This is a genomic window from Labrenzia sp. CP4 (genome assembly GCF_001579905.1).
Classification (GTDB): Bacteria; Pseudomonadota; Alphaproteobacteria; order Rhizobiales; family Stappiaceae; genus Roseibium; species Roseibium algicola.
This window is the reverse complement of the sequence record NZ_CP011927.1, coordinates 286946-399138: the sequence shown is the minus strand read 5'-3', so window position 1 is coordinate 399138 and position 112193 is coordinate 286946. Positions and strand designations below refer to the sequence as shown.

116 protein-coding genes and 1 tRNA gene (1 of these 117 cut by a window edge) are annotated in these 112193 nt (G+C 60.2%); 74 read left to right on the top strand and 43 right to left on the bottom strand.

The window, feature by feature from the left end; all coding sequences use genetic code 11:
* Positions 1-396 carry the 5' portion of a helix-turn-helix transcriptional regulator gene (locus ACP90_RS01935; RefSeq protein WP_023002679.1) on the bottom strand. Its footprint begins 345 nt before the window's first position, so the window shows 396 of its 741 coding nt (coding positions 1-396); it begins with the start codon at positions 394-396; the stop codon falls past the left edge of the window.
* 120 nt (positions 397-516) lie between these two features.
* Here ACP90_RS01935 and ACP90_RS01930 point away from each other — a divergent pair, with 120 nt between their 5' ends.
* On the top strand, positions 517-1362 hold the full coding sequence (locus tag ACP90_RS01930; protein WP_062486385.1) for a hypothetical protein: 846 nt from the start codon (positions 517-519) through the stop codon (positions 1360-1362).
* Positions 1363-1606: 244 nt separating this feature from the next.
* The gene (locus ACP90_RS01925) at positions 1607-2254 is read left to right on the top strand and encodes a pyridoxamine 5'-phosphate oxidase family protein (RefSeq protein ID WP_062486382.1); all 648 of its coding nucleotides are present in this window, start codon (positions 1607-1609) and stop codon (positions 2252-2254) included.
* Positions 2255-2346: 92 nt separating this feature from the next.
* Here the strand turns inward: ACP90_RS01925 and ACP90_RS01920 are convergent, their stop codons facing one another.
* Positions 2347-3666 (bottom strand): aspartate aminotransferase family protein, encoded by a 1320-nt coding sequence (locus tag ACP90_RS01920; protein WP_062486380.1) that lies wholly within the window; start codon positions 3664-3666, stop codon positions 2347-2349.
* 111 nt (positions 3667-3777) lie between these two features.
* Between ACP90_RS01920 and ACP90_RS01915 the strand changes: the two genes are divergently transcribed.
* The gene (locus ACP90_RS01915) at positions 3778-4638 is read left to right on the top strand and encodes a LysR family transcriptional regulator (protein ID WP_062486377.1); all 861 of its coding nucleotides are present in this window, start codon (positions 3778-3780) and stop codon (positions 4636-4638) included.
* A 244-nt stretch (positions 4639-4882) separates the two neighbouring features.
* Positions 4883-7261, top strand: a complete 2379-nt coding sequence (locus ACP90_RS01910) for an arylsulfatase (RefSeq protein WP_062486374.1) — start codon at positions 4883-4885, stop codon at positions 7259-7261.
* 70 nt (positions 7262-7331) lie between these two features.
* On the opposite strand, the gene ACP90_RS01905 is transcribed toward ACP90_RS01910, so the two are convergent.
* Positions 7332-7781: a GNAT family N-acetyltransferase gene (locus tag ACP90_RS01905; protein ID WP_062486371.1), complete on the bottom strand. Its 450-nt coding sequence runs from the start codon at positions 7779-7781 to the stop codon at positions 7332-7334.
* Positions 7782-7832: 51 nt separating this feature from the next.
* Entirely contained in the window at positions 7833-8498 is a 666-nt protein-coding gene (locus ACP90_RS01900) for a GntR family transcriptional regulator (protein WP_062486368.1), read from the bottom strand.
* A gap of 109 nt (positions 8499-8607) precedes the next feature.
* Here ACP90_RS01900 and ACP90_RS01895 point away from each other — a divergent pair, with 109 nt between their 5' ends.
* The 3 genes from ACP90_RS01895 to ACP90_RS01885 all read left to right on the top strand — a co-directional run bounded on the left by ACP90_RS01895 (position 8608) and on the right by ACP90_RS01885 (position 11559).
* Positions 8608-9771: a pyridoxal phosphate-dependent aminotransferase gene (locus tag ACP90_RS01895; protein WP_062486365.1), complete on the top strand. Its 1164-nt coding sequence runs from the start codon at positions 8608-8610 to the stop codon at positions 9769-9771.
* Between the two features lie 139 nt (positions 9772-9910).
* On the top strand, positions 9911-10291 hold the full coding sequence (locus ACP90_RS01890) for a cbb3-type cytochrome c oxidase subunit I (RefSeq protein ID WP_145915705.1): 381 nt from the start codon (positions 9911-9913) through the stop codon (positions 10289-10291).
* A 200-nt stretch (positions 10292-10491) separates the two neighbouring features.
* Complete coding sequence (locus ACP90_RS01885) at positions 10492-11559, top strand: linear amide C-N hydrolase (protein WP_062486358.1); 1068 nt, start codon at positions 10492-10494, stop codon at positions 11557-11559.
* Between the two features lie 225 nt (positions 11560-11784).
* On the opposite strand, the gene ACP90_RS01880 is transcribed toward ACP90_RS01885, so the two are convergent.
* Complete coding sequence (locus tag ACP90_RS01880) at positions 11785-12516, bottom strand: FadR/GntR family transcriptional regulator (protein ID WP_082809638.1); 732 nt, start codon at positions 12514-12516, stop codon at positions 11785-11787.
* On the bottom strand, positions 12492-13208 hold the full coding sequence (locus ACP90_RS01875) for a ribonuclease activity regulator RraA (RefSeq protein ID WP_062486354.1): 717 nt from the start codon (positions 13206-13208) through the stop codon (positions 12492-12494). The genes ACP90_RS01880 and ACP90_RS01875 overlap by 25 nt, the downstream gene beginning before the upstream one ends.
* A gap of 566 nt (positions 13209-13774) precedes the next feature.
* Here ACP90_RS01875 and ACP90_RS01870 point away from each other — a divergent pair.
* From ACP90_RS01870 to ACP90_RS01825, 10 genes are all read left to right on the top strand, one after another.
* The gene (locus ACP90_RS01870) at positions 13775-14767 is read left to right on the top strand and encodes a TRAP transporter substrate-binding protein (RefSeq protein ID WP_062486351.1); all 993 of its coding nucleotides are present in this window, start codon (positions 13775-13777) and stop codon (positions 14765-14767) included.
* Positions 14768-14831: 64 nt separating this feature from the next.
* Entirely contained in the window at positions 14832-15362 is a 531-nt protein-coding gene (locus tag ACP90_RS01865) for a TRAP transporter small permease (protein WP_062486350.1), read from the top strand.
* Position 15363: 1 nt separating this feature from the next.
* The gene (locus ACP90_RS01860) at positions 15364-16644 is read left to right on the top strand and encodes a TRAP transporter large permease (RefSeq protein ID WP_062486347.1); all 1281 of its coding nucleotides are present in this window, start codon (positions 15364-15366) and stop codon (positions 16642-16644) included.
* Between the two features lie 114 nt (positions 16645-16758).
* Positions 16759-17502, top strand: coding sequence for a glucose 1-dehydrogenase (locus tag ACP90_RS01855; protein ID WP_062486344.1), 744 nt, complete (start codon positions 16759-16761; stop codon positions 17500-17502).
* A 25-nt stretch (positions 17503-17527) separates the two neighbouring features.
* The gene (locus tag ACP90_RS01850; RefSeq protein ID WP_062486341.1) at positions 17528-17839 is read left to right on the top strand and encodes a cupin domain-containing protein; all 312 of its coding nucleotides are present in this window, start codon (positions 17528-17530) and stop codon (positions 17837-17839) included.
* Positions 17840-17923: 84 nt separating this feature from the next.
* Positions 17924-18814: a sugar kinase gene (locus ACP90_RS01845; protein ID WP_062486338.1), complete on the top strand. Its 891-nt coding sequence runs from the start codon at positions 17924-17926 to the stop codon at positions 18812-18814.
* 491 nt (positions 18815-19305) lie between these two features.
* The gene (locus ACP90_RS01840) at positions 19306-20154 is read left to right on the top strand and encodes a hypothetical protein (protein ID WP_145915704.1); all 849 of its coding nucleotides are present in this window, start codon (positions 19306-19308) and stop codon (positions 20152-20154) included.
* A 71-nt stretch (positions 20155-20225) separates the two neighbouring features.
* The gene (locus ACP90_RS01835; RefSeq protein ID WP_062486332.1) at positions 20226-21053 is read left to right on the top strand and encodes a hypothetical protein; all 828 of its coding nucleotides are present in this window, start codon (positions 20226-20228) and stop codon (positions 21051-21053) included.
* 125 nt (positions 21054-21178) lie between these two features.
* Complete coding sequence (locus ACP90_RS01830; protein ID WP_023002660.1) at positions 21179-21970, top strand: ABC transporter ATP-binding protein; 792 nt, start codon at positions 21179-21181, stop codon at positions 21968-21970.
* Positions 21967-23514 carry a hypothetical protein gene (locus ACP90_RS01825; RefSeq protein WP_062486328.1) on the top strand — a complete coding sequence of 516 codons (1548 nt, stop codon included), beginning with the start codon at positions 21967-21969 and terminating at the stop codon, positions 23512-23514. Before ACP90_RS01830 ends, ACP90_RS01825 begins: the two co-directional genes overlap by 4 nt.
* A 113-nt stretch (positions 23515-23627) precedes the next feature.
* Here the strand turns inward: ACP90_RS01825 and ACP90_RS01820 are convergent, their stop codons facing one another.
* Positions 23628-24362, bottom strand: coding sequence for a Stf0 family sulfotransferase (locus tag ACP90_RS01820; protein ID WP_158514153.1), 735 nt, complete (start codon positions 24360-24362; stop codon positions 23628-23630).
* Positions 24363-24599: 237 nt separating this feature from the next.
* On the opposite strand from ACP90_RS01820, the gene ACP90_RS01815 reads away from it, so the two are divergent.
* The 8 genes from ACP90_RS01815 to ACP90_RS01775 all read left to right on the top strand — a co-directional run bounded on the left by ACP90_RS01815 (position 24600) and on the right by ACP90_RS01775 (position 30171).
* On the top strand, positions 24600-24962 hold the full coding sequence (locus tag ACP90_RS01815) for a metalloregulator ArsR/SmtB family transcription factor (protein ID WP_208993430.1): 363 nt from the start codon (positions 24600-24602) through the stop codon (positions 24960-24962).
* Complete coding sequence (locus ACP90_RS01810; protein WP_062486318.1) at positions 24959-25426, top strand: SRPBCC family protein; 468 nt, start codon at positions 24959-24961, stop codon at positions 25424-25426. Before ACP90_RS01815 ends, ACP90_RS01810 begins: the two co-directional genes overlap by 4 nt.
* A 78-nt stretch (positions 25427-25504) precedes the next feature.
* Positions 25505-26341 carry an alpha/beta hydrolase gene (locus ACP90_RS01805; RefSeq protein ID WP_353612766.1) on the top strand — a complete coding sequence of 279 codons (837 nt, stop codon included), beginning with the start codon at positions 25505-25507 and terminating at the stop codon, positions 26339-26341.
* A 106-nt stretch (positions 26342-26447) separates the two neighbouring features.
* The gene (locus ACP90_RS01800; protein WP_062486310.1) at positions 26448-26816 is read left to right on the top strand and encodes a cupin domain-containing protein; all 369 of its coding nucleotides are present in this window, start codon (positions 26448-26450) and stop codon (positions 26814-26816) included.
* Positions 26813-27643, top strand: coding sequence for a metallophosphoesterase (locus ACP90_RS01795; RefSeq protein ID WP_062486307.1), 831 nt, complete (start codon positions 26813-26815; stop codon positions 27641-27643). The genes ACP90_RS01800 and ACP90_RS01795 overlap by 4 nt, the downstream gene beginning before the upstream one ends.
* A 178-nt stretch (positions 27644-27821) precedes the next feature.
* Entirely contained in the window at positions 27822-28376 is a 555-nt protein-coding gene (locus tag ACP90_RS01790; protein ID WP_062486304.1) for a helix-turn-helix domain-containing protein, read from the top strand.
* A gap of 137 nt (positions 28377-28513) precedes the next feature.
* On the top strand, positions 28514-29353 hold the full coding sequence (locus tag ACP90_RS01785) for an alpha/beta hydrolase (RefSeq protein WP_062491257.1): 840 nt from the start codon (positions 28514-28516) through the stop codon (positions 29351-29353).
* A gap of 284 nt (positions 29354-29637) precedes the next feature.
* Positions 29638-30171 (top strand): hypothetical protein, encoded by a 534-nt coding sequence (locus tag ACP90_RS01775; protein WP_062486296.1) that lies wholly within the window; start codon positions 29638-29640, stop codon positions 30169-30171.
* A 40-nt stretch (positions 30172-30211) separates the two neighbouring features.
* Here the strand turns inward: ACP90_RS01775 and ACP90_RS01770 are convergent, their stop codons facing one another.
* Entirely contained in the window at positions 30212-30520 is a 309-nt protein-coding gene (locus ACP90_RS01770) for a DUF1330 domain-containing protein (protein WP_023002656.1), read from the bottom strand.
* A 56-nt stretch (positions 30521-30576) separates the two neighbouring features.
* Between ACP90_RS01770 and ACP90_RS01765 the strand changes: the two genes are divergently transcribed.
* Complete coding sequence (locus ACP90_RS01765) at positions 30577-31632, top strand: AraC family transcriptional regulator (protein ID WP_158514152.1); 1056 nt, start codon at positions 30577-30579, stop codon at positions 31630-31632.
* A 46-nt stretch (positions 31633-31678) separates the two neighbouring features.
* Here the strand turns inward: ACP90_RS01765 and phnF are convergent, their stop codons facing one another.
* Positions 31679-32419, bottom strand: coding sequence for a phosphonate metabolism transcriptional regulator PhnF (gene phnF, locus ACP90_RS01760; RefSeq protein ID WP_023002654.1), 741 nt, complete (start codon positions 32417-32419; stop codon positions 31679-31681).
* Between the two features lie 132 nt (positions 32420-32551).
* Between phnF and phnG the strand changes: the two genes are divergently transcribed.
* The 10 genes from phnG (at position 32552) to phnN (ending at position 40248) form a co-directional block, all read left to right on the top strand.
* The gene (gene phnG, locus ACP90_RS01755; RefSeq protein WP_062486289.1) at positions 32552-33037 is read left to right on the top strand and encodes a phosphonate C-P lyase system protein PhnG; all 486 of its coding nucleotides are present in this window, start codon (positions 32552-32554) and stop codon (positions 33035-33037) included.
* On the top strand, positions 33037-33663 hold the full coding sequence (phnH, locus tag ACP90_RS01750; RefSeq protein WP_062486286.1) for a phosphonate C-P lyase system protein PhnH: 627 nt from the start codon (positions 33037-33039) through the stop codon (positions 33661-33663). Before phnG ends, phnH begins: the two co-directional genes overlap by 1 nt.
* 3 nt (positions 33664-33666) lie before the next feature.
* Positions 33667-34791 (top strand): carbon-phosphorus lyase complex subunit PhnI, encoded by a 1125-nt coding sequence (locus ACP90_RS01745; RefSeq protein WP_062486283.1) that lies wholly within the window; start codon positions 33667-33669, stop codon positions 34789-34791.
* Positions 34788-35216: a FosX/FosE/FosI family fosfomycin resistance hydrolase gene (gene fosX / locus ACP90_RS01740; RefSeq protein WP_062486280.1), complete on the top strand. Its 429-nt coding sequence runs from the start codon at positions 34788-34790 to the stop codon at positions 35214-35216. The genes ACP90_RS01745 and fosX overlap by 4 nt, the downstream gene beginning before the upstream one ends.
* Entirely contained in the window at positions 35213-36142 is a 930-nt protein-coding gene (locus ACP90_RS01735) for an alpha-D-ribose 1-methylphosphonate 5-phosphate C-P-lyase PhnJ (protein WP_055660043.1), read from the top strand. Before fosX ends, ACP90_RS01735 begins: the two co-directional genes overlap by 4 nt.
* Positions 36139-36927, top strand: a complete 789-nt coding sequence (gene phnK / locus ACP90_RS01730; protein ID WP_055660045.1) for a phosphonate C-P lyase system protein PhnK — start codon at positions 36139-36141, stop codon at positions 36925-36927. Before ACP90_RS01735 ends, phnK begins: the two co-directional genes overlap by 4 nt.
* A gap of 8 nt (positions 36928-36935) precedes the next feature.
* Entirely contained in the window at positions 36936-37640 is a 705-nt protein-coding gene (phnL, locus tag ACP90_RS01725; protein ID WP_055660504.1) for a phosphonate C-P lyase system protein PhnL, read from the top strand.
* Between the two features lie 145 nt (positions 37641-37785).
* Positions 37786-38535 carry a DUF1045 domain-containing protein gene (locus tag ACP90_RS01720; RefSeq protein ID WP_062491256.1) on the top strand — a complete coding sequence of 250 codons (750 nt, stop codon included), beginning with the start codon at positions 37786-37788 and terminating at the stop codon, positions 38533-38535.
* Positions 38532-39677, top strand: coding sequence for an alpha-D-ribose 1-methylphosphonate 5-triphosphate diphosphatase (locus ACP90_RS01715; RefSeq protein ID WP_062486276.1), 1146 nt, complete (start codon positions 38532-38534; stop codon positions 39675-39677). The genes ACP90_RS01720 and ACP90_RS01715 overlap by 4 nt, the downstream gene beginning before the upstream one ends.
* 13 nt (positions 39678-39690) lie before the next feature.
* Positions 39691-40248: a phosphonate metabolism protein/1,5-bisphosphokinase (PRPP-forming) PhnN gene (phnN, locus tag ACP90_RS01710; protein ID WP_062486274.1), complete on the top strand. Its 558-nt coding sequence runs from the start codon at positions 39691-39693 to the stop codon at positions 40246-40248.
* Between the two features lie 18 nt (positions 40249-40266).
* On the opposite strand, the gene ACP90_RS01705 is transcribed toward phnN, so the two are convergent.
* Both ACP90_RS01705 and ACP90_RS01700 read right to left on the bottom strand, forming a co-directional pair.
* Complete coding sequence (locus ACP90_RS01705; protein ID WP_023002643.1) at positions 40267-40617, bottom strand: hypothetical protein; 351 nt, start codon at positions 40615-40617, stop codon at positions 40267-40269.
* A gap of 220 nt (positions 40618-40837) precedes the next feature.
* Positions 40838-41371, bottom strand: coding sequence for a winged helix-turn-helix transcriptional regulator (locus ACP90_RS01700; RefSeq protein ID WP_208993429.1), 534 nt, complete (start codon positions 41369-41371; stop codon positions 40838-40840).
* Positions 41372-41417: 46 nt separating this feature from the next.
* On the opposite strand from ACP90_RS01700, the gene ACP90_RS01695 reads away from it, so the two are divergent.
* The 3 genes from ACP90_RS01695 to ACP90_RS01685 all read left to right on the top strand — a co-directional run bounded on the left by ACP90_RS01695 (position 41418) and on the right by ACP90_RS01685 (position 43472).
* Positions 41418-41789, top strand: a complete 372-nt coding sequence (locus ACP90_RS01695) for a VOC family protein (RefSeq protein WP_062486268.1) — start codon at positions 41418-41420, stop codon at positions 41787-41789.
* Between the two features lie 265 nt (positions 41790-42054).
* Complete coding sequence (locus tag ACP90_RS01690) at positions 42055-42423, top strand: group 1 truncated hemoglobin (RefSeq protein ID WP_062486265.1); 369 nt, start codon at positions 42055-42057, stop codon at positions 42421-42423.
* Positions 42420-43472 (top strand): adenylate/guanylate cyclase domain-containing protein, encoded by a 1053-nt coding sequence (locus ACP90_RS01685; protein ID WP_062486262.1) that lies wholly within the window; start codon positions 42420-42422, stop codon positions 43470-43472. Before ACP90_RS01690 ends, ACP90_RS01685 begins: the two co-directional genes overlap by 4 nt.
* A 114-nt stretch (positions 43473-43586) precedes the next feature.
* On the opposite strand, the gene ACP90_RS01680 is transcribed toward ACP90_RS01685, so the two are convergent.
* From ACP90_RS01680 to ACP90_RS01660, 5 genes are all read right to left on the bottom strand, one after another.
* Positions 43587-46499 carry an AsmA family protein gene (locus tag ACP90_RS01680; protein ID WP_062486259.1) on the bottom strand — a complete coding sequence of 971 codons (2913 nt, stop codon included), beginning with the start codon at positions 46497-46499 and terminating at the stop codon, positions 43587-43589.
* A 283-nt stretch (positions 46500-46782) separates the two neighbouring features.
* Positions 46783-47925: a DUF1513 domain-containing protein gene (locus ACP90_RS01675; protein ID WP_062486256.1), complete on the bottom strand. Its 1143-nt coding sequence runs from the start codon at positions 47923-47925 to the stop codon at positions 46783-46785.
* Entirely contained in the window at positions 47915-48994 is a 1080-nt protein-coding gene (locus ACP90_RS01670; protein ID WP_062486253.1) for an imelysin family protein, read from the bottom strand. Before ACP90_RS01670 ends, ACP90_RS01675 begins: the two co-directional genes overlap by 11 nt.
* The gene (locus ACP90_RS01665) at positions 48994-50523 is read right to left on the bottom strand and encodes a di-heme oxidoredictase family protein (RefSeq protein ID WP_082809634.1); all 1530 of its coding nucleotides are present in this window, start codon (positions 50521-50523) and stop codon (positions 48994-48996) included. Before ACP90_RS01665 ends, ACP90_RS01670 begins: the two co-directional genes overlap by 1 nt.
* An 82-nt stretch (positions 50524-50605) precedes the next feature.
* Positions 50606-51868: an imelysin family protein gene (locus ACP90_RS01660; protein WP_062486247.1), complete on the bottom strand. Its 1263-nt coding sequence runs from the start codon at positions 51866-51868 to the stop codon at positions 50606-50608.
* A gap of 309 nt (positions 51869-52177) precedes the next feature.
* Between ACP90_RS01660 and ACP90_RS01655 the strand changes: the two genes are divergently transcribed.
* From ACP90_RS01655 to ACP90_RS01645, 3 genes are all read left to right on the top strand, one after another.
* The gene (locus ACP90_RS01655; RefSeq protein ID WP_023002633.1) at positions 52178-52654 is read left to right on the top strand and encodes a TerB family tellurite resistance protein; all 477 of its coding nucleotides are present in this window, start codon (positions 52178-52180) and stop codon (positions 52652-52654) included.
* Positions 52655-52748: 94 nt separating this feature from the next.
* Positions 52749-53504, top strand: a complete 756-nt coding sequence (locus ACP90_RS01650) for a glutamine amidotransferase (RefSeq protein WP_062486244.1) — start codon at positions 52749-52751, stop codon at positions 53502-53504.
* A 238-nt stretch (positions 53505-53742) separates the two neighbouring features.
* Positions 53743-54360, top strand: coding sequence for a GNAT family N-acetyltransferase (locus ACP90_RS01645; RefSeq protein WP_168691823.1), 618 nt, complete (start codon positions 53743-53745; stop codon positions 54358-54360).
* Between the two features lie 448 nt (positions 54361-54808).
* On the opposite strand, the gene pyc is transcribed toward ACP90_RS01645, so the two are convergent.
* A complete protein-coding gene (gene pyc / locus ACP90_RS01640; RefSeq protein WP_062486241.1) occupies positions 54809-58249 on the bottom strand; it encodes a pyruvate carboxylase in 3441 nt (1146 codons plus the stop codon).
* Between the two features lie 798 nt (positions 58250-59047).
* Here pyc and ACP90_RS01635 point away from each other — a divergent pair.
* The 5 genes from ACP90_RS01635 to ACP90_RS01620 all read left to right on the top strand — a co-directional run bounded on the left by ACP90_RS01635 (position 59048) and on the right by ACP90_RS01620 (position 65208).
* Entirely contained in the window at positions 59048-62164 is a 3117-nt protein-coding gene (locus tag ACP90_RS01635) for a DEAD/DEAH box helicase (protein WP_062486238.1), read from the top strand.
* Between the two features lie 35 nt (positions 62165-62199).
* Complete coding sequence (locus ACP90_RS27865) at positions 62200-62565, top strand: RNA-binding S4 domain-containing protein (protein WP_088665223.1); 366 nt, start codon at positions 62200-62202, stop codon at positions 62563-62565.
* A 215-nt stretch (positions 62566-62780) separates the two neighbouring features.
* Entirely contained in the window at positions 62781-63113 is a 333-nt protein-coding gene (fdxA, locus tag ACP90_RS01630; RefSeq protein ID WP_031270075.1) for a ferredoxin FdxA, read from the top strand.
* A 456-nt stretch (positions 63114-63569) separates the two neighbouring features.
* Complete coding sequence (locus ACP90_RS01625; RefSeq protein ID WP_023002626.1) at positions 63570-64154, top strand: CarD family transcriptional regulator; 585 nt, start codon at positions 63570-63572, stop codon at positions 64152-64154.
* Positions 64155-64344: 190 nt separating this feature from the next.
* Positions 64345-65208 (top strand): RNA polymerase factor sigma-32, encoded by an 864-nt coding sequence (locus ACP90_RS01620; RefSeq protein WP_055660074.1) that lies wholly within the window; start codon positions 64345-64347, stop codon positions 65206-65208.
* Between the two features lie 111 nt (positions 65209-65319).
* On the opposite strand, the gene ACP90_RS01615 is transcribed toward ACP90_RS01620, so the two are convergent.
* Complete coding sequence (locus tag ACP90_RS01615; RefSeq protein WP_208993428.1) at positions 65320-66846, bottom strand: M48 family metalloprotease; 1527 nt, start codon at positions 66844-66846, stop codon at positions 65320-65322.
* The gene (locus ACP90_RS01610; RefSeq protein WP_145915703.1) at positions 66806-67705 is read right to left on the bottom strand and encodes a hypothetical protein; all 900 of its coding nucleotides are present in this window, start codon (positions 67703-67705) and stop codon (positions 66806-66808) included. The genes ACP90_RS01615 and ACP90_RS01610 overlap by 41 nt, the downstream gene beginning before the upstream one ends.
* A gap of 382 nt (positions 67706-68087) precedes the next feature.
* Between ACP90_RS01610 and ACP90_RS01605 the strand changes: the two genes are divergently transcribed.
* Both ACP90_RS01605 and ACP90_RS01600 read left to right on the top strand, forming a co-directional pair.
* A tRNA-Arg gene (locus tag ACP90_RS01605) sits at positions 68088-68164 on the top strand.
* A 168-nt stretch (positions 68165-68332) separates the two neighbouring features.
* Positions 68333-68533: a hypothetical protein gene (locus tag ACP90_RS01600; protein WP_062486229.1), complete on the top strand. Its 201-nt coding sequence runs from the start codon at positions 68333-68335 to the stop codon at positions 68531-68533.
* Positions 68534-68588: 55 nt separating this feature from the next.
* On the opposite strand, the gene ACP90_RS28370 is transcribed toward ACP90_RS01600, so the two are convergent.
* The 3 genes from ACP90_RS28370 to ACP90_RS28575 all read right to left on the bottom strand — a co-directional run bounded on the left by ACP90_RS28370 (position 68589) and on the right by ACP90_RS28575 (position 69800).
* The gene (locus tag ACP90_RS28370; RefSeq protein WP_023002620.1) at positions 68589-68735 is read right to left on the bottom strand and encodes a hypothetical protein; all 147 of its coding nucleotides are present in this window, start codon (positions 68733-68735) and stop codon (positions 68589-68591) included.
* A gap of 332 nt (positions 68736-69067) precedes the next feature.
* Entirely contained in the window at positions 69068-69463 is a 396-nt protein-coding gene (locus ACP90_RS28580; protein WP_208993427.1) for an FCD domain-containing protein, read from the bottom strand.
* Positions 69363-69800 carry a winged helix-turn-helix domain-containing protein gene (locus ACP90_RS28575; RefSeq protein ID WP_286145721.1) on the bottom strand — a complete coding sequence of 146 codons (438 nt, stop codon included), beginning with the start codon at positions 69798-69800 and terminating at the stop codon, positions 69363-69365. Before ACP90_RS28575 ends, ACP90_RS28580 begins: the two co-directional genes overlap by 101 nt.
* A 149-nt stretch (positions 69801-69949) precedes the next feature.
* Between ACP90_RS28575 and ACP90_RS01590 the strand changes: the two genes are divergently transcribed.
* From ACP90_RS01590 to acuI, 3 genes are read left to right on the top strand one after another with little or no spacing between them, the layout of a single operon-like run.
* On the top strand, positions 69950-70765 hold the full coding sequence (locus ACP90_RS01590; RefSeq protein ID WP_208993426.1) for a DUF2182 domain-containing protein: 816 nt from the start codon (positions 69950-69952) through the stop codon (positions 70763-70765).
* A gap of 10 nt (positions 70766-70775) precedes the next feature.
* Entirely contained in the window at positions 70776-71402 is a 627-nt protein-coding gene (locus ACP90_RS01585) for a DUF1326 domain-containing protein (protein WP_062486226.1), read from the top strand.
* A gap of 25 nt (positions 71403-71427) precedes the next feature.
* Positions 71428-72420, top strand: a complete 993-nt coding sequence (gene acuI, locus ACP90_RS01580; protein WP_031270065.1) for an acryloyl-CoA reductase — start codon at positions 71428-71430, stop codon at positions 72418-72420.
* Between the two features lies 1 nt (position 72421).
* Here the strand turns inward: acuI and ACP90_RS01575 are convergent, their stop codons facing one another.
* Complete coding sequence (locus ACP90_RS01575) at positions 72422-73348, bottom strand: LysR family transcriptional regulator (protein ID WP_062486223.1); 927 nt, start codon at positions 73346-73348, stop codon at positions 72422-72424.
* A gap of 98 nt (positions 73349-73446) precedes the next feature.
* Here ACP90_RS01575 and ACP90_RS01570 point away from each other — a divergent pair, with 98 nt between their 5' ends.
* The 8 genes from ACP90_RS01570 (at position 73447) to ACP90_RS01535 (ending at position 79185) form a co-directional block, all read left to right on the top strand.
* The gene (locus ACP90_RS01570; protein ID WP_055660082.1) at positions 73447-74061 is read left to right on the top strand and encodes an NAD(P)H-dependent oxidoreductase; all 615 of its coding nucleotides are present in this window, start codon (positions 73447-73449) and stop codon (positions 74059-74061) included.
* Positions 74062-74345: 284 nt separating this feature from the next.
* Positions 74346-74543 carry a 50S ribosomal protein L35 gene (rpmI, locus tag ACP90_RS01565; protein ID WP_023002610.1) on the top strand — a complete coding sequence of 66 codons (198 nt, stop codon included), beginning with the start codon at positions 74346-74348 and terminating at the stop codon, positions 74541-74543.
* Positions 74544-74569: 26 nt separating this feature from the next.
* Complete coding sequence (gene rplT, locus ACP90_RS01560) at positions 74570-74929, top strand: 50S ribosomal protein L20 (RefSeq protein ID WP_023002609.1); 360 nt, start codon at positions 74570-74572, stop codon at positions 74927-74929.
* Between the two features lie 210 nt (positions 74930-75139).
* A complete protein-coding gene (locus tag ACP90_RS01555; protein WP_023002608.1) occupies positions 75140-76570 on the top strand; it encodes an alanine/glycine:cation symporter family protein in 1431 nt (476 codons plus the stop codon).
* A gap of 144 nt (positions 76571-76714) precedes the next feature.
* Positions 76715-77242, top strand: a complete 528-nt coding sequence (locus ACP90_RS01550; RefSeq protein ID WP_208993425.1) for an MAPEG family protein — start codon at positions 76715-76717, stop codon at positions 77240-77242.
* Between the two features lie 19 nt (positions 77243-77261).
* Entirely contained in the window at positions 77262-77918 is a 657-nt protein-coding gene (locus tag ACP90_RS01545; RefSeq protein WP_062486220.1) for a 3'-5' exonuclease, read from the top strand.
* Between the two features lie 325 nt (positions 77919-78243).
* Positions 78244-78516, top strand: a complete 273-nt coding sequence (locus ACP90_RS01540; protein ID WP_031270062.1) for a hypothetical protein — start codon at positions 78244-78246, stop codon at positions 78514-78516.
* 348 nt (positions 78517-78864) lie between these two features.
* Positions 78865-79185: a hypothetical protein gene (locus ACP90_RS01535; protein WP_145915702.1), complete on the top strand. Its 321-nt coding sequence runs from the start codon at positions 78865-78867 to the stop codon at positions 79183-79185.
* A 15-nt stretch (positions 79186-79200) separates the two neighbouring features.
* Here ACP90_RS01535 and ACP90_RS01530 read toward each other — a convergent pair whose 3' ends face one another.
* Both ACP90_RS01530 and ggt read right to left on the bottom strand, forming a co-directional pair.
* A complete protein-coding gene (locus tag ACP90_RS01530) occupies positions 79201-80586 on the bottom strand; it encodes a multicopper oxidase family protein (protein WP_062486214.1) in 1386 nt (461 codons plus the stop codon).
* A 107-nt stretch (positions 80587-80693) separates the two neighbouring features.
* On the bottom strand, positions 80694-82289 hold the full coding sequence (gene ggt / locus ACP90_RS01525; protein ID WP_062486211.1) for a gamma-glutamyltransferase: 1596 nt from the start codon (positions 82287-82289) through the stop codon (positions 80694-80696).
* A gap of 134 nt (positions 82290-82423) precedes the next feature.
* On the opposite strand from ggt, the gene ACP90_RS01520 reads away from it, so the two are divergent.
* Complete coding sequence (locus ACP90_RS01520) at positions 82424-82855, top strand: heme-binding protein (protein WP_023002601.1); 432 nt, start codon at positions 82424-82426, stop codon at positions 82853-82855.
* A 197-nt stretch (positions 82856-83052) separates the two neighbouring features.
* Here the strand turns inward: ACP90_RS01520 and ACP90_RS01515 are convergent, their stop codons facing one another.
* On the bottom strand, positions 83053-83553 hold the full coding sequence (locus ACP90_RS01515) for a GNAT family N-acetyltransferase (RefSeq protein WP_062486208.1): 501 nt from the start codon (positions 83551-83553) through the stop codon (positions 83053-83055).
* A gap of 19 nt (positions 83554-83572) precedes the next feature.
* Positions 83573-84163, bottom strand: coding sequence for a polyhydroxyalkanoate synthesis repressor PhaR (gene phaR, locus ACP90_RS01510; protein ID WP_023002599.1), 591 nt, complete (start codon positions 84161-84163; stop codon positions 83573-83575).
* Positions 84164-84458: 295 nt separating this feature from the next.
* Between phaR and ACP90_RS01505 the strand changes: the two genes are divergently transcribed.
* On the top strand, positions 84459-85640 hold the full coding sequence (locus ACP90_RS01505; RefSeq protein WP_031270058.1) for an acetyl-CoA C-acetyltransferase: 1182 nt from the start codon (positions 84459-84461) through the stop codon (positions 85638-85640).
* A gap of 120 nt (positions 85641-85760) precedes the next feature.
* Positions 85761-86489, top strand: coding sequence for an acetoacetyl-CoA reductase (phbB, locus tag ACP90_RS01500; RefSeq protein ID WP_023002597.1), 729 nt, complete (start codon positions 85761-85763; stop codon positions 86487-86489).
* A 47-nt stretch (positions 86490-86536) separates the two neighbouring features.
* Here phbB and ACP90_RS01495 read toward each other — a convergent pair whose 3' ends face one another.
* Complete coding sequence (locus ACP90_RS01495; RefSeq protein WP_062486206.1) at positions 86537-87280, bottom strand: DUF3299 domain-containing protein; 744 nt, start codon at positions 87278-87280, stop codon at positions 86537-86539.
* Between the two features lie 139 nt (positions 87281-87419).
* On the opposite strand from ACP90_RS01495, the gene ACP90_RS01490 reads away from it, so the two are divergent.
* Positions 87420-88061: a septation protein A gene (locus ACP90_RS01490; RefSeq protein WP_023002595.1), complete on the top strand. Its 642-nt coding sequence runs from the start codon at positions 87420-87422 to the stop codon at positions 88059-88061.
* A 210-nt stretch (positions 88062-88271) separates the two neighbouring features.
* Here the strand turns inward: ACP90_RS01490 and ACP90_RS01485 are convergent, their stop codons facing one another.
* The 4 genes from ACP90_RS01485 to ACP90_RS01470 all read right to left on the bottom strand — a co-directional run bounded on the left by ACP90_RS01485 (position 88272) and on the right by ACP90_RS01470 (position 91200).
* A complete protein-coding gene (locus tag ACP90_RS01485; protein ID WP_023002594.1) occupies positions 88272-88694 on the bottom strand; it encodes a hypothetical protein in 423 nt (140 codons plus the stop codon).
* A 188-nt stretch (positions 88695-88882) separates the two neighbouring features.
* Positions 88883-89068: a 50S ribosomal protein L32 gene (rpmF, locus tag ACP90_RS01480; protein WP_006936667.1), complete on the bottom strand. Its 186-nt coding sequence runs from the start codon at positions 89066-89068 to the stop codon at positions 88883-88885.
* Positions 89069-89249: 181 nt separating this feature from the next.
* Entirely contained in the window at positions 89250-89993 is a 744-nt protein-coding gene (gene mtgA, locus ACP90_RS01475) for a monofunctional biosynthetic peptidoglycan transglycosylase (protein WP_062486202.1), read from the bottom strand.
* Positions 89986-91200 (bottom strand): cyclopropane-fatty-acyl-phospholipid synthase family protein, encoded by a 1215-nt coding sequence (locus tag ACP90_RS01470; RefSeq protein WP_062486199.1) that lies wholly within the window; start codon positions 91198-91200, stop codon positions 89986-89988. Before ACP90_RS01470 ends, mtgA begins: the two co-directional genes overlap by 8 nt.
* Before the next feature lie 190 nt (positions 91201-91390).
* Between ACP90_RS01470 and ACP90_RS01465 the strand changes: the two genes are divergently transcribed.
* Positions 91391-92251, top strand: coding sequence for a polyprenyl synthetase family protein (locus ACP90_RS01465; RefSeq protein WP_286145759.1), 861 nt, complete (start codon positions 91391-91393; stop codon positions 92249-92251).
* 108 nt (positions 92252-92359) lie between these two features.
* On the opposite strand, the gene ACP90_RS01460 is transcribed toward ACP90_RS01465, so the two are convergent.
* The 3 genes from ACP90_RS01460 to ACP90_RS01450 are packed head-to-tail and all read right to left on the bottom strand — an operon-like array spanning position 92360 to position 95316.
* Positions 92360-93304, bottom strand: coding sequence for a prephenate/arogenate dehydrogenase family protein (locus ACP90_RS01460; protein ID WP_189640120.1), 945 nt, complete (start codon positions 93302-93304; stop codon positions 92360-92362).
* 6 nt (positions 93305-93310) lie between these two features.
* Complete coding sequence (gene hisC, locus ACP90_RS01455) at positions 93311-94447, bottom strand: histidinol-phosphate transaminase (RefSeq protein WP_077291421.1); 1137 nt, start codon at positions 94445-94447, stop codon at positions 93311-93313.
* Positions 94444-95316 carry a chorismate mutase gene (locus tag ACP90_RS01450; protein ID WP_055660523.1) on the bottom strand — a complete coding sequence of 291 codons (873 nt, stop codon included), beginning with the start codon at positions 95314-95316 and terminating at the stop codon, positions 94444-94446. The genes hisC and ACP90_RS01450 overlap by 4 nt, the downstream gene beginning before the upstream one ends.
* Positions 95317-95533: 217 nt before the next feature.
* On the opposite strand from ACP90_RS01450, the gene ACP90_RS01445 reads away from it, so the two are divergent.
* Positions 95534-96736 (top strand): homoserine O-acetyltransferase, encoded by a 1203-nt coding sequence (locus ACP90_RS01445; RefSeq protein WP_055660107.1) that lies wholly within the window; start codon positions 95534-95536, stop codon positions 96734-96736.
* Between the two features lie 4 nt (positions 96737-96740).
* Complete coding sequence (gene metW / locus ACP90_RS01440) at positions 96741-97373, top strand: methionine biosynthesis protein MetW (RefSeq protein WP_023002586.1); 633 nt, start codon at positions 96741-96743, stop codon at positions 97371-97373.
* A 198-nt stretch (positions 97374-97571) separates the two neighbouring features.
* On the opposite strand, the gene ACP90_RS01435 is transcribed toward metW, so the two are convergent.
* The gene (locus ACP90_RS01435) at positions 97572-98351 is read right to left on the bottom strand and encodes a class I SAM-dependent methyltransferase (RefSeq protein ID WP_023002585.1); all 780 of its coding nucleotides are present in this window, start codon (positions 98349-98351) and stop codon (positions 97572-97574) included.
* A gap of 138 nt (positions 98352-98489) precedes the next feature.
* Here ACP90_RS01435 and gloB point away from each other — a divergent pair, with 138 nt between their 5' ends.
* The 4 genes from gloB to ACP90_RS01415 all read left to right on the top strand — a co-directional run bounded on the left by gloB (position 98490) and on the right by ACP90_RS01415 (position 101401).
* A complete protein-coding gene (gene gloB / locus ACP90_RS01430) occupies positions 98490-99272 on the top strand; it encodes a hydroxyacylglutathione hydrolase (protein WP_062486192.1) in 783 nt (260 codons plus the stop codon).
* Between the two features lie 125 nt (positions 99273-99397).
* Complete coding sequence (locus tag ACP90_RS01425) at positions 99398-99613, top strand: hypothetical protein (protein WP_023002583.1); 216 nt, start codon at positions 99398-99400, stop codon at positions 99611-99613.
* Positions 99614-99657: 44 nt separating this feature from the next.
* The gene (locus tag ACP90_RS01420; RefSeq protein ID WP_062486189.1) at positions 99658-100101 is read left to right on the top strand and encodes a cupin domain-containing protein; all 444 of its coding nucleotides are present in this window, start codon (positions 99658-99660) and stop codon (positions 100099-100101) included.
* A gap of 511 nt (positions 100102-100612) precedes the next feature.
* The gene (locus ACP90_RS01415) at positions 100613-101401 is read left to right on the top strand and encodes a DUF1206 domain-containing protein (protein ID WP_062486185.1); all 789 of its coding nucleotides are present in this window, start codon (positions 100613-100615) and stop codon (positions 101399-101401) included.
* A gap of 44 nt (positions 101402-101445) precedes the next feature.
* Here the strand turns inward: ACP90_RS01415 and ACP90_RS01410 are convergent, their stop codons facing one another.
* From ACP90_RS01410 to ACP90_RS01390, 5 genes are all read right to left on the bottom strand, one after another.
* On the bottom strand, positions 101446-102831 hold the full coding sequence (locus ACP90_RS01410) for a mechanosensitive ion channel family protein (protein WP_286145720.1): 1386 nt from the start codon (positions 102829-102831) through the stop codon (positions 101446-101448).
* A 170-nt stretch (positions 102832-103001) separates the two neighbouring features.
* A complete protein-coding gene (gene ftsY, locus ACP90_RS01405; RefSeq protein WP_062486179.1) occupies positions 103002-104477 on the bottom strand; it encodes a signal recognition particle-docking protein FtsY in 1476 nt (491 codons plus the stop codon).
* A gap of 252 nt (positions 104478-104729) precedes the next feature.
* A complete protein-coding gene (mtaB, locus tag ACP90_RS01400; RefSeq protein WP_062486176.1) occupies positions 104730-105998 on the bottom strand; it encodes a tRNA (N(6)-L-threonylcarbamoyladenosine(37)-C(2))-methylthiotransferase MtaB in 1269 nt (422 codons plus the stop codon).
* Positions 105995-106906 carry a diaminopimelate epimerase gene (dapF, locus tag ACP90_RS01395; protein WP_062486173.1) on the bottom strand — a complete coding sequence of 304 codons (912 nt, stop codon included), beginning with the start codon at positions 106904-106906 and terminating at the stop codon, positions 105995-105997. Before dapF ends, mtaB begins: the two co-directional genes overlap by 4 nt.
* A 276-nt stretch (positions 106907-107182) precedes the next feature.
* Positions 107183-108073, bottom strand: a complete 891-nt coding sequence (locus tag ACP90_RS01390) for a neutral zinc metallopeptidase (RefSeq protein WP_062491245.1) — start codon at positions 108071-108073, stop codon at positions 107183-107185.
* A 222-nt stretch (positions 108074-108295) separates the two neighbouring features.
* On the opposite strand from ACP90_RS01390, the gene ACP90_RS01385 reads away from it, so the two are divergent.
* Entirely contained in the window at positions 108296-108781 is a 486-nt protein-coding gene (locus ACP90_RS01385) for a hypothetical protein (protein ID WP_062486170.1), read from the top strand.
* Between the two features lie 17 nt (positions 108782-108798).
* On the opposite strand, the gene ACP90_RS01380 is transcribed toward ACP90_RS01385, so the two are convergent.
* Positions 108799-109338 (bottom strand): L,D-transpeptidase family protein, encoded by a 540-nt coding sequence (locus ACP90_RS01380; RefSeq protein WP_055660129.1) that lies wholly within the window; start codon positions 109336-109338, stop codon positions 108799-108801.
* A 192-nt stretch (positions 109339-109530) separates the two neighbouring features.
* Between ACP90_RS01380 and ACP90_RS01375 the strand changes: the two genes are divergently transcribed.
* Together ACP90_RS01375 and ACP90_RS01370 are read left to right on the top strand one after the other, a co-directional pair.
* Positions 109531-110214 (top strand): response regulator transcription factor, encoded by a 684-nt coding sequence (locus tag ACP90_RS01375; RefSeq protein WP_023002571.1) that lies wholly within the window; start codon positions 109531-109533, stop codon positions 110212-110214.
* A gap of 25 nt (positions 110215-110239) precedes the next feature.
* Positions 110240-110746 (top strand): cyclic nucleotide-binding domain-containing protein, encoded by a 507-nt coding sequence (locus ACP90_RS01370; protein ID WP_062486166.1) that lies wholly within the window; start codon positions 110240-110242, stop codon positions 110744-110746.
* A gap of 440 nt (positions 110747-111186) precedes the next feature.
* On the opposite strand, the gene ACP90_RS01365 is transcribed toward ACP90_RS01370, so the two are convergent.
* Positions 111187-112053: a protein-methionine-sulfoxide reductase heme-binding subunit MsrQ gene (locus ACP90_RS01365; RefSeq protein ID WP_286145719.1), complete on the bottom strand. Its 867-nt coding sequence runs from the start codon at positions 112051-112053 to the stop codon at positions 111187-111189.
* Between the last annotated feature and the right edge of the window lie 140 nt (positions 112054-112193).

Below are 112193 nucleotides of genomic sequence, written 5' to 3'. Positions count from 1 at the left end.
CACTTCGGCCAGCCCAAGCGCCTCCAGCACCCGGCCCAGTCGGAACATGTCCTCTCCCGAGAGATCAAAACGGCGCTCGATTTCCTGTTGCGGGATCGGCTCACGCAGCAGGATGAAGAGATAAAACAGCGACGGATCCGCAGCGAGCCGCGCTTCCGTTGCCACCGGCAGGACGCTTGCCTCTTCCGAATTCCGCTCTGCCCGATGCAATACGTCCGCCAGCGGCACCTCCAGAATTTCGCAGATCTCCAGCAACCGGCTTAGCTTGCAATCGTGCCCGGCGAAGATCCGCTTGACCGTCGGCTCCGATATTTCCATCCGGCTTGCGAGATCCGCATAGGTCATGCCACGTGCCTTCAGCACGCCCTGCAAGATCTTGAAGGTATCACCGCGCATATTCCTGATCCCGAATTCGACAGTTTGAGTATCGTTTTTTGATACCAGATCATCATCAATTGCAAGAAAAGTTCGCCTTCTGCAGGAGAGGTCCAGTTCAACTTTGCGAAAGGACTTCCCATGCAGACCTTCAAACCCCTGGCCGCAGCGCTGCTGCTCGGCCTTTCAACGCTCCCCTCATCAGCCGGTTCACTCTGGTCAACGGACGGCTTCGACATGCCTGAATCCGTGGCCTTTGACGCTGCGGCCAACCGACTCATCGTCAGTGTCATGGAAGGCGCGCCGAATGCGGTCGACGGCAACGGCCATCTGGCGCTTCTGTCCACGGACGGGAAAATCATCGACGCCAAATGGGCAACCGGAATGGACGCTCCCAAAGGACTGGCGCTGATGAACGGCAAGGTCTTCGCGGCCGATCTCACCAGTTTGCGCGTTGTCGACGCCCAGACCGGCAAATTGCTGCAGTCATTGCCTGCAGAAGGCTCGGTTTTCCTGAACGATGTGACCACCAGCGGCAACGAAATCTTCGTTTCCGACATGATGACGAACACCATCTGGCGTTACGTAGATGGTACTTTTGAAAAATGGCTGGAAAGCCCTGAGCTCAATCACCCCAATGGCCTTTACTGGGACAACGGCCGCCTGCTTGTCGGCGCCTGGGGCAAGGGCCTCAAGAACAATTTCACCACTGAAGCACCCGGCAGCCTGCTTGCCATTGATCCTGCCACCAAGGCTATCAGCGTCGTGGCGCGGGATATCGGCAACATCGACGGCATCGCACGGCTGAACGGCAAGCTTGTCCTCAACGACTGGATCAACGGCAAGGTCTTCGAGATTGGTTCTGACGGTACACCGAACGAGATCATGAGCGAACCCGCCGGCCTTGCCGATATTTCCACCCACGATAATGTCCTTTACCTGCCGCATATGCTGGAAGGCAGGATCGAAGCTGTCAGACTGGACTAGCCCAGCCCGTGCAAACGCTTCATCACGCGGGTAAAACGGCAAAAACGGGTTGGGCATCACGTGCCCAACCCGCCCCCTACCACCTTACGATGAGTGGCCCATCAATTCCTGATGTACGCACCTCAGTTTATGCTACCTTCCACGCAGATTGGCCCAGTGTTCGGAAAGTCGAACGCAGGATCAGCTGCCGGGCCAAGACCGGCAGTGCTGGGTCACACAGGGAACAAGGTCGAGGGATAGCGTGATGGAAACCTACAAGATCAAACCGGAGTTCGTCATTTCGGATGAGGAAACGCTCCGGAGCCACTATTCCGAGCTATCGCCGCTGGCTGCAAAAAAGTGCCTGAGCGCGCTGGACAAGTATGCTCGGGACTTCATCGCTCGCTCGCCGTTTCTGTGCCTCGGCACGCAGAACACGGACGGCAAGGCGGATGTCAGTCCGCGTGGAGATCCGGTCGGCTTCGTCAAGGTTCTCGACCCGCAAACGCTTGCCATTCCGGACCGTCCGGGAAACAACCGCCTCGACAGTCTGGCCAATATTGTCGCCAACCCGAATGTCGGGCTTCTGTTCCTGGTTCCCGGGTTTGACGAGACTTTGCGCGTCAACGGCAGGGCAACGCTTGTAACCGATCCGGATCTTCTTCAAACCATGAGCGTGAAGGACCGTGCGCCCAGGCTCGCCATTGTCGTGAAGGTGAGCGAAGTCTTCCTGCACTGCGCCAAGGCGTTCCGGCGCTCACACCTCTGGGACCCCGAACACCGGCAGGACCGCAGCGAAATGCCGTCACTTTCCAAGATCATTCTGGACCAGACGACCGGCGCGCCGGATGACGCGGAAATGCAGAAGCTGGATGCTGCGCTGGAGGAGACCTACCGGAAAACGCTTTATTGAGCGGATCCCGCGTAGCGATTTCACCGGCAGGAGACAGACCGCAGAGGAGCGCTGACGCTCCCCTGCATCACCTCATGCCCTAAGCGGCAATCTCAGGCCCGAGCCGCTTCAATCGCCGACGCCATGATGTCCAGCCCCTGATCGATCTCGTCATCCGAGATCGTCAATGGCGGGGCGATGCGGAAGACCGCGCCCATGGCCGGCAGTTTGACGATGTTCATGCTGAGCCCGCGTGCCATTGCCTCGGCGCCGATCCGGTCTGCCATTGCGAGATCCGGCTGGCGGCTGGCCCGGTCGGTCACGATCTCCAGCCCGAGCAGCAGCCCACGGCCGCGCACATCGCCAACACTCTCAAAACGCTGCTTCAAGCCTTCCAGCCCGGCTTGCAGCCGCTGGCCCGCCGAAACAGCACGGCCGATCAGTCCATCCCGTTCCACCACATCCATCACCGCCAGTCCGACAGCAGCGGGCAGAGGATCGGACACGTGGGTGGTCAGGAACACGAACCCTTTCCGGTGCGCTTCTTCCTCGATGGCACGGCTCGTCAGCACGGCGGAGAGCGGCAATCCGGCACCCAGGGTCTTGGACAAGGTCAGGATGTCCGGTGTCACCCCGTCGCGCTGGAAGGCGAACATGTGCCCCGTCCGGCCGATACCGGTCTGGGCCTCGTCCAGGATCAGCAGCATCCCGCGCTCGTCGCACTTCTGGCGCAGTGCAGCGAGATAGCCCTCCGGCAATTCGATGATGCCGCCTGACGACAGGATCGGCTCTGCAATGAACGCTGCAAGATTGCCGGTGGACTGGCTGTCGACCAGCGCGAAGGCATCGTCCAGCTCGGTCTTCCAGTCCAGATTACCGTTCGCATCGGTAAACCGCGGCCGGTAGGCATTGGGGGCGGGGATTGCGAACGACCCCGGATTGACCGGCCCGTAGCCCCGCCGGTTGTGACTGTAGGTGGCGGAAGCGGCTGCCCCGGTCATGCCGTGCCAGCTCTTGGTAAAGGCCACGATCTCGTGCTTGCCGGTAACCAGCTTTGCCAGACGGATGGCGGCCTCGTTGGATTCCGCCCCGGTGGACAGGAGCAGCACCTTTTCCAAACCGGGCACAAGAGATCCGAGGCGCTTCGACAGGTCGACGACCGGGCGGGACAGCATGCCGCTGAACAGGTGGTCGAGCTGGCCGATCTGCTCACGCACGGTGCGCACGATATCCGGATGGGAATGCCCCAGGATGGAACTCATCTGACCGGACGTGAAATCGAGGATTGGTGCGCCTGAGCTGTCATAGACATAACTGCCTTCGGCACGTTCGATGACACGTTGTTCGAACACAGGGCCATACCGCAGGACGTGATCCGACACGTCGGACCAGAACCCGGTATCCGTGCTGTTGCTGGCGCTTTCCAATGCCATGATGCGTCTCCTGATCCGGCCGGCTGAATTGACTGCAGCAAGTTTAGGAGAAGCCTTGCATTCAATAAAATTCATAATTTAGATTATGATATTCAATTGGATTGATATCATATGCCTGTTCTGGAAATCGCCTTGCTGCGCAGTTTCATGGAAGTCGCCCGCAGCGGCTCGATCAGCACCGCAGCGCGGCAGGTGGGGCGGACACAATCCGCCGTCAGCATGCAGATGAACCGGCTGGAGGCGATTGTCGGTCAGCAGATCCTGCGCCGCACACGCGGGGGTGTGGAACTGACGGCAGCAGGTGACAGGTTTCTGGTCCAGGCGGAACGCATTCTTGCCGTCCACGACGAAGCACTTGCCACCCTGCCGGGGGCAGGCCTGCATGGCCTCATCAGTTTCGGCTGCCCGGAAGACTATCTGACCGCCTTCTTTCCCGATCTTCTGAAAGGGTTTGGCGCGCGGCATGGCGATGTCGAGATCGAGGTGGTCTGTGCTCCGACAACGGAATTGCACCTTCAGCTGCAGCGCAGGCGGGTCGATCTTGCCCTGATTTCCGTTCCCGGCGAAGACGCGTCTGCCCGCATCCTGAGGCCGGAAAGCTTTGTCTGGGTGGCCAATCGTCCCGATCCGGAGGTCCTGCAAAAGGATGTTGTGCCGCTTGCGCTTTCGGCGCCGGACACATTGGACCATCGCGCCGCCCGCACCGCCATGGATCAGGCAGGCAAGCCCTATCGCATCGCCTTTGCCAGCAATGGCCTCGCGGGCCTGTTGGCGATTGCCCGGTCCGGCCAGGCCATCAGTGTGGTGACCCGCTCCGCAGTGCCGCACGATCTCCACATCTTGGAGGCCGGCCTGCCGCCACTTCCCGGCATCGGCGTCACGCTGGCCTATGCGTCGCCAAATCCCTCGGCTGCAACGCAGGCATTCGGAGAGTTCGTGGCGGACAAGCTGCGCAGCCCGGCGACGAGCTGACATCACAACACCGGACCGGGCAATATCCCCGGCCCATTCGGCCGGCCTCTCGGCCCGGGTCGCCCGCATTTACCAAATCCACCTGAAAGGCGTGCGGTTTTCAGATATACTTCCTAGAGTGGAATTGCATTCCGTTTCGTTCCTTATTGCCTTGCGGTCGCTCGTTGTCGCGAAACCTCTACGCAGCGGTCCGCACCCCGCCATTTCACTGCATTGACCGGCCTTGAACCCATGGAGTGGTCTGATGAAGAAACCCGGCATTTTTTCAACTTTATTGATGCTTCCCGCGATGGCCGCAGGTTGTCTTGCAATCGGCAACGCCTTGGCAGCCGACGGCCCCACTGGAGCAGAGGATGGACAGGTTACCCTTCCCTATGCGGAGCAGAAGTTTCGCGGTGATGTGGGCACGACCTATCTGAACGCAGCACCGGCCGAGTTTCCTGCAGCCGTATCAGCTCCCGAAGGCGCTCCCAACGTGCTCCTGATCCTGCTGGATGATGTCGGTTTCGGGCAGTTCACTGTCACCGGCGGCGGTGTGCCGTCACCGGCGATGGACAAGCTTGCCGAGGAAGGCCTGACCTTCACCCGCTTTCATACAACGGCGCTCTGCTCCCCCACCCGGGCAGCACTTTTGACCGGGAGCAACCACAACGTTGCCGGTACCGGTGTCATCACCGAGCTTGCCACAGGCTATGATGGCTATACCGGCATCATTCCGAAAGACACCGCCTCGGTTGCCGAGATCCTGCGCCAGAACGGCTATGCGACAGCCTGGATCGGCAAGAACCACAACACGCCGATCTACGAGACAAGCGCGGCAGGCCCGTTCGACCGTTGGCCGAACGGCCTTGGCTTCGACTATTTCTACGGGTTCATGGCTGGCGACACCAATCAGGTCCGTCCTTATCTTTTCGAGAACCAGACGCCGATCGGAACGCCGGAAGGGGACGACTATTACCTCAGCACCGATCTCGCCGACCAGACGATCAACTGGCTGAAGACGCTGGAAGCCATTCAGCCAGGCAAACCCTGGTTCGCCTATCTGGCACCGGCTGCAACCCATGCCCCGCACCAGGCTCCCAAGGAGCTGATCGACACCTTCAAGGGCAAGTTCGACATGGGCTGGGACGCCTATCGCGAGCAGACCTTCCAGCGCCAGAAAGACATGGGGATCATTCCCGAAAACACCGAGCTGACCTCCCGCCCGGGCAGCCTGCCCGCCTGGGACAGCCTGAACGACGACCAGAAGAAGCTCTATACGCGGATGATGGAGGTCTTTGCCGCCTACGGCCAGCAGGTCGACCAGGAAGTCGGACGCGTGCTCGACTATGTGGCCACATTGCCGGATGCCGAAAACACGATGATCATCTACATCGTCGGCGATAACGGGGCGTCCGCGGAAGGCGGCTTTGACGGCACCTTGAACGAAAATGCCTTCTTCAACGCCTATCTGATGACCACCGACGACATGCTGAGCCGGATGGACGAGATCGGAACGGAACTTCATTTCAACCACTTCCCGGCCGGCTGGGCCTGGGCGGTGGATGCGCCCTTCCAGTGGACGAAACAGGTAGCAAGCCACCTGGGCGGCGTACGCAACCCGATGATCGTGAAATGGCCTGCCCGCTTCTCCGGACAAGGCGAAACGCGGACGCAGTTCCTGCATGTCATCGACATTGCCCCGACCATCCTTGAAGCGGCCAGCATTCCCGAGCCGCGCAGCGTCAACGGAACAACTCAGACACCCATCCAGGGCAAGAGCTTCCTGAGCACGCTGGACGATGCCGGGGCCGAAGAAGTCCGAACCAGCCAGTATTTCGAGATGTTCGTGAACCGGGGCATCTATAAGGATGGCTGGTGGGCCGCTTCCCTGGCGTTTGAACCCTGGGATCCCGTGCGCGGCGCGTTCGATCCCTTCAAGGCCAAATGGGAGCTTTATGATCTCGAAGAAGATTTCAGCCAGGCACGGGACATTGCTGCGGACAACCCGGACAAGCTTGAAGAGCTGAAAGCCCTCTGGTGGGCGGAAGCTTCCGCCAACAAGGCTCTGCCGCTGGACTGGCGCGGGGCTGAACGCTTCAGCGCGGAGGAAACCGGCAAGCCAAACCTTGCCGGCGATCGCACGAGCTTCACCTATGCGGGCGTTCTCGCAGGACTGCCGGAATCCTCGGCGCCAGACCTGAAGAACAAATCCTTCTCCGTAACCGCCCGCGTCAACATCGAGGACAACGCCAACGGCATGATCTTCACCCAGGGTGGGAACACCGGAGGCTGGGCGTTTTATCTCAAGGACGGCAAGCTGAAGGCGGCCCACAACTATATCGATGTTGCCGTCTATTCCGTTGAAAGCGATGGCACGGTTCCGGCTGGCGAGCGCGAGCTGAAGATGGACTTCACCTATGAGGGCGGCGAGGAAATGGGCAAGAGCGGCACCTTGACCCTTTCCGTCGACGGCAGCCCTGTCGGCTCCGGTCAAATCGCACAGACCACTCCGTTCAAATACTCGCTGTCGGAAAACCAGGATGTGGGAACAGACACCGGAACGGCGGTCACGACCGACTATCAGGCGCCATTCGATTTTCAGGGAGAGCTTGAAGCGGTTGTCGTGGACCTGAAAAAATAGCGTTTCGGCGGCTCCAACCGATTGTCATCAACATCCGGATGCCAGGCCGACGGGGATCAAGCACCGGGGATCAAGCGCCGGGCATCCAGGCGTAGACGGTGTCCAATGCGTCCTGCGAGACGAACCGGAACCCGCAGGCGAGATAAAAATCATTGGCGGGACTACCGTTGAGGGCCATCAGCCGGATCGGCAGTCCCGCCGCTTCTGCCTCAGCCTTCAGGCCGTCGACGACATCTCGGCCAAGCCCAAGCCCCTGAAAGGCCGGGCTGAAATAGAGATGATCGAGGTAGAAATGGTCGGCGTGCCTGCGCACGACAAAAAAGCCGGCGATGCCTTCTTCCACCAGGATGATCCTTGTGTCCGTGGCAACAAAGCTGCCCAGGAAACGCTCCCGCGCGCGAAGGGGGTCAAACCGCCCGACGGCTTCGAGGCTCGGCTGCATTGCCTCGACGCGAATACCGGCAAGCCTTTCCGCATCGGCCTCAGCTGCCGCTTCAATCCAGTAGATTTTTCGAGACATTCGTTTCCTCGCCAGCGGGAGACAGACGACACCTGCCGCATCTGATCACCTTCACGGCGCGGGCAGTCTTGCAGACAAGCGTTCGACCAGCGCCTCTCCGGCAGCCTCGATATGACGCCTCAGGATTTCGCAGGCTTCCGTTCCATCCCGGCGGCGGCAGGCTTCAAGCAGGTCCCGGTGTTCCTGATGAGAGCGCCGGGTGTAGTCGAGCTGCGCCGCCGCAAGCCGCAAGTACCGGTCGCCGGTTTCATTGAGCGCGGCAATCTGTGCCAGCAGCCGCGGCCTTGCGCAGGGCTCATACAGCGCGAAATGAAACGCCTTGTTCAAGGCTCCGAAGTTTTCCAGGTCCGACGCCTCGGCCCTGTCCTGAATGGCTGCGGCCCGGTCGATCTGGCTGTTCGTCAGCTCCGGAATGGCAAGGCGCAAGGCCAGTGTCTCCAGCGCCGCCCGCATTTCATAAACTTCCCTGAATTCCTCCGGATCAAGCGGGGCAACGATGGCGCCCTTGTTCGGCGGCATCTGCACCAGCCCTTCGGCTTCCAGCAGGCGCAGCGCATCGCGAACAGGCATCCGGCTGGTCTCGAACAACACCGCCAGCCGTTCCTGGCGCAGCGCCTCGCCCGGTTTCAGCTCGCCCGAGACGATCTTTTCCCGCAGGGCATCGGCCACCCGAATGGCCTGATCTCCGGTTCTTTTTGCGCTTGTCCGCTCTGTCATCTGTCCGTCCGGCTGGGTCCTTCCGCTTTCGTAGACAATCAGCGACTTGACTGCAATCCGGCAAATATGTATCCAGTTTTTAAATTTGGATACAAAAAGGATATTGCAGATGACCGTCTCGCGATTGAAGGATATTCCGGGAATTGGCGTGGACAAGATGGGACAGGCCGCCGATGACGCCGGAAATTCCGACATGCTTCGGCTGGAGAACCTGGATACGGACCTTCGCCCGCCGGAGGAGGCGCTGGAAGCAACGCTGGCTGCCATCGGCCGGGATGACGCCAACAGCTATCTGCCGTTCCTGGGCACGAATGACATCCGCAGGGCCGCAACCAGCCGGATATCGGCTACCACCGGCCAGCCCTACGACTGGAATACCCAATGCGTCATTTCGGCGGGCGGCCTGTCCGGCATCCTCAATGCCCTGCTGGCAATTCTGGAGCCGGGCGACGAGGTCATCATCACCGATCCCGCCTATGCGGGACTACTCAACCGCATCCGTCTAGCCGGCGGCGTTCCGAAGCTGGTTCCGCTAAGGGTGGTCGACGGCGGCTGGCGTCTTGATCTGGAAGAACTGCGCCGCGCAGCCAGCGCCAGAACCCGGGCCGTTTTGACCATGAGCCCGTCCATGCCGACTGGCATCGTCCACACGGCGGAAGAATGGAACGCCATTGCGGAAGTCGTGATGCGCACCGGCGCCTTCCTGCTGCACGACGCCGCCATGGAGCGGATTCTCTACACCGGCAAGCCAGTGATCCACCCGGCCAGCCTGGATGGCATGGCGGAGCGCACGATAACGGTGGGCTGCGTTTCCAAGGAATACCGGATGATCGGCTGGCGGGTCGGCTGGACGGTCGGCCCCGCCCCGATCATGGCGGACATCGGCCTTGTCAGCCTCACCAACGTCGTCTGCCAGGTCGGCATCGCAATGCCGGGTGCCGCGGCCGCCATCACCGCGAAAGACGACGGTATCGCCGCTGCAACGGCAACCTGGAAAGCCCGCCGGGACATCATCCTGCAGGCACTTTCGGACCTGCCCGTCGTGCGCCCGGATGGCGGCTGGTCTCTGTTGATCGACACCACCGAGCTCGGCTACTCCCCGGTGGAAGCCTCCCGGTTGCTGTTCGAAAAGGGGCGGATCGCGGCAACACCGATGACCGGCTGGGGCAGCGAGGACATCGCCGGACGCTACCTGCGTTTCGTCTTCGCCAACGAGCCGGCAGAAAGGCTCGGCGATATCCGCGAGCGATTGCGCCTCGCCTGGGAGGTCTGACGGCACCTCCCCAGCCTCGACACCTCAGGAAAGCCCTGCCCGGGCTTTCTTCCTCCCTCACGTTCTACCCCCGGTCCGCACCGGTTTCTTCACCCCGCTTGTGCCCAAAGGCACAGCTTTCCTTGAAAGGACGAAAGACTTGACCACCAGCATCCCAACCCTGGCCGCCTGGCTGTTCCGGCTTGCCGCTCTCTGGATGCTGATCGGACTGGTGCTCGGCATCGTCATGGCGGCAAGCCATGACCACGCGCTCTCGCCGGTTCATGTGCACACCAACCTTCTTGGCTGGGCAACCCTGGCCCTGACCGGGCTCCTCTACACGGTGATCCCGGCCATGGCGGACAACAGGTTTGCCCGCCTGCACTTCTGGCTTCATGCGCTTGGACTGCCGGTGATGATGGCGGCGCTGGCCGCCTATGCGCTTGGCGATACGGCGATGGAACCCGTCATCGCAGTTGGTGCGATCGCGGTCACCGCCGGGCTTGCCTTTTTCACGGTCAACCTGTTTCGGACGCTTTGACCGGACGGGTTTCACCCAACTCGCCCATGCTCCGTGTCCGGGGCCCGCAGTGGCAACACTGCGGGCCATTTCCGTTTGCCGCTCGAACCGGCACACAATCGCCGGCCTGTCTTGACAGCGTCACACCTGGCCGTCCCTATATCACCAGTTGTGCCGGGGGCGACTCGGCACCCCATCGGCAAACCGCGAGGAGACGGCGCATGAAGATCGGCAAGACCACGGTAACGGCAGCCTGCGCATTGGCCATCGCCTCGTCTGGCCTGCTGGCGCCACGCCTTGCGGATGCCTGCACCCGGGTGGTCTATCTCGGTGCCAGCGAGCAGGTGATCACCGCCCGCTCGATGGACTGGAGGACCGATGTCGGCACGAACCTCTGGCTGTTCCCGCGCGGCATGAAGCGCAATGGCGAGGCCGGTGAAAACTCCCTGGAATGGACCTCGAAGTACGGCAGTGTCATTGCCTCCGGCTACGACATTTCAACGACTGACGGCATGAACGAAGCCGGGCTTGTCGCCAATGTGCTGTGGCTGGTGGAATCCGAGTATCCAGAATACGACAGCTCCAAACCCGGCCTGACGATCGCCGCCTGGGCGCAATATGTGCTCGACAATTTCGCGACCGTTGAAGAGGCCGTCCGCGCGCTGGAGGCCGAACCCTTCACGCTCTTCAGCGACAATGTTCCAGGCGAAGAACGCCTCGCCACCCTGCACCTGTCCCTGTCGGATGCAAGCGGCGACAGCGCCATCGTGGAATATATCGACGGCAAGCAGGTGATCCACCACAGCCGCGCCTACCAGGTGATGACCAACTCGCCCACCTTCGAAGAGCAGTTGGCCCTGAACCAGTACTGGAAGGAAATCGGCGGCACGGTAATGCTGCCGGGCACCAACCGTGCGGCGGACCGCTTTGCCCGCGCATCGTTCTATGTCGATGCCATCCCGAGAACCGAAAGCCCGGTCGAGACGATTGCCAGCGTCTTCGGCGTCATCCGCAATGTCTCCGTGCCGCTCGGCATCACCACGCCCGACCAGCCGAACATTTCCTCCACCCGCTGGCGCACCGTCGCCGACCAGAAGCGCAAGCTCTACTTCTTCGAATCCGTGGTGACCCCGAACATCTTCTGGATCGATTTCAGCCAGGCCGACTTTTCGCCGAAAACCGGCAAGGTCATGAAACTAGACCTCGGCCCCAACCAGACCAACATCTACTCCGGCATGGCCAACGCACACTTCCAGGAAGCAGAACCGTTCCGGTTTCTGGGGCGATAGGACGCGGGAAGGGCTGCTTTGCGTCGTCAAGGCGGACTATCACTGGTTTTCGGTCCGATCTGCAAAGCCACCGTTCGTTGCGCTACGCACGAAGGTTCATAGAGGGCGGAAAGTTGACACTTGCTGCGCTGTGAACGAATGGCCGGACTGGGGAAGCTGGTGAAGCGGCAGGTGTCGGCGGGTACAACAATTCAATACGACGTAGCTTAGGCCTCAGCACTTCTTTTAGCCCTCAAAAATTCGCTTTCTTGCGCTTTCAACGTGGTTGCGCATCGCTTGACGGGCCGCCTCCTGATCAGCCGCTTCGATCGCATCGAAAATATCGTAATGCTCTGATTGCACCAGTTTCATTCGTGTCTGTGGCTTGGTGAGCGACAGATTGCGCGTGAGATTCATTCCGGTCAGGATGTTGGATTGCATGGAAGACCGGGCGGCCGCGAAATACTTGTTGTCCGCTGCATTGCAGACGGCGACGTGAAAGGCTTCGTCGGCGGCGACCCCCAGCTCACCATCCCTGATGCATCGGTCAAGCTCCTCCAGGGTGTTGCGCATTTCAGCAAGGTCTGCATCGGTCCGGCGTTGAGCAGCAAAGAAGGCTGCTTCACCTTCAATTGCTGCCCGGAATTCGAACGTCCGCTGAATGTCGGCAATTGAGCCGACTGGCGCAAAATCGCGCACAGCACCTTCAGGCCGGCGCTTTACGAATGAACCGGATCCTTGCCGGGACACGATAACATCGTCTTCCCGCAGTTGTTTAAGGGCCTGGCGCAGCACTGGCCGCGACATTCCAAATTCATTGCACAGATTTTGTTCCGTCGGCAACTTGCCCCCGACCGGTATGTCGCCATCCATGATCTTCGCAAGGATGTTTTCATAGGCTCGGTCTGACAAGGAGCGGTCACGCAAGTGACCGTCACTCGCCGCCGCTCTGACTATTTGCCTTTTTCCTGCCGCCACGTTTTGAACCTGTCTTTGGTTGATGGGGCCGTCGGTGGATAAAGTCCGAACGTCGATGCCCCCTGTTTAACCATATCTAGAACGAAGTCCTCGAAGACAGTCATCTCAACGGCCTCGTCTGCGACTTCATTTGCCATATGACGCGGAATGCATACAACGCCTTCATTGTCACCGACAATGACATCTCCGGGAAAGACGGAAACACCGCCACAGGCAATCGGATCGTTGACTGCAACCGCGTGATGCCTGGTCAAGTTGGTCGGTGCACTCGGGCGGGCATGGTAAGCAGGCATGTCAAGTTCAGCTATATCCGGCGTATCCCGGAATCCGCCGTCCGTGACTATGCCGCGGCAGCCTCGAGACTGAAGCCGAGTCGCGAGGATACAGCCGGCTGAAGCCGCCGATGCATCCATTCGCGAGTCGATCATGAACACTGTCCCCGCTGGGCATTCTTCGACACCCTTGCGCTGCGCGTTGTTTCTGTCTGCGAAGGAGTCTAGATGATCCAGGTCCTCTCGAGCGGGAATGTATCTGAGAGTGTAAGCCGTCCCGACCATGTTCGGCCCGGGCCGAAGTCTGTTCACCCCTTGCAGAAAAATGTTCTTCAAACCCCGTTTGAACATCACGGTTGTGAGCGTTGCAGAGCTAACAGTCATCAGCTTTTTGTAAGTGTTTTCGCAAAGATCTGACATTTTTTCGGGCTCTAGCTCTTGTTCGTTCAGAGGGGAGATCAGACGAAAGGACTACCCTCGGACGCTCAATTTGTCAATAATTTGTAATTGCCTTGTTACACCTCTCAGCATAACGAGGAAAACGAAATTTCTGGCAACTCGAGACCTTTTGGCTAGCGTATGCGGCACCAAAGGGGTATCTAGTATCTATTTGTTATTATTATTATTTGTGGCCTAATAGAGATCTCGGCGTATCAGCTTTCTCTTTTGTGTACCTGCTGTAGGCGTCAAGAGCTTTTCGGGATTTACGGCCGTCATGTCCAAAGATCTGCCACAGGAACGGATTTTGACCCCAATTTTAGGCCGGACAACAACCTCGACTAGGCCCTAAAGACCCAAAATTAATCGATTGAATTTTGCTCTTTTTGGCAAGATCGACGGATTGGCCCCAGGCCCAGGAATTAAAAATATTCAAATATTTCAATTGGATAAGCTTGCGAACTTCAAAAATTTGTTTGTTACATTTTTCAACTTGTAAAAATTTGTAAATTGCGTATCGTCTTGCCTGGTCAAACAGGGAGGAACTTATGACCCTACTGAAATCTTTGAAATTGAGCGCCGCTTTTGTCGCCGCGATTGCAACGTCCGCGGCAGTCATGACCGCCGAGGCCAAGGAATTGCGCGGCTGGAACATCCATGTGGAGGACTATCCCGTCTCTCACGGCATGGAAGCTTTCGTGAAGGAGGTCAGCGAAAAGACCAACGGCGAGATCACCGGCAAGGTGTTTCATGGCGGCGTGCTCGGGTCCCAGCCGGATGCCATCGAGCAGACCCGCCTCGGCGTGATCGATTTCGGCGTGTTCAGCCTCGGGCCGATGGGCCAGGTTGTTCCGGAAGCCAACGTCGTCTCACTGCCGTTTATCTTCAAGAGCGTTCCGCAGATGTACGAACTCATGGACGGTGAGGCCGGAGCCGCGCTGAGCAAGGGCCTTGAGGCAAAGGGAATTGTCGCACTTGGCTACTATGACGCCGGCGCCCGCTCCTTCTACACCTCGGTCAAGTCCATCCAGGAGCCGGAAGACCTGACGGGCATGAAAATTCGCGTCATGAACAATGACCTCTTCGTCGGTATGGTGGACTCCATGGGCGGCAATGCAACGCCAATGGCATTTGCCGAAGTGTACCAGGCCATCAAGACGGGCGTCGTGGACGGCGCGGAAAACAATCCGCCTTCCTATGAATCCACCAACCACTTTGAAGTTGCCAAGTTCTATTCCCTGACAGAGCATCTCATCATTCCCGAGTGCCTGTGCATGAGCAAAAAGACCTTTGACGCTCTGACGCCCGAGCAGCAGGAAATCGTCAGGGAAGCTGGTCGCAACAGCACGGCTTTGCAACGCGAGCTCTGGCAGAAACGAGAGGCCGCGAGCATGGCCAAGGTTGAAGAAGGTGGTGTTGCTGTGAATACCGTTGAGGACAAGGCCGCGTTCCAGGCCGCGATGGCTCCGGTGTATGATGCCTTCCTGGCACAGAACCCGGACCTCACCGAACTGGTCGACCTGTTCAGAAACGCACAGTAACACTGTTGCCGCAGGGCCTTGCCAGCTCCTCCGGCAAGGCCCTGCAGGTTCTGGAGCCGCTTCAATGCCGAACGCACTGAATATCTGGGATCAGCTTGAAATCTGGCTGGACCGCCTGAAACGCCTTTGTGTTTTGGTGGGGTCTGTCGCTTTGGTCGTGCTGGTTGCGACCTTTGGTTGGCTGGTGTTCGGGCGCTACGTTCTCAATCAGACACCCACCTGGGTCGAACAGCTCGCACTCCTGTTGATTTGCTACATCACGTTTCTCGGAGCAGCGATCGGGATCCATGAACAATCGCATCTTGGGGTTACATTCCTTCGGGACGCACTGCCAGCACGCATCCGTCAAGCTCTTCTTCTGTTGACTGACCTTTGCCTTGCCATTTTCGGCGCAGTCATGCTGGCGGCATGCGTTGAGCTTTTCGAGTTCGGCTGGTCCACGCGGCTGCCGATGTTGAACATTCCCGAAAGTTTCAGAACCCTGTCAGCCGTTTTGTGCGGCGGGTTGATGATTGTGTTTGCCGGAGCACGGGTCCTTTTGAGGGGACGCTCCCTGATGCGCGGCGAGATCTACGAAAACGAAAAGGTAATCTGAAATGGGTCTCGCAATCCTGCTGGGCGTATTTGGAATCAGTGTTGTTCTGGGCGTTCCAGTCGCCTTCGCTATGGGAATCTCCGCAGCGGCAGCGTTTTGGTACGAGGGCTTTCCCCTCCTGATGACGTTTCAGCGCTCCATTTCCGGGGTCGCGTCCTTCTCGCTGCTGGCGATCCCCTTTTTCGTCTTTGCCGGTGAACTGATGCTGCATGGCGGGATTGCCTTGCGGCTGGTGAAACTGGCCTCGGCGCTCGTTGGTCACGTCCGCGGCGGCCTGGCCTCGGTCAACATCTTTTCCAGCATGCTTTTCGGCGGAATTTCCGGATCCGCGATTGCCGATATCTCCGCCCTCGGGTCTCTGCTCATTCCAGTGATGAAGGGCAAGGGCTACAGGCCCGACTACGCCGTCAATGTCACTGTTACCTCTTCTATTGCCGGTATCGTCATACCGCCAAGCCATAACATGATCATCTTCGTGGTTGCTGCGGGTGGCGGTATTTCGATTTCCAAACTTTTCCTGGCCGGCGTCATACCCGGTATTCTCATGTGCCTCTGTCTGGCCGTTGCCGCCTATGTCGTTGCCTTGAAGCACAATTACGGGTCCGAGCCGTTCCCCGGCTGGCGCGTTGTTGGACAGACGGCGATTGCCGCGATCCCTGGCTTGATTACTGCTGTCATCATCGTCGGTGGTGTCCTGTCGGGTATTTTCACCGTAACGGAATCAGGGGCCTTCGGCGCGATCTATGCGTTGCTGCTCACGGCATTTGTCTACAAGACGCTAGATTGGGACAGCTTTGTAGTGGCGGTGACCTCCGCGTTGAGAACGACCGCGATGGTTATGATCCTCATAGGCTTTGCCAGTTCGTTTGCCTATTTGCTTGCGCTTTATCAGGTGCCGGCAAAGCTCAGCGACTTCCTGCTGGGGATCTCCGAAGACAAGATCTTCATCCTGCTGATGATCAATTTGATGCTGCTGATGCTCGGCATGATCATGGACATGGCGGCACTGATCCTCATCTGCACGCCGATCTTCCTGCCAATCGCCAGAGAACTTGGCATGGATCCGGTTCAGTTCGGCATCATGATGCTGGTCAATCTTGGTTTGGGACTGTGTACGCCACCCGTCGGAACCTGTCTTTTTGTCGGCTGTGCGGTCGGCAAGATCAAGATCGAGGAAGCACTGAAGTCCATATGGCCATTCTACCTGGCTCTCTTTGTTGCCCTCATGCTGATCACCTACGTGCCCGCATTCTCGATGTTCCTGCCGTCGCTGTTCGAGTGACAGCCTAATTGGAAACCAAAAGCTTTCGGCTCTGCTGCGCCACCGGCCGAGCCTGACTTCACCCCACACGATGCCGGATACCCGGCGATTTGACACCTGTTTGAGGACCAAACCATGAAACTTAAGGCAAAAACCGCAATCGTCACAGGTGGCGGCAGGGACATCGGCCAGGCCTGCGCTCTGAAACTTGCTGAGGAAGGAGCGAATGTTGCCATCAACTACTTTTCCAGCAGTACTGGCGCGGAAGACACCATTGCCAAAATCAAGGCGGCTGGCGGCAACGCATTTGCCCTGCAGGGTGACCTGAACTCAGAGGCCAATGTCGATGCGCTGGTTGGCAAAACCATCGAGGAATTTGGCGGGCTCGATGTTCTTGTGAACAACGCCGGCGGACTGATTGCCCGCAAAACCATAGCGGACATGTCGCTGGATCATTGGCGTGCCGTGATGGATCTCAATCTGACCAGCACGTTCCTGATGATCAAGGCGTGCCTTCCGCACCTGAAGTCCGGAGCGATCGTCAACATCGCCAGTCAGGCAGGGCGTGACGGCGGTGGCGGCGGCGCCGTTGCCTACGCGACCTCCAAGGGCGCCGTGATGACCCTGACCCGCGGTCTCGCCAAGGAACTAGGGCCCGACGTGAGGGTGAATGCACTGTGTCCGGGCATGATCGACACCGACTTCCACAATGTCTTCACCAAACCGGACGTGCGCAAAAATGTAGAAGCAGCAACACCCCTGAAGCGACAGGGCACACCGGCGGATGTCGCCAACCTCGTTGCCTTCCTGGCAACCGACGACTCGGCTTTTGTGACCGGGGCCAATGTCGATATCAATGGCGGCCTGTTTTTCAGTTGATATTCGAACGGAAAGGGAGCGGACCATGGCCGCGTTTGAAATTGTGAAAACCGGAGAAGGTGTGACCCGCCAGGTTCTGGCGGATCATCCTGACCTAATGATGGTGGCGTTCTGCTTTGACCATGCAGGCGCTGAAGGCGCGTTGCACAGCCATCCGCACGTGCAGTCGACTTTCGTCGAAAGCGGGCGGTTCAGGTTCTTCCTGGGTGATGAACAACGTGAAGTCGCGGCTGGCGACAGCTTTGTCATTCCCTCAGGCCAGACACATGGCTGCGTTTGCCTGGAGCCCGGCAGGCTGGTCGACTGCTTCACGCCAAGACGTGACGATTTTCTCTGATCAAATCCGAAACAAACGCTGCCAGCAGAACTGCTCTGGAAGTTTCCGGCACGTTTTAATGAGTTTCAAATCAAGGAAGACGGAATGCGTTTCTTGTCGATCGGTGAATGCATGGCCGAACTTGCTCCCAGTGGTGATCCGGGACACTTTCGCATGGGATTTGCGGGAGATACGTTCAACACGGTCTGGTATCTGCGCGCCCTGCGTCCCGACATTCGCGGTGCCTACTATACCGTGATTGGAATGGACACTATCTCCGACAAGCTTCTCGAGGAGATGGATGCCATCGGCATCGACACAACCTGGATATCAAGGCGGCCAGACCGGACAATCGGTCTCTATCTCATTGAATTGTTGAATGGGGAACGGAGTTTTTCCTACTGGCGGAACAGCTCCGCGGCCAAGTGTCTGGCCGATGAAAAAGCTACATTGGTCAAGGCGATTGCATCCGCGGATATTATCTATTTCTCCGGCATCACGCTCGCGATCCTCGAGCCCTACGCACGGAATTCGTTGCTGGAAACCATCCGAGAGGCACACGAGTTTGGGAAAACTGTTGCGTTCGATCCGAACCTGCGACCGGGTCTGTGGACTGACACGAAGACAATGAAGAATACCGTCATGCGTGGGGCTGAGATGAGCAACATTGTCCTTCCCTCCTTTGAAGACGAAGCGCTTCATTTCGGGGACATTGATCCAGCTGCGACCATTGAGCGATATGTCTCCGCCGGCGCGGATCGTGTCATCGTCAAGAACGGGCCTCATCCAGTAGCCTTTTTTCACCAGGGAAACCGGGACACGGTGCCTGTCTCACAGATTGCCAACGTCGTCGATACAACGGCTGCCGGCGACAGCTTCAACGCAGGTTATCTGGCAGAACTTGATCGAGATATCCCGCAACAGGAGATGATTGCTGCAGCGTCGCGTGTGGCTGCTAAGGTCATTCAGAGCCACGGGGCACTTGTTCAGCTTTGAGATCCCGTGTTTCAAGGCAATCCATCTTAGCTAGTGCGACAATCCGCTCAGCAATTGTCGGAACGTGCAAGTGTCCGGTTTTTGGAACTGATCTCGAGAGAAGGAACGTCCGAAACAGGGGACACGATGCCGCCGTTCGTTAAGACTGCATCCTATGACCGGTAAGGGCCGAAAGCTACCGCAGAAATTGACCTAACGGATGTCGGCTTAGGTAATCGATTTTCCAAGAGCCGACCGTCCGCTCCCTCCCCCAAAATCTGCCAGTCGGCAAAGGCCCCTCGGCTTACCGTTTTACTGGAACCAACTCGTAAAATTTCCTCATCTTCCCTTGCGTTAATTCTTGCATTGCCGCACACATCGGCTCACTATCCAGAGCAGTTACTTGTCATACAAAGCCCTGTGACGCGCCATTTCTTGTGCGTTTCAAAGCAAAAGAAAGATGTGCCTGCTGAAGGCATTCAAGGCGCGACAGTCGATCTGGAACCTGACGTATGCCAATTACCTTCGCACCTCGTATCGCCATGTTCGGCTTTGACGCCACGGCCACGCCCAAATGGCAAATGGTGCCGAGGGGGTGGGAGCGCACGATTGTGGTGCGGGGGGCAGGTGCCCTTATTCCCGAATTGACCCCCAACGACATTGCCAGGGTCACCTATCGCCGTGTCGGCGCCGAACACCATCTGACGCTCAAGGGCCTCAAGGCCGGCAAGGGGTTTGTCCGCTTTGTGCCGAACGCCGGGTTTGCGGGGCCTGTTCCCAACAGCGACATTCTGGAAATCTCGGTCAAGACCGAGGTCAAGATCAACACGGCGTTTCACTATGTGAAGGACAACGCCGGCCACAAGACCAACCGCAACATGGGCGACCTCAACGCCCTGATACGGGGCGTCAACCGGTTGCTGGACACCCAGGCCAACGTGCGGATGTACAGAAAGAGCGCACGCACGATAACGGTTCCACAGAACCTAGGCGCTACGGTGCGGTTTTCCAGCCACCTGGCGGGCGTTGCGGCCGCCGAACATGAATGGGACGATGTCACGGCCTTTGCCGATGCTGCCGCGGATTTCAATGTCTTCTTTGTGTGGCAGTATGAGCAGGATGCGACGCCTGCGGTCAACAACACCAGGGCCGGAACCCTGGCCGCCGAGAAGAACTGCCTGATGCAAGATACGATCACCGGCTCGACCCATGCCGAAACCCTGGCACACGAGACCATTCACCTGCGCGGCATCGGCCCGCACAGCGGAACCGCAACACACCTGATCGCCAGTGGCGCGGTGCGGACGGGGCAGCTGATTTCGCGCGCCCAGGCCAACATCATCAATCCGTCGGGCACATAATGGTTCGACACCGCAACCTGACCGGATGCATCGCAGGGGCGTTTCTGGTCACCTGGCTTGCAGGAAGCACTATGGCAGACGACATGAACCTTGAGGCAGAGATCGATACCGCGCTGGCCGGAGGCTCGCCGGAGGCTGTGGTGGAGGCAGGCCCGGCCGCCGTCGCCCCCCTGGCCGCGCGCCTCGCCACAGCGAAGACCACCGGGGAAAAATCAGCCCTGGTGGATCTGCTGGCAGCCGTCGGTGGTGCAGACGCCCTGGCGCCCGTCTTGCCCTATATCGGTGATACCGACCCGGACCTGCGCGCGCGCGCCAGCGCCGCAGCGCTGAAAGTCGTGCTGGCCAATGGCCCACCGTCAGGCCCCATTGCCGAGCAGCTTCAGGCCGAAGTATTAGCGGCACTGGAAGCGCCGGACGCGGAAGGCGGCGTGTTGCTGCTGGGGGCACTGGCACCCGGAGCGGAAGACGCGCTTGAAGCTCACCTTTCCGGCACACGCCTGGTCAAGGCGCAACCACAGGAGCCCACGGCCTCCGCAGCCCTGGCAGCCCGGCTGGCGCTTTCGGCCTTGGGGGACGATGAAGCGCGAACCAGCCTCTTGAAACAAATCCCCGAGGCCGAGCCGGACAGCCTCGTCTTCATGCTGAAGGCCTTGCCCCTGATTGACGCGCCCGAGGTTCTGCATGCCCTGGCCGCAACCACCCTTTCCTCAGACGCCCCCGTCGCGGACGGGCTCCCCAGCGGAGCGGAACCCGCCCGGGAGGTGGCGGACGTTGCAGTCGAGGCGTTTGTCGCACGCTTGAACCTAACCCCTGGCTACAAGGTAACGCCGGGCGCCATCTACACGGCAGACCAACGGGCCGAAGTCGAAAGGCTCATCACGGGTTCAATCCCGAACTAGACAAACCGGTCTTCCAACTCTCTTTTTCGCCCCTGATACCTCAGCCCAGGACAAATGGCCGGATTTTACATTAGCGAAAGGTCCCATCGGTAAACTGGAGAAAACCTTCCAGAGACGAGAAAGTGATGCCGTCTTCCAGTAACGCCGCTCTCGAAATTCTCAATCTTCACAAGCGTTTCAGCGAACCCGCAGTCAACGATCTCTCGTTGAAGGTGCGGGAAGGCGAATTCTACGCCTTGCTGGGCCCCAATGGCGCCGGCAAAACCACCACGCTGCGCATGGTCGCCGGCCTGCTTCAGGCCGATGCGGGGGCGGTCAGGGTCTGCGGCATCGATGCGTTTGCGGATCCGATTGCCGCCAAGCAGGTTCTGGCCTGGGTTCCGGACGAACCCATGGTCTACGACAAGCTGACGCCGCTTGAATATCTCGAGTTCGTGGCAGGCCTCTGGAGCATGCAGCCGGACCTTGCAAGGTTCAAGGCCGACAGCCTTCTGGACGCCTTCGGGCTTGCCCCCCATGCCAATGAGCGCTGCGGCGGGTTCTCGAAAGGCATGCGCCAGAAGGTGGCGCTTGCCGGTGCCCTGATCCACGAACCGCGCCTGATCATCCTCGACGAACCGCTCACCGGCCTTGATGCAGGCTCTGCCCGCCAGGTGAAGAAGGTGTTGACCGGGCTTGTCGCGCAGGGCGTGTCGATCATCATGACGACCCATATCCTGGAGGTGGCGGAGCGCATGGCTGACCGGATCGGCATCATCGCCCGCGGACAGCTTGTTGCCGAAGGAACGCTGGAAGAGCTGCGCCAACGGGCAAGCGCCGGCGGCCATTCCCTGGAGGATATTTTCCTGGAAATCGTGGGCGGCGATGCCGGCGCACATGCGAATACGGCCGAACTCCTTGATGAGAAGGTGGCATGAGAGCGACGGTGGCTTCTTCCGCCCTGTTGCGTTTCTCCCGCCATGAATTGCGGCTGGCATGGCGCGACTGGGCCTGGATGTTTTCAGGCTGGCGCAGCACGAGCCTGCGGCGCGCCCTGATCGGCATGAGCATCTTCTACGGGGTCATGCACCTGATTGCCTACGCGGTGCTTTCCCCCCGCTTTGCCACCGGGTTTGTACTCGACCAGACAGCACAGGCAGTGCTTTCGGTCACGGTGCTGCTCAGCTTCACCATGATGCTGTCACAGGCGATGGAGTCGGTAACACGTGCATTCTACGCAAGGGATGACCTGGACCTGATCCTGTCTTCCCCTGCCCCCTCCCGTGACCTGTTTCTCGTGCGCATCGTCATGATGGCCTTGACGAGCTGGGCCATGTCGGCACTGGTCATCTCACCATTCCTCAATGTTGCGGTGGTGCTTGGCGGGAAGCACTGGCTGGCGGGATATGTGGTTCTACTGGCGGTGTCGCTGAACGCGACCGGGGCAGGCGTTTTGATCACGCTCGCGCTGTTCCGAACGGTTGGCGCGCAGCGCACGCGCTTTTACGCGCAAATTCTGGCAGCGGTCGTTGGCGCGGCCTTCCTCATCGGAATGCAGGTGGTGGCGATCCTGTCCTTCGGGTCGATGTCGCGGTTCACGCTGTTCGATCCTGCCTTCCTGGCAAGCCATGCGCCGGGGGAGGGCTCGCCGTGGTGGTTCCTCGCCCACACTGTGGCCGGACAGACCAATGCCGTGTTCCTGTTCCTGGCGGTTTCCGTCGCGTTTTTTGCGGTCGGGGCCTGGCGCGGCGCGGTCCAGTTCCGCAGCATTGTCGTGCTCGCACTTGGCGTTACGGAAAAGACCCCGCGCGGCCGCGTTTCCGAGCGGACCTTTCGCAGTTATTCGCCGCTCGGCGCGCTCGTCTTGAAGGAACTCAAGCTCATCGCCCGCGATCCCTGGCTGATATCCCAGACGCTGATGCAGGTTCTCTATCTCATCCCGCCGGCGGTCATGCTCTGGGTCAGCTTTGGCGAGAAAACCGAGATTTCCGTGATCGTCGCCCCGGTTGTCGTCATGGCGGTTGGGCAGCTTGCCGGCGGCCTCGCCTGGCTGACCATCTCCGGTGAGGACGCACCCGACCTGATTGCAACAGCCCCCATCTCTGCGTTCACACGCCTGTGGGCGAAAGTGCTGTCGGTGCTGACGATTATCGCAGCAATCGTGCTGCCGATCTCCCTGGGCCTGGCGCTCATATCTCTCTGGGGCGCTGTCATCACCGCCACCGGCGCCATGACCGCGGCAGCAAGCGCAGTGCTTGTTCAACTCTGGTTCCGGGCACAGGCCAAGCGCACAACCTTCCGGCGCCGTCAGGTCGCTTCCAAGGCCTCCACGCTTGCGGAGGCCGCCGCATCCATTGCCTGCGCGGCCGGGACGGCCCTCGTCGCGGCGGCAAGCCCGCTGGCGATCCTCCCGGTCTTCCTGCTGTTGAGTGTGCTCGGAATCTCCTGGAGCATCCGTCCGAAACACAGCGCAAGCGCCTGAGGGACACCGCACTTCAAGCAAGTGGCTATTGACTGAATCATCGCCAGCCAACCTGCCAATGGGGCGGTGCGATGGGCAAATCGACTGCCGGAACCACGCCCACGCAAGTTCGCTCAAGGATCCCGTGAAGCTCTGCGGGTGCCGCATTCGGCAAGATATCGATGATAGAAATCCGTGTTCAGGCCGCTCGCCTGGCGTTGCAGTGAAGTCGTTTCGATAGCTTGGCCGGGCATGCCCAGCCAGTCCAGCAGGAGCTGTGTTGCCGCGCGGGGATCCTGGGCGAAGCGCTCATAGGCGGCATGGAACGGCACGATGCCGTTCTGTCTGAAATAGGCCAGCCAGCTTTCGCAGTCCTGAGAAATCCAGTTCACAAGCCTGTCGATGCTTTCAAAATCGTAGCTGGGCTCGGCGATGCACTCCTGCGAGGAAACCCATTGCTGGGTCTGGATGGCAATGTGAAGCGATACGGCCTGATAGTAGATGTCGCCCCGGTGATTGTAGACGTAGAGGCAGTCGCCGAAGAGCTCTTCCAGCCTGGTCACGCCGAGTTCCCGCAACAGGTCGAACTGATAATTGTGCAGCATCAGCGAGACCGGCAGACCCGAACCGGCGTCAAAATCCCGGATCGCCCGCACATAGCGCTTCAGCTCTTCTGCCGTTGCGGGCAGATCGTGAAACTCCGGCAGGAAGTGCCGGATCTTCTTGTCGAAATGCCCCTGCCCGAACCACTCGTAGCTTTGCCGGGTCACCTTCGACGCACTCAGCGTCGTTGCCAGCGCCGTGCTGCCCGTTCTCTGGGTAGAAGCAAATACAATCGTGTCGCACGCAAGGCGGTGTGGGGCTGTCACAAAGGTACCTCGCCCGGGAGAAATGTTGGCAACCGCAAGCTTGGGCCGCCTGGATTTGCGGGTCAACAGGCGTTCCCACACATCGCCTTGATACGGCAGGCAGGCGCCTTCAGAGTGATTGATGGATCAAATTGCCACGCAGAACCCTACGAAGCAGATCTCCCCTCCGGTCGATGATTGCGCCAGCCAGTGGGCTCTTATCGACTAAAAGTTAGCCAACTGGAAAACTTTCTTGACATGACGGACGCCGCATCATTACTTAGCCATATGGCTAACTTAGATTCGATCTTCCACTGTTTGTCCGACACGACCCGGCGCGCGGTAATCGCACAATTGGTCAACGGACCAGCCCCGGTTTCGGAACTTGCGGCATCCCATGAAATGGCGCTGCCGAGTTTTCTCAAACACATCAATGTGTTGGAGAAGAGCGGTTGGATCGAAACGAATAAGTCCGGCCGAATCCGAACTTGCCGCCTTCGCCCGGAAACGGTCCGTGCTGCAGAAGGCTGGCTGGAACAACAGCGACGCCACTGGGAGGCGCGGCTCGATCGGCTCGACGCATTTCTGGCCAACATGAATGAGGCAGAGGACAAGGAATGACACACGACCCCGAACTTGATTTGGTGCTCGAACGGAAGGTTTCCGCATCTCCCGCACAGCTTTGGCGCGCCTGGACAGAACCGGAGCTGCTTGCTCAATGGTTTGCCCCCAAACCGTGGACAGTGGCGCGGGCCGCTATCGAACCGCATCCCGGCGGGATTTTCACTGTCGTTATGGCGTCGCCGGAAGGGAACGAAATGGCAGAACCTCCCGGCTGCGTTCTACTTGCAAAACCCGAGCAGCGACTGGTCTGGACTGATGCCATGGGGCCAGGTTTCAGGCCCAACGGCGAAACGTTCATGAGCGTGGACATCACCATGCGCCCTACCGAAGGCGGAACGTATTACCGGGCATTGGTGATGCACAAAAATCCGGAAGACAGAAAACGGCACGAGGAAATGGGTTTCCACTCTGGATGGGGAACCTGCCTCGACCAACTCGAAGCTTTCGCGCGCAGTCTTTGACAGTCAGGTGCGACAGGCAAGGCTGAGGATAACCTTTCCATGAAAAGACATATGACGAGTGCCGCTTTGATCTTGTCGATGCTGGCGTCACCCAGCATCGCGCTTGCCGACTCTACACTACAAAACGGCTATGCCGAGGTGAACGGCATGCGGATGTATTACGAGATAAGCGGTGAAGGCGAACCGATTGTTGTCCTCCATGGGGCATACATGAACATTCAGTCTATGGGTGACATCATCCCAATGCTGGCGGAGACCAGACGCGTTTACGCGGTGGAACTCCAAGGGCACGGCCGGACGGAAGATATAGACAGGTCCATAACTTACCCTGCCTTGGCAGAAGATGTTGCCCTATTCATGGATGCCCTGAACCTGCCAGAAGCAGACGTTTTCGGCTACTCCATGGGCGCCGCAGTCGGGTTTCAGCTTGCGGTGCGCCACCCTGGGAAGGTCGATCAACTGGTCGCCGCTTCCCTTGCCTACGACATTGAGGGCATGCAGCCGGAATATCGCGCCATGGTACCCTCCATGACGCCAGATATGTTCACCGGAACACCGATCGAGCAAGACTGGAAGAGGTTGGCACCCGATCCGGACGGGTTCGACGATTTCGTTACACGCATGATCGGTCTGGAACATGAGCCGGTATCCTGGGAAGAGGACGTCAGGACCTTGCAGGCCCCTGTGCTCCTGATTTCCGGCGACGCCGACGTCTCGACCCTTGAGCACTCGGTGGCAATGTTCCGTCTTCTGGGCGGCGGTTCGATGGGCGATCTGGGAAATCCCTTGCCCGCGTCGCGCCTTGCGATTTTGCCGGCAACCTCCCACACCGCGATCATTCGGCAACCGGAATTGCTTAATGCGTTCATTGCCCCCTTCCTTGCGGGAGAAACACCGAAAGGCATGTTCGACTAACCCTCCCAGATCGGGCTGGCCGGCATCGACAATTTCCGACGCAGGCACCGGTGTTGCCGCTCGTGCAGAACGCACAACAAAATCAAACCTCAACACAGGTCAAGGCATGTACACGCTCGTGAGCACCGCAACGGCGGCACACTACAATTGGGGCGACAACTGTGACGGCTGGGTTCTGGCGAACAGCGACCCACTCCTGATTATCGAGGAGTTCATGCCCGCACGCACAGCCGAACAGCGTCACTATCACTCCCGCGCGAGGCAATTCTTCTATGTTCTCGATGGTTGGTTGACGATGGAGATAGAAGGCCATTTGTATAAGGTCCCGGCCCGGCAAGGCATCGAGATCCCGCCCCTTGTATCCCATCAGGCAAGAAACGACGAACGTTCCGGAGTGACGTTTCTGGTCATATCGACCCCAACGTCCCGCGGTGACAGAACTATCGCGCCTCCGAACCAGGATCAGATCACATGATCAGAATTGCAGTTGTTACAGATATTCATCATCACGCAACGCATGGAAAATCTGCTCTCCATTCTCTCGCGGACTTCGTGGTCTGGGCAAACACCGAAAAGCCAGACATTGTTCTTGATCTGGGAGATCGCATTACCGACGTTGACAAACAAACAGATATGCGTCTCCAGAGAGAGGTTGCAGAAATCTTCGCGGAACTGGAAGCACCGGTGCAGCATTTGTGCGGCAACCATGATCGTGACAACCTGAGCGTTGGTGAAAACGCGGAAATCCTGCGCACTGGGCTGGATAACACCGTAATTGACCTCGGCGGCTGGAAACTTGCAGTGTGGCGCGCCGATACCAGATTCACATATCATGAGACGAACGCAGGGTTTGTTCTGCCTGAAGCCGACCTTCGCTGGTTATCTCAGATGACCCAGCAGGTCGACAAGCCGACACTGATCGCCAGTCACATCCCGTTTTCAGGACACAGCCAGATCGGCAATTACTATTTTGAGCGAAATGCCGAATATTCGACCTATCCGCAATCACAGCGCATCCGCGCAGCTATTGCCCAGGCGCGGGTGCCACTCGCCTGTATCGCAGGACACGTGCACCGGAACACGGTCACAACAATTGACGGCATTCCACACCTCACACAGCAAAGCCTGACCGAATGCTTCACCACGGGCGGAGAGCCTGCCCACGCCTGGGGTCTTTTGAAACTCGGCTCCAAACTTGAGTGGCAAGTTTTCGGGAACGATCCGTTTGAGCTGAGGCTCACTCCCTCTCGGAAACGCTCGCCGGCTCCTCTCGCTCCCTTCGTCTTCGAGCAGCGCGCATAATTATAGTAAGCATTCGGGTTAACGCAGCGGCTTTTTGGGTTGCCACTAAGACATTCAGCCTCCCGGTTATCCCCTCGCAACATGTCTTGCTTCGTTCAGCGTCGCCATTGTTTCCTTGCGCGGATTTCAGATGACGTGCGACACAAGGCTTTCAGCTCAGCCACAAGACGGATCAAGAATGCCGCGGCCAAAGAAAGTTTCGGATATTGATGTTCTCAATGCCGCTCTGGAAGTCCTGGCGGAAAAAGGAGCAGGCTTCACATTAAGTGATGTTGCCAGCCGGGTAGCGCTCTCCCGGGCAACTCTCATCCAGAGATTTGGTGATCGCGACGCCATCCTCCACAGGATGGCAAGACATGAGGTCGACACGACGAGGGCCTGGCTTGCCGAACTTCCTGTCAACCGGGGAAAAGACAATCTCTGGCAGTTTCTGGTCGAGATTGTCGAGAGCATGGGCAGCGGAGAGGGGTTCTCTGCACGGGTTGCGATCGCGGCTCTGGAAGCGCGCGATCCCATTCTCCGGGCTTGTGCAAACGAACGGTATCAACTTGTCCAGGCCGCTATAGCGGCTCGTCTCACCGGCCATCAGGATGCGGAAGAGATTGCAGCGCATCTGCATGCCATAATCGCTGGCGCCACCATGCAATGGGTTGCAAGTGACGGAAGAGTTCCATTGCCAGCCTTTGTCCTCGAACGTCTCGAAACTGCGTTCAAGTGGCTGCCTATCGATTGACAAAAGCTCACCTCCATTTATAACCTGCGCGCAGGTTATAAATGGAGGGCGCAATGAATCGGCGAGATGCCATGGCGTTGGTCGTGTCAGCTGTAGTCTTTGCAAGAAGCTCTCTTGCCAGAGAGAGCGGAGACCTGATGTTTGTCGACAGTGGAGACGTTCGCATTGCAACCCAGACCTTCGGAGTTCCTGAAGGTACGCCACTCCTCCTCATAATGGGAGCGACGGCGTCCATGCTCGGGTGGCCGGATGAGTTGTGCAACCTCTTGGCCGAACAGGGTTTTTTTGTCATCCGCTTCGACCATCGTGATACCGGATGCTCAACAACAGTGCCGCCTGGTGAGGCGACCTACGCAATTGAGGACATGGCGACGGATGTCCTGGCCGTAATGGAGTCATACGGACTGCCAGCGGCACACCTGGCAGGCATGTCCCTCGGCGGATATATCTCCCAGATGCTCGCCCTGTCTCATCCGGAGCGCATTCACTCCGTCACGCTGATCGGAAGTGAACCTTTGGGCTGGGACGGTGCTCCACTTCCGACAATCTCCGATGATTTTCTTCGACACTTTGCGGGTTTCGGAGAACTGGACTGGCAAGACAGGCGAACCGTTTCCCGTTTCCTCGTCGAGATAGACAGGCTGTGCAGCGGGACAGCAAACACCTTCGATGCAGAAGCGGCACTCGCAAGGGTGGAGAAGGTCCTTGATCGAACCGAGAGCCCCGCCAGCATGTTCAACCATTCTTCCCGGACAACGCGGGAAAACTGGGCTGGCCGTTTCCGCGAGATCTCCTGCCCGGTTTTCGTCCTGCATGGATCGGAGGACCCTATCCTGCCGGTCGAAAATGGCAGAGCTCTGGCTGAAGGCATACCAGGGGCCGAGCTTGCGATCCTCGAAGGGGTCGGCCATGAATTACCCGGGTCGCACCACCGCGAAATAGCAGATCGAATGATACGTTTCGCCTTGGCCCGCTAGGCGGAGAACGACATTCCTACCAAGGTTTTGGGACTAATTCTGTTCACTATTGGAGTTGCCGTTTCCTCGATGTGCCAATGGAGCATGCCATCTGACAGCAATCGTTGGCTGATCTGAAGCCGGACATGCAGTTTACTGAACCTGTCCTTAAGCAAATTCGCGTCTAGTCGGCAATGCGCATGCGCCGCATTGCCGGAAACGGCAAAGGTTCGAGCGTGCGCAAAGGTCGCCGCCGCGCGAGGGGCCGGTGTCCGCATATCAATATGCATTCGAGGTATTTTGGAATGAATTTCAGAGCTTTTGTCTCGGTGCTGGCCTTGCTGCCGGCAACAGGTGCGGTTGCCGCGCCGTTCAGCAGCGGCGATTGGGAAACCGCCAGGATCGGCAGCACCTGCCTTGTCTATAACAACGCTCCGGCGCGCGACACCTCCGGCTCGTTGCAGTTCAGCTTCGACGTCAATGGCTATAATGCGGATTTCACATACGAATATGCGCCCTACACCGAAAACGAAGAAGACCCCTGGGCCGAGACCGACCTGGTTGAAATCACCATCGACGAGGAAGATTCCTGGCTGGGAGGAGAGATGTTTCCCGTCGGATTGCAGGACCCTTACCAGATCTCGATGACGTCCGGCTTCGTGAAGGACATGGCCGCCGCGGTGGCAGATGCGCAGACAACGATCGACATTTCCGTCGAACGCGAAAGCCTGGGCGAAACCTGGCTCTACGGCCGCTTCTCGCCGGCCGGCTTCAGCGAGAGCCTCGCCAAGGCCGCCGAGATGTGCGACTTCGACCCGGCCAATTTGCCGGAATCCTGATCAAGCGTCGGCCACGCACCCGTCACGGGCGCTTGTTTCCTCAAGTGCCCGGACCATGCTCGAACCCGCCCAACAGAACGCCGTCACACCGGGCTGCGGCAATCCTGTCTTTCTTAAGCGGGGCATAAAGATCGGACTCATACCAGGCTCGGGCAGTCTGGCTGTCGGGAAACTCGATCAGCACCGGGATATTGGGCGTCCAGTCACCTTCCAGAACGCTATCCATGTCGCCGAGAACACGGTAGCGCCCGCCAAAGTGTTCCACGGTTTCAAAGACCTTGGCGCGATAGGCACCCAGGCGTTCCGGATCGTGGATTTCCCTGACGTCGAAAAACACGAATGCAGCCATGGCGAAGTGTCCTTCCGTTGATTTCTTACCTGCGGCTGGAAATGCTAAACTCGGACATGTCCCGGCTCCATGCTCCACTGTCCGCAAGTTCTGCCCTCGCATCCGCGCGGGGAACGGCAACCCCTGCCGGGTCTGGACCAGCACAGGATCCACTCGCCGACGTTCTGAACCTCGTGCGCCTGACCGGTGCGCTGATGTTCCTGGTGGATGCCAGCGACCCCTGGTGCGTCGATATTCCCCACACGAATGCCTACCGCGCGATCCTTGCAGATCCCGGGCAGCACGTGCTGTCCTATCATGTCGTCCTGGAAGGCTCAGGCCTGGCCTCCATACCGGGCGAGGCGCCCATCCGGTTCAACCGGGGTGACGTTCTCGTCTTCCCGCAGGGCGATGGATACCGGATGGAAAGCGCAACTGGAACGCCTCCCGAGTTCAGTGCGGACGAGGTCGTCGACTTTTTCGAAAACCTTACCGCCGGACGCTTGCCGAGCATCGTTCCGGAAGGCGGTGGCGGACACCCGCGGGCCTTGTTCCTGTGCGGGTTCCTCGCCTGCGACGCAAGACCCTTCAACCCGCTGCTTGCAAGGCTCGAACGCCGGCTTCTGGTCTCGTCATCCGAAAGGACTGATGACAGTCTGCAAAGGCTGATCGACATAGCCCGGACAGAAATACAGTCAGACCAGCCCGGCAGCCGCAGCGTACGCCTGCACCTGTGCGAACTGATCTTCATCGAAACGCTTCGCCGCCATGTGCTGTCGCAGGCCCCGGCGAGCGAAGGCTGGCTCGGCGCCCTCACCGACCCGGTCGCCGGTGCCGCGATCACCGCCATACACGCCGACCCGGCATCGGACTGGACGCTGGAACGCCTTGCCCGGCAGATCAACACGTCCCGCACGGTGCTGACCGAACGCTTTGCCGGAAAAATGGGTCAGGGACCGATGCAATATGTGACGTCCTGGCGCCTGCAGCTCGCAGCGCGCCAATTGCGGGACAGCAGATCATCAATTGCGGAAATCGCCTGGAACGTGGGTTACCGGTCGGAAGCAGCGTTTTCCCGCGCATTCAAGAAGATGGCGGGCATGTCACCCGGAGCCTGGCGGCGGATTGGTTGATCCTTCGGGCATGGCTGGCGAACCAACCTCGCGTCAATGCAAGCGTCTAAACCTCGCCGCTGACCACCAGTTGCATGCGGTCCGCCGCCACGCGGGCACGGGTGTATTGCAGGGGCTTGCCGGTCATGTCCAGGTTGACGCTTTCCATCACCATCACCGGCTGGCCCAGCGCCAGACCAAGCTGCTGGGCATCGCGGTTTTCCACCAGCTCGGCCGTGATGCGCGTTTCCTTGCGGCGGTAATCGGAAATGCCGGCGCGTTGCAAAGCCGCGGTGATTGATCCGGTGTCGGCATAATCGGCGACGAAATTGGGCACGCGGGACTGTTCGAACCAGCTTGTGGCCGCGATCATCGGCACACCATCGGCAACGCGCAGGGTTTCCACGCGAATGAGCAGCGTTCCGAGCGGCACGCCAAGCTGATGCGCCAGCAGGGCGTCGGCTTCCTCGACAGCCGAGCCGATCAACCGTCCGGACGGTGCCCGAAGTTGGCCCGAAACGATTTCCGAAAAGCGCGTGCGCGGACCGATAGGATAGCTGAGCGGGGCTGAGGCAACAAAGGTGCCACGGCCCTGGTCGGCCCGCAGAATACCATCCGACGTCAGCGCGGCGATTGCCCGGCGCACCGTGTGGCGGTTGACGCCGAACCGGCTTGCAAGCTCGGATTCCGGAGGCAGGCGGCTGCCTTTTTCAAAGGCCCCGCTCACGATTTCCGCCTTCAGCGTTTCCATGATCTGGCGCCACACCGCAATTCCGGCGCTGCGGTCGAGAGTGCTGTTCGTCGTCATGAGCCCGTCATCAAATTTCGGTACCAAAGAGTCAACCGGATTATTTGTCTAGACAAATAGACAAATCAAGTCTAGGACAAGGGCGTTTTCAAACGCTTTCCGAAGAACCGCCCAACCCAAAAGGCGCGCTTCATGACAGACATTACCTCTTCCGCCTCCCCAGACACCCAACCCGGCGCAGCCGTGAGCGCCCGTCAGAAGGTGATCGCGACACTGGCCGCAGCCTCCGCCGAGGCCGTCGCGGAAAAATTCAGCGCACTTCCACCGCAAAGCTACGAGCTGGTGCGCCAGCCCGAAACCGGCCTTGTGATGGTGCGCGGCCGCATGGGCGGCACCGGCAGTCCGTTCAACCTGGGCGAGGTCACGGTCACCCGCTGCGTTGTTCGCCTGGAAACCGGTGAAACCGGCAATGCCTACAGCCTTGGCCGCAACAAGCAGAAAGCGCTGCAGTCCGCCGTGATCGACGCCCTGTGGCAACACCCTGCAATGCAGGAGCGCATCGAGACGGACATCATCGCGCCGCTGGCCGAAGCCCAGGCAGGAACGCAGGAAACCGTTCGCGAGGAAACCGAGGCCACCAAGGTCAACTTCTTCACCATGGTGCGGGGAGACAACTGATGAGCGCAGCACAACAGACCGCCGCCGCACCGCTGGCCGCAGGATTTCAGGACCCGGTTCACGATGCGCAGGGTTGCTTTCGCGCGATCATGAATGCCATGGCCCGCCCGGGTACGCGGCAGGCGATTTCCGCCGGCAGTCTGAAGCCGCCCGCACCGCTGACGCAGGTGGCCGCCACCATTGCCCTGACACTGTTCGACTACGACACGCCGATCTGGCTCGACAAGCCTTTGATGACGTCGGACGCCGTGAAGACCTTTCTGCGCTTCCACACCGGCTGCCCGATCGTCACCGAACCGGTGGAAGCGGCCTTTGCGCTGGTCAGCGCACCGGTGAACATGATCCCGCTGGCAAGTTTCAACCAGGGATCCGCCGAATATCCGGACCGGTCGACAACGGTGATCCTGACTGGTCAGGACTTCGGGTCCCATCCGGCAGTCTCCTTTAGCGGTCCGGGCATCAAGGACACCGTTTCCTTTGGCACCGGTCCGGTTCCGCCAGTGTTCTGGGACCAGGTGATTGCCAACAACCGCCAGTTTCCACGGGGTATCGATCTGGTCTTTGCCGGACAGGATGTGCTGTCTGCCCTGCCCCGTTCCACCCGCATCCTCAAAGCGGAGGTCTGATCCATGTATGTAGCCGTAAAGGGTGGCGAAAAGGCCATCCGCAACGCCCACAAGCTCATGGCCAAGCGCCGCCGGGGCGACACCTCCGTTCCCTCGCTGACGCTGGAGCAGATCGCCCAGCAGCTGTCCCATGCTGTCGCCCGTGTCATGGGCGAAGGCTCGCTCTACGACGAGATGCTGGCCGCGCTTGCCATCAAGCAGGCGCGCGGAGACCTGATCGAAGCCGCGTTTCTGATGCGTGCCTACCGCACGACCCTGCCACGGTTCGGCTACAGCCAGCCGATTGACACCGCGAAGATGCTGGTGGAACGGCGCGTTTCAGCCACCTACAAGGACCTGCCGGGCGGCCAGATGCTGGGCCCGACCTTCGACTACAGCCACCGCCTTCTGGATTTCGCGCTGGCCGCCGAAGAGGACGGTCTCGAAAAGCCTGTCGAAACAGCTACCGCTGAAGAAGGCAGCATGCCGCGCGTCACCGACCTGCTGGGCGACGAAGGCCTGATGGAGCCGGACCCGGTAACCGACGAGGATGCGCCCGTCGGCGACCTGACCCGCGAGCCCCTGTCCTTCCCGGCCGACCGGGACCTGCGCCTGCAGAACCTCGCCCGTGGCGACGAAGGCTTCCTGCTGGCATTGGCCTATTCCACCCAGCGCGGCTACGGCCGCACACACCCCTTCGCCGGCGAAATCCGCTACGGCGAGGTCGAAGTGGAATTCTTCGCCGAGGAACTCGGCTTTGCCGTCACGCTCGGCGCCATCAAGGTAACCGAGTGCCAGATGGTCAACCAGTTCAAGGGTTCGGCCAAGACCGCCCCGACCTTCACCCGGGGTTACGGTCTCGTGTTCGGGCAGGTGGAGAGAAAGGCCATGTCCATGGCCATGGTCGACCGTTCCATGCGGTGGCAGGAACTGGGCGAGGAACAGTCCGCCCCGGCTCAGGATGTCGAATTCGTCCTGTCCCATTCAGACAACATCCAGGCGACCGGTTTCGTCGAACACCTGAAGCTGCCGCATTACGTCGATTTCCAGGCCGAACTCGATCTGGTGCGCCGGATGCGCGGCGAATGGTTCGAAAAACGCCGCCAGGAAGAAGAAGAGGGCAGCACCGCCCAGGAGGCGGCGGAATGAGCAGCGGACTCAGTCATATGACGTTCATCGTCAGTGATCTGGACAGGATGACGAACCTGCTGACGACGGTGCTCGAAGCTCGGGAAGTCTACTCCAGTCAAGAGGCCACCTTTTCCCTCTCCCAGGAAAAGTTCTTTCTGGTCGGTGACGTCTGGATCGCGATCATGCAGGGCGATGCCCTGAACGAGCGCACCTACAATCACGTGGCTTTCAAGATTGAAGAGGAAGACTTCGACACGAAGCTGGCAGCCGTCGAGCGCCTTGGCCTGGAAGTCAAACCACCGCGCGCCCGCGTCGAAGGTGAAGGCAGGTCCATCTACTTCTACGACAACGACAATCACCTGTTCGAGTTGCACACCGGAACGCTGGACATGCGCCTCGACCACTATCGCCGGATACTCAGGGAACGGAGTGCTGCGCAATGAACGACACGGCTCAGATTTTCGAACAGGGCGAATACAACTTCGCCTATCTGGATGAGCAAACCAAGCGCATGATCCGCCGGGCAATCCTGAAGGGCATCGCGATACCGGGTTACCAGGTGCCTTTCGCCTCGCGCGAAATGCCGATGCCCTATGGCTGGGGCACCGGCGGGGTGCAGGTCACGGCGGCAATTCTGGGCAAGGACGATTGCCTGAAGATGATCGACCAGGGCTCCGACGACACCACCAACGCGGTTTCCCTGCGCGGTTTCTTTGAAAAGACCGCCGGCGTGCGCACGACCTACGAGACGTCGGAGGCAAGCGTCATCCAGACCCGCCACCGGATTCCGGAAAAGGCCCTGCGCGAAGACCAGATCATCGTCTTCCAGGTGCCGATCCCCGAGCCGCTGCGCTTCCTGGAGCCACGCGAAACCGAGACCCGGAAGATGCATGCGCTCGAGGATTACGGCCTCATGCATGTGAAGCTTTACGAGGACATCGCCAAGAACGGCCATATCGCCACCACCTACGCCTATCCGGTGAAGGTCAACGACCGTTACGTGATGGATCCGTCGCCGACGCCGAAGTTCGACAACCCGAAGATCGACCAGATGGCAGCGCTTCAGCTTTACGGTGCCGGGCGTGAGAAACGCATCTACGCCATTCCGCCCTACACCAAGGTGAAGAGCCTCGACTTCGAGGACTATCCTTTCGAGGTGCAGAAATTCGACAAGCCCTGCGGCCTGTGCGGCGCGGAGAATGTCTATCTCGACGAGGTGATCCTGGATGACAAGGGCGGGCGCATGTTCGTCTGCTCCGACAGCGACTATTGCGAGGAACGGCGCGCGGACGGCCATCTCGGCCCGATGGCGGCCGATCCGGCGGCACACCAGTTCGGCGCCACCCAGGCAGAGGAGACCGCCCGATGAACGCCTTTCCCTCCGCGGACCCGCTGCTGCAGGTTCATAACGTCACCCGCTATTATGGCGACCGCATCGGCTGCGCCGATGTCTCCTTCGATCTCTGGCCCGGTGAGGTGCTTGCCATCGTCGGCGAAAGCGGCTCCGGCAAGACCACGTTGCTCAACTGCCTGTCGACACGTCTCGCGCCGACGGCGGGAGCCATCGAATACCGCATGCGCGACGGCACCATGCGCAACCTCTATCAGCTGACCGAGGCCGAGCGCCGCCTGCTGATGCGCACCGACTGGGGGTTCGTGCACCAGAATGCTGCGGACGGGCTGCGCATGAACGTTTCCGCAGGCGCCAACGTCGGCGAAAGGCTGATGGCGGTTGGCGAGCGCCACTACGGCAACATCCGCTCCACCGCCGACGACTGGCTGGGACGAGTGGAAATCGACAGCGACCGGATCGACGACGATCCGCGCTCCTTCTCCGGCGGCATGCGCCAGCGCCTGCAGATCGCCCGCAACCTCGTCACGAGACCACGGCTGGTCTTCATGGACGAGCCGACCGGCGGTCTGGACGTCTCCGTGCAGGCACGTCTTCTCGACCTCTTGCGCCGTCTTGTGGCCGATCTCGGACTTTCCGTGGTCATCGTCACCCACGACCTTGCGGTCGCCCGGCTGCTGTCGCACCGGATCATGGTGATGCGCCACGGCAACGTCATCGAAAGCGGCCTGACGGACCAGGTGCTCGACGATCCGCGCGAGCCCTATACCCAGCTGCTTGTTTCTTCCATTCTCCAGGTATGAGGACCGAAATGCCCGTACGCCTCTATCTCAACAACGTCGGCAAGTCCTTCACCATGCACCTGCAGGGCGGAACCGTCATTCCTGTGGTCGAGAAGGTCGAATTCTCGGTGAATTCCGGCGAATGTGTCGTCCTTGGCGGCCCCTCCGGCGCCGGCAAGAGTTCGATCCTCAAGATGATCTACGGCAACTACCGCTGTGACGAGGGTCAGATCCTGGTGACCGTCGGCGATGAAATCGTGAACATTGCCGGGGCCGAGCCGCGCAAGGTTCTGCGACTGCGCGAAGACACGATCGGCTATGTCAGCCAGTTCCTGCGCACCATCCCGCGTGTTTCGGCCGAAGACGTCGTCGCCGAGCCGCTTATTGCCCAGGGCACCAGCGAGGAAGAAGGCGTCGACAAAGCCCGCTCCCTGCTGTCGCGGCTGAATGTGCCCGAGCGCCTCTGGACCCTGCCGCCCGCCACGTTCTCCGGCGGCGAGCAGCAGCGCGTGAACATCGCCAGGGGGTTCATTGCCCATTATCCGATCCTGCTGCTGGATGAGCCTACCGCCTCTCTCGACGCTGCCAACCGGGCCGTGGTCGTGCGTCTGGTGGAAGAAAAGAAAACCCAGGGCGTTGCCATGGTGGGCATTCTTCACGACCAGGACGTCCGGGAACAGATCGCCGACCGCATCATCGACGTGACCGGTTTCAGCGCGGAGGCAGCCGCCTGAGCCACGAGATGAGGAAAGGCTTGCAGACGGGCGGAAACTGTCACAGAAAAGTCACCGCCCGCCTTTAGGTCACTCCCTCAGAAAGTTGAAGGATGTGGCCCTGCCACATCCGGCCAAACCACATTTCAAAATCGCGATTTTCTTCATGCGCTATGCCCTCTATTTCGCCGCCGATGCCGACGACCGCCTGATGCAGCTCGGAAATTCCTGGCTTGGGCGCGATCCCTTTTCCGGCAAGGCCTTTCCGCAGCCGGAGCTGCCCGGCATGACATCGGCACGTTTCCAGGAGTTGACGACCGACCCCCGGCGCTATGGATTTCACGGGACTTTGAAAGCCCCGTTTTCCCTTGCAGCCGATCAGACCGAGGCAGCGCTGCTGGACGCCTGCGCAGCCTTTGCGGCGGAAATCGCCCCTTACGAGATAGAAGCGCTCGGCGTAAACAGGCTTGGCCGCTTTCTGGCGCTGACCCCTGAGGCAGAAGAGCCGGCCCTGCGCGCCTTCGCCGGCCTGTGCGTGCGTCGCTTCGAGCCGTTCCGCGCACCACTGTCCGAGGCGGATCTTGAGCGCCGCCGCAAGAGCGGACTGTCGGAAAGGCATGACACCTATCTCGTCAGGTGGGGCTATCCCTATATCTTCGATGAATTCCGCTTCCACCTGACCCTTTCCAACAAACTGGAAGACGACAGCGACATGGAGCGGATGGCAAATGCCGCCCAGGACCACTTTGCGGATGTCATCGGCAAGAAGCGGCTGTGCCGCCACGTTGCGCTCTACACCGAAGCCGAACGCGGCGCGCCTTTCCAGGTCCATACCGTCTTTCAGCTGACCGGCAGCGTCGCTCCCGCCGACGCCCTCAGCCAGGCCGAGCGTCTTTCCCAAGAGGAATCTGCATGAGCAAGCATCCCAAAGTCTTCAAGAATGCCAGTCTGGTTCTCGCAGGCGAAGTGTTCGACGGTTCCCTGACGATCGATGATGCCGGTCTGATTTCCGGCATCGGGTCACCGACCGAGGTCGATGGGCATGATTGCGAAGGCGACTACCTGCTACCTGGCCTGGTCGAGCTGCACACCGACCACCTGGAAACCCACTATGCTCCGCGTCCCAAGGTGCGCTGGAGCCCGGTTTCCGCCGTGCAGGCCCACGACGCCCAGATCGCGTGTTCCGGCATCACCACCGTGTTCGATGCGCTGCGCGTCGGCATGGATGAAGACGCGGACCTTGGTTATTCGGATATGCGCGCGCTAGCGGATGCCATTGAAACCGGCCAGCGGGAAAACCGCCTGCGCGCCGACCATTTCATCCACCTTCGCTGCGAAGTATCTGCGCCCGACGTTCTCAGCGCCTTCAAGGTGTTCGAGGACGACGACAGCATCCGCCTGATCTCGCTGATGGACCACACCCCCGGTCAGCGCCAGTTCGTGTCGATGGATGCCTACAAGATCTACTATCAGGGCAAGAAGGGCTTCACCGACGCCCAGATGGACGATTTCATCCGCAAGCGCCAGGCGCGTGCCAGCAGCCTCGCCCCTGAAAACCGCAAGCACCTGTCGGCCATCGCCCAGGCCCGTGGCATCGCCATCGCCAGCCACGACGACGCCACCACCGCCCATGTGGACGAGGCGATTTCACTGCAGACGAAAATCGCCGAGTTTCCAACCACACTGGAAGCCGCCAAGGCATCTCACGAAGCCGGTATGGCCGTTTTGATGGGGGCACCGAACGTCGTGCGCGGCGGATCCCATTCCGGCAATATCTCGGCAAAGGAACTTGCCGAAGCGGGCGTTCTGGATGTGCTCTCCTCGGACTATGTGCCGATTTCGCTGCTGCAGGCTGCGTTCCAGCTGGCTGCGGAGGTCGAGGCGATTGCCCTGCCACAGGCGGTTGCCATGGTCACGGCGACGCCTGCGAAGGCCATTGGCCTGCAAGACCGCGGCACCCTGGAACCCGGCCTCAGGGCCGATCTCATCCAGGTGAAAATGGTTGGTGACATCCCGATCGTGCGCGGTGTCTGGCGCGAGGGCAAACGGGTTGCCTGAGGCTGCGTCCGACATGACAGAAAAACTCGGCCCCGGCCGCATGGTGCTCGTGGTTGGGCCGAGCGGGGCCGGCAAGGACACATTGATGGCCGCGCTCAAGGCCCGTCTGGCGGGCCGGACGGACGTCAGCTTCGCCCGGAGAGCGATCACCCGGCAGGCCGATGTCGAGGCCGAGGATCACGATACGCTTTCGCGCGCCGAATTCGATCAGCTGAGGGCTGCCGGAAAGGTTGCCCTGTGCTGGGAGGCCCACGGGCTCGGCTACGTCATCCCGCAAAGCTACGACCAGGCAATCGAAGCAGGCGTAACCGTGATTGCCAATGGCTCGCGCAAGGTGTTGAAGCACGCAGAGGACAAGTACCGAAACGCCAGCGTTCTGCTGATAACCGCGCCGGTCGAAGTCCTCGCCGAACGCCTCGCCGCACGTGGCCGCGAAAGCAGACAGGAAATAGAGGAACGGCTGCGCCGTGCCGACCTTGAACCGGAAAACGTCGCCAATCTGATCCGCATTGAAAACACCGGCACGGTGGAGGAAGCGGTCGACAGGATGGTCGCCGCACTCGGCCTTTGACCTCAACCGTACCCGTCTCTAATCCGCAAACGCGCTCTGAACGGCCTGACTGAAAATCAGCGCCCTGGCATCCAGTGCGTCCTGATGATCACCGTCGAACGCGTGAACCATGGTGCGGAACTGTTTTGCCTCTTCGCCCAGTTCGGGCTCCCCGACCGCCCGGCGGAGATGGATCAGGGCGTGTTCGTGCCTGACCACAAGGTCTGCCAGATGGAGGGCGGAACCGATCATGTAGGCCCGATACTGCAGGCGTTTGACATGATCGAGCCTGTGAACATCCGGTTCCTGCAAAAGCTGCCAGAATCCGATGACATTCCTACAAGCGGTGCGCATCAGGCGACCGCATTTCTCTTCGTCTGACCGGGACATGCTTGCCTCGCAAGATTCGCCTCGACCATTCAAGCGTAGCGCTACACCCGGAAACTGCAATGAACCAGAAGAGTCATGATGCGTCATTACACGCCCAGATTCATTGATTTCGAAATTATTGTTCTTGGACAAAGACTTGTGCGGTGGATTGCAGCCGGGAAAACTTCATTTCAAGGCCAGAAAATACAACCACAGGGTAGAACTTTGGTTCACATCCGGGTCAACGGGCGCCCGCAGCGATCGCCTGATTGATTTTCAAACCCGCATTCACGGCGTGATAGATCGGGAAAGGTGTGCGCTGTGACAGGTCGATGTCCCGCCTCAGCCACTCCTGCTCTTCCAGAACACCAAGGGACTTCGACAGGGCCCGGTCCGTCACCGGTCCGAGGTCTGACTTGATCGCCGAAAACCGGCTTGGCGCCCCGGTTACTGCCAGGATAGGCACCGTCCAGCTGCGTCGCAGTACCGAAAAGGCATCCTCGTTCGGAACGATCTCCTCGATCCGGCTCGCCATGGCAGCAACAACCTTGCCTTTGTCCGTCAGCCGAAACTCGGGCCGCAGGGGATGGCCGTGGCCGGGGTTTCGCTCCAGCAGTCCAAGCTGGAACAGATGTTCAAGGCTTGCTGTAAAAGAACTGCGGCTCGCACCTGTCGCCGCGATCAGCGGGGCTTGCCGACCGGAAACACCTGCATGCAACTGAGCCAGAATTTTCAGCGACCAGGCTTTGGATGTGAGGTTGACAAGAAGCTGCATATTCATATTTTATAGCTACTATACTTTTGATACATAGGAAAGTCTCATGCCTCTCGTTTCTCTGGATAATACGATCACTCTCGCCCTCTCCGTTCGCGACAGGCATGCAAGTGCCGACTGGTACGCGGAAAAACTCGGGTTCGAGTTGCTCTATCATATGGACGACGCTGGCTGGAGCGAGCTGGCAACCCGAACCGAAGGCGTGACCCTGGGACTGGGCGAACAATCCGAACCCACGCCCGGAAACACGGTTCCCGTCTTCGGCGTGGCCGATATCGCAGGTGCCCGCAGTGCGCTGGAAGGGGCCGGTGTCAAATTCGACGGAGCGACGGAGACCATCGAAGGCATGGTCAGCACCGCAACCTTCTACGATCCGGATGGCAACGCGCTCATGCTTGCTCAGGACCTGTCCAAATAGGCGACTCACAAGGAACAGGAGCCCCCGAAGAACATCGGCACATCCGGTCGGGCGTCCGACCGGATACTGTCTGCAGAGGGTTTTCGCAAACATCCAAGGCACGAATTTACGATCTGACAGGCAGCACGCGACAGAAATACGTCATGCTTCCCAGAGGAAGCTGACGAATGACGCAAAGGAATAGTCGACACAAAATCTTTGCATTGCCAGAATAGTCGACTACTCTCTTATTCTTGATCTCATTCTGAAAATCGAGTTCTGCGGCATGCCTGCGACATTGTTTGAAAAGTACGGCGGCTTCGGGTCGGTGAGCCGCATCGTAATGACCTTTTACGACAAGGTTCTCGATTCCGACGAGATCGGTGACTTTTTCGACGACGTCGACATGACCCGCCTGATCGATCATCAGACCAAGTTTATCTCCTATCTGTTGGGCGGGCCGGTCAGCTATTCGGAAGAGCGGCTGAGACGAACCCATGCCACCCTTAACCTGAAAAACGAGGACTTTGACGAAGTTGCACGTCTCCTGCGCGAGACGCTGGTGGAACACAAGTTCGACCCTGCAGACATCAAGTCCGTGATGTCGGCAGTCGAAGCGCGACGTTCCGCCATCCTTTCGACCGGTGCGACATGAGCATCACCGCCATCAACCAGCAGCTCTTGCGCGCGATCGGGGTCGGCATTGCCGTCGTCAACAGCAAGGACCTCCAGTTCCTGTTCCAGAACGCTCCGTTTTCCGATTGGTTCGGCAAGCCCGAAGCCGTCACCACGCTTGCCGATCTGCTGCCGGTTATCGACATCGAACAGCTTCGTGAAGCAATCAAAGAGCAGGGACGCTTTTCCGGAGAAGTCTCCGTCAAGCTCAAGCGCCGGACCCTGGTCATCGCCCTGACCGTTTCGCCAGCTGAAGAGCAGGACTTCCTCGTCGTTGAGTGCCAGAACATCACACGGATCCGCGAACTGGAGTCGATGATCGACAGTTACTCCTCCATGGTAGAGCGGAATACGCGCGAACTGGAACGCGAGAAGGAACGTGTCGAGCGTTTGCTGCTCAACCTGATGCCGCGTTCGGTCTACGAGGAGTTCAAGACCTTCGGTGTCGTCACGCCGCAGCTTTACGAGAGCGTTTCCGTGGTCATGCTCGACTTCGTGGACTTCACGAAATTCTCCGCAGAGCACGACCCGACGGTGACGCTTGGAGAACTGAACGACATCTTTACCGCATTCGACCGTATCGCCGAGCAATTCGGCTGTGAGCGCATCAAGACCATCGGCGATGCCTATCTTGCCGTTTCAGGCATGCCTGAGCCGTCACCGGATCATATGCGCGCTGTTGCCAACTGCGCCGTGCGCTTCATTCGTTACCTGGAGCGCCGAAACCAGAGCCATCAACACAAGTGGCGGGCGCGTGTCGGACTGGGTACGGGATCGGCAGTCGGTTCCGTCGTCGGAATCCAGAAGTACGTTTATGACGTCTTCGGCTCGGCAGTGAACCTTGCCGCACGACTGCAGGAATTCGCCAATCCCATGTGCGTCGTTGCCCCGGATGCCATGAAGGAATTCCTGGTGGACGAGTTTCACCTGGAAGACCTTGGCAAACGCGAGATCCGCAGCTTCGGAGAAATGCGGCTGATGCGGGTCAGCCCTGGTGTCGAACTGGCTCATAGGGCGCGGCAGTTCTGACCGGACAACAAGTCCGCTGCCAGGTCACCCGCACAGCCGAAACCTGCCCGCTCAGTCCCACGACAAAAACAAAGGAGCGGCCCCGAAACGCAGCACCATTGCGCCAATGTGCCGTCAGTTCTTGTTTTTCTTCTTGTTTCCGAACACGTTGCCCAAAAGGCCGGAAGGCAGGCCGAAGCCTTCTTCTACCGCTTTCAGAACTTCCTCGTCATCGACCTCGCCGTCCAGAACCTTCTGAACGTCGATCTGGGTCTTGCCGCCGGTCGCCTGGTTGATGACCTTGTTGGCCTGGTCAACCAGCTCCTGGGACGGTTCCTTCTTTCCCTGAAGAATGGAGATCAGCTCACCGCCGGTCTGCTGCAGTTGCTTGTAGGCTGCCTCCGGGTTTTCCAGAATACCCTTGATGTCCGGATAGATCCGCGGATCGTTCCACGGACCTTCGATCACGATGGGCACACCTAGGCCGGCCAGTTTCTTGTCTTCGCCCTTCCGCCGAGGCTGCGGGGCCTGACCTTCCAGCGTCGGCACGATCTTCGGCTCCACACGCCAGGAAAGTCGCTGCGCCGGCATGTCCGTCGTGCCCTTGCCGGTCATGCGAACCAGCGGCCCGATCAGGGACAGATCGTCGGTCTTGGCAATGCCGTTCTGGATCTGGAATGTTGAGCCGAGCGAGCTGAAATCGGTCTTGGCCGACGGATTGGCCTGCCATCCGAGCAACGTCTCCACCGACAGGCCACGCACCATCTGCGGCACATTGATGCCCTTGATCGCGCCGTCGGCGAACGTGTAGTTGGCTGTCCCGTTCAGGGCCTGCACCAATGCCTGTTCGCTGCCACCTTTGGAGGTAACATCCAGGTTGATGTTGGCCTTGCCTTCGATCCAGCTGAAATCGGCTGCATCGCGCAGCAACGGATAGGCGTTGAGGTTGGCGAGAGCAAATTTCGCGGCAACTTGAGGTGTTGCGGACGCCCCGTTGAGCGTAACCGTACCTGTGCCGGAGCCGCCGTAAAGTGCCAGCTTTTCCAGGTTCGCAGTCAGCACACCGTTCTTGATGGTGGTCGACAGGGCGCTTTGGTCAATCTTGATCTTGTCCCAGCGGATTTCGCTGGTGGTCAGCTTGAAGTCCGCGTCGATCGCATTGAGGCCGGAGAAATCTATCGGCTCTGTACTCCAGCCACCTGCCCCACCGCGCTTGCCGCCGCCAGTCGAGGAATTTCCGGACGCCTGGCCAGAACCGCCACCACCGCCGCTGCCTGCGCCCGAAGACGATGCGCCGCCGAGATAGGGGTCGAGCACAAGTTCCCGCAGATCCAGCCGCGCCGTAACGCTTGGCTTGCCGCCAAGGACGATCCGTCCGTTGGCTTCACCCGACGTATCGTCCAGCGTGAACCGTGTTTCCTCGAATGAAATCGTCTCGCCTGCAACGCCGAAGATGCCCGAAGCCTTGAAGCGCTTCAGACCGCCACCGCTGCCAAGCGGTTTGCCGAGCCACGCCATGAGCCCGCGCAGGTCGGCAGTATCGACACTGACCGCACCATCAAGTGCACCGTCGCGCGAAGCCCGACCGTTGAAGCCGGCGCTCACCCGATTGCCCTTCACGCTCACGGAAACCGGCGCAGCTCCCCCCGCCAGCAGGCGAGCGGTGTCTCCTTCGCCGGTCAGGCTGAACGCTTCGCCGCGCCAGGACAAGGCACCGCTGAGCGATATCGGGTTTTCCAGTCCCTGCAGATCGATATCCATGGCAAGGTTCGTCAAGCGGTCCGCTTCCGGATCGCCGCCGACCGCCGAAGCAAGCCCAAGTCCGCCAATCTCGCCCTCGGCGATACGTACGGACCCCGTGATATCAAGACCGGCAAGCAGTTCCTCCCCTGTCTGCCCCACGGTTGCAAAGGCGAGGTCGAGGCTGAGTTTGCCGCTTGCAGGCAAATCCCTGCCCGCCAGTTGCAGGAGATCGGCAATCGAACCGTCTTTCAGCACCAGCCGGCCGGAGACTTCAGGAACGCTCCCCGACAGATCCGCGTCCGCCGCACCGCCAAGAGACAGTTGGCCAAGCGTGATGTCGAGATCAGCCAGCGACAGCATGGCCTCGGTGCCTGCAACCTTGGCCGACACGGCAAAAGCACCCGGATCGGCGGCAAGGTCCTGCCCGGCCAGCGCCGCAAGCGCTTTCAGCGAAGGCCCGGCGGCTGTGAGAGCCAGCTCAGCGCGCATCGGATCCAGGCCGGACTGACCGGTGACCGAGACGCTGTTTTCACCGCTGGAAATCTTCAGATCTACCGGAACCTGCTCCCCGCCCATGAGAGCGAGCGGGTTGGTCAGGGATCCTGCGACGGCGACCGGCATTTCGCGGAACGTGAAGCTGGATGTCAGATCCACCTCACCCGACAGGCTGGGTGCCTGCAGGCTGAGATCAAGGTTGGAGATACGAACCGGCTCGGCAGCATCCGGCGCCTTGTAGGTCACCGTGCCACCGGTGATCTGCAGGCTGTCGACACCAATGCTCTTGAGATAGCCCTCGGGAGCTGCGGCTATTTCTACCGGCTCTGCTTCAGACGCAGGCGCAGGCGTGGCTTCCACCACCGCATCGGTTTCAGCGTCGCCGGTTTCAGCCTCGATCAAGTCGCCAATGTCGCTGATGTCGCGGCGGGGCTCCCAGCTCGTGGTGCCGTTCGGGCCGATTTCCAGATAGATATCCGGCTTGTCCAGGGCAATTCCGGTCACCTGGATATTGCCGGAAACCAGACCACCCCAGGCGAGCCCAAATTCGACACGCTCGGCCTTGGCAAACTCGATTCCGTCGGCACCGGCCTCGCCGGCAAGGCCGATATCTTCCGCGACCAGCGAAAATCCGGGAAACAGCGACAAGGACACAGGTCCGTCCAGGCGCACGCGCCAGCCAAAGCGCTTGTCCACCTGCTCAACTACCTGACGCTTGATTTCGTCCTTGGGCAGGAACAGCGGCACCACCAGAATGATGGTTACCAGCATGAACAGCAGACTGCCCAGTCCGATCAAAAGCCGACGCATTTAGTGTCTCCCCGTCGCGAATCGGTCCCCAATGTAGACCAATCGGGCCGGAACGTCCCCAAGCAGAAGCAACCGCTTTCGCAGGAAAGGAGACAGAACGATCAAATACCGGCAAATCGGTCTACAACACCGCATACCGCCCCTGGGACCGGCATACGATCGCGATCACTGTGCCAGCCGATTTTGACAAAAGCAGGAAGTCTGCCGAATTTGCCCCTGGTTGGCACTTTTCAGGCTGAAAACAGCCTGAAAGGTGCAAGATCCGGCCGTCCGATGCTCTGTCTCAGGACAGGGCAAACATGTGATTGTCCCAGGAAATGCCCGGTGGGCGAGCCAGAATTTCCGCCGGCTGGGCAGGATCCTCAACAAGAGACAATGCCCCGTTGCCGTCAGATATCAGAAAGCTGCCCTGATCGATCGGCGCAACCCCGCATCCGTCGGCAATGGCCTCGGCACCCAGGAATGCGCCGGTATCGGCCTTCCAGAACAACGTCTGCCCGCCCCTTGGAGCGGACGTTGCAATCACCTCACCGCTTGCGTTTGCGGTCACCGAGCCGATGTAGTTCTGAAGGCCTGACGCGATACCTGTCGGAATTTCCGTCAGGAGGGGTGCTTCGTCCCGCGAAAACACGCCAACCAGAGGCGGCAGGTCTGTTTCCGGCCCTTCGAACTGACCGCCGACCCAAGCCCGCCCTTGTCCGTCCAGCGCCATATGCCGGAGCGACAGCTGGTGCAGGGAAGCGTCCAGAGCGTGGCTGGCATGAAGATCACCGGTTTCCCGGTCCAGGAACACCACAGTCGGCGCCATGGTGTCGAGATTGAGCTTTTCCCGCCCCTTGTCTGGATGGGTCATGATGCCGCCATTGGCAACGACAAGCGTGCGCCCATCCGGCGCGAGCAGGAGGTCGTGCGGACCGATGCCATGGGTCTCGATCTCGCCGATCCGCTGAACCTGACGGCCACTCATGTCGTAAACGCCAATCACGCCACGGGCTGCGGCATAGTCGTTTTCAACCGCATAGAGCAGTCTGCCATCAGCGGAAAAACAGCCATGTCCATAGTAATGGCGGCCCGGTTCCGCCGTGAGAACCTCCGGCTCCACATCCTGATATGGCCGAACCACGACAGCGAAAGTGCCGGGCCGGCGGGCGAAGGCCACAAACCTGGACTTGTCGGGAGAAACCGCGACGCCGTGGCCCCGTCCCGGCAGACCGATCCTGGCTAGAACCTGTCCAAGGTCGTCGACAACACCGACCCCATAATCGCCGTTTTCAAGCTTGTAGGCGCTCACGAACAGCGGCACGCCGTCGGATGCTTCCCGGTTCAGAAGGCTTGCCGCCAGCGTCGAGCCGGAAAATGCCGGCAGGGCGGCAAGGCCGCCGAGTGCTGCCAGAAAACCACGCCGTGAAAGGGGCTTAGTCACCATCGAGCGCATTGAAACCTCCAGCAAGTTCCAGGGCACCTGCAAGTTCAAGGGCAATCGTGTCGCGGAGCGATTTCAGCGTGATCGCCAGAACAACCATCTTGTCATAGGCATCGCCTTCTTCGAAGGACTGGCGCAAGGGCGGATCCAGGGTCCCCAGAAGAGTGACAGCATTGCCAAATTCGAAGTCGAGCGTGTCGTATATCCAAGTGAAATCGTCCGGCGTCAGGTCCTTCAGGTCGAGGGAAGCAATGGCCTTCTGAATACCAAGTACTTCGCCGTTGAGATAGACCACGCTGTTGCCGGAGCGCGAGAACGGAAAGCGCGTCGCCCTGGCCTTGTCCTTGCCGGTTCCCAACGCCGGAAGCACATCCTGATCCCGCGCGATGATCAGCCCCGTGACCAGCGCGTTGAACACGCTTTCCAGCGCTTCCTTCGACGTATGGAACCGCTCGTTGCCGCCTTCGGCTGTCAAGAGCACCTCGCTGTATCCGTCGGGATCCTGCCAGCCGGTAGCGATTTCGCTGGCCATGGCCGCAAGGTTTTCCGAAATTGCTAGTGCATAGCCGCAGCTGAAGTCCTTGCCGTCGTCCGCCTGCCCAAGCCGAACCGCACTGTCCTTGTCGAAAGCGAGCAATTCCAGTGCTGTCAGCCCCTGAACCGCGACGCTCTTGTCCTTGAGCGTCGCCGCAGACAAGGCGTCCTTGTCTCCAGAAGCGAGGAGCTTGCGGATCTGGCGTTGCGTGATGCCACGCGGATCGGGCAGGAAGGCCAGCCGACTGAGGCGATCGTTGTCGATCAACGGGCCAAATCGCAAGAAATGCACATGGGAGAATTCCCGCACAGTGTCTGAAAAGGCCGTCCTGAACCCCTCGACCGATGCTTCGTCCGCATTTGCGCAGACCGCTCGAACAGCGTCCGGCAGATTTGCAGAGGTTTCGGCAAACGCACCGGTTGCCGGTTGGATATAGGCCTCGATCAGATTGTCGAGTTTCGGCTCGTAGTCCGTGGCGAACGCGGGCTGGGCGATAACGGCTCCGGAAACGAGAGCGGCAAATAGCAAACAGCGCATCAAAGGGACTCCAGAAAACGTATAAGCGATTGTCGGTCGGCGGGCGGAAGCGCAACCACAGCGTCGCGCGCCTGTCGGGCTTCGCCGTCGTGCCACAGGACCGCTTCCAGCAGATTGCGTGCACGGCCGTCGTGCAGGAACCGGGTGTGATTGTTGACAGTCTCGGTCAGGCCAATGCCCCATAGCGGCGGCGTACGCCACTCCTGTCCACTGGCGTCACCCACCGGGCGATTGTCAGCAAGGGCTTCCCCCATGTCATGTAACAGGAAATCCGAATAAGGCCAGATCAACTGGAACCTGTGCGCCGGATTTTCCGCCTTTCGACTGGTCACGAATTTCGGTTGGTGGCAGGCCGGACAGCCCGACTGGTAGAAAACCTGCTTGCCTTTCAGCACCGCGGGATCATCCACGTCGCGGCGCATCGGCACCGCCAGGTTTTCCGAATAGAAAGTGACGAGATCCATGACCGGGTCCGGAGCTTCCGAGACACCAAGGTTTGCCTGTTCGCCATGAGGCAAGGCGCGGCAAGCTGTCTGCGCCTTGGTGCAGTCGCCGTAATTGTCCGGCATCTCGGGTGTCGAAATGCCGATATCGCCGGCAAACGCTGCTGCGGACTGGGCACGGATCGAGGGTTTGGAAGCCTTCCAGCCGAAACGGCCAAGCGTTAACGCACCCGTCGCGGGGTCACGAACCCGGCTGACCTTGCCGGAAATTCCATCACTGTCGATGTCGTCGGGGTCCGCAAGCGCTTCAATGTCGCCGGGATGAATGGCCTGTACCAGACCGAGGCCGATCATGGGCGGAGCCGCGCGGGCAGAAATCATGGTGTCGGGGTGCATGTCGCCATATCCAAGATCTCGGATCCTGTAGACGGGCTTCTGCAACACAGCCTTTTCCCCACCGTCCAGCGGAACCTCGATCTCCTCCACATCGATATCGAAGCGTCCTTCACCGGGCAGACCTGGCACAGCAAAAGTCTGGAACTGACCGCCGTAGGTCGGCTCCGGCACCAGCAGGATATCCTTGTCGGCAAGTGCCTGACGCTGCGCCTCGGACTGAGGCGGGATGGACAGGCGAAGGAACATGGAAACCGCGTCTTCACCCACCCGCGGCGGTCGGCCCCGGCCATCCTTCAAGTGACACCCCTGACAGGAGCGCGCGTTATAGAGCGGCCCCAGGCCATCCGATGCCTGTGTCGACGAGGGAGAAGACGCCCAGAGTTTCTTGAAAAGCCCGTTGCCTACCTTGAAGGTGGCCTGTTCTTCGAAGGTCAGATTGGCATTGGAGTGGGAATAGGCATCCCGGTTGATCCGCTTTCGGGACGTCCCGGCCCCGCCCTGCATGATTTCAAAGGCTTCAGCGGCTTCGAAATCGGCCGGCGGCTGCAGAACCTTCGCGGCCTTGACCCTGTCCTTGGCCGACAGATCATCCCGGTGAGACAGCGTATCATCTGAAAGAGCGGTTCCTACCGCCAGGCAGAAACACAAAAAGACGCCCGTCATGGCGCCCGGTCTGGGGACCAGTCTCATATTCGCATCCTGACTGTAATCCGCGAGCCCCAATTCGCGGACAAGCCGTCAGGCGGCCGATGCCGCCTGACGATCTGTTCGATTATTCGAAAACGGCGCCCGGGTTGTCCAGGCTGTCGGAACCTTCAAACGCAATATCGTCGAGTTCAAGCACCTTGACGACCCGCTCGATGGAAGCCGTCTGGTCAACCAGTGCATCGACAGCGGCCTGCACGACGGCGTTGCCCTCGTCATTGCCTTCGCCGATCATCTGGTCATAGGCTTCACCACCTTCGGCCCGGGCCTTCATGGCTTCGAAAGCCGCCAACGTGGCGTCGAGCTTCGTCTTCATTTCTTCCGCCAGCGCCGGATCCTTTTCCGCCACCAGATCGGCCAGGGACGCACCGGAAACATCGTTGCCGACCGGGCTCTTGTACGACCCGAAATAGACGTTCCGGATGCCGACCACGTCGTTGTAGTGCGACATGTGGGTGTTGTCGGAGAAGCAGTCATGCTCTTCTTCCGGATCATGCAGCATAAGGCCAAGCTTGATGCGCTCACCGGCCAGTTCGCCATAGGAAAGAGATCCCATGCCGGTCAGGATGGTAGCAAGACCACCGGCCTCGCCCTTGCCGGCCAGTTCTTCGCGCGCAGCCCCGTCAGGAGCCCAGGCATTGGCCATTTCTTCGAGATCCGTAATCAGAAGATCGGTTGCGGCCTGCAGATACTGAATGCGGCGCTCGCAATTGCCACCGGTGCAGTTGGCCGGATCAAAGTCGGTGGCTGGGCGGTTGCCGGCACCAGCTTCGGTGCCGTTGAGGTCCTGACCCCACAGCAGGAATTCGATGGCGTGGTAGCCGGTCGCAACGTTCGTTTCCACTTCGCCGGCTTCCTGAAGGGAGTCTGCAAGCAGGGTCGGCGTGATTTCGGTGGCATCGATGGTTTCACCACCGACCTTGAGTGTCGGATTTGCAATCACGTTGGCGACGTAGAGATCGTTTTCTTCCGATTCATCACCGTAGGACGCGTCGACATAGTCGATCAGGCCTTCGTCGAGCGGCCAGGCATTCACCTTGCCTTCCCAATCATCGACAATGGCGTTGCCGAAACGGTACGCCTCTGTCTGCTGGTAAGGGTCGCGTGCTTCCTTCCAGGCGGCGCGCGCGGCTTCCAGGTTTGCTTCGGTCGGCTCAGCTACGAGCTTGTCGATCGCGGTCTTGAGCGTCTTGGCCGTTGCGAGCGAGTCCGCATATTTCGCCTGGGCGATGTCGCCGTAAGTCGACAGAACGTCGGAAGGTGCTGCAGCCAGGGCCGGAGTGACGAAAAGGGCAGAAGCGGCCAGAAGGCCAAGCTTGAAAGTATTCATTGATCCATCCCGTAATATGTGTCGCCCGCAGTGCGCGTGGACCGTCTCTGGGCGAAACCTGAATGATTTTGTGGCGCGGAAACACGCGCCGCAGGGAGAGGGAAACCATTTCATGAGGCAGGAAGTCAAGTTATAATTCCAAAAAAAATCAATAGTTTAGAACGGTTCCAAAAAGTTGACTTATAAATGCCGGATTTGATTCCCATCTCAAAGTCTTAAAGCCGACATCAACCCTTTGATGGTAAAGAGGGAATGGTATAGCAATAAAAGCCGGCCTGTTTGGGGGGCCAGGCAACAGGAACGACAGACATGCTCAATGCGCTGAAAAGTTTTGTTCGGGAGCTGACCTTTGGTGACAGCGGAGAAAAGACCTTCGCCGAAGACGACAAGCGCCTGGCTGCGGCGGCTCTCTTGTTTCACCTGATCGATATCGACGGCGTGATCGAGGAAAGCGAAAGCTCGAAGCTGCGGGAAATCCTGCGAAAGCACTATGACCTGACGGACAAGGAAACGACCGAACTGATCGCCGCCGCCAAGCAGCGCGACGAGGAAGCGGTCGATCTGTACGGCTTCACATCGGTGCTGAAGCGCACAACCGACGAGGAAGAGCGCCTCGCGATCGTCGAGATGATGTGGGAAATCGTCTATGCCGACGGCCACGTGCACGAGTTCGAGGACAACACAATCTGGCGGGTTGCCGAACTTCTCGGGGTCTCCACACGCGATCGCATGACCCTGCGCCACAAGGTTGCCCAAACTGCCCCGGAGACCGACGAACTGGACTGATCGCCCACGCGATAATCAGCCGGGACGCGTATTTATGCAGGATGAAGTGGCAACGGGACTCGATTTTCGTGCCGACCTCCCTCATATTAAATCCATGCTTTTTCAGTCCGATCCCGTGAAGAACCGACCGAAAGTCCTGATTGTCCTGCATCAGGAGCATTCCTCGCCCGGACGAGTGGGCCTTGAGCTTGTAAAGCGCGGCTTCGCGCTGGACATCCGCAAGCCTCGGTTCGGCGACCTTCTCCCCGACACCATGGAAAACCATGCCGGCGCCGTCATTTTCGGCGGCCCGATGAGCGCCAACGATCCCGATGCCTTCATTCAAAAGGAAATTGACTGGATCGGTGTTCCACTTGCCGAGGAAAAACCCTTTCTCGGCATCTGCCTTGGTGCGCAGATGATGGTCAAGCACATGGGCGGCACAGTCACGGGCCATCATGAGAGCCTGGTTGAGATCGGCTATTATCCGCTGCAGCCGACCGATGCAGGCAAATCCCTGATGGACTGGCCGAAAAAGGTCTATCAGTGGCATCGGGAAGGGTTCGACCTGCCCCGCGGCGCCGATCTGCTGGCCTCCGGACCAACTTATCCGAACCAGGCGATCCGCGCCGGATCCTGCGCCTACGGCATCCAGTTTCACCCGGAACTGACCCACCAGATGATGGTTCGCTGGACGACCAAGGGCGCCCCGCGCATGGAGTTGCCCGGCGCCCAGCAACGCCGCGACCATTTTGCCGGACGGTTCGTTTACGATCCCGCTGTTCGGAAATGGCTCGACCGTTTTCTGGACCTCTGGATCGGCACGGCCACCGCCCCGGTTTGCCACGGCATGTTGAAGGCAGCGGAATAACCGCGTTTCAGACCCGGTACCCAGGCAGGACATTGCTTTAACGTGGCCCTGAACTGCCTCCACCGTCATTCCGGACAAGTAAGGCGAAGCCGAGCGCTGATCCGGAACGACAGTGGCGGGGGCTCAGGCGCCTCGAATTCGGCAACAATTGTCACCGGGCTCCCCTGCGCGTCTCACCTCCAGTGACAGATGAAAGAGTAACAAAAGTCGCCCCCAATAATCCCGAACGGCTTTTGAAATGAGTGTCGCAAGCACCCAATCTTTTAATGACGCCGATTGCGCAACTCTTGCGAATAAGGCTGTCTATGCGGCGAAACAGAAACCACAAGCTTCTGGCAATCATTCAGGAGCGGGAGTGACACACGCTTTGGGCCGTCCAGCAATTCACCTTCACAACGCCAGGCCCGAAGAAACAGAAACCCTGGCTCGTATTGGCCTGGAGGCCTGGCTGAAGGGCATTGCCCCTCTTGTCCCGGACGGAGTCCGTCAGGAGATCCTTGCTGACAATCCATTTATTCCCTTTCTTAAATCATTCGGGCCTGCGGTGATCGTCGGAACAATCAACGGCGAACCTGCAGGCATCGGCGCCTGCGAACACGCCGAGGACACCATCTCTGACATCTGGGTCGCTCCTGCGTTCGAGGGGCTCGGTGTTGGGACAGCCTTGGTCAGATCACTTGAAACAGAGATCCTCAACCGTGGTCACCCTGTTGCCTACATCCAGGTTGCCGCGCTCAACAGCCGCGCCTTTAGCCTGTACCGCCATCTAGGATATCGGGAAGAATGGCGGCAGATGAGCTTCGATCCGATCCTGAAGGTAGAGATGGAAAAAGTTGGACTATCGAAACAGCTCTAGCCCTTGGCCAAGCGAAAATCGGAGCAGTTCCTAGGACAACATTCGAAGTAACTCGACTATCGTCTCTTGTTACCCCACACACGTTTTCACAGGAGACGCGGGCGGTGCCCCAGAAAAAGACAGGGCTAGACGCAATGTGCATCTGCCCGGGAATACTGGATCCCGGGTCTGCGCTACGCTTCGCCCGGGATGACAATCGAGAGGCACATCCACCGTCATTCCGGACAAGTGCAGCATCGCTGTACGCCGATCCGGAATCCAGCGCATCTGCGTGAGCACAGCGAACCCTCAAGCTGGAAGAAAGACGCGCTTGCAGCGCGAATGATATCCGGCTTCCGGATCTGTGCGCGGTGCCACCCCGCTTGTTCGGAATGGCGGGCAAAGTGGACACAAAAAGGCCGCCCGGAATGGATCCAGACGGCCTTTGGTTGATGCTGTCGCCAGCATCTTAGCTTTCGAAGACCACCAGAAGGTCCTTGGCGTCGATCTGCGAACCCGGTGAGACCAGAACTTCCTTGACCTTGCCGTCGCGTTCGGCGTGGAGCGCGGTTTCCATTTTCATGGCTTCGATCGAGACCAGCACATCACCGGCGGTGACATCCTGACCGGCGGTGATCGCCACCGTGGAAATGACGCCCGGCATCGGTGCTCCGACATGCGCCGCGTTGCCGTCCTCGGCCTTGCGCATTGCGGCAGCTCCGGTGGCGCCATGGGCACGGTCCGGAACCTTGACGTTGCGCGGCTGGCCGTTGAGCTCGAAGAAGACCTTCTTCTCGCCCTTCTCGTCGGTCTCGCCGATCGCCTGGCAGCGGATCACCAGCGTCTTGCCGGCTTCCAGATCGACGGAGATCTCGTCACCCGGTTCCAGGCCGTAGAAATAGACCGGGGTCGGCAGGACGGACGTCGGACCATATTGCTGCTGGGCCTTGTCGAAGTCGGTGAACACTTTCGGGTACATCAGATAGGAGGCAAGCTCGGTGTTGCTGATGCCGTGGCCGGTCTTGTCGGAAACAGTCTTTCGCTCAGCATCCAGATCGGCATCCTTCAGGAGCGACCCCGGCCGCACGGTGATCGGGGTTTCGCCCTTCAGAACCTTCTTCTGAAGCGCTTCCGGCCATCCGCCCGGAGACTGGCCGAGGTCACCGTGCAGCATCTTGACGACGCTGTCCGGGAACGCGACATCCTTAGCCGGATCCTCGACCTCCGCCACGCTCAGCCCTTGGCTGACCATCATCAGCGCCATGTCGCCGACGACCTTGGAAGACGGGGTCACCTTGACGATGTCACCAAACATCATGTTGACGTCGGCATAGGCCTGCGCCACTTCGTGCCACCGGGTTTCCAGGCCAAGCGAGCGGGCCTGTTCCTTGAGGTTGGTGAACTGGCCGCCCGGCATTTCGTGCAGGTAGACTTCCGATGCCCCGAAACGAAGGTCGCTTTCGAAGGCACGGTATTGGGTCCGCACCGCTTCCCAGTAGAACGAGATCTGGCGGATCGTCTTGGCATCGAGGCCGGTATCACGGTCGGAACCGCGCAGGGCTTCCACGATGGAGCCAAGGCAGGGCTGGGAGGTCAGGCCGGACAGCGCGTCCATGGCTGCGTCCACCGCGTCGGCGCCCGCTTCGACCGCTGCCAGAACAGTGGCCGCGGCGATGCCGGACGTATCGTGCGTGTGGAAATGGATCGGCAGGCCGACTTCCTGTTTCAGCGTCCGGATCAGGACCTTGGCTGCTTCCGGCTTCAACAGGCCGGCCATGTCCTTGAGACCAAGGATGTGTGCGCCGGCCGCTTCAAGTTCCTTGGCAAGGCCGACATAGTATTTCAGGTCGTATTTCGGCCGGGCACTGTCCAGCATGTCGCCGGTATAGCAGAGCACGCCTTCGCACAGCTTGCCTGCTTCCTGGACCGCGTCCATGGACACACGCATGTTCTCCACCCAGTTGAGGCAGTCGAACACGCGGAAGAGGTCAATGCCGTTTTCAGCGGCTTCCGCCACGAAATACTTGACCACATTGTCCGGATAGTTGGTGTAACCGACACCGTTGGAGCCGCGCAGCAGCATCTGCAACAGGATATTCGGCGCCTTTTCGCGGATCTTGTGCAGGCGCTCCCACGGGCTTTCGGTCAGGAAGCGCATGGCAACGTCGAAGGTCGCGCCACCCCAGCATTCCAGCGAGAACAGGCTCGGCAGACCGGCTGCATAGGCATCCGCGATGTTGACGATATCGTGGGTCCGCATGCGGGTTGCCAGCAACGACTGGTGCGCATCGCGCATGGTCGTGTCGGTGACCAGCGTCCGCTTCTGGTCCTTCATCCAGTCGGCAAAACCCTTCGGACCCAATTCGTCCAGCAACTGGCGTGTGCCGGAGGGCTTGGCATCGCCAAAGTTCGGGATGACGGGCGCGGCCAAATCCTTCGGCGGACGTGCGCGGCTCTTGGTTTCCGGATGACCGTTCACCGAAACGTCGGCGATATAGGTCAGGAGCTTGGTTGCGCGGTCCTGACGCTTGGTCTGCTCGAACAGGGCCGGCGTCTCGTCGATGAAACGGGTCGTGTAGTTGTTGGCCTTGAAGTCGGCGTGGCTGATGATGTTCTCCAGGAACACCAAGTTTGTCGCCACACCGCGGATACGGAATTCGCGCAGGGCGCGGTCCATGCGCTTGCGGGCGTCTTCCGCCGTCGGGGCCCAGGCCGTAACCTTTTCAAGAAGCGGATCGTAGAAACGGGTGATGACCGCACCGGAATAAGCCGTGCCGCCGTCCAGACGGATGCCGAAGCCCGTCGCCCCGCGATAGGCGGTGATGCGCCCGTAATCCGGAATGAAGTTCTGCTCCGGATCTTCCGTCGTGATGCGGCACTGCAGGGCATGGCCGTTGAGACGGATCTTGTCCTGGGAGGGAACGCCGCTTTCCGGCGTGCCGATCTTCTCGCCTTCGCAGATCTTGATCTGCGCCTGGACGATGTCGATGCCGGTGACCTCTTCCGTCACCGTGTGTTCCACCTGAACGCGCGGGTTTACTTCAATGAAGTAGATGGCACCGGTGTCGGCATCCATCAGGAACTCGACCGTGCCGGCGCCGCGGTAATTCACGGCCCGGCCGATCTTCAAACCATATTCACAGAGCTCGGCCCGCTTTTCGGCCGAAAGATACGGCGCCGGAGCGCGCTCGACCACCTTCTGGTGGCGGCGCTGGATGGAACAGTCGCGCTCGAACAGATGAACCACGTTCTCGCCGTCACCCAGGATCTGAACTTCGACGTGGCGCGCCCGCTGGACCAGTTTCTCCAGATAGATCTCGTCCTTGCCGAATGCCGCCATGGCTTCGCGCTTGGCCGCCAGAACTTCCTTGGCCAGGGTCGCTTCGTCCGGAATGACGCGCATGCCGCGGCCACCACCGCCCCAGGAGGCCTTCAGCATGACCGGGTAGCCGATCTCGGCGGCCTGGCGCTTGATTTCGTTCATGTCGTCCGGCAGCGGATCCGTTGCCGGCATCACCGGCACACCCGCCTCGATGGCCAGATTGCGCGCGGCCACCTTGTTGCCCAGGCGGCGCATGGTTTCGGACTTCGGTCCAATGAAGGTGATGCCGGCTTGTTCGCAGGCATCCACGAATTCCGGGCTTTCGGACAGAAGGCCGTAACCGGGGTGAATGGCGTCTGCACCGGAGAGTTTGGCAACGCGGATAATCTCGTCGATGGAGAGGTACGCCTCGATCGGCCCGAGCCCCTTGCCGACCTGATACGCTTCGTCGGACTTGAACCGGTGCAATGCCAGTTTGTCCTGCTCGGCATAGATCGCAACGGTCTTCATGCCCAGCTCGTTGGCGGCACGGAACACCCGGATCGCGATTTCAGATCGGTTAGCAACGAGAATTTTTGTTATCGCCAAACGCCTTCTCCCCCTAATTTTACGCAAAACGAAAAGCCAGTTTCGGCAAGATTTCTACTTTGGTCGGAGGCGCTTGAAAAGGGGCAGAAGCTATGTCCTTTTTTTAACTTGGAAAATAATTTTGCGTCTGCGCCCGTAACTGTAGGAAAACGAACACTAATTCGATTGAACCCCAGATCCTCCCGGACTTTTTGAAAAAGGTGCAGCGCAGCAATTTTCAGATCAGGACAGGCCCGAAACCGCAAAAACCGGCTTGCGTGGCTGCTGACCATTTCGGGACACATTCCTGTCGGCAAGACAAAATCACCCTCCGGACGGCCCAATCGCATAGACACCGCTCCACCGGAAACCCACTAGATCTTGTGAGAACAAATCCGCAACCTTTATGAATCAGCGATTCGTCCAAGATTCGTTCACCCTGTGCCCCCGGGTAAACGGCATTCTCCCTCCGGCGATGATACGCGTTTATAGAAAATTAATTATTGACAGAGATTCGGAGCAAATCAGCCACAACCGCGCAAAACGACTCAACCTCTTGACCAGATTCAGGATTTTGTGGCTCCACCCACCTCGCAAACCACATGTCGTAGGGAACAAATCCTGAATCGTCCGGAGTCGCCGATTCGGTTTCGGTTTGTTCCAGAGTCGTTCTCCACAACATATTTCAACCGTCAAAAACCTGACCGGCTGGCCAAAAGAATAAGGACATGCCCGCCCCGGCTGTGCTAGACACGCGACACCAGATATAGGCGCCATCCGTTTGCGCCGATCCGAAGAAAGCCGATCACAAGCCTCCCCATGCCCCGTCCCCAGACCCTGCCGCTGCCGCCGTCTGCCCGGTCCCGCACTGTGACGGCCGTGCTCGGACCGACCAATACCGGCAAGACCCACCTCGCCATTGAACGCATGCTGGCCCAGCCTTCCGGGCTGATAGGGCTGCCGCTGCGCCTGCTCGCGCGTGAAGTCTATAACCGTGTTGCCGACCGCGCCGGTCCGGAAGCGGTGGCGCTGGTCACCGGCGAAGAAAAGATCGTCCCGAAGAACCCGCGGTTCTGGGTCTCGACGGTTGAGGCCATGCCGCTGGACCTGAAGACGGATTTCGTCGCCATCGACGAAGTGCAGCTGGCGGGCAATCTCGATCGCGGTCATGTCTTCACCGACCGCATCCTGAATGTCCGCGGTCAATCCGAAACGCTCCTGCTGGGTGCAGCGACCGCACGCCCGCTGCTGGAAAAACTGCTGCCGGGCATCAATGTGGTCACGCGGCCGCGCATGTCCGTGCTGGAATATGCGGGCTCCAAGAAGGTTTCGCGCCTGCCGGCCCGTTCGGCCATCGTCGCCTTCTCGTCAGACGAAGTTTATTCCATTGCAGAGCTCATCCGTCGCCAGCGCGGCGGGGCGGCCGTGGTGCTCGGCTCGCTGAGCCCCCGCACGCGCAATGCACAAGTGGAACTGTTCCAGAACGGCGATGTCGATCACCTGGTCGCGACCGACGCCATCGGCATGGGGCTGAACCTCGATGTCCATCACATCGCCTTTGCAGGTAACCGCAAATATGACGGCTACCAGTACCGCCAGCTGACCGCCTCGGAGATGGGTCAGATCGCCGGACGAGCTGGCCGCCACACCAAGGATGGCACCTTTGGCGTGACCGGACGGGTCGATCCGCTGGACGACGACCTGGTCGAACAGATCGAAAGCCACCACTTCGACAGCCTGAAAGTGCTGCAATGGCGCAACAGTGCGCTGGATTTTTCGTCGGCAAACGCCTTGCGCTCAAGCCTCGACATGGTGCCGCGTGAAGAGGGTCTCGCAAGGGCACCCATTGGCGACGACATCACCGCTCTTGAACATTTATTGCGCGATCCCGCAATATCCGGCATGGCAAAGGGCGGAAATGCGGTCGAATTGTTATGGGACGTGTGTCAGGTCCCCGACTATCGTAAGATCGCCCCGGCGAACCACGCAGAGTTGCTCAACACCATTTACACCCACCTGATGCAGGACAATGCGATTGCCGATGACTGGTTCTCGCGTCAATTGGCCTTCGCAGACCGGACAGATGGTGATATCGACACTCTCGCAAACCGGATTGCACATATCCGGACCTGGACCTATGTCGCCAACCGTCCTGACTGGCTGGCCGATCCGGCCCACTGGCAGGGCGAGACGCGCGACATAGAAGACAAACTATCTGACGCCCTTCACGAGCGGCTGACGCAGCGGTTCGTGGATCGGCGTACAAGTGTATTGATGCGACGTTTGAGAGAGAACGCAATGCTGGAAGCGGAAATTACATCGAGCGGCGATGTGCTCGTGGAAGGTCAGCACATCGGGAATCTGCTTGGCTTCCGGTTTGCCCCTGACGCGGCAGCTGAAGGACCGGACGGCAAGACCGTGCGTGCCGCAGCCCAAAAGGCCCTGACCACCGAAATCGAATCCCGTGCGGACAAGCTCGGCAAGTCCGAGAACTCCGATTTCGTGCTGACGTCCGAAGCCGTGATCCGCTGGCGCGGGGAACCCGTAGCCAAGCTCGTCGCCGGAGAAGAGGTGCTGACGCCGGTCGTGCTGCTGCTGGCCGATGAACATCTGACCGGCCCGGCACGCGACAATGTACAGGCGCGGCTTGATCTGTGGGTCAAGGCACAGATCGATACGCTGCTGAAACCGCTTGTCGACCTGAAGGCCGGCGAAGGCCTGGAAGGTCTTGCCCGCGGCATCGCGTTCCGCATCGTCGAGGGCCTCGGGATCCTGGAACGCCAGGAAGCTGCCGACGAGATCCGCCAGCTCGACCAGGACATGCGCGCCAGCCTGCGCAAGCACGGCATCCGCTTTGGTGCCTACACCGTGTTCGTGCCCGCCCTGCTGAAGCCTGCGCCGAGCCAGCTGCTGGCACAGCTCTGGGCCTTGAAGCACGGCTCGCTGGACATGAATGGCATGGCCGAGCTGCCACAGCTGTCTGCATCCGGCCGCACGTCCATCCCGGTTGATGAAACCATCGACAAGGCGCTTTACAAGGTTGTCGGTTTCCGCGTCTGTGGCCCGCGTGCTGTTCGCGTCGACATTCTGGAACGTCTGGCTGACCTGATCCGTCCGCTGATCGCCTGGAAGCCGCTTGATGCGGAAGTCAGCCCGCCGGAAGGCGCGGTCGCAACCGGAGGCGGCTTCACCGTCACCGTTGCCATGACATCGCTGCTCGGCTGTGCCGGCGAGGACTTCTCCGCCGTGCTGAAATCCCTCGGCTACCGGTCCGAGACCAAGGAAGTGCAGCGCCCTGTAGCAGCCAAACCGGCAACGGAAGCAACGGCAGAGGCGCCGGTGGCGGAAACTGCTGCGACCGAAGCGGACACTCCCGCCGAAGCAACCGCGACGGAAGCACCGGCTACGGAAGAGACGGCCGAAGCCGCTTCCGAACCGGCCGCTGTCGAAGCTGAAGCTGTGTCCGAACCGGCGGAAGCCCCCGCCGAAGCTGCAGCATCTGCCGAAGGCGCAGCCGTTGAACCCGCTGAAACCGCCGTTGTGGAAGCAACGCCGGATGCACAGACGGAAGGCGAAACCGCTGCTGCTGAGGCCACTACTGGTGAAGCCGAACTGGAAACGGTGACCATCGAGATCTGGCGTCCGGGCCGGCATGACCGCCGTCCACGCGGCCGTCAGGACCAACGCCGTGGCGGCGACAACCGCCGGGGCCAGGGTCAAGGTCAGGGTGCCAAAGGTGGTCAGGGCGAGAAGCGTCACGGCAAGGGCGGACCGAAAGGCGAAGGCCGCGGCCGTGGTGGTCATGGCGGCCAGAAGGGCTTTGACGGTGGCAACCGCCGCGACAAGACCCCAAGGGACAAGCCGATCGATCCGAACTCGCCCTTCGCGGCCCTGATGGCCTTGAAGGCGAATATGGACAGCAAGGACAAGAAGTAATTCCTGCGCCTGAAAACAATGCTGCCGCCGGCAGCCTGCGCATCGACAAGTGGCTCTGGTACGCCAGGGTCACCAAATCCCGCTCTCTTGCCCAGAAGCTGGCGACATCCGGTCATGTCCGGGTAAACAAGGACAAGATCGATTCCGCCAGCAAGACTGTCCGAACCGGCGACGTTCTGACCATCGGACTGGATCGCCGTATCCTCGTCCTCAAGATCCTTGCCCTGGGCACCAGGCGCGGTCCCTATGAAGAGGCCCGCAAGCTTTACGAGGATCTGTCGCCGCCTCCCCCGCCGAAGGATGCCCCACCGCCGCCTGCACCTGCGCAGCGCGAGGCCGGCGCAGGACGCCCGACCAAGCGCGAGCGGCGGAAAATCGACGCGTTCCGCGGTGGCGATTGACACTGTTTCCTGCCAAAGCCCGGAAAACAGAAAAACTTTCTCTTTCAGGCCCGGACTGCGTCATCCAGAGCGCTTGCGCCCGTTTGACAAAAACGATACCCAACATCTGCACCAGACGTTATACGTGCGCCTTCTTTGTGAGAGCGGCACGAAACTGACCGCCAGGGCCTTGCGCAAATCGGCTGCAGGCCGCCCGGCGCCGAATGAGGATAGCGATGACCTACGTCGTCACGGACAATTGCATCAAATGCAAATACACCGACTGTGTTGAAGTCTGCCCGGTGGACTGTTTCTACGAGGGTGAGAATTTCCTCGTCATCAATCCGGACGAATGTATCGACTGCGGCGTCTGCGAGCCGGAATGCCCGGCGGAGGCGATTTTGCCTGACACGGAGCCCGGCCTCGAGAAATGGATCGAGGTCAACGCCGAATACTCTGAGAAGTGGCCGAACATCACTGAGAAAAAAGAACCGTTGCCGGACGCTGAAGAGTTTGACGGCAAGGAAAACAAGTTCGAAAAGTATTTTTCGCCGAATCCTGCGTCCTGATTCGCGAAAACTGCTTGTGCGGCAGACTGCCGCAAGACAAACAAGAACTGCTTAAAACGGCGATTCTTCCATCTTTTTCAGGTACCTGCCCGTGGCGACCGGGCGGGGCCCTTGTGGTGTTTTGGCACCATCAAAGCTCAGTACTTTAATTTTCCACAAAAGTGTGGTACACATGGAAGACAGTCGCCAACCACGAGAACAACCCCCAAAACGGAGTCTTTGAAAACTGTCCCGGGTATCAACAACCGGACAGATCAAGCTCCCGGCAGCTCATATGACTGATCAAGGTTCTAAAGTGGAAAACGTCGACTGACCAGCCCTGACACGCCGCATATCAACAGGCGTTCCATTACGGATCGCTCTGCGGGGTTCGTGTCGCACAAGAACAGGGGACCGCACCGCGGTCCGTCATCGGTCCGAACCCGGACCGCCAACTGCGCAGGAGAGAATACGAGTATGGCAACGAACACCAAAAAGACCGCGCAGCGCCAAGGTTTCAAGACGGGCGAGTACATTGTTTATCCGGCGCATGGCGTCGGCCAGATTACCGCCATTGAAGAGCAGAACGTTGCAGGTCACTCTTTGGAGTTGCTCGTTATCGTTTTTGAACAGGACAAGATGACCCTTCGTGTCCCGGTGGCAAAGATTGCCTCCGTCGGCATGCGCAAGCTTGGCGACCCCGCGGCCGTCAAGAAGGCTCTCGAGACCGTTCGTGGCCGCCCGCGCGTTAAGCGGACGATGTGGAGCCGCCGCGCTCAGGAATATGAAGCCAAGATCAACTCCGGCGACCTGATCGCGATTTCTGAAGTGGTTCGCGATCTTTTCCGCTCTGAAAACCAGCCGGAACAGTCCTACTCTGAACGCCAGCTCTACGAAGCTGCGCTCGACCGTATGGCCCGCGAAATCGCGGCAGTGAACAAATGTTCCGAAACCGAAGCGGTCAAGCAGATCGAACAGAACCTGGCAAAATCTCCGAGCCGCATCAAAGCCGCTGAGGAAGCTGCAGCGGAAGACGACGAGGACAAGGAAGAAGCCGCTTGATCCAAGTGGATTTTCCGAACGCGAAAATCGACGAGGGCCTGGAGAAATCCGGGCCCTTATTCGTTTTGGCACCACCACCTCGCGCGCTGTTCACGCGAAAGTGCACAAAAACTGCCCCAACGGTAGCGATAAGTGATCTAACCTACGCTTCGGTACGTATTTCCCCCGATAACATATCGGAGCGTCGATCATGTCCCAGAGCGAGAAACGTCAACTGGTAAGGGCCGCGATGAAAGCCCCCTACCTCACGCGCGAAGAGGAACTGGAGCTTGCGATCCGCTGGCGACATAACCGGGATGAGAAAGCGCTTGAGAAATTGTCGCTCTCGCACATGCGCCTGGTCATTGCCGTTGCCTCACGATTCCGCAACTTCGGCCTGTCGCTTGGCGATCTGATCCAGGAGGGCCATGTCGGTCTTCTGGAGGCTGCCGCCCGGTTCGAACCGGAACGGGAAGTGCGCTTTTCCACCTATGCCACGTGGTGGATCCGCGCTTCCATCCAGGACTATATCCTGCGCAACTGGTCGATCGTTCGTGGTGGCACCTCTTCCTCCCAGAAAGCCCTGTTCTTCAACCTCCGGCGCCTGCGTGCCAAGCTCTCCGGCAATCAGACTCCTCTGACCGACAGCGAGCTTCACCAGAAGATCGCCGACGCAATCGGCGTCAAGCAGTCCGACGTCGCCCTCATGAATGCGCGGCTGTCCGGCCCTGATACCTCCCTGAACGCCCCTGTAACCGACAGCGAAGGCTCCAGCGCGGACCGTCAGGACTTTCTGGTGTCCGATGCCCCGTTGCCAGACGAGATCGTGACCGTCAACATCGATGCCGAACGCCGCCGGCGCTGGCTGTCTTCCGCCTTGGAGGTTCTCAGCGAGCGCGAATTGAAGATCGTGCGTGAAAGACGCCTGTCGGAAGAGGGCGCCACGCTGGAATCGCTTGGCGTGAAACTCGGCATTTCCAAGGAACGCGTGCGGCAGATTGAAAGCCGGGCCATGGAAAAACTGAAATCCGCCCTGTTGGCAGCACAGCCGGACAGGGCCGCCTACAGCACCTGACCTCTATCTCCTCCAAGTAACTCTGACGGGCGGACCTTCCGGTCCGCCTTTTTTTGAGGTGCGTCAGTTTTCAGCCAGACAAATGCCGGAGCCGAACCGGGAGAAAAACCGTCAGTCGACGATCAGCTTGATCGCCGTGCCCGTCGGGATCGCCTGATCGGCGTTCAGATCGTTCAGGATGGAGAAGAATTCCAGCCGCCGTGAAGGCTCGACACCGCTCATGCCGATCGCCAGTTTCCGCGGTGTATCGCCCGGCTTGGAGGTGACGACCTTGATCCGGAGCGAGCGCAGGCGGGCACGCTCGGTCGGCGACAGCTGCTGGAAGCTTTCCACCGTCTGGTGGAAATCCCGGTCGAACGTTTCATTGGGCGAGCGACTGGCAAAGATGAAGCGATACCCTGTCTTGCCGATCCGGATCACTGCGATGCGGAAGGACCAGCCCTGGGTGATGGCCGCCCCGGTAACCGCCGGCAGGCCGTTGATCGTCGTTTCGCGTACGCTTTCGGGCAGCAGTCCGTTGATCCAGCCGGAGTTCATGTAATCACGCAGGCCGGAATAGCTGCTGACATCTGCCCCGTCGAACCGGATCGCCGTGCCGTCGCCATTGCTGGCCAGAACTGCTTCGGGTGTGTTTTCCAGAATGTAGCCGGAAGGCACGGTGTAGCTGATGCCGAGCGCCTTGTGCAGGAACGAACGTCCACGGACGAACCCTTCAAGCGGGTCGTCGCCGAACAGCATGCCGTCGATCTGGCTGAGATAGCGGGTGCGGTCACGTTCGCCGATGCCCGGTGCACCGATCTGCCGGGCTGCGCGGATGGCGATCTGCAAGCGCTCTGGCGTGGAAGGGTGGGAAGACAGGAAGTCTGGCGCGGTCGAGCCCGACTTGTCGGCGGACTGGTAGCGGGCGAAGGCTGCCATGGACCGCAGGAACCGTGCAGCGGCATAGGGGTCGAAACCGGCCCTTGCAAGGGTCTTCACACCGATATCGTCGGCTTCAAGCTCCTGCACCTGGCTGAAGCGGGCAAAGGAAAGCTGCGACGAGATGATCGCCTTGCGGGCTTCCTCGCTGTCCTGCACCACGTCGGTCAGGATCTTGTTGGCAAGCTGCTTGGCTTCGGCGCGTTGCTGGCGCTTGATTGCGTGGTTCGCCGTCACATGCGCCATCTCGTGCGCCAGCACGGCGGCAACTTCCGACGTGTCGTTGGCAAGGGCGAGCAGGCCGCGCGTGACATAAAGATAGCCGCCCGGCAAGGCGAAAGCGTTGATGGCCGGCGAATTCAAAATGGTGATCTTGTAGCTCTGCGAAGGGTCTTCCGATGCCGCCACCAGCCGGCCGACAACGCTCGCAACAGCCCGCTCCGCCCCGGCGTCCTTGTAGACACCGCCATAGGTGGCCACCACACGCGGATGCTCACGCTCGCCGATATCGGCCGCAAGGTTGGGACGCAATGTACCGGGCGTTACCGTGGCAACGGTCGGTCCGTCACCCAGCAGCTGGCAGGAGGCCACCAGAAGCGCGGAACCGCCTGCAACAAGGTTGCGCAGCCAAGTCCGGCGCAGGCCGCGCCGCGCGGGCAAACATGCCGGCTGACGGAAATCAGTTGCTGCTTTGGCCGTCACGTCCTGCCCTTTTGTCATTCAGTACCACCAGTTGCTCCGGATGGCGGAGCACCATAGACGGTCCGTCCCTTTCCTGAACGGAGCCGCGTATTTCGACAACCTGCCCTTCCAGGGCATCCAGCGTCCAGCCGGATCGCCCGAGGGCCGTGTTGACGTCGTCCTCAGCTGAAGCCTTCAGCGTGACCGTGAAATCTGTTTTCCAGTATTTTCCGAAGTTCAGATAACGGGTGCTGCGCGTTTTTCCAAGGGAAACAATACGTCCTCTTGCAATAACATAGTGCCCGGAAGCGTCGCTGAAAGACTTTGGCGCGGCTGCGGAATAGACAAGACGCGGCGATGTCTCGCCCCAAAGGCCCGCTCGTGCCAGGCTTGCCTGCGTTTCCGCGGCCCGCAAGGCGTCTGCACACTCAGCTCCGGCATGACCCGGAGCAAAAATGGCAACGCCTGCCTTCAAAAGTTGCTCCTGCAGAAGCGCGGAATGGCCATCATCCGAAACGAACACCCAGCCGGGCGTTAGCCCCCAGCGGTTTTCCGGTCCAGCCGCGACTGCGGCCAGCTCCAGATCAGGCCGACTTTCCAGATAGGTTTGCAAGGTGTTCCGGCGGGCATCTTCGCCGCCCGCCTGTCCTGACGCCTGCACCGGCATCTCGATATCGCTCGCAAGGAAGCGGTCTCCGGCGGCGGACACGAACAAGGCTTCACTGCTGTCGAAGGTCACCTGAACGGTTTGTTCCCGCACCCCGGCGCAAACATCGGCAGCCGCGGGTATTTCCGGGCGCTCCACCGGCGCGCGCTCGTCAGCGGCTACGGCCTGGGTCAGCAGAACCGCAACGCAGCCGGCAAGCAACGGTGCGGCAGCCGTGCGCAGGGTTTTCACCCGCCCGGCTTTTCTCCATCCCGTTTTCTGTCGCCGTTGTGGCACGTCCGCTTCCTTCACCTTGTTGCGCAACCCTTTTCCGGAACGCTTCCTGCAGGCAGGCAGCGCAAGGCACACGTCACCCGACAACATGCATGGCATCGGGCAAGGCTGAGAAAGCGGTCACGATGATCCAAACTGCTAAGCAGCGAATAAGGCAAGTCCAAGACACGCCAGTAAAACGGCAGTAAAAATGAGGACAACGCGGGAGCAACCCCAAGGTGCGTCAGCATCCCCCTCGCCGCGCACCGGCGTCCTCGACAAACAATCCCCATCGGCAGCTACAGTCTGTTGCAGCCAGGGGTCGCCACGGACGTCAAATCATGCTAATCGACCGCATAAAGGCCCCGTAGCTCAGCAGGATAGAGCATCAGATTCCTAATCTGAGGGTCGCGCGTTCGAATCGCGCCGGGGTCACCAGTTTTCTCAACATTTCAAAAAAATCTGGAAGATCCAGAAAGCTCGAAACAGAACCTGTTTCCGATGGGCGAGATTATGTCTCGCATCGCTTAAAGATGCGCTCGGCTCGGTATGGAAGCTGGCGACTGCGAGGTCTATTGGCAGGCCATTTAGCCTGCTGAGGCGTTGATGATCGAAACAGAACGCTCTGAGTTTACTGAATGTGACTTTGAAGAGCTTGCCCCACGCCTTGCGGAAGAAATCGCAAAGGCCATCTCAACGAAACCCGCAAGCAATCCGGAGATCAGGGCACGCGCCCTTCAGATCTATCTCGGCAGAAAGGCGGAAGAAAGCTACGCGCAGGGTATGCAGCCGAAGCAGGTTTCATAAAACAAGTCTGAGCGCGCAGGCAACGGGCGCCTGCGCCGAACGTTTGTCGGTTGCCTTACGGCGTGACTGGCGTGTGCAGCGTCGTGACAGGGATGCCGGTGGCGACGGAGCCGTCGGTCAGGGCATGGCTGGGGTTGGCGGCCTTGGTGGCGGCGACACCGGCGAGGATCATGGCGACGACGGCGATGCTCCAGAATTTCATGGCACTGCTCCCTATGGTGAAGAGCGCTCCTGCCACGCAGGCGCAAGCTCTGTTCAGACCTGTACGCCCGGCCAGGGGTGACCGGGCGTACAAAAGCCGACCTTTTCAAACAGATGGCGCATCCGGTGACCGTCTCGGCAGACGTGGGAGGCAAATTCGCCACGATTCGAACTTCGACTTTCGTCTATATTAGACTTTAGGATGAGATTGAACAATGCCGTGGAGTTACTTATTCGGCAAGTATTTGACATGGCTTGGCTTTCAGGCTTGGCGCGACGGAAATCGCCTTCCAGCTTCGCATGGATAAGGACAGCCATCCCTGAAAAGGGGCGTTATGCGCTGCGCGGCTTGCGCCTTTGCGCCGCCAGTTCCCGCGTATAGGCCGACAGGGCGTCCAGATGCTGAGCGGCACCGGCGCTGTCGCGCGCGGCCAGCGCATCGGCCAGGGCCTGATGCAGGTCGGCGATCCGTTCGCGGTCGCGCAGGCGGTAGACCAGCATGTTCATGAGTGGCTGCATCGCCTCGAAGGCGGCCGACAACTGGAAAACCAGGATCGGGTTGTCCGTTGCCCGCGCCACGGCCGAATGAAAGGCGACGTCCGACGCGCAAAAGTCCTCGTCGCTTGTGTCACGGTTTCTCTGCCGGGAAATTTCGCGTGCAAGTTCGGCCAGCTGGTCGTCGGTGCGTTTTTTCCGCCGCCAGGGGCAGCGCGGCAGCTTCCAGCGCAAAGCGGGCCTCGATGGCGTCTTCCAGTGGAATGTCGTTCATGCCGATCAGGAGCCGCGTGGTCGTCATCAGGTTGTCCTGAGCTTCGGCCCAGGTCATGCGATTGACGAAAGCCCCACCGGAAGAACCCCGCTCGCTGCGGATAAGGTTCTGGGCGGCAAGCCGTTTCAAGGCCTCGCGAACAGTCGACCGCGACACACCGAAGCGCTCCGCCAGATCGGCTTCGCTCGGCAGGCGCTCCTCACCGGCAAGGCGACCTTCGAGAATGGCATTGCGGATGGCATTGGCGATCTGGACCGAAAGGCCCTCTTTTTGAATCGTGTTGAATTCAATCGCCAAAAGAACCTCCGAATTTTCGCCTGAACCCCGGCAAACCTAAAGAGACGACCCGACACGGTCAAACAAATTGTTTAAATGTCTGACAATTAAATGTTTGACTTTTAGAGACCGCCCCCGCAGCCTAGGAGAAAATTTATCGGGAGGATCGGGTGGACACCGTTGCGCGGCTCATGCCTGGCCACAGAGCGTTCTGGCTGACCTTTTATGCCGCCATTCTGGTGGCCTGGGCCATCCTGTTCGCCATGCAGGCAGGCGGCCTGAGGGAAACCACGGACTGGCAGCTTACCGGGCTACCCATGGGGCAGCCGCTGGAGGCATTCCTGTCCCTGTGCTCGGCAACAGCCGCCAATGCCGGCTTCGGGGTCGCCGCCCTGATGTGGGCCCTGATGGCCCTGGCGATGATGGCACCAACAGCCTTTCCAGCTTTTCGCACCTATGCGCAGCTGACACAGACAGCCGCCGCAGGCATCTTGCCGCTGGCCGCGCTTGTGGGTGGGTATCTGGCTGTCTGGCTCGGATTTTCGCTTCTGGCCGGTTCTCTTCAGGTCTGGCTGGCGGAACAAAGCCTGCTCGATCCATTCGGCAAATCTGTTTCCAACCCGTTGAACGCAGCCCTGCTGCTGCTGGCGGGGGCTTATCAGTTCAGCCGCCTCAAGCAGGCCTGCCTCAGCTCCTGCCGGAACCCGTTGACCTTTTTCTTCAGCCATTGGCAGCCGGGGGCCCGGGGCGGGCTTTCGCTTGGCCTCAGGCTTGGCGCCGTCTGCCTTGGCTGCTGCTGGGCCTTGATGCTGCTCGCGTTTGTCGCCGGGACCATGAATCTCGCCTTCATGGGAGGCGCCATGGTGCTGATGACACTGGAAAAACTTCCCGATATCGGCGCGAAACTTACCGCGCCGGTCGGCGTTTTCCTCATTCTGGCCGGACTGGTCGTTCTGGTTCTGCCGTTATTACCAATAACCATATAGGGAGAAAATCATGTCCGGCTGGGCCATCAGAGGAGAACTGATCCTCAACTGCAATTGCACCGTCTTCTGCCCCTGCGTGGTGTCGCTCGGCAAGCACCCGCCCACAGAGGGTTACTGCCAGGCCTGGGCGGGTGTGCGCATTGACGAAGGCCACTATGAGGGCGAGGACCTCTCCGGCCTAAATGTCGGCCTCGTCCTGGAAATTCCGGGCCTGATGGCCCGCGGCAACTGGAAGGCCGCCGCCTATATCGACCAGCGCGCCAGCGAAGCGGCCTATGACGGATTGATCAAGATCTTCTCCGGCCAGGCCAAGGGCACCACCGGCCTGTTCCGGGTTTTGGTCAGCGAGTTTCTGGGCGCCGAACGTGCCCCCGTATCCTACACCAACGAAGGCAAGAAACGCCGCCTGATCGTCGGCAAGGCGATCAAGGGCGAGGTGGAGCCTGTGCGCGGCGCCAATCCGGACGAGGATATCGTCGTCAAGAACACCGAATACTGGATGGGTTCGGACATCACGGTCGCCACCGCCACGCAAGGCCGCGTGCGCGCTTACGGCAGGGTCTGGGATTTTGACGGCAGAAGTGCTGAAATCTGCCAGATCGACTGGTCCGGCCCGGCGGCGGAAGCCGCCGCCTGAAACCGAAGAGAAAAGGGAACAGCTCATGACCTTCAAGGCACTGATTGTCGACAAGGACGAAGACGGCAAAACCCACGCCTCGATTGAGAACATCGACGTGAGCCGGTTGCCGGAAGCCGATGTCACCGTTGCCGTGGAATACTCCACGCTCAACTACAAGGACGGCCTGTGCCTTGGCCCGGGAGGAGGATTGGTTCGAAACTATCCGCATGTGCCCGGCATCGACTTTGCCGGAACCGTCGAGGAAAGCTCCGACGACTGGTACAAGCCGGGCGACAAGGTGGTGCTGACCGGCTGGCGCGTCGGCGAAGCGTGGTGGGGCGGCTACGCCCAGAAGGCACGGGTAAAGGGCGAGTGGCTCGTCCCATTGCCGGAAGGCTTGACCACGCGTAACGCCATGGCGATCGGTACAGCCGGCTTCACGGCCATGCTTGCGGTCATGGCGCTTGAGGAGCATGGGCTGAAGCCTGAAAACGGGCCAGTGCTGGTCACCGGTGCCGCTGGCGGCGTCGGCTCCGTCGCAACCGCCATTCTGGCCAATCTCGGCTACGAGGTTGCCGCCGTAACCGGACGCGAGAGCACCTGGGATTACCTGAAGTCTCTTGGCGCGGCCCGCGTGGTGCCACGCGATGACGTTGCCGAAACGGTCAAGCGCCCCCTGGAGAGCGAAACCTGGGCGGGCTGTATCGATGCTGTCGGCGGTCCGATGCTTGCACGTGTTCTCGGCCAGATGAAATACGGCGCATCCGTTGCAGCCGTCGGCCTAGCAGGCGGCGCCAATCTGCCGGCAACCGTCATCCCGTTCCTGCTGCGCGGCGTAAACCTGCTGGGCATCGACAGCGTCATGAAGCCGTATGACGGCCGCCTGAAAGCCTGGGAACGGCTGGCGAAAGACCTGCCGATGGACAAGCTGGAAGCGATGATCCACCCGGCAACCCTTGAAGACCTGCCGGCGCTTGGTGCCGACATCCTGAAAGGCCAGGTCAAGGGCCGTGTCGTCGTCGACGTGAATGCCTGAGTCAATCCCTTGCCCGGGTGGACAATGCGTCTGCCCGGGCGAACTCTGTCTTCAGAAAATCGATCATCACCCGCACCTTGAGTGGTAGATAGGCCCTGCTCGGATAAAGAATCCATGCGGCGGTTTCGAAGTTCGCCGGAGCACACGTGTGGCCGGGAAAGAGATCGACCAGCCTACCGTCTTTCAGGTCATTTGCAATCAGCCAGTCGGCCAGCAATGCCGGACCAAGGCCAAGCCTGGCTGCTTCGCGTAGCGCAAGCGCGCTTGAAATTGTCGTTCTGCCGGACACTTCCACATCGAAGGGCGCGTCATCCCCAAGCCTGAAGCGCCAGGCATTGCGAAAATCCGGCAATGCAAAACTCAGGCAATTTCGGGCAGACAGGTCACCCGGCGCTTCCGGATGCCCTTCCCTTTCAATATAGTCCTGCGAGGCCACCACCCGGTAATGGGTTTGCAGCAGCTTTGTGGAAATGAGATCGCCTTTCGGCGCCGCAGCCAGGCGGATAGCAAGGTCCAGTCCCTCGGCCAGAAGGTCGAGATTGCTGTCGGAGGGAAAAAGCTCGACCGAGATATCCGGGTACCGGTCGTGAAACACCGGCAGAAGCGGGACGATTCCTTCCAGCACGAAGGCAACCGACGCCGTCATGCGCAAGGTTCCCCGTGGCTGCTGGCTTCTGGCGGCAATATCCTCGTTCGCCGCCTCGATCTCCTCCACAAGCGGCGCAACCCGCTGGAGATAGGCTTCGCCCGCCTCCGTCAGCGACAGCTTGCGCGTGCTGCGCTGGAACAGCCTCTGACCAAGCTCCCGCTCGATTGCAGAAACCGTCCGGGACACATGCGAGGCATCGAGATCCAGCGCCCGCGCGGCAGCTGCCAGGCTGCCAAGGTCGCGGACGAGCAGGATTGTCTTGAGGGCTTGCAGATCCATTCATGCACAATAAGCACGAATATCCTGCGAGCCACAGTGTTTTTCCTCCACATGTGCAGAAATAACCTCCGGGCATCATCCAACCAGGAGATACCCGCATGACACTGCTTCTGCGCATCAATTCCAGTTCCCGCCAGACCGGCTCGCACTCCACCGCCATTGCCGATCATTTCGAGGCAAGCTACCGCCGCAAACATCCCGACTGCCGCGTCATCACGCGAAATGTCGCCGATGGCTCCATCCCGATCATCGGCCAGAAGACCATCGAAGGTTTCTATACCGAGCCCGCCTCCATGACCGAAGACCTGAAGGAAGCGACAGCCCTTTCCGACAAATTGATCGCCGAACTTCAGGAAGCCGACACCCTGCTGATTGCCGCGCCGATCTACAATTTCGCAGTTCCCGCGGCTCTCAAGGCCTGGATCGACCAGATCGTTCGTGTCGGGCACACATTTTCGTTTGACGGCAACAGCTTTCAGGGACTTGCAAAAACCCGGCGCGCGGTGGTGATTTCCGCCTATGGGGCCGAAGGCTATCTTGACGGCCAGCCCTTTGCCGCGGCCAACTTCGTGCAGCCTTACCTCAAGTTCCTGTTGTCGTTCCTGGGCGTTGAGGATATCCGCTTCATTGCCGTGCAAGGCACCGTCGCCGATCCTGAAAAGGTCTCTGCCAGCCTTCTGGCCGCCCGGCAGGAATGCGATCTGGCTGCCTGATCGGCCTTGCTGGCGTACACCGGTCTCCGCGGCCACTGCTTTTGCCGCGGAGGACCGTGCCGCAGATCTGGCCGAAACCGCCAAAAAAGGCGCGCAAACCGGTTGCATTCCAAGGAAAGCTCCCATATAAGCGCCCGGTCCAGAGTCGTCCGGCTCGTCGTGGACTGGTTTTCTGTGTTCTTGCGCAGACCGTTTTCGACAACCGAGGGCATGCCGTGTCGGCTCTGAATGCACCAACAAAAGAGTATCCGTTCTGAACGGATGCACCAAGGAAAGGATGCAAAATGCCCAAGCTGAAAACGAAGTCCGGCGCCAAGAAGCGCTTTAAAGTGACCGCGACCGGCAAGGTGAAGACCGCGCAGGCCGGCAAGCGTCATGGCATGATCAAGCGCACGAACAAGTTCATCCGCAACGCCCGTGGCACCACCACGCTGAGCGACCAGGATGCAAAGATCGTGAAGCAGTTCCTGCCCTACGCATAAAGCCAGCCCCGAAGGAGATCACCTAAATGTCACGCGTCAAACGGGGCGTTACCGCCCACGCTCGCCACAAAAAAGTAATCAAGGCAGCAAAAGGCTATTACGGCCGCCGCAAGAATACCATCCGCGTTGCCAAGCAGGCCGTCGAGAAAGCCGGCCAGTACGCTTATCGCGACCGCAAGGCCAAGAAGCGCAACTTCCGTTCGCTCTGGATCCAGCGCATTAATGCGGCAACCCGCCAGCACGGCATGACCTATGGCCGCTTCATCGACGGTCTGAACAAGGCCGGCATCGAAGTCGACCGCAAGGTTCTGTCCGACCTCGCCATCAACCAGCCGGATGCCTTCAAGGCCCTGGTTGATCAGGCTCAGGGCGCTCTGGCCGCTTAAGGCAGGCTTCCCGATCCGATTTGAAAAACGCGGTTCATTCGAGCCGCGTTTTTTGTTGCCTGGTGGCTGCCTATCAACCCGGCAATTCAAAGCTGCATTTTCAAGCACCTCTCTTTTTTATTGCAAACCCCGGAAATTGAAGCCTACCCTTCCGGTTCCGATGAGGCTGACCCTTCGTCAGCCTTGCGGAAAACAAGGAGGGTTGGATCCATGCAGCTTGTCGAGGCGTTCTTCGCCCTAATCGGCGACCTGACCTGGGGGTGGGCACTCATCCCGTTTCTCGTCGTCATTGGCATCTTCTTCACGGTCGTTACCGGTTTCGTTCAGCTACGCTTCTTCCTGCGTATGTTCCGCGTATTGTCTTCCAAGAACCAGTCGGGTGATCCCAACGCCATCTCTGCCCGCGAAGCCCTGCTTCTGTCTGTCGGCGGCCGGGTTGGCGGCGGCAACATCGCCGGTGTCGCCGTGGCGATCACGCTCGGTGGACCCGGTGCGGTCTTCTGGATGTGGGCCGTTGCCCTTGTCGGCATGGCAACCAGCCTGATCGAGTGTTCGCTCGCCCAGCTCTACAAGCGCTCCACGGGTGACGGCACCTATCGTGGCGGACCCGCCCGCACCATCATCCATGGCCTTGGCGCCGATTACCGCTGGCTTGCGGTGCTTTATGCACTCTGCCTCATGGCCTCCTTCGCCTTCGGCTTCAACGCCTTCCAGGGCAACACCGTGGCGGGCGCCGCGGAAGAAAGCCTCGGCATCGGCCGGCTGTGGACGGGCATAGGCCTGACCGTGCTGACCGGCCTGATCGTCTTTGGCGGCATCCACCGCATTGCAAAGGCAGCGGACGTCATCGTGCCGATCATGGCCGTCGGCTATATCGGCATGGCGCTGGTGATCATCCTTCTCAACATCACCGAGGTGCCCGGCGTCATCTATTCCATCGTTCTCAACGCCTTCGGGCTGGAAGAAGTGGTCGGCGGCGGCATGGGCGCAGCCCTTGCGCAAGGCCTGCGCCGCGGGCTGTTCTCCAACGAGGCCGGCCTCGGCTCGGCTCCCAACGTTGCCGCCACGGCGGAAGTCCGCCACCCGATCAGCCAGGGCATCACCCAGTCCTTTTCGGTCTTCATCGACACGATGATCATCTGCACCTGTACGGCGCTGATCATCCTGCTCGGCGATGTCTATGCGCCGGGTGCAGAAGGCGTTGACGGCGTCGTCCTGACCCAGCAATCGCTTGCCTCCCACCTCGGTGGCTGGACGAGCTATTTCCTGACCGGCGCAGTGCTGCTCTTCGCGTTCAGCTCCATCATCTACAACTACTACCTCGGCGAAAACGCCCTCAGTTCTATGACATCCAGCACCATGGCCCTGCACGTTCTCAGGGTCGCCGTGATGGGCGTCGTGTTCCTGGGGGCGACGGCACCGAATGCAACCTCGGTGTTCTTCTTCTCCGATCCGCTGATGGGCGTCCTGGCGGTCGTCAACCTACTGGCTCTGATGATGCTGTTCCCGACAGCCAAGCGGATCCTGGACGACTTCAAGAGCCAGCTTCGGGAAGGTGTCGCCCGACCGGTGTTGAACCCTGACAACTTCGCGGATCTCGACATCGACCGCAGCGCCTGGACCGGCAAGGCGCCGGACTGACGGGCTCAAAGACGATCTCTTGCACTGGCGCGGCCTCCTGGTCGCGCCAGTCGGTCTGCGCCGGGGCCTGCCAACACTTTTCTTTTGAAGCCCGGTGTGGTCCTGTTCCCGTGTCGGTTCCGTCAGCGAAAGCGAGGCAGCAGGTTGCCCCTGACAGCGAAACAACATGGCGTCATGAAGGGCATGATTGCGGCGGTAATCGTCGCGGCCACCGGGCTTGGCCTTGGCGCCGTTCAGTATCCGCAGGACTGGCTGCCGGACGGCTCGCCGCAAGCCCGCCTTACGCTGGCAGCCCAATGTCTGCTGGCCGGCGCTTTCTGGCTGCTTTTGTCGATAGGCCTTCTGGCGCGGCATCGCTTTTTCACACCGGAGGATATCGACGGCAGCGGACTGACCTCAGGCACCGAAAAGGCCAAGGTGTTGCAGTCCGTGCTCCAGAACACGCTGGAACAGACCACACTGGCCGCCCTTACCTACATCGCATTCGCAGCACTTGCCCCGGCCGGGTATCTCGGCGCTTTGCCTGCCGCCGCGCTCCTGTTCTGGTGCGGACGCGCTCTGTTCTGGAACGGTTATGAAAAAGGCGCAGCCGCCAGGGCCTTCGGCTTTGCCCTGACGTTCTATTCAACCGTTCTTCTGTTTCTGGCCGCCCTCGCTTTTTCCTTCTTTTGATCGGACGGACGTCTTTTTCATGCATCCCGTGATCATTTACGACTGCGAATATCTGACCGCGTCCGGCGCCATGAGCCGGCAATGGTGCGGTCCGCTGGATCCGGATCCGAATGTCGCCCAGATTGGCGCGGTGAAACTCTCGCTCGGGGGCGGTTATGACATTCTCGATACATTCAATGTCCTGATCAAGCCGAGGGACAGGTTCGGCAGGCACCCGAATGTAGATCCTTTCTTCACCGAGCTGACCGGCATTACCCAGGCGGACATCGACCGCGAAGGCATTGCCCACGCCGACGCACTCGAAAGATTCGCAGCCTTCGCAGAGGGGGCGAATTTCTGGTCCTGGGGCAAGGACGAACTCACCCTTCTGGCGATCAGTTCCTATATCGAGGGCCTGACACCACCTATCCCTGCCCACCGCTTCGGCAACGCCATCGGCCTGATCTTGAATGCGGGCACCCCCGTTGAGGATATGGGCAAAATGACGAGCGGTCGTCTGGCGGAGTATTTTGGCCTCGAGACGTCGGACGGGCGGCAACACGACGCTCTCGACGATGCCATGTCGGTTGCCGTAAGCCTGCAGCATCTTCTGAGGAGTGAGAAACTGACCGCCGAAGACTTCGCTCTGCCACTCGCGGTCCGGCTGCCACAACTGTCGGAACACCGTTCAGCCTGAGTCCTCCCCCCGCAGGTCAAACCTGATTCCCTTTGCGGTCAGGACTTGCCCCTGCCTGCAATGGGCCGGTTCCGGTTACCACCGCTATCCCCACTTCCCGCTGAAAAGTGTCCGATTTTGCGCCACTGCATTAACGATTGTTAATGCTGATCGGCGGTTTTCTGCGGACAAAAAGTTAACAAGAGGTTAACGTGGCACGGTGATTGCGACGTTTCAGGTGAGGCAGCCTTGGGCGTGCCATTCTGAAACAATGAGGCGTTAAATCGTGCGAGTTAACCCGGTTTCTTCTGCAGGTCGTGCCAATGTGAGGCGGAAGCGTCCCTCCGTGGGAGAGACGGAATCCGAGCGGCAGGCGACCTTTGACACGTATCTCCCCGTTCCCGTGGAACCGGAGCTTGAGCGCGAGCAGATTGCCTTCAGCGCGCGCTACCGCCCGAACTCTATTTTCCTCGCCCATCTGATCGCGACGCGAGATGGAGAGCCCCAGACAAGGTTCCGCAGGCAAACAGAACCTCTCACCGGCGTGAACTCGTATCGGGCAACTGCTGCCCTGCCACGCCAGCGCCCTGCCGGCCGACTGCTCAAGACCGAGCGCTAGGCCAACCTGTTTTAAAGTTCCAGAAGTACCACTGGAGACCTTCAACCCGGGGCATTGCTCCGGGTCTTTTTTGGTTTGGCCGAGCATGCTTCAGGTGAGGATCCTGGAGGGGGCATATCAGCCGGACTGCAGAGGCTGGAGGCAGAAGCACCGCGGCAAATGACGGCACCGGGAACAAATTCTGCCGACAACCGTTACCTCTACACAGCAGCGGGCAAACCCCTCACCCGTCAAAGTGTGACGCGCGTCACATTTTTCTGTTGTCAGAGACCCTATATTGAAAAACAGATCCGGACTCCCCGGACCTCCGAAAGACTGGCCACGGACTGGCCCACCCCGGAGACTGAAATGCAAGTAAGACCTGTATCGGCCATCCATCCCATGCGCATCCGGCAGAAGCCGGTAACCGCTCCGACTGAAAGAACCGGCTTCCGTTCGACCTCAAATGGTCAGTTTGGCGCTCTGGATGTCGTCCCCGCACATCTCGCCGCACAGGCTTCTCAGCGTGACGCCTATTACGGCGCCCATGCCGAATATGCCACCCAGCTTCTGGCCGGAGACTCGTTTGACGAGCAGACTTGGCTGGAGCGCCGACAGCATGTCGCGCAATATGCATCTGCCGCCGAAGACGGCGACGAACGCTCCTACACGATCTCCCTGTCTGCCTGACCTGTCTGAAAACGCTCAGGCTTCTACACGCAGGAAACCGGCCAAGCCGGTTTTCTGGTGTTCGATCACATGACAATGGAATGCCCAGTCGCCTGGATTGTCGGCAACCAGGGCCACTTCCATGGTTTCTTCTTCCAGAAGCAGCGCGGTATCCGTCACCAGCGGCGGCAGCTTGCGCTTGTTCGACCGCAGCAACTGGAACGACATGCCGTGCAGATGGATCGGATGATCGTTCGGTGATTCGTTTCGGAAGCGCAGGATGTAGGACTTGCCGTGCCGCATGGTCGCCAGCGGATCGAACGGCCCCGGCACATCCCCGCCCCAGGCCACCCGGTTGATCGACCAGAAGGTATAGCCGAGCGAACCACAGATGCTGGCCTGCGGCGCATCCCCGCCCGGAGACCAGCCGAACACGAAATCCAGAACCTCGGCATTGGCAAGGTCTGCCTGTGGCACAGGGTTCGGCTTGAGTGGCTTCAGTTCTCGCAGGTCCCTGCCGGCTGACGCGCCCTTGGGCTGGAACGTCGCCAGCACCTTGTCGCCATTCGGCTTTTTCAGAACAAGCGTGGCGACCTCGTCTTCACTGTCCGGCACACGCAGGGCAACATCAGCCCGCTGGCCGGGCGCAAGCACGATTTCGTCCATCGCCACCGGCTGCGGCAACGGGTTGCTGTCGATTGCGATCACCAGCGCCTCGGCACCGGAAACTGTATATCTGCCGACCCTTGTGAGATCGGTGACAGCCAGACGCAGACGCACGAGAGAGCCCGCGGCAAGTTCATAAACGGGCTGTGGTTGCCAGTTGACCGTCGAAACGGTTCCGAGCGTGCCGCCTCGCGCGGCATTGCGAGGCTTGTAGAAGGCAATGAACTGGCCGTCGCCCCCAAGCCGGAAATCACGAATATTCAGTGGCAGGTCGCTGTCGAAGCCGGCATCTTCCTCGTCTTCCACCACGATCATCCCGGTCATTCCCCGGGCGATCTGTTCCAGCGTGTTGCAGTGCGGGTGGTACCAGAAGGTGCCGGCGTCAGGCGGCGTGAACTCGTAGCGGAACGCGTTTCCCGCCTCGATCGGATATTGGGTCAGATAGGGTACGCCATCCATGTTGTTGGCGATCCTGAGCCCGTGCCAATGCACCACCGACGCTTCATCAAGCGCGTTCTTCACGTCGATCGTGGTGGTCTGCCCCTTGCGGAACCGCAGCACCGGTGGCGGACCACTGGGGCTGAAGCTCATCATGTCAGCCGTGACCGTTTCCGGCAGCACCGAATGATTGAGCCTTGAAAGGGTCAGGCTGTGCTCAGCGGCCAGTGCCTGCCTGGCACCAAGTCCACCGGCTGCAAACGCCGTCAGCGCGCCGGCGCCGCCAAGCAGGATCTCCCGCCTCGAAAATCCGGGCATATTGAAAACCTCATATGATTATCGGCGCGTCCAACCGCACCAAACACCCGTGAGGCGGCGATCACAAGGTTCAAATTGACGCGGTCAGGTGGCCGGCCGAAGCCGGGTCAGTAGCCTCCGGCATGCCCGTCCTTGCGTGGATCGGAGCCTGCGGTCAGCAAGTGCCGGGCCTTGTCGATCATGATGGCCTGGGACCCACCGATCGGGCCGGACGCCGGAACGACGGAATGGCCCAGCGCACGAAGGCCGTCGAGCGTGGACGGTGGCACCAGTCGTTCCGCCTGCAGTTCGTGGCTGGCGATGTCGAAGAACATCCGCGGGAAGTCGATGGCGGCCTGAACATCCATGCCATAGTCGATGATGTTGGTCAGCACATGAGCATGGCCACAGGCCTGGTAGTGGCCACCCATCACGCCGAAGGACAGGAACGGCGCGCCTTCTTTCAGCACCATTGCCGGGATGATCGTATGCATCGGCCGCTTGCCGCCGTCGATGGAATTGGCATGTCCCGGCTCGGCCCGGAACGAACTGCCACGGCAATGCAGCAGCACACCGGTTTCCGGAGCGACAATGCCGCTGCCGAACCCGCTGAACAGGGAATTGATGAAGGAAACCGCAAGTCCGTCCCTGTCGACGATCGTCAGGTAGACCGTATCCGTCTGCGGAGCCAGCACACTTGCCGGGACCGAGTCCATCCGCTTGGTCAGCGACACCTGCCGGGCAAGCTGGTCGATATAATCCGCGCCGATCAACCGTGTGTGGCAGACATCCATATAGCCCGGGTCGGTGATGAATTGCTCCCGGACGCCATAGGCCAGACGCGCGGCTTCCATTTCCAGGTGGAAACGTTCCGGACCGAGCGGATCAAGGCTTTCCAGGTCGAACTGTTCCAGAATACCGAGCATGATCAGGGCAACGATCCCCTGCCCGTTTGGCGGCAATTCGGCCACCGTGTGGCCCTTGTAGTCCCTCAACACCGGTGACACCGCTGTCGTGTGGCAAGCGGCCAGATCGTCCTGGGTCATCAGCCCGCCGCGTGACTGCAGCGCGCTCACGATGTCGTCGGCAACAGGGCCAGAATAGAAAGCATCCGCCCCGCCCTCGGCAATTGCCGCGAGAGTGTCTGCCAGACGCGGATATTTCAGAACCGTGCCGGTTTTGGGTGCTTCGCCCTTGATCAGGTAGCGCGCAGCCGAAACCTCGTCGGCGCGCAGCTTGTCGACATCCCCTGCCCAGTCGCGCGCAACACGCGGGGCAACCGGAAATCCGTCGCGGGCATATTGAATCGCCCGTTTGAACAGGGATTTGAAACTCTTGGTGCCATGCGCCTTCAGCAACGTTTCCCAGGCCCGAATGGCACCGGGTACGGTCACGGCATGGGGCGACGTGTCGGTGATGTCCTTGACGCCAAGCTCTGCAAGCTTTTGCGGTGTCGCGGCCCGCGGGGCTGCGCCTGAGCCATTGAAACCCGTCAGGCGTCCATCCGGCTCCATGACAATGGCAAAACAGTCGCCGCCGATACCGGTCATATGCGGTTCGACAACACATTGAACGGCAACTGCCGCGATCGCGGCATCAACCGCATTGCCACCTGCCTGAAGCACTTCCAGAGCCGCGCTCGTTGCCAGCGGATGAGAGGTCGCAGCCGCTGCTTCGCGTGCAAAAACCGGGGACCGGCCCGGGGCCTGAAAATCACGCTTCACTGAATTCCTCCTGGCCGAAGTGTCTTTCTTTCCGAATCGCAGCAATAGCTTCTCGGGAATGTCGCCTATTCGCCAATGCCATGTTCTGTTAGCAAATCGGTATCGCGGTCAGCACCTTAAGGAGAAGTGGGAAAATGCGCAAACTGACATTATCAACGGCAGAGACCATCATTTCTGCCGCTTTTGAAAAAGCAGCCGAGCTGAATCTGAAACCGCTTACCGTTGCTGTCCTCGATGCGGGGGGTCATGCCATCCTGCTCAAGCGGCAGGACGGATCCTCGATCATGCGTCCGCAGATCGCCACGGGCAAAGCGATCGGTGCACTCGCCGTCGGCACCGGCACCAGATGGCTGAACGCCAATGCAGAGTCCCGTCCGCATTTCGTCAACGCTCTGAACGGCGTTTCCGGCGGGGCCATCGTACCGGTGCCCGGCGGCGTTCTGGTGAAGAACGACGAAGGCGAAACCCTTGGCGCCGTCGGCATTACCGGCGACACGTCCGACAATGACGAAGCCTGCGCAGTCGCCGGCATTGCCGCTGCAAGCCTTGTTGCCGACTGCGGCTAAGGAAAGTCTCTTCCACTCGACGCCCTCTTGACTGGCGCCAGTGTCAGAGTTCTGAAGGATGGGCCGGTTGCTATCCAGCAAGTCGCCCATTTTTCGGAACGGGCTCCCGGCGCTCATCAGGATGGGTGCCAGTGTTTGCCCGGCCGATCAATTCCGGGCTTCGGCACCGTCCCGGAAAACAGGTCGCCTACTTCCGCTCACGCAGTTTCCAGGGCTTTGCGGTAGATATCCAACGGCCCCGAAGCCGATTGAAGTGTTTTGACCTGCTGCCAATCCCGTCTGAGGACGAGCGACCCGGCCGTTGCCGTTGCAGTCAGAATTTCCGGAAATCCGATCCTGGTGGCTTCCCGTTCTGCGGCAGCGATCAGCTTGATGCCGATACCTGCTTTCCGGAAATCGCGATGCACAAGCAATGCGGTCAGCCAGGCGCCGGGATAAAGGTCCGACCCCGGCGAGGTATCGCGCAGGGAGACCGTTCCCAACGGCCTGCCATCTCCGTCCAGCGCAACCAGACAGCGCGGCAGGCGAGCATTTGGCAGAAGGCACTTTTCCAGATCTTCCCGCGCATCGCCGGGTTGCCCCGGGCCATACCAGTCGGCCCACTCCTCGACAAACCACGTCTCGAGGATTTTCAGCAACACGGGATCATCGCCAAGCGCAATGATGGCGACGGTCATGCGGTCCAGATCACGGCTCATTGCAGGTCGCGTAAACGCCTCAGGACTTCTCGCTGAGCTGGTTGATCTTTTTCTGCATGTCTTCCAGCTGGCGCTTCATGTCGTCGAGATCGTTTCCGCCGGACTTTGCAGGCTTGGCCTGGCTCGCCGGGTTGGCAGTCGCAGCCGGATCTCCCCCTGCGGCCGGAAAGGGCATGAACATCTTCATGGCCCGCTCGAACATCTCGGTGTTGCGCTTGACCTGGTCCTCGATGGCCTCGAACGCCGTTGCGCCGAAAGCTTCGCTCATTTGCGAACGCAGCTTCTCCTGCTCCTTGGTGAGCGAGGTCATGGAATATTCCAGGAAGCTCGGCACGAGGCCCTGCATGCTGTCGCCGTAAAAACGGATCAGCTGGCGCAGGAACGTGACCGGCAGAAGATTCTGCCCCTTGCCTTCCTGTTCGAAAATAATCTGGGTCAGGACCGACCGGGTAATATCCTCACCGGACTTCGCGTCATAGACGACAAAGTCCTCCTCCCCCTTCACCATCACCGCCAGGTCCTCAAGCGTGACGTAGGTGCTGGTGCCCGTGTTGTACAGGCGCCGGTTGGCGTATTTCTTGATGATTGTCGGCTCGTTGGTCTTGGCCATCCGTGAATTCCGCCTATCAGCCTTGTGGCTAGTTTCCCATTTGACGACAAGGCTTTCGCAGGCCTGTCATCTCCTCCGTGTAAGAGACTAAGCCAATCGTATCGGATCGTGCCAGCCTTTTTATGTGCGCTGACGAAAGGATTATACCGCAAATGCGAAAACAGGCCTTCGATACGGAGTGTTACGGTTGACACAAATCTCAGCGCAGTTTCTAGTCCATGCATAATAAGCATCGACAGGTGCCCCTGCGGCACCAGTCCACTACGGCCAATTTGCCTCAAGTCTGGAGAGTATGATGAGCGCTTTCACCGATATCGTCATTGTCAGTGCGACCCGCACGCCCGTGGGGTCGTTCAATGGCGCCTTTGCCAACACCCCGGCGCATGACCTCGGTGCCATTGTCATGAAGGCGGCCATGGAACAGGCCGGCGTCGAAGGCGGCGACATCGACGAAGTCGTGTTTGGTCAGGTTCTGACGGCCGGTCAGGGCCAGAACCCGGCGCGTCAGGCTGCCATCAAGGCAGGCATTGCCGATAGTGCGACGGCCTGGACGCTCAACCAGGTCTGCGGTTCCGGTCTTCGCACCGTTGCCATTGCAGCGCAGCAGATCATTTCAGGCGACGCCACCATCATGATGGCAGGCGGCCAGGAAAACATGTCGCTGTCGCCGCACTGCGCCCATATGCGCGCCGGCTACAAGATGGGCGACTACAAGATGATCGACACCATGATCAAGGACGGCCTTTGGGATGCCTTCAACGGCTACCACATGGGCCAGACCGCCGAGAACGTCGCCGAAAAGTGGCAGATCAACCGCGACCAGCAGGACGAGTTCGCAGTTGCTTCCCAGAACAAGGCGGAAGCTGCCCAGAAGGCCGGCAAGTTCAAGGACGAGATCACCGCGGTAACCTTGCAGGAACGCAAGGGCGAGCGCGTCGTTGCCGATGACGAATATATCCGTCACGGCGCCACGCTGGAAAGCGTCGCCAAGCTGCGCCCGGCCTTCACCAAGGACGGTTCCGTGACCGCCGCCAACGCCTCCGGCATCAACGACGGTGCAGCCGCCATTCTGGTTATGAGCGCCGCCGAAGCCGAAAAGCGCGGCCTGAAGCCGCTCGCACGCATCGCCTCCTGGGCAACTGCGGGTGTCGATCCGGCAATCATGGGCTCCGGCCCGATCCCGGCATCGCGCAAGGCGCTTGAAAAAGCCGGCTGGTCCGCTGCCGACCTCGATCTCGTGGAAGCCAACGAAGCCTTCGCTGCTCAGGCTTGCGCGGTCAACAAGGACATGGGCTGGAACCCGGACATCGTCAACGTCAACGGCGGTGCGATTGCCATCGGCCACCCGATCGGTGCGTCCGGGGCTCGCATCCTGACCACCCTGCTGCACGAAATGAACCGCCGCGACGCCAAGAAAGGCCTTGCAACACTGTGCATCGGCGGCGGCATGGGTGTCGCCATGTGTCTGGAGCGCTAAGCCGCAAAGGGAAAGAAGGATCATGGCCGGGCCTCCGGCCATGATCGGGAACAGCAAACAAGACTGAATTGATGTCAGAGAGCCCAAAGGGCCCGGAACTGGAAGTCAGGAGGAAGGGGAATGAGCAAGGTCGCATTGGTCACGGGTGGTACGCGCGGTATCGGCGAAGCAATTTCGCGGGGTCTGAAAGACGCAGGCTACACCGTGGCGGCCACATATGCCGGCAACACCGAAAAGGCCGAAGCCTTCAAGGCCGAGACCGGTATCCACGTCTTCAAGTGGGACGTTTCCGATCCTGACGCCTGCGCGGCAGGCATTGCCCAGGTGGAAAGCGAACTGGGTCCGGTGGAAGTGCTGGTCAACAATGCGGGCATCACCCGCGACGGCATGTTCCACAAGATGAGCTTCGAGCAGTGGCGCGAAGTTCTGTCGACGAACCTCGATTCCATGTTCACCATGACCAAGCCGGTGATCAACGGCATGCGGGAACGGTCTTCGGGCCGCATCATCAACATCTCTTCCATCAATGGCCAGAAGGGCCAGATGGGCCAGGCGAACTATTCCGCGGCCAAGGCCGGCGTGATTGGCTTCACCAAGGCTCTGGCGCAGGAAAACGCTTTCAAGGGCATCACTGTCAACTGCGTCTGCCCGGGTTACATCAACACCGACATGGTCGCCGCCATGCCGGAAAAAGTGCTGCAGTCGATCATCTCCGGCATCCCGGTCGGCCGCCTCGGCCATCCGGAAGAAATCGCCCAGACGGTGGTCTACCTGGCGTCCGACGCCGCCGCCTTCATGACCGGTGCGGTGATGACCATCAACGGCGGCCAGTACATCGCCAACGGCTGAGCCCAAAGGCTCAATCACAGGAAAAGGCGCCCGTTGCGGCGCCTTTTTTATGGGTGCTTCCAGGAGTTTTCCGGAACGGGCCCCTTGAAGAACTTCCAGATCCGGCTCATCGGGTCCGGGGTGGTCTCCTCACCCAGGCTTTGGGCGCCTGTGACCACCATCTCGAAGGCCGCGATCATGTCGACCTGACCGTCCAGAAGCGTGATTTCCTGGCGGGTCGTTTTCAACGACAAGCGCCCGGTCAGCCGGACCGGTTCATAGACATACTCCGCCCTCCAGCCTGTCGACAGCCGGTACCGGATCATCTGGTTGGGATCGGGCGCCGGCATGTGGCTGCACATGCCCTGTTCGGGAACCAGATAGCCGGCGATTACCTCATCGCTGCCGGGTTCCTGCACGGGGATCACATACCCGGTAATCTCGATGTCCCTCCCGGCCAGAGCCTTGTTGCCGGCAAGCGACGCAGCAGCCCGTTTCTTCGCAACCTCGAAGCGTTGCGACAGCAATTTGTCCGTCGGCACGCCGGCCGCTGCAAGCTGGGCTTCTTCCTGCTGAAGACGACGTTTCAGCGCTGAACGGTCCGCGTCAGTCTCAGCCGTCTCGTCCAACTGCTGGCGAAGCCGCAGCACCGTGCCCAGCGACCGCAGCTCTGTGCCGCTGAGCGCGGCAAAGGGGTCCTCATAGGCTGCGGCCTCCGGATCCTTGAGCTGGTCCCAACGAACAGGCATCGCCGCGAAGGCAGAGACCGTAAACAGCAAGGTGGCCGCGAGGCATAGCATCCAACGTTTCATCTTCACGCTTCCCGGTGCCTCTCTACTGGCCCTGAAATTTTCCGGCTCTATTTTCCGAATCGGACCGGGGTCCTTGACCCTGGCACCCTCCATCACCTATGTCCGGAAGCAGACTTCCTGAACAGGATAACGGAAAAACATGGAATTCGAACACGCCCCGAACGACCCCACCCGCAAGGAACTTTCCCCGCTCCTGAAGCTGGCGCTGGAATTGGGACCGCTCGGCGTGTTCTTCCTGTTCAATGCCCGCGGCGAACAGATCGCGGCGGCCTTTCCGGTGCTGCAACAGGTCGGCAAGCCTATCTTCCTGGCAACCGCCGCCTTCATGGTGGCCATCAGCATCTCGCTGGTCGTGTCACTGTGGCTGACGAAGCGCCTGCCGATCATGCCGCTGGTGTCCGGCGCGGTGGTTCTGGTTTTCGGCGCCCTGACGCTGTGGCTGCACGACGAACTGTTCATCAAGCTGAAGCCGACCATCGTCAACTGCCTGTTCGGCACGGTTCTGCTGGGCGGATTGCTGTTCGGCAAGGCGCTGCTCGGCTACGTCTTCGACAGCGCCTTCCGGCTGACGGACGAAGGCTGGCGCAAGCTGACATTCCGCTGGGGCGTGTTCTTCTTCGTGCTTGCCGCGATCAACGAGATCGTCTGGCGCAGCTTCTCGACCGATTTCTGGGTCAGCTTCAAGGTCTTCGGCATCATGCCGATCACCCTTGTCTTCACCCTGACCCAGCTGCCGCTGATCCAGAAACACGCGATCGTCGAAGACGGCAAGGACGCCTAGCCGTTCCGGTCTTGCTCCGCGCCCGTCATTCCTGACAAATGCAGCGAAACGCTGCACGCCGATCCGGCAACCGGATAACGACGTGTGCAAAGCGAACCCATTCTCCTCAAATGTGGACAGCGCTAAAACGCAAAGGAATTCCGCTTGCCGGTTCTGCGCTCGGCCGCGTCACCCTTGTCCGGAATAGCGGCGGTTGGCAGGCAAGCGGTCTTAGTGCACGTCCCCATGGCCGAAGGAAACGTCCCGCCGTGCGCCGGTGATGGAAATCGAGAACCCGGCGATCACGTCGATCAGCGAGATCGCCATCAGGATGAAGAACAGCGACGTCGCCGCGGGCTGCAGCACCAGGAACTCCACCAGGTAGGCGACGAAAACCAGCACCGAGAACATGTGGTCCAGCAGGGCCGTCGTGCCGATGCGGGTCGCCTTCAGAATTTCGATGAACAGGAAGAACAGCCCGACGGTGATGAGCAGATCGCTCGCCAGAAGCTCGAAGGTTGCGCCGGAAACCATCTGTATGGTGATCATCGGCTGCGCCCAGAAGCCGGGCTCTCCCGCGCCCACCGTGAAAGCAAGGGCGTTATAGATCAGCAGCGAGAAAAGCGTGAAAGGAACGGCTGAAAAAAGGCGCATGAACGGCTCCCGAACTCTAGGACACCCGAAGCGGGCAGAAATCGGAGCGAGCTGACACGATCTTGATAGCCAATTCAAGGCGCTGAAAAGAAAAAGGCCGGCCCGTCGAAACAAGGCCAGCCTCAATCTTGATTTGCCATGCGGCGATCCGGTCCGGACGCTACCTGCATTCACGAAGAATACGGGTGTTATGCGTCGTCTTTTGCGGAAAGGATCTGACGGCCCCGGTACATGCCGGTCTTCAGGTCAACGTGATGCGGACGGCGCAGTTCGCCCGAATCCTTGTCCTCGACGTAAGTCGGCTGCTTGAGGGCGTCCGCGGAACGGCGAAAACCGCGCTTGGAGCGCGAGGTTTTTCTCTTTGGAACGGCCATTTTGTTTTTCTCCGTGGTCCATAACCGCGCGGCCCGGACCGGGTTAGCCCGGGGCGTGGCGTCACGCAGCGTGTTGGAATGCGCGGCGTTATACAGGCAACGCCAACGTTTTGCCACCCCATAGAGAAAAAATTCTTGGTCTGGATAGAACAGGCGGTGGCGAAGCACTATCCACCTTCGTCTATTTCCCCAGAACACAGCCGAAAATCGGCCCCGCGCCCTTCACACGGGCCAGGTTCGTGCCGGCCAGTTTCCGGTGTCCGGAACCTGGTTTGGCGGGGTTCCGGCCACGTGGATTTGGCAAGGCTGTCGCCAATCTGGCAGCTTCGGTCCGTGTCAGGTCCTTGGCGCTCTTGCCGAACCAGGCCTGCGCGGCCGCTTCGGCGCCGAAGATACCCTCACCCCACTCGGCAATATTGAGGTAGATTTCCAGGATCCGCTTCTTCGTCAGCATCGCATCCAGCATCAGGGCCAGCGGCAGTTCCAGCCCCTTGCGGATGTAGGACCGCTCGCCCCACAGGAACAGGTTCTTGGCGGTCTGCATCGTGATGGTGCTTGCGCCGCGAGGCTTTTCGCCTTCGCTCAGTGCTTCGACCTGATCCTGAAGCGCGTCCCACTCGACGCCGTCGTTTTCGCAAAAGCCGCTGTCTTCCGAAGTGATGACCGACCGGACGAGGTTTGGCGAAATCTGCTCAAGCGGCACCCACTGCCGGTCCACCCACAGAAACTGGACATACCGCCCGATCATCAGCGTGCTTATGGGCGGCACGACGGAATAGATAACGGTAAGAACAGGCGGAAGCAGGATAAGAACCAGCAGCAGCTGCAACAAGCGCTTGCGGACAAGGCCGATCATGCCACGGCGGCGCCCCGGCGCGCCCCCGGAGCCTGACTTTCCACCCGTTGCAGGTTTGACCCTAACCATTCAGTTCCCGTTCGTTATCGACGATGAAGTCGCGGACAATCGGCACGGCATCCCTCTCCTTCGACAGGAGGAGCTGGAAGACCATGTTGGATCCGTGCAGGAAACCCAGCTCGACCGCACAGAGATAAAACTCCCACATACGACAGAAAGTTTCGTCATAAAGATCAGCGGCAATCGCCCTCTTGTCTTCAAAGCGAATGCGCCAGTCGCGAATGGTGTAGTAGTAGTGCAGCCGCAGGATTTCCGCATCGCAGACCCATAGCCCAAGCCGTTCGGTAGACGCAAAGACTTCCGACAGCGCCGGAACGTAACCCCCGGGGAAAATATACTTGCGAATAAAAGGCCCGGTGGTGCCCGGAGGCGTCATGCGACCGATGGAATGCACGACGGCATAGCCTTTTTCGGTCAGGCATCTGCGGATCTGGCCGAAATACTCGTCGAGATGGCCGATGCCGACATGTTCCATCATGCCGACCGAGATGATCCGGTCGAATTGCCCTTCGAATTCCCGGTAATCCTTCAGAACGAATGTCACCAGGTCCTCAAGACCCGCAGCGCGCACGCGTTCTTCGGCGATCTTCACTTGCTCTGGCGAGACGTTGAGCGAGGTAACCTTTGCACCGGCCTGAGCCATGCGAATGGCGAGTGAGCCCCAACCGCCGCCGATTTCAAGAACTTCCATCCCTGGCTTCAGATCCAGCTTGGCGACCAGATGGGCCAGCTTGGCCGCCTGGGCTTGTTCCAGCGTGTCGTCAGGCGAGGTGTAATAGGCACAGCTGTAGTTGAGGCCCTCATCCATGAACAGCCGATAGAGGTCGGTTGAAAGGTCATAGTGATGCCGCGCCTGCGACTTTGCCCGTTCGACGCTGTTCTGCTGCTGGCACCGCCGCAAGAGCTTCCAGCCCTTCCGCAGCAGGCCCTGCACAGGATTGGCCCCAAGCGGTGCCCTGTTGATGGAAAACAGGAACATGAAGTCGTAGCAGGTCGACCCTTCCTCCATCGTCAGGGTTCCGTCCATGTAGGCTTCGCCCGCGGCCAGCTCCGGATTGAGAAAAAGGGATCGGTAAAGCTTTTTGTCATGCAGCCGGATGGTCACTGTCGGACCGTCCTCGCCCGACCCGAATTCGTGCACGGCACCCGCGACGTCGATCACACGCATGCGCCCGCGCTTGATGAAGGATCGCAGAAGGCTCGACAGCAGTTTCATGGAAAAATCTCCAAATGGGTCAGTTTGAAAAGATCGGGCAGGTAGCTCCCGCATTTTTTTGAAATTCGAGCCTTGACGATACAGAGAATTGGTTTCAGGGAAACCCGGACTTTGAAAATGTTGCCGATCCGTCCCGGAGCCAATCGTGACCCTTGACCCAAACCAGCATCTGACATTCCAGGCCAAGTTTGTGGAGGCCACGCTGGAAACGCTTCTGGCCACCCAGGCGCTGCCGGATGAAACCGTGCGCCCCCCAAGGCTGCTTGCAGCCATGCGCCACGGCGCGCTCAACGGCGGCAAGCGACTGCGACCGGTTCTGGTGATGGAGGCTGCCAATCTGTTCGGACGGGCGGATGACGGCGTTCTGCAGACTGCCTGCGCGCTGGAACTGATCCATTGTTATTCGCTGGTCCATGACGACCTGCCAGCCATGGACGACGACGATCTTCGCCGAGGTCAGCCAACCGTGCACAAGGCCTATGACGAGGCGACCGCCATCCTGGCCGGCGATGCGTTGCTGACGCTCGCCTTTGACGTGATCACGGGCGAGGCGGTGCATGCGGATGCAGCCGTGCGCCTGCGGCTATCGCGCGAACTGGCCCGCGCGTCGGGCATCGGCGGCATGGCGGGCGGGCAGATGCTCGACCTTGAGTCCGAACACCGCGAGCGCTCCGAAGCGGAGATCCGCCAGCTTCAATCCATGAAGACCGGCGCGCTGCTGCGCTACGCCTGCCGGGCGGGCGCCATTCTGGCGGATGCATCGGAAGCGGATGTCGACCGGCTGACCCGCTTCGGTGAAGTGATCGGCCTTGCCTTCCAGCTCGCAGACGACCTTCTGGACGTGGAAGCCAGCGCGGAAACAATGGGCAAGGCCACCGGCAAGGATGCGGAGGCCGGCAAGGCGACGCTTGTAGGCCTCTGGGGCACCGACAGGACGCGCAACGAGCTCGGCCGGCTGGTGGAGGAAGCCGAAACGCTTCTCGCGCCCTACGGCAGCCGTGCGGCGATCCTGAGCGCCCTTGCCCGTTTCATCGTCAACCGGACCAACTGACGAGACAAAAAAGCCTTTGAGGGTCGAGCGATCCTCAGGGGCTAGAATGCAATGGGGGCTCAACGCCCGGGAAATTCCCTTGGCAAGACCGGTTCCTGATGGAAGCGGTCACTCCGCCGGTGCGCCGGCCTTGTCCTTGGCATGACGGCCGAAGTCGGGGGCGTCGGTTTCCTGACCGGCCTCGATGATCGATCGGCGGATACCCCGGGTGCGGGTGAAGAGGTCGAACAGCATCTGGCCATCGCCCCAGCGGATTGCCCGCTGAAGGGCGGAAAGATCTTCGGAAAACCGCGCCAGCATTTCCAGGATCGCGTCCTTGTTGTGCAGGCAGACGTCCCGCCACATGGTCGGATCGGACGCCGCCAGACGCGTGAAATCGCGAAAACCGGACGCCGAATACTTGATGACTTCCGACTTGGTGACCGTCTCCAGATCGTCCGCGGTGCCGACGATGTTGTAGGCAATCAGATGCGGCAGATGCGAAACGATGGCCAGCACCAGATCGTGGTGTCTGGCGTCCATCGTGTCGACGTCGGAACCGCAGGCGCGCCAGAAGGCGCTGAGTTTTTCGAGGGCCTCGGGATCCGTGTCCTCTGCCGGTGTCAGGATGCACCAGCGCTGGTCGAACAGCGTCGGAAACCCGGCATCGGGTCCGGACTGTTCGGTCCCGGCAATCGGGTGACCCGGAATGAAATGCACGCCTTCAGGCACATGGGGGCTGACCTGATCGACGACGGAGCCCTTGGTGGAACCGACATCGGTCAGGATCGCGCCTTTTTTCAGCGCAGGCGCAATCCACTTGGCAATGGCCTCATTGGCCCCCACCGGCGCGCAGAGGATCACCAGGTCGGCCCCCTCCACCGCCACGGCGGCGTCGAGCGCATAACTGTCGCCCAGGCCCAGCTCCTCCGCCCTTTGCAGGGTATCCGCAGACCGGGTGGAAATCGCGATTTCCTTGACCAGGCCGCGTTCGCGGGCGACCTGTGCGAGCGAGGAACCGATCAGGCCGATGCCGATCAGGGCCATGCGCTCGAAAATGGGGGCAACAGTCATGTGTTCTTATTTCTGTTCCAGGAAGTCCTTCAGGTGGCCAATGATGGCCCGGTTGGCGTCTTCCGAACCGATCGTCATGCGGATCGAGTTCGGCAGCCCGTAATTGCCGACCATGCGCAGTACGCAGCCGCGCTCCAGCAGATAGGCATCGGCATCCGCCGCGCGCTTGCCGTCCTCGTCGGGGAAGTGAACCAGCACGAAGTTGCCGACGCTCGGCGTCACCTTCAGGCCGAGCTTTTCCAGCTCCGCCGTCACCCAGGGCAGCCAGGTGTCATTGTGCTCGATCGAGCGCGTGACGAAATCACGGTCACGAACAGCGGCCATACCGGCGGCAATCGCCATGCCGTTGACGTTGAACGGACCCCGGATGCGGTTGAGCGCATCGATCACATGGGCCGGACCGAAGCCCCAGCCGAGACGCAGATTGGCGAGGCCGTAAATCTTGGAGAAGGTCCGCGTCATGATGACGTTGTCGGACGTCGCTGCCAGCTCGAGACCGCTTTCATAGTCGTTGCGGCGGACATATTCCGCATAGGCGGCATCCAGAACCAGCAGGACGTTGGCCGGCAGACCCTCATGCAGCCGCTTGACCTCCTCGAACGGCAGATAGGTGCCGGTCGGATTGTTCGGGTTGGCGATGAAGACCATGCGCGTCTTGTCGGTGACCCTTGCCAGGATCGCATCGACATCCGTCGTCAGGTCCTTTTCAGGCGCAATCACCGGCGTTGCCCCGGCGGCGCGGATGGCAATGTCGTAGACCAGGAAGCCGTGTTCGGAATAGATCGCCTCGTCGCCCTGGCCGAGATAACCGTAGGCGATCAGGCTGAGAACCTCGTCGGACCCGGCGCCGCAGATGATGCGGTCCGGATTGAGGCCGTAGACTTCGCCGATGGCCGCACGCAGTTCGGCAGAGGATCCGTCCGGATAGAGTTCCAGGTTCCGCGCCACGGCTTCAATGGCCGCGCGGGCAGCTTCGCTGGTGCCGAGCGGCGTTTCGTTGGACGAAAGCTTGTGAACGGTCTTGCCGTGGCTGCCCTTGGACTTGCCGGGAACATAAGGCGCAATATCCAGAACGCCCGGCCGCGGCTGCGGACGGTTTGCGGTTGCCTTGCCGGCTTCAGTCACTGTCGTCATCTCGTTCATCCCTGAGGCTCCTCGTCCTCGGCAGCAAATGTGTCGTCCGGATCGCCATTGCCGTCGATCGGTGCGGCATAGCCGCCGACACGTCTCAAAACTTCCGGGGCGGCGCCTGCGGCGAGGCAGGCTGCGCGCACATCCTCTTCCGTCAGCTCGCCGGAAATCGCAAGCAGCGCGTCGACACCGGCGGCGGACCGGAAGAAACTGAGCACTTCAATGCCTTCGTCCATCAGGTTGCCCGGCAGAAGATCCGACCAGCGGGCGTCATAAACCGCAATATCGGCGTTGTCGATCATGCTGTCGGCCTTGGCCAGCACCAGCGCCGGCAGGTCGGCGGGACGCTCGTCCAGAATGACGAAGGGCAGCCGCGCCCGCACCAGTGCGCCGGATTCACTGAGGCCACGCCACCAGGGCAGCTCCGCCCGGTCGATCAGCGCCACAAGGCCCAGGTCACCGGCTGACGCCGTCACGGCGCCGACCACGTCGGCCGCATCGCTTCCCGGCACCAGCTCCACGGAAAAACCGAAGTAGAAACGCGCCAGGTCGAGCATCTCGATCAGATCGGCGCTGCCGTCCAGATGGACGGCGGTGTCTGCCTGCAGGCTGGTGCAGGCACAGATGAGATCCCGCCAGATGTGTTCGACGGTTGCCAGCGGCAGGTCGCCCTGGTGGCGCTCCACCATCTGGCGCATCAGGTCGGCGTCACGTTCGGGTTGAAACAGGGCGGGTGCAGCTCCCGCGGCGCGGCCGGCAGCCTGGATACCGGCTTCGGCCTGGGCGCGTTCCATCAGGGCGGTGTGGATGCGTGCATCGATCTCGTCGACCCGTGTCCTGAGGTCGTCCAGCGACAGCCCGCTGTCCGGCAAGTGAGACATGAGGTGGCTCCGGCCTTCGTTTGGGTTCAGCGGCGCATAGTCATAGGCATGTGATTGCCCAAAGGCAAAAGAAAACATTGACTCAGGCGTTCCGGCACGGCTAGGTCGCCAGTCTGGCCGTTCTGCCGGGTGCCTGCCGTTTCCCGGTGGCGGACCGTGGCCCGCTCAACCGGCCTGAAATATTCCCGCCCGGGACAACAGATAATTCTTTAGAGCCATGTCCGCAGACACATCACGTCCAGCCACCCCGGAGGATCTGAAGGCAAGCGAAGCGGTTTCGCCCTCGAGCAAACTTGCGCGCTTTCCCGCGGAAGAACCACTGGAGCTCGATGCCGGCGTAAAGCTTGGCCCCTGGCAGATTGCGTATGAAACCTATGGCGAGCTCAACGCGGACAAGTCCAACGCCGTTATCGTGTGTCACGCCCTGACGGGCGACCAGTATGTGGCCTCCACCAATCCCGTGACGGGCAAGCCCGGCTGGTGGAGCCAGATGGTCGGCCCCGGCAAGCCGGTCGACACCAATCATTATTTCGTTATCTGTTCCAACGTTCTCGGCGGCTGCCTCGGCACCACAGGACCTGCCTCCATCAACCCGGAGACAGGGCAACCCTACGGCCTTGCACTGCCTGTCATCACCATTCGCGACATGGTCCGGGCACAGGCGCGCCTTGTCGATCATCTTGGCATCGACACGCTGTTTGCGGTCATCGGCGGCTCCATGGGCGGCATGCAGGTGTTGCAGTGGGCGGCCAGCTATCCCGAGCGCGTGTTTTCGGCCGTACCGATTGCCGCGGCAGCGCGGCACACGTCCCAGAACATCGCCTTCCACGAAGTCGGCCGGCAGGCAATCATGGCCGACCCGAACTGGTGCGCCGGCAGTTACCTGCAGGAAGGACAAAGGCCGACCAAGGGCCTGGCGGTTGCCCGCATGGCGGCGCATGTCACCTATATGTCCGACGAGTCCCTGCACCAGAAATTCGGCCGCAACCTGCAGGACCGGGACAATGTCACCTTCGGTTTCGACGCGGATTTCCAGATCGAGAGCTATCTGCGCCACCAGGGCATGACCTTCGTCGACCGGTTCGACGCCAATTCCTATCTCTATGTCACCCGGGCGATGGACTATTTCGACCTGGCGCATCAGTTCGGCGGCTCTCTGGCGAACGCCTTCAAGGGAACGAAAACACGTTTCTGCGTCATGTCGTTCACATCCGACTGGCTGTTCCCCACGTCCGAAAGCCGGCGCGTGGTCAAGGCGCTCAATGCGGCGGCGGCCAACGTCTCCTTCGTCGAGATCGAAAGCGACCGGGGCCACGACTCGTTCCTGCTCGACGTGCCGGAGATGTTCCAGACCATTTCCGGCTTCGTCACCGGCGCAGCACACGCCCGCGGCCTGCCCGCACCGGGCGAGGAGGCCTGATCCCGTGAACCTGGCTCCAAGACAGACCAAGAGCGGAGACGTGCGCGGCGACCACAAGGTTGTCGCCTCGCTGGTACCGCACAATGCCCGCGTGCTCGACATCGGGTCCGCCGACGGTGAGCTGCTCGACCTCCTGGTGCGCGAACGCCAGGTGGACGGACGCGGCATCGAACTGTCCCAGGAAGGCGTCAACCGCTGCGTTGCCCGCGGCCTGTCGGTGATCCAGGGCGATGCCGACCAGGACCTGTCCGACTATCCGGACGGGGCCTTCGACGTCGTGATCCTGAGCCAGACCCTGCAGGCGACCCGCGAACCGAAAAAAGTCGTCAGCGAGCTCCTGCGCATCGGCAATCAGGTCGTGATCTCGATCCCGAACTTCGCCCACTGGCGCAACCGGGCCCAGCTCCTGTTCCGCGGCCGCATGCCGGTGACCAAGTACCTGCCCTACGAATGGTACGACACGCCGAACATCCACTTCTGCTCCCTGCGGGATTTCGTCGAACTTTGCCGGGAACTGGACGCGAACGTCGAAAAGGCCATCGCCCTCAGCGGCCGGGGCAACAAGATCCCGGTCAACGCCCCCTGGTGGGTGTGGAACATCGTTGCCGAACAGGCCGTTTTTCTGCTGAAGCGGTAAGCTGGTTCGATAACCTTCGGCCGTCATTCCGGACAAGGGAGGCGAAGCCGAACGCAGATCCGGAACCCAGACATATTTCGCGCGATTAGCGCACCAATAAAACCATATTGCGTTCGCTGCGCTCACACTGGCGCGCTGGACTCCGGATCGTCGCGCAGCCTTCTGCAGCGCTAGTCCGGAATGACGGCTCAGAGGCTGTTAGAAGTCGCCCGTCTCCGCCCGATGCACGGACCTGACAGGCTTCAGCCCTGTCGCAACACCCTCGGGAATGAAGACAGGTCGTAGAACGCGGAAGCGGCTTTTCTTGCCGTCCACGGGCAGGCTCTGGAAGACGACCTTTTCCGCCTCCATGATCAGGACCCCTCCAAATGCGGGCCAGATGCGGCGGCCGATGCCTTCCCAGGTGCGGGCCGCACGCAGGATGGTGCGGGCGCGCGAAGGCGGCATGAAGAGGGCTTCCTTGTCCTCGGTCACGTTGAACTGGCAGCTCTTCAGAAGATCCTTGAGCTGACTGCCCGAATAAGGCCGGCCATAGCCGAAGGGGGAAAGTTCCGACTGTGCCCACAAGCCGCGCCGGTTCGGCACGACGGCAATCAGTCGCCCGCCCGGCACCAGCACCCGCCAGGCCTCCCTGAGAACCGCCGCAGGGTCCGAACAATGGTCGAGAGCATGTACCAGCATCACCCGGTCGAAATAGGCATCGGGAAACGGCAGGTCCTGGTCTTCCACCAGCGCACAGGCGCTATCCCGCTCACGCGGCCAGTGAACCGCGCCCTGAGGTGCGGGCATGGCGGCAATCGCCCGGTCAACCGTGTCGAGGTAGGGCCGCATGAACGGGCCCGCGTAACCGATACCAAGCAGAGCCTGGCCGGTAAGGTCCGGCCACATCTTGCGGATAGGCGCGCCGATCAGGCTGCGAAGCAGCCTGCCGAGTGGCAAATCGTAAAAAGCGCGCAAATGAACGACGTCGAGATACATTCAGCCTTGCTCGGTCAAGAAGGGTCGCGGCGATTGAACATGGAACGGCGGGAGAGCGCAAGATCTCTTGCCTTGCCCTTGGCGCCTGACTTTGCCAGTCTGCATCTCAACCAACAGATCTCAGCAGGGAGCCGTTTCATGGCCTTGAGCGACACCACCGAAATTCACCAGTTTACCTGTCTCGACGACAATTTCGGCGTGCTGATTCACGACACTGACAGCGGAACGACCATTGCCGTCGACGTGCCCGACGCCGATGCCTACGAAAAGGCGCTGGAGCAGACCGGCTGGTCGTTGACGCATATTCTGATCACCCATCACCATTGGGACCATGTCCAGGGTCTCGGCACACTCAAGCGGAAAACTGGCGCGACCGTCATCGGTCCCGAGCGTTCGCGGCTGAAGATTGCCGAGTTCGACCGCACCGTGGAAGACGGCGACGACGTCCGGTGCGGACCTTACGAGATCAAGGCGATCTCGACCCCGGGCCACACGCTGGATCAGATCTCCTGGTACATCGCCTCCATCAAGGTGGCCCACACCGGCGACACTCTGTTTTCGCTCGGGTGCGGCCGTGTTTTCGAGGGTGACAGGGACATGATGTGGTCGTCGCTTGCCAAACTGATGCGCCAGCTGCCCGATGACACCACCATCTACTGCGGCCATGAATACACGCAGGCCAACGCACGCTTCGCCCTGACTATCGACCCGGACAACGCCGATCTGAAGGCGCGGGCAGACGAAGTTGCCGCGCTGCGCGAGAAAGGAGCCGCGACACTGCCGACGACCATGGCGAAAGAGAAAGCAACGAACCCGTTCCTGCGTGCAGGTGAAGCTTCTGTCGCCGCTGCACTCGGCATGGAAGGCAAAAGTGCTGCCGAAGTCTTTTCCGAGATCCGCATGCGCAAGGACAACGCTTGATCATACCTATAGGTCCCGCAGCAGAATTCTTGCACCGCCTTCCGGATTTTCTTGGCCGGAAGGCTTAAAACAACGACTGGTTGCCCCCATATGCACGCCATCGTGATCATGAAGGGGCACACACCATGACACCTGCGAGTTCCGAAGACCACTTGACACGCTCCGCGGAGCAGCGCGCACGGGACGTGGTCAGCCGCATCGTCGGCCAGGCCGAACCGATACCGGGTCATCTGGGCGGCGGACACAGGCTGGACATGCAGCTCCTTTACGAGGAAGTGGTTGCGGCCCTGCGCGAAACCATTGATGATCTGGCTTTCTGCACCGGGTCGAAATCCTCCTGAGCGATCCCGTCCCGGAAATCCAGTTGATCCAGCCGGGACTTTTCATGCCTTCTACTGCCAGCCTGACCGCCGAAAAGATCGTCGACCTTCTCGACATGCAGCCGCACCCGGAAGGTGGCTTTTATGCCGAAACCTTCCGCGACGGTGTCACCGATGATGGCGGCCGGGCTGCATCTACCCTGATCTATTTCCTGCTTCCCGAAGGCGTTCTCTCCCGCTGGCACAAGGTTGACGCGGTCGAGACCTGGCACTGGTACGCCGGCAGCCCGCTGGAACTTTCCATCAGCACCGACGGCACCACCCGGCAGGTGCTGACCCTGGGCAACGACCTTCTGGCCGGCGAGCGCCCGCAAGGCATCGTTCCCCGTGACGGCTGGCAGCAGGCCCGCTCGCTCGGTGCATGGACCCTGGTCGGCTGCACGGTTGCCCCCGGATTTCAGTTCGAAGGCTTCGTCATGGCACCGGAAGATTGGCAACCGGGAAGCTGATTTTTCGCTCCCTGTTCGATTCCTCGGAACCAATTCCTGTTTGACGAGTTCTCTCTCCAACGAAAGGAGAGAGGCATGAACGGTATCATCTATCTGGTCGGTCTCGTCGTCGTTGTCGGCGCGATCCTGTCCTTCATCGGACTGGTCTAACCTAGCCCCGGTAACTCTGCCGCGCCCCCGGCAGACGATCTCCAACAGTTTGGGCCGGACGCAAGCCCCCGCCACGAACGGCCGCCCCCTGCCGTTCACCCAGCGTCCGGCCCTTTTCCGTTTCTGGCAAGGAATTGAACATGCACAACATTATCTATCTCGTCGGACTTGTCGTCGTGGTTGTTGCCATCCTGTCGTTTCTCGGCCTCGGCTGAGCCGGGGTAACCTCCCGAATATTGCAGGTTTGGCAACCACGCCCTCTGGCACCGCCCGCTGGGCGGCCCGCCAAACATTCTGGCGGAGCCGGCGCACAGCGCTTTACCGATCGTGAAAATGCCGGGATGGCGGAAAGACCAGGGGAATGAAGTACTCGCACTGGTTACAAGCTGCCGCACGTGCCGGATATCTTTCACGCGGCATCGTCTATGGCATCATATCTTTCTTTGCCATTCTCGCGTCCATCGGCGCAGGCAGCAGCAAGGGCACCAAAGGTGCCCTTGTCACTCTCTTGTCCCAACCCTTCGGCTCTGTTCTGGTGGCTGTTCTGGTGACAGGCCTGTTCGGTTTTGTCGTCTGGCGGCTGGTTCAGGCCGTTCTGGACGCGGACAACCATGGACGGGACCTGCAGGGGATCGTCGTGCGCCTGGCCCTTCTGGCAAGCGCCGCCACCTATAGCGCGCTCGCCCTCTACGCCATTGGCCTGCTCGGAATTACGGGCACGGATGATGGCAAACTGCTGCCGGGCCTGATGAACGCTATCTCGCAAACTCTTGGCCAGCGGATATTCGTGACTGGCTTGTCCCTTGTCTTTTTGGGAATAGCGGTTGCGCATTGGTGGAAGGCCTGTTCAGGCAGATACAGCAAGCACTTCGATGAAAACGAAGCCCCGATGCGGATTGTTCACGTCGTGTCGGTTCTTGGCCTCGGTGCACGCGGGATCGTGTTCGCCCTTCTGTCGGCAATGATCTGGCTTGGCATCGAGGGCGCCTCAACCTCCGGCGGCGATCTGCCGAGCACGCTGGATGCTCTGAAATACATTCAGGGTTTGCCTTATGGGCAGGTCATGCTGTTCGCCCTGGCTGTTGGCCTGATGGTTTTTGCCATCTACTCCTTTGTCGAATCCCGATGGCGCAGGGTCAGCCTTTCCTGACACGCTGCTCAGGATTTGCTTCATTAATCGCCTGTCTGTCAGGATCACCTTGCTGATTTAGCCCCGAATTCCTTCGGCGCATGCTCATCGAGAAGGTCGTCCGACTGGGCGGCTTTTCGTTCCAGTTCAACCTGCTTTTCAAGATCCCGGTCGGCTTCCGTATCGTTCGGCACTTCTGCCGATTGCGGAAACGCTGCCTCCTTACGGGCGATCTTCCCGCGATCCTGATCTCCCTGGTGCCTGTCCGGCAGGAGGTTTTCCAGCGCAGGCGCATCATCGAACCTCAGCCGGTAGATGGGCTCCGGCAGGGAGAAGCCGTTTGATTCAAGCGCCAGCTTGACGAGGCGCATCGCCTCGGAACGGGCCTTCTGGAAATCGGTCCGCGTCTGGTCAATCCAGCCCACAAAACTCAGAACAACGTTGGAATCTCCCAACGCTTCGATCCAGGCATCGGGAGAGGGGTCCTGAAGAATGAACTCCTGGCGACGAAGCGTCATCAGGCCAACGTCCAGCGCCTTGTCCAGGTTGCTTTCCGCATCGACGCCCAATTCGAAGACGAAGCGGCGCCGTGGATTGGTGGAAAAGTTGACGAGGGTGCTCTTGAAGACGATGGCGTTGGGGATGCGGATATGGTTCCCGTCCTTTTCCATCAGGATCGTTGCACGCGACGTGAGACTGATGACAAAGCCCTCGTAGCCTTCAATCCGGACGAAGTCCTTCGGGTTGAACGGCTGCCGGATGCTGAGCATGATACTGGCAATGTAGTTTTCGACCGTGTCCCGGACAGCAAAGCCGACCGCCAGACCCACAATGCCGGCTGCTCCAAGCAAGGTGCCGATGACGGCAGTGGCGCCCAGCACATCCAGCGCAAGCACGATCCCGATCGTGAAGAACAGGATCCTGATCAGCTGCCTGACAAGATCTGCAATGAAGGCATTGGGTGTGAGCCTGTTCCAGGGCCATTCAAAGCGCGCGATCAGCAGTCCGGCCGCACTGGCCAGCATCCAGACAAGCAGGGCAACCAGGGCAAGCGGCAGATAGTTCACCCCTTGGGAAAAGCGCGCCTGCAAGCGCTCGTAAACCGGAACGAGACGTTCCTCCAGCGCGGTTTCCTCGGTGAGATTGTTCTGGACCGCGACGACGCCGTCGACACGGCCGGCAAGCTCTTCGGCCTTTGTGGCAAGGCTTGCCTCGGTCACGGTTCCGTTCAGGTTGACCACACCTGATCTTACGACGACCGAAATTCCGGAAAGCCCGTCGAGCTGGTCATAGATGCCGTTGATACGCTGCTCGATGGCCTGATCGTCGCCGGCACCGGGCATGGCGGTGATAGCTCCGGCGGGGCTTTCCGATTGTGAAGATGCAGGCAGTGCGCCGGGCAGAAACAGCAGCAGAGCAACAAGAAACGAGTGCAACAATCTGGAAATCATGACGGCCTTTCCGCGCTTGTGCCCGGCTGCCGTCAGTAGAAGGGTTTCCGCGCGCGCCAGACTTCGACGCTAACTAAACGCACGTCGGGCTGCGAGGTTCCCCGTCACTGCTTAGCAAATGTCGCAAGGCGCCCGAACGAACGGGTCCAGCGCCTTGCGGGACGCTCGCGTTAAGCCATGCCTGCAATGGCGCTGGCAAAATCCTTGGCCGAGAAGGGCTCGAGATCTGCCACACCTTCGCCGACACCGATGAAATGCACCGGCATTGCGTGCTTGGCGGCAATCGCGACCAGGATCCCGCCCCGGGCGGTACCGTCGAGCTTCGTCATCACCAGTCCGGTCACGCCGGCAACCTTGCCGAAGATCTCGACCTGGTTGAGCGCATTCTGGCCTGTCGTCGCATCGAGCGTCAGCAGGACCGTGTGCGGAGCTTCCGGGTCGTGCTTCTTGATCACGCGGATGACCTTCTCCAGCTCATCCATCAACTCGGCCTTGTTCTGAAGCCGGCCGGCTGTATCGACCAGAAGCACATCGACGCCCTTCGCCTGCGCTTCCTTCATCGCATCATAGGCAAGTCCGGCGGCATCCGCGCCGGTATCGCGCGCAATCACTTCAGCCCCGGTGCGCTCACCCCAGATCTTCAGCTGTTCCACCGCTGCCGCACGAAAGGTATCGCCGGCCGCCAGCATGACGGTCTTGCCTTCGGAACGCAGCTTCTGCGACAGCTTGCCGATGGTGGTGGTCTTGCCCGTACCGTTGACCCCGACCATCAGCACCACATGCGGCTTCTTGCCGGTATCGAGATCGAGCGGCTTGGCGACGGGAACCAGCACCTTCTCAACCTCTTCGGACAGGATCGCCCGGACTTCCTCCGGCGAAATTTCCTTGTTGTAGCGCCCGTCGGACAGACGGTCGGTAATCGCCATCGCCGTGTCGACACCAAGGTCTGCCTGGATCAGGATATCCTCCAGCTCCTCCAGCATGGAGGCGTCCAGCTTGCGCTTGGTGAAGATCGAGCTGATGCCTTCGGTCAGCGATGCGGAAGACCGGGACAGGCCGTTCTTCAATCGCTGGAACCAGGACAGTTTCGGCTCTTCGGCAACAGATTCCACCGGTGCAGCGGGCACTGGCGCGGCAACAGGCGCTTCCGCGGGGGCCGGCTCGACAACCGGTTCCGGGGCGCTGGCCGTTTCAGGCGTATGTATTTCCGGTGCCTGCGGTTCTGGTGCCTGTGTTTCTGGTGCCTGGGTTTCTGGCGCCTGTGTTGCAGGTTCTGGTGTTGCGGGCTCTTGGCTTTCGGGCTCTTCCGGCCGGGGCGCTTCAGGTTCCGGAGTTTCTGCCTGCTCGGGCTCGACGTCGGGTCCCGTGTCGGTTGGCAGAATGTCTTCCGGCTCCACTGCCGGCTTCATTGGCGAAAGTTCCGGAACGATACCAGGGCTGACATCCATTGCGATCGGCTGGAACGGCTCGTTCAGCGCCGCGACAGGCCGAACGTCCATCTCGACGTCGAGTGCCGGGTCATCTTCCTGCGGTTCTGCGGATGTTGCTTTCTGTGCCGCATCCTCTGCGGCCGGAACAGCCTCGTCTTCCGGTTTGCTTTTGCCGCCGAAGAGACGTCCAAGAAAGCCGCGCTTTTTCTCGCTCATGAACCTGCCTTAAAAAATCTGCCCATTACTGCGTTCTTAAACTGTCGCAACTGAAGTGGCCACACATTCCGCCTCATCCTGAGGAGGTCCGACAGGACCGTCTCGAAGGATGGGCAGCATACACGGAGCAAGCGGCCCATCCTTCGAGACAGCGCTACGCGCTTCCTCAGGATGAGGCTGTTTGTCCGGCTTCAATCCAATCTGACTCACACCACAGGCCAGCTCGTCACCACCCGAACCCTGAACCTTTCCTCAGGCAGCCCTGGAAAGGGCTTCACCCAGAAGATGGCGGCCGGTATGTCCGATAATTCTGGTTTCGACAATCTCACCGGCATTGCCGCTGCCCAGCTCGACCTGCGTGAATTGTTCAGTCCGGCCAAGGCCTTCCTTCTCGATCAGCACGGGGCGGGTCTTGCCGACCTCGGCCTGAAGGTGCCTGACCAGCGCTTCCTCGCCCTTGGCCCTGAGGCGCGCGCCGCGTTCCTTCACGACATTGCGCGGCAGCTGCGGCATGCGCGCTGCCGGCGTACCCTTGCGCGGCGAGAACGGAAAGACGTGCAGATGCGTCAGGCCGCATTCGTCGACGATCCGGAGCGAATTCTGGAACATGTCCTCCGTTTCCGTCGGAAAGCCGGCGATGATGTCCGCACCGAAAACCATGTCCGGCCGCAGGCGGCGAACCTCTTCGCAGAAGCGGATCGTGTCGGCCCTCAGGTGGCGCCGCTTCATCCGTTTCAGGATCATGTCGTCGCCCGCCTGGAGCGACAGATGCAGATGCGGCATCAGCCGTTCGTCTTCGGCAATCACCCGCATCAGGTCGTCGTCCGCCTCGATGGAATCGATGGAAGACAACCGCAGGCGCTTCAGGTCCGGAACCATCTTCAGGATCTTCGCCGACAGAGTGCCCAGCTTGGGGGTCCCTGGAAGATCCGCACCATAGGAGGTGATGTCGACACCTGTCAGCACGATCTCGTTGTAGCCGTTGTCGACGAGGCGCTTGATCTGGTCGATGACCACGCCCATCGGAACGGAGCGGGAATTGCCTCGGCCATAGGGAATGATGCAGAAGGTGCAGCGGTGGTCGCAACCGTTCTGGACCTGCACGAATGCACGCGCACGGCCCGTCAGCCCGTCGATCAGATGGCCTGCGGTCTCCTCGACACTCATGATGTCGTTGACGCGCACTTTCTCGGTTTCGGAAACGCCGAAGGCGGCAACGTCCTGATAGGACTTGCGCTCAAGCTTTTCCGTGTTGCCGAGCACCAGATCCACTTCCTCCATGGAGGAGAAGGTCTCGCTTTCCGTCTGCGCGGCGCAGCCGGTGACAATTACCCTGGCGTTCGGGTTGTCGCGCTTCGCCTTGCGCACGGCCTGGCGGGCCTGACGAACCGCCTCGCCGGTAACGGCGCAGGTGTTGATGAGGATGGTGTCCTTGAGGCCGGCAGCCTCCGCCTCGCGCTTCATCACTTCCGACTCATATGCATTGAGCCGGCAGCCGAACGTCACGACATCGATGCTCATGACGCGGCTCCAGCCGCCAGCGGGGCGTCGCCCGTGGCGGTCTTGCGCCAGGCCAGGGTATCGAGATCGACCTCGCCTTCGAATTCCACTTCCGTCAGACCGGTCATCAGCACGTGGTTGTCGCTCTCGCGCCATTCGATCCCGATGGGACCGCCCGGCAGATGGATGGTGGTCTTGCGGCTGGACCGGCCATCACGCGCGGCAGCAACCCCAACCGCACAGGCAGCCGTCCCACAGGCCAGCGTCAGACCGACGCCGCGTTCCCAAACCTTTACCCGGATCTGGTCGGTATCAAACACATGGGCCAGCGAAATGTTGGCGTATTCCGGAAAGATCGGATGGTGTTCCAGCAAGGGACCGACCCGCTCAAGCTCATAGGCTTCCACGTCGTCGACCCAGAAGATCGCGTGCGGATTGCCCATGTTGACGACGGCCGGCGTGTGCAGGATCGGATCATCGATAGGTCCGATCTGAAGTTCGATCGCACGCGTGTCGGCAAACTCTTCCGCAAGCGGGATTTCGTTCCAGGCAAGCCGGGGTACGCCCATGTCGACAGTCACGCTGCGCGGGCCGTCGGCATCGAACGCGTGCAGCACCCCGGCACCGGTCTCGATGGTAACAAGCTCCTTGCCGGCTTCTTCCATCAGCAGACGGCCAATGCAGCGCGTGGCGTTGCCGCAGGCAGATACTTCACTGCCATCGCGGTTGTGAATGCGCATGAAGGCATCGACACCCAGCGAGGACCGTTCAACGGTGATCATCTGGTCGAAACCGATGCCCGTCTCGCGGTCGCCCAATGCGGCAATGGCTTCAGGTGTCAGGCGCAGCGGTTTTTCACGCGCATCCCAGACCACGAAATCATTGCCAAGGCCGTTCATCTTCAAAAAGGGTCTGGTTTCAGACGCCATACCGGTCGCACTTCTTCAAAGCTTCAAGGAAAAGCGTCCGCCATCTTGCGGACATTTGCCCCTATATGGCGGAAAACACCGCAAATTACCAGTGGGGCAGGCAGTCATCGCAGATATGCGTAGACGCGCCAGCCCGTTATCACTTGGTCGTCATTGCTGGGCTTGCCCCTGCAATCCATCCGCGGGCTTTCAAAGCCGGAAGCGTACGGAAAAAAACCGATCAAGCGGCATGGATGCCATGGACGTGCCATGGCATGACGCGGTGTTTTGGTGCCCTTACAGGCTCGCCGCGCTGAACGTGTCGCAAGCATTGAGGTCGCCGGACTGGAAACCCTTCTTGAACCAGCTTGCCCGCTGCGCAGAGGTGCCGTGGTTGAAGCTTTCCGGCACGACATAGCCCTGAGCCTGGCGCTGCAACGTATCGTCACCGATCCGGCTGGCCGCGTTCAGTGCCTCATCGATATCGCCTTCTTCGACAAACCCTTTCTGCCGGGCGGCATAATGCGCCCAGATGCCGGCATAACAATCGGCCTGCAATTCGACACGTACCGACAGAGCGTTGCCTTCCGCCTTGCTGAGCGTACGCCGGGCCTTTTGGAATTCCGGCAGCACGCCAAACACGTTCTGGATGTGGTGACCGACTTCATGCGCCAGCACATAGGCCTGTGCGAAATCACCCGGCGCATTCAGCTGGTTTGCCAGTTCCTGATAGAAGGACAGGTCGATGTAAAGCTTGCTGTCGGCTCCGCAGTAGAATGGGCCGGTGGCCGCACTGGCATATCCGCAGGCTGATGATACCGACCCTGAAAACAGCACCAGCGTCGGCTCGGGGTACGTCGCACCACCGTTTTCGAAGATCTGGCCCCAGGTGTTTTCCGTGTCGGCCAGTACGACGGAGACAAATTGCGCGGTTTCCTGGTCGGCCGCACTGCGAGGGGTCTGCGTCTGATAGGACTGCGTATCGTAACCGCCCCCGCCATCCAGCTGTCCGAGAAGTGTCAGCGGGTTGATGCCGGTCAGCCAGGCAATGCCGACGATTATCAGGAGGCCCGTCAATCCGAGGCCACCACCTCTCACCCGGCGGCCACCGACGCGCATGCGTGGTCTCCCGCCCATGGAACGCCTGTCTTCAACGTTGCTGCTGCCGCGGCGGCCTTTCCAGCGCATGTCCTGATTATCTCCGTGAACCCGAACTTCGGTCATACCAGACAAGACCGCGGAAACCTATGCGGTTGGCCGCCGTCTCTGCCTGTGAGACACTTTTCAAAAAACGCGGCAAGGCGCGTTCGGTTGCCCTCATTGCCAACGGAATCGTGATGCGGGTTACAGAGTTGCCAGTCATGCCGACCTAATATTGCGTCCATGGGGCAGTTATGAAGGATAACGATCATGCCCGACGTAAACGCTCAACAGGCGCAACGCCTGATCAATTTCGCCACCGAAAGACTTGGCCGGGTGGAAGGCGATGGCCAGTGCTGGACGCTAGTCGACAACGCTTTCCGGCACGTCGGCTTCAACAAGCCGGCCTCAACCTATGTCTGGGGACGGGTGATCAACAACCTGTCGGATGCCCGGCCGGGTGACGTTTTCCAGTTCACCCGCTTCGAAGTCACGGTTCGTGTAACCCAGCCCGACGGCAGCTGGGAGGAACAGACGATATCCCGCGGCGAACCGCGACACACGGCGATCCTGGAAAGCGTCAACGGCAACAGGGCGACCTTTCTGGAAAGCAACGTCACCGACGACCAGACCGTCAAGCGCAACGGTTTCGGAATTCGCACGGCAACGACGACCGATGACGCCGGCGTCAGGACCTCGACCACGGTCAGTGGCAGCTTCACCATCTACCGGCCACAGGTCAGTGCCAATCCTTAAGACTGTTCGGACCCGGCTCAGGCGTGGATCACCATCTCCGCGCCAAGGCCGATGTTCTGAAGAATCAAGCGCATGTGTTCCGGCGAAACGGCAACGCAGCCTTCCGTCGGCGAATAGCCCTGCCGCGCGATGTGAAAGAAGATCGCGCTACCTTGGCCCTTCACGGCCGGGTTCAGATTGCAATCCAGCACGACGACGATGTCGTAGAGCCTGTCGTCGCGCCACATCTTCTCGTGGCTGGCCGCAAAAGGCAGTTGCACCGGTCTGTTGTAGAGGCGGTGGCCAGGGTCGTCACACCAGCCGGACGCCGGTGTCAGCGGCTCGGTCGGCAGCAACGTTGCCGGCGGCAAGCCCCTGTCAGGGCGATAGTAGACGTGCAGCAATTCGAACCGGCCCACCGGCGTGCCGCCATCGCCTTCTCGCTTGCGCATGACAATGCCCGACCGGCCGAGCGCACACGGGACCGTGATCCGCCCAAGACTGAGCACGCCGCGTGTCCGGTTCAGAGGCGACGCACGAACCTCCAGCATTCCCGCCGATTTTTTCAAGGTTTTCATGATCCTGTCCGTTCCGCCTGTCCGCTCCGCCGGTCTTCTTGATAAACCACCCCTAAACCCCGCGTGAAGAAGAATTGACGGGACACCGCTTGTGCGGGAACAATTTCCCACGCACATAGAAGCAGGAACGCGCTTGTGTCCTTTGCACAAGTCGTCGTGAAGAGATTTTGGATTCTGGCGAGGGACGCGACGATGACCGCCCGCACGATTTTGATTGTCGATGATGATACCGAACTGCGCGAAGCGCTGGTGGAGCAGCTGTCGCTTTACGATGAATTTGAGACGATCCAGGCGGATTCGGCCACGTCCGGCATCGCCATGGCCAAGGAAGAGCACGTCGATCTGCTGCTGATGGACGTCGGCCTGCCGGACATAGATGGGCGCGAAGCGGTCAAGCTGCTGCGCAAGGGCGGTTTCAAGGCACCGATCATCATGCTGACCGGTCATGACGGCGACAGCGACACGATCCTGGGGCTTGAGGCCGGTGCCAACGACTATGTCACCAAGCCGTTCAAGTTCGCCGTGCTTCTGGCCCGTGTCCGGGCACATTTGCGCCAGCACGAACAAAGCGAAGACGCCACCTTCGCCATCGGCCGCTATTCGTTCCGGCCCGCCGCCAAGGTGATGCAGGACGACAGCGGCTCCAAGGTTCGCCTGACGGAGAAAGAAACCTCCATCCTGAAATTCCTCTACCGTGCCGGCGAAAAGCCCGTGACCCGCGACGTGCTGCTGCACGAGGTCTGGGGCTACAATTCCGGGGTAACCACCCACACGCTGGAAACCCACATCTACCGCCTCAGGCAGAAAATCGAGCGTGACCCGTCCAATGCGGAGCTTCTTGTCACAGAAGCCGGTGGATATAAGCTTGTGCCGTAACCTGTAATCGGCGTATTTCTTGGGCATGAGCCTTGCCCAAGACATTGCGATTCTCAAACAAATCCCGATGCTTTCGGACTTTCAGGACGATCAGCTGCGTCTGCTCGCCTTCAGCGCCGAAAGCATGGATTACAACCGCGGCCAGCGCCTGTTCGATCAGGGCGACCGCGCCGATGGCGGTTTGGTAATCACCAGCGGCACGGTCAGCCTGCAGACGAGGACCAAGGACGGCTTTGAGGAAATTGAGCGCGTCGGTCAGGGCACACTGCTGGGCGAGACGGCTCTTCTTGCGGAAAACAAGCGCCCTTGCCGGGCAGAAGCCGTTGACGGCGTACGCATCATCCGCATTCGCCGCGCGCTCTTCAAACGCATGATCCAGGAATTCCCGGAACTTGCACAGCGCATGCTCGACCAGCGCGCCAGCCAGTTCCGCCAAACGGTTTCAGCCCTGCGCCCCATCGGCGAAAAGATGGCCGAACTGGAGCAGATCAACGCCGAACGCCGCGTGCGCGACGACGAGAAACAGTCGTAGGGCGAAAGTCCCGACGCTGATTGTTGCTCAATTCAAACAGCGCCAACTGAGCCTGGGTCTTGCCGGATCTGTGTATTCTCCAGAGATAATCTTCACCTGTCGCCGTCATTGCTGGACTTGATCCGGCAATCCTGGCCGTTCCACACATCCAAGCTCATCAGAAGATAAGGGGATCGGCATGGATCCCATGGTCGAGCCATGGGATGACGGGACTGGGAAACCTGGAAACTCGGCTTAACCCATCATGGGGTGGCTCCCCAACCAGACCGGGCCCAATTCCTGAGACCACACCCTCTTTCCGTCATTGCCGGGCCAGACCCGGCAATCCATGCCGTGACCTTTCCGCATGAAACACCCGACCGGGATGGAAGGCACTCGACTTGGGTCCGAGGGAAAAGCCACGGGATGATGGTAGTGGGTGGTGAAGGCTCGGCGATATTTTACGCCCGTTTCAGCCCCAGCTTGGGGCCGAGCAACCCGCCGATCCATTGAACCATTGCGGCCGCACCAACCCCGAGCCCGATGATCCCGACCCAGATAGCCGGACGGATTGCAACGGAAAGGGCGAAGTTGGCTTGAAACACCCGGTCGGCAGGAATGCCGGTGGCAAGTGCGTACCAGGCAAATTCGATCCCGGCAGTCCCTGCAGCTGCCAGCAGCGCGCAAACCGCCAGAACCAGCGGGTTGGCAAGGCTGAAGCCTGCCTTGACCGCAAGTCTGTAGATCATCAGCAGCACGAACAGGCCTGCCATCAAAGTAGCCTGCGTGACGTCCGACTTGGACTGCAGGAAGAAGTGGAACAGCATGAGACCGCCGATCGGATAGATCAGGGTGTGCAGCCGCTGCCAGTTCCGCCCGAGTTTGCGGATGGCACTGTCAAAGGAGGTCGCCCCCAGAACCGCCAGCCCGAACAGCGCGACAAAGCCGATGGTCAGATAGAAACGCAGAACGATTTCAGACACGACCTTGCCGAGGTTCCAGCTTTCCTGCGCAGCGTACAGCCCCAGGTGCAAGAGCGCATAGGCAAGCACTGTCACACCCAGCATGCGCCTGACACCGACGATCCTGTTCCAGGAGAAGATCCTCCGGAGCGGCGTTACCGCCAGGGTCACAAGCAGGAAGCGCACCGTCCAGTCGCCACTGGCATGAAGCTCCATCTCGAAGGGCTCCGGCAGCACTGGTCCGAAGGCGAGGCTGTAGAAGATCTGCAACGCCGGAAGAAGCACGGCAATGAATACAGCCAATCGCAGACCGGAAAGGTTGCCGCGTCGGTCGGTCCAGGGAGCGTATGGTGCCAAGGTCATCATATCCATGCGTTCGGACTATCGCACGAAACGTTCAAGGACACTGAAAAGCTTTTCAAGCCTGCGTGAAGAAGATGAGAGGCGGTTATCCAGCTTTCCCTGCCCCGCTTCACCGGCAAGCGCCTTTCGGCGCCGCCCCTTTG

Excerpts from the sequence above, each read along its gene's own strand:
- ACP90_RS01930 (WP_062486385.1), top strand. The coding sequence starts at position 517 with ATGCAGACCTTCAAACCCCTGGCCGCAGCGCTGCTGCTCGGCCTTTCA.
- ACP90_RS01925 (WP_062486382.1), top strand. The coding sequence starts at position 1,607 with ATGGAAACCTACAAGATCAAACCGGAGTTCGTCATTTCGGATGAGGAA.
- ACP90_RS01920 (WP_062486380.1), bottom strand. The coding sequence starts at position 3,666 with ATGGCATTGGAAAGCGCCAGCAACAGCACGGATACCGGGTTCTGGTCC.
- ACP90_RS01915 (WP_062486377.1), top strand. The coding sequence starts at position 3,778 with ATGCCTGTTCTGGAAATCGCCTTGCTGCGCAGTTTCATGGAAGTCGCC.
- ACP90_RS01910 (WP_062486374.1), top strand. The coding sequence starts at position 4,883 with ATGAAGAAACCCGGCATTTTTTCAACTTTATTGATGCTTCCCGCGATG.
- ACP90_RS01905 (WP_062486371.1), bottom strand. The coding sequence starts at position 7,781 with ATGTCTCGAAAAATCTACTGGATTGAAGCGGCAGCTGAGGCCGATGCG.
- ACP90_RS01900 (WP_062486368.1), bottom strand. The coding sequence starts at position 8,498 with ATGACAGAGCGGACAAGCGCAAAAAGAACCGGAGATCAGGCCATTCGG.
- ACP90_RS01895 (WP_062486365.1), top strand. The coding sequence starts at position 8,608 with ATGACCGTCTCGCGATTGAAGGATATTCCGGGAATTGGCGTGGACAAG.
- ACP90_RS01885 (WP_062486358.1), top strand. The coding sequence starts at position 10,492 with ATGAAGATCGGCAAGACCACGGTAACGGCAGCCTGCGCATTGGCCATC.
- ACP90_RS01875 (WP_062486354.1), bottom strand. The coding sequence starts at position 13,208 with ATGTCAGATCTTTGCGAAAACACTTACAAAAAGCTGATGACTGTTAGC.
- ACP90_RS01870 (WP_062486351.1), top strand. The coding sequence starts at position 13,775 with ATGACCCTACTGAAATCTTTGAAATTGAGCGCCGCTTTTGTCGCCGCG.
- ACP90_RS01865 (WP_062486350.1), top strand. The coding sequence starts at position 14,832 with ATGCCGAACGCACTGAATATCTGGGATCAGCTTGAAATCTGGCTGGAC.
- ACP90_RS01860 (WP_062486347.1), top strand. The coding sequence starts at position 15,364 with ATGGGTCTCGCAATCCTGCTGGGCGTATTTGGAATCAGTGTTGTTCTG.
- ACP90_RS01855 (WP_062486344.1), top strand. The coding sequence starts at position 16,759 with ATGAAACTTAAGGCAAAAACCGCAATCGTCACAGGTGGCGGCAGGGAC.
- ACP90_RS01850 (WP_062486341.1), top strand. The coding sequence starts at position 17,528 with ATGGCCGCGTTTGAAATTGTGAAAACCGGAGAAGGTGTGACCCGCCAG.
- ACP90_RS01845 (WP_062486338.1), top strand. The coding sequence starts at position 17,924 with ATGCGTTTCTTGTCGATCGGTGAATGCATGGCCGAACTTGCTCCCAGT.
- ACP90_RS01840 (WP_145915704.1), top strand. The coding sequence starts at position 19,306 with ATGCCAATTACCTTCGCACCTCGTATCGCCATGTTCGGCTTTGACGCC.
- ACP90_RS01835 (WP_062486332.1), top strand. The coding sequence starts at position 20,226 with ATGGCAGACGACATGAACCTTGAGGCAGAGATCGATACCGCGCTGGCC.
- ACP90_RS01830 (WP_023002660.1), top strand. The coding sequence starts at position 21,179 with ATGCCGTCTTCCAGTAACGCCGCTCTCGAAATTCTCAATCTTCACAAG.
- ACP90_RS01825 (WP_062486328.1), top strand. The coding sequence starts at position 21,967 with ATGAGAGCGACGGTGGCTTCTTCCGCCCTGTTGCGTTTCTCCCGCCAT.
- ACP90_RS01815 (WP_208993430.1), top strand. The coding sequence starts at position 24,600 with ATGACGGACGCCGCATCATTACTTAGCCATATGGCTAACTTAGATTCG.
- ACP90_RS01810 (WP_062486318.1), top strand. The coding sequence starts at position 24,959 with ATGACACACGACCCCGAACTTGATTTGGTGCTCGAACGGAAGGTTTCC.
- ACP90_RS01805 (WP_353612766.1), top strand. The coding sequence starts at position 25,505 with ATGCTGGCGTCACCCAGCATCGCGCTTGCCGACTCTACACTACAAAAC.
- ACP90_RS01800 (WP_062486310.1), top strand. The coding sequence starts at position 26,448 with ATGTACACGCTCGTGAGCACCGCAACGGCGGCACACTACAATTGGGGC.
- ACP90_RS01795 (WP_062486307.1), top strand. The coding sequence starts at position 26,813 with ATGATCAGAATTGCAGTTGTTACAGATATTCATCATCACGCAACGCAT.
- ACP90_RS01790 (WP_062486304.1), top strand. The coding sequence starts at position 27,822 with ATGCCGCGGCCAAAGAAAGTTTCGGATATTGATGTTCTCAATGCCGCT.
- ACP90_RS01785 (WP_062491257.1), top strand. The coding sequence starts at position 28,514 with ATGTTTGTCGACAGTGGAGACGTTCGCATTGCAACCCAGACCTTCGGA.
- ACP90_RS01775 (WP_062486296.1), top strand. The coding sequence starts at position 29,638 with ATGAATTTCAGAGCTTTTGTCTCGGTGCTGGCCTTGCTGCCGGCAACA.
- ACP90_RS01770 (WP_023002656.1), bottom strand. The coding sequence starts at position 30,520 with ATGGCTGCATTCGTGTTTTTCGACGTCAGGGAAATCCACGATCCGGAA.
- ACP90_RS01765 (WP_158514152.1), top strand. The coding sequence starts at position 30,577 with ATGTCCCGGCTCCATGCTCCACTGTCCGCAAGTTCTGCCCTCGCATCC.
- phnF (WP_023002654.1), bottom strand. The coding sequence starts at position 32,419 with ATGACGACGAACAGCACTCTCGACCGCAGCGCCGGAATTGCGGTGTGG.
- phnG (WP_062486289.1), top strand. The coding sequence starts at position 32,552 with ATGACAGACATTACCTCTTCCGCCTCCCCAGACACCCAACCCGGCGCA.
- phnH (WP_062486286.1), top strand. The coding sequence starts at position 33,037 with ATGAGCGCAGCACAACAGACCGCCGCCGCACCGCTGGCCGCAGGATTT.
- ACP90_RS01745 (WP_062486283.1), top strand. The coding sequence starts at position 33,667 with ATGTATGTAGCCGTAAAGGGTGGCGAAAAGGCCATCCGCAACGCCCAC.
- fosX (WP_062486280.1), top strand. The coding sequence starts at position 34,788 with ATGAGCAGCGGACTCAGTCATATGACGTTCATCGTCAGTGATCTGGAC.
- ACP90_RS01735 (WP_055660043.1), top strand. The coding sequence starts at position 35,213 with ATGAACGACACGGCTCAGATTTTCGAACAGGGCGAATACAACTTCGCC.
- phnK (WP_055660045.1), top strand. The coding sequence starts at position 36,139 with ATGAACGCCTTTCCCTCCGCGGACCCGCTGCTGCAGGTTCATAACGTC.
- phnL (WP_055660504.1), top strand. The coding sequence starts at position 36,936 with ATGCCCGTACGCCTCTATCTCAACAACGTCGGCAAGTCCTTCACCATG.
- ACP90_RS01720 (WP_062491256.1), top strand. The coding sequence starts at position 37,786 with ATGCGCTATGCCCTCTATTTCGCCGCCGATGCCGACGACCGCCTGATG.
- ACP90_RS01715 (WP_062486276.1), top strand. The coding sequence starts at position 38,532 with ATGAGCAAGCATCCCAAAGTCTTCAAGAATGCCAGTCTGGTTCTCGCA.
- phnN (WP_062486274.1), top strand. The coding sequence starts at position 39,691 with ATGACAGAAAAACTCGGCCCCGGCCGCATGGTGCTCGTGGTTGGGCCG.
- ACP90_RS01705 (WP_023002643.1), bottom strand. The coding sequence starts at position 40,617 with ATGTCCCGGTCAGACGAAGAGAAATGCGGTCGCCTGATGCGCACCGCT.
- ACP90_RS01700 (WP_208993429.1), bottom strand. The coding sequence starts at position 41,371 with ATGCAGCTTCTTGTCAACCTCACATCCAAAGCCTGGTCGCTGAAAATT.
- ACP90_RS01695 (WP_062486268.1), top strand. The coding sequence starts at position 41,418 with ATGCCTCTCGTTTCTCTGGATAATACGATCACTCTCGCCCTCTCCGTT.
- ACP90_RS01690 (WP_062486265.1), top strand. The coding sequence starts at position 42,055 with ATGCCTGCGACATTGTTTGAAAAGTACGGCGGCTTCGGGTCGGTGAGC.
- ACP90_RS01685 (WP_062486262.1), top strand. The coding sequence starts at position 42,420 with ATGAGCATCACCGCCATCAACCAGCAGCTCTTGCGCGCGATCGGGGTC.
- ACP90_RS01680 (WP_062486259.1), bottom strand. The coding sequence starts at position 46,499 with ATGCGTCGGCTTTTGATCGGACTGGGCAGTCTGCTGTTCATGCTGGTA.
- ACP90_RS01675 (WP_062486256.1), bottom strand. The coding sequence starts at position 47,925 with ATGGTGACTAAGCCCCTTTCACGGCGTGGTTTTCTGGCAGCACTCGGC.
- ACP90_RS01670 (WP_062486253.1), bottom strand. The coding sequence starts at position 48,994 with ATGCGCTGTTTGCTATTTGCCGCTCTCGTTTCCGGAGCCGTTATCGCC.
- ACP90_RS01665 (WP_082809634.1), bottom strand. The coding sequence starts at position 50,523 with ATGAGACTGGTCCCCAGACCGGGCGCCATGACGGGCGTCTTTTTGTGT.
- ACP90_RS01660 (WP_062486247.1), bottom strand. The coding sequence starts at position 51,868 with ATGAATACTTTCAAGCTTGGCCTTCTGGCCGCTTCTGCCCTTTTCGTC.
- ACP90_RS01655 (WP_023002633.1), top strand. The coding sequence starts at position 52,178 with ATGCTCAATGCGCTGAAAAGTTTTGTTCGGGAGCTGACCTTTGGTGAC.
- ACP90_RS01650 (WP_062486244.1), top strand. The coding sequence starts at position 52,749 with ATGCTTTTTCAGTCCGATCCCGTGAAGAACCGACCGAAAGTCCTGATT.
- ACP90_RS01645 (WP_168691823.1), top strand. The coding sequence starts at position 53,743 with ATGAGTGTCGCAAGCACCCAATCTTTTAATGACGCCGATTGCGCAACT.
- ACP90_RS01635 (WP_062486238.1), top strand. The coding sequence starts at position 59,048 with ATGCCCCGTCCCCAGACCCTGCCGCTGCCGCCGTCTGCCCGGTCCCGC.
- fdxA (WP_031270075.1), top strand. The coding sequence starts at position 62,781 with ATGACCTACGTCGTCACGGACAATTGCATCAAATGCAAATACACCGAC.
- ACP90_RS01625 (WP_023002626.1), top strand. The coding sequence starts at position 63,570 with ATGGCAACGAACACCAAAAAGACCGCGCAGCGCCAAGGTTTCAAGACG.
- ACP90_RS01620 (WP_055660074.1), top strand. The coding sequence starts at position 64,345 with ATGTCCCAGAGCGAGAAACGTCAACTGGTAAGGGCCGCGATGAAAGCC.
- ACP90_RS01615 (WP_208993428.1), bottom strand. The coding sequence starts at position 66,846 with ATGACAAAAGGGCAGGACGTGACGGCCAAAGCAGCAACTGATTTCCGT.
- ACP90_RS01600 (WP_062486229.1), top strand. The coding sequence starts at position 68,333 with ATGATCGAAACAGAACGCTCTGAGTTTACTGAATGTGACTTTGAAGAG.
- ACP90_RS28370 (WP_023002620.1), bottom strand. The coding sequence starts at position 68,735 with ATGAAATTCTGGAGCATCGCCGTCGTCGCCATGATCCTCGCCGGTGTC.
- ACP90_RS01585 (WP_062486226.1), top strand. The coding sequence starts at position 70,776 with ATGTCCGGCTGGGCCATCAGAGGAGAACTGATCCTCAACTGCAATTGC.
- acuI (WP_031270065.1), top strand. The coding sequence starts at position 71,428 with ATGACCTTCAAGGCACTGATTGTCGACAAGGACGAAGACGGCAAAACC.
- ACP90_RS01575 (WP_062486223.1), bottom strand. The coding sequence starts at position 73,348 with ATGGATCTGCAAGCCCTCAAGACAATCCTGCTCGTCCGCGACCTTGGC.
- ACP90_RS01570 (WP_055660082.1), top strand. The coding sequence starts at position 73,447 with ATGACACTGCTTCTGCGCATCAATTCCAGTTCCCGCCAGACCGGCTCG.
- rpmI (WP_023002610.1), top strand. The coding sequence starts at position 74,346 with ATGCCCAAGCTGAAAACGAAGTCCGGCGCCAAGAAGCGCTTTAAAGTG.
- rplT (WP_023002609.1), top strand. The coding sequence starts at position 74,570 with ATGTCACGCGTCAAACGGGGCGTTACCGCCCACGCTCGCCACAAAAAA.
- ACP90_RS01555 (WP_023002608.1), top strand. The coding sequence starts at position 75,140 with ATGCAGCTTGTCGAGGCGTTCTTCGCCCTAATCGGCGACCTGACCTGG.
- ACP90_RS01545 (WP_062486220.1), top strand. The coding sequence starts at position 77,262 with ATGCATCCCGTGATCATTTACGACTGCGAATATCTGACCGCGTCCGGC.
- ACP90_RS01535 (WP_145915702.1), top strand. The coding sequence starts at position 78,865 with ATGCAAGTAAGACCTGTATCGGCCATCCATCCCATGCGCATCCGGCAG.
- ACP90_RS01530 (WP_062486214.1), bottom strand. The coding sequence starts at position 80,586 with ATGCCCGGATTTTCGAGGCGGGAGATCCTGCTTGGCGGCGCCGGCGCG.
- ACP90_RS01520 (WP_023002601.1), top strand. The coding sequence starts at position 82,424 with ATGCGCAAACTGACATTATCAACGGCAGAGACCATCATTTCTGCCGCT.
- ACP90_RS01515 (WP_062486208.1), bottom strand. The coding sequence starts at position 83,553 with ATGAGCCGTGATCTGGACCGCATGACCGTCGCCATCATTGCGCTTGGC.
- phaR (WP_023002599.1), bottom strand. The coding sequence starts at position 84,163 with ATGGCCAAGACCAACGAGCCGACAATCATCAAGAAATACGCCAACCGG.
- ACP90_RS01505 (WP_031270058.1), top strand. The coding sequence starts at position 84,459 with ATGAGCGCTTTCACCGATATCGTCATTGTCAGTGCGACCCGCACGCCC.
- phbB (WP_023002597.1), top strand. The coding sequence starts at position 85,761 with ATGAGCAAGGTCGCATTGGTCACGGGTGGTACGCGCGGTATCGGCGAA.
- ACP90_RS01495 (WP_062486206.1), bottom strand. The coding sequence starts at position 87,280 with ATGAAACGTTGGATGCTATGCCTCGCGGCCACCTTGCTGTTTACGGTC.
- ACP90_RS01490 (WP_023002595.1), top strand. The coding sequence starts at position 87,420 with ATGGAATTCGAACACGCCCCGAACGACCCCACCCGCAAGGAACTTTCC.
- ACP90_RS01485 (WP_023002594.1), bottom strand. The coding sequence starts at position 88,694 with ATGCGCCTTTTTTCAGCCGTTCCTTTCACGCTTTTCTCGCTGCTGATC.
- rpmF (WP_006936667.1), bottom strand. The coding sequence starts at position 89,068 with ATGGCCGTTCCAAAGAGAAAAACCTCGCGCTCCAAGCGCGGTTTTCGC.
- mtgA (WP_062486202.1), bottom strand. The coding sequence starts at position 89,993 with ATGGTTAGGGTCAAACCTGCAACGGGTGGAAAGTCAGGCTCCGGGGGC.
- ACP90_RS01470 (WP_062486199.1), bottom strand. The coding sequence starts at position 91,200 with ATGAAACTGCTGTCGAGCCTTCTGCGATCCTTCATCAAGCGCGGGCGC.
- ACP90_RS01460 (WP_189640120.1), bottom strand. The coding sequence starts at position 93,304 with ATGACTGTTGCCCCCATTTTCGAGCGCATGGCCCTGATCGGCATCGGC.
- hisC (WP_077291421.1), bottom strand. The coding sequence starts at position 94,447 with ATGAACGAGATGACGACAGTGACTGAAGCCGGCAAGGCAACCGCAAAC.
- ACP90_RS01450 (WP_055660523.1), bottom strand. The coding sequence starts at position 95,316 with ATGTCTCACTTGCCGGACAGCGGGCTGTCGCTGGACGACCTCAGGACA.
- ACP90_RS01445 (WP_055660107.1), top strand. The coding sequence starts at position 95,534 with ATGTCCGCAGACACATCACGTCCAGCCACCCCGGAGGATCTGAAGGCA.
- ACP90_RS01435 (WP_023002585.1), bottom strand. The coding sequence starts at position 98,351 with ATGTATCTCGACGTCGTTCATTTGCGCGCTTTTTACGATTTGCCACTC.
- gloB (WP_062486192.1), top strand. The coding sequence starts at position 98,490 with ATGGCCTTGAGCGACACCACCGAAATTCACCAGTTTACCTGTCTCGAC.
- ACP90_RS01425 (WP_023002583.1), top strand. The coding sequence starts at position 99,398 with ATGACACCTGCGAGTTCCGAAGACCACTTGACACGCTCCGCGGAGCAG.
- ACP90_RS01420 (WP_062486189.1), top strand. The coding sequence starts at position 99,658 with ATGCCTTCTACTGCCAGCCTGACCGCCGAAAAGATCGTCGACCTTCTC.
- ACP90_RS01415 (WP_062486185.1), top strand. The coding sequence starts at position 100,613 with ATGAAGTACTCGCACTGGTTACAAGCTGCCGCACGTGCCGGATATCTT.
- ACP90_RS01410 (WP_286145720.1), bottom strand. The coding sequence starts at position 102,831 with ATGATTTCCAGATTGTTGCACTCGTTTCTTGTTGCTCTGCTGCTGTTT.
- ftsY (WP_062486179.1), bottom strand. The coding sequence starts at position 104,477 with ATGAGCGAGAAAAAGCGCGGCTTTCTTGGACGTCTCTTCGGCGGCAAA.
- mtaB (WP_062486176.1), bottom strand. The coding sequence starts at position 105,998 with ATGAGCATCGATGTCGTGACGTTCGGCTGCCGGCTCAATGCATATGAG.
- dapF (WP_062486173.1), bottom strand. The coding sequence starts at position 106,906 with ATGGCGTCTGAAACCAGACCCTTTTTGAAGATGAACGGCCTTGGCAAT.
- ACP90_RS01390 (WP_062491245.1), bottom strand. The coding sequence starts at position 108,073 with ATGCGCTGGAAAGGCCGCCGCGGCAGCAGCAACGTTGAAGACAGGCGT.
- ACP90_RS01385 (WP_062486170.1), top strand. The coding sequence starts at position 108,296 with ATGCCCGACGTAAACGCTCAACAGGCGCAACGCCTGATCAATTTCGCC.
- ACP90_RS01380 (WP_055660129.1), bottom strand. The coding sequence starts at position 109,338 with ATGAAAACCTTGAAAAAATCGGCGGGAATGCTGGAGGTTCGTGCGTCG.
- ACP90_RS01375 (WP_023002571.1), top strand. The coding sequence starts at position 109,531 with ATGACCGCCCGCACGATTTTGATTGTCGATGATGATACCGAACTGCGC.
- ACP90_RS01370 (WP_062486166.1), top strand. The coding sequence starts at position 110,240 with ATGAGCCTTGCCCAAGACATTGCGATTCTCAAACAAATCCCGATGCTT.
- ACP90_RS01365 (WP_286145719.1), bottom strand. The coding sequence starts at position 112,053 with ATGATGACCTTGGCACCATACGCTCCCTGGACCGACCGACGCGGCAAC.